Here is a 111081-nt window from a genome sequence, read left to right on the forward strand (position 1 = left end):
GGCGAGAGCGCCCCGGCCCAGGAGTCGAATACCTGGATGGCGTCCACCCCCGCGTCGATTTGGCCGACCAGAAACGCGATGGTGAGGTCGGTCAGCTTGGCCATCAGCGCGTGCCAGCTCGCCGGCTCGGCCAACATCATCGCCTTGACGTGGGCGTGATGGCGGCTCGGTCCGCCCTCCACGAGGTAGGAGGCCAGCGTGAACGGCGCGCCGGCGAAACCGATCAGCGGCACGTCGCCAAGCTCAGCGACCAACAACGAAGCCGCCACCAATACCGGTTGAATCGCTTGTGGATCAAGTGGTTTCATGGCGGCGACATCGGCGGCGGTGCGCACCGGGTCCGCGATCACCGGCCCAACGTCGGCGACGATGTCCAAATCCACGCCGGCCGCCCGTAGCGGCACCACGATGTCGGAGAACAGGATGGCCGCGTCGACGTCGTAGCGGCGTATCGGCTGCAGGGTAATCTCACAGGCCACGTCCGGTTCGAAACAGGCCGCCAGCATGCTGTACCGCTCGCGCAGCGCCCGGTATTCGGGCAACGAGCGCCCGGCCTGCCGCATGAACCACACCGGCACCCGGCTGGGCTTGCGGCCGGTGACGGCGGCCAGATACGGCGACTGCGGAAGGTCGCGACGGGTACTCATCGAACTCAATGCTGCCACGACCGCCACCCCGCACCTGCGTAACATCGACCCAATGCCAGTTACCTACGACGACTTCCCCAGCCTGCGCTGCGAAATCCACGACCAACCTGGTCACGAAGGCGTGCTGGAGCTGGTGCTGGACTCCCCCGGGCTGAACTCGGTCGGGCCGCACATGCACCGCGACCTTGCCGACATCTGGCCGGTGATCGATCGCGACCCGGCCGTGCGCGTGGTCTTGGTCCGCGGTGAAGGCAAGGCCTTTTCCTCCGGCGGCAGTTTCGACCTGATCGCCGAAACCATCGGCGACTACCAGGGCCGGCTGCGCATCATGCGCGAGGCCCGCGACCTGGTGCTCAACCTGGTCAACTTCGACAAGCCGGTGGTGTCGGCGATTCGGGGCCCGGCCGTCGGTGCGGGTCTGGTTGTCGCGCTGCTCGCCGACATTTCGGTGGCGGGCCGCGCCGCGAAGATCATCGATGGGCACACCAAACTCGGGGTCGCCGCGGGGGATCACGCGGCGATCTGCTGGCCCCTGCTGGTCGGCATGGCCAAGGCCAAGTACTACCTGCTGACCTGCGAGCCGCTGTCCGGGGAGGAGGCCGAACGCATCGGTCTGGTCTCCATCTGCGTCGACGACGACGATGTGCTCCCCACCGCAACACGCCTGGCGGAGCGGCTCGCCGCTGGCGCGCAAAACGCCATCCGCTGGACCAAACGCAGCCTCAATCACTGGTACCGCATGTTCGGTCCCGCCTTCGAAACGTCGCTCGGGCTGGAGTTCATCGGGTTCGGTGGTCCCGACGTCCGGGAAGGCCTGGCCGCGCACCGCGAAAAGCGCCCCGCGCGGTTCGGCGCCGACCCCGATCCCGGCGCCGGCAGCTGAGCACAGTTCGGCGCGCCTGTGCACACGTGTCGGCGGATAGGTCTACCGTCGAAATCTGTGACCCACGCCGGCGACGATGCAGAGCGCAGCGATGAGGAGGAGCGGCGCTTGACCTCCGCCGGCGACGATGCAGAGCGCAGCGATGAGGAGGAGCGGCGCTTGACCTCCGCCGGCGACGATGCAGAGCGCAGCGATGAGGAGGAGCGGCGCTTGACCTCCGCCGGCGACGATGCAGAGCGCAGCGATGAGGAGGAGCGGCGCGTGACCTCCGCCGGCGACGATGCAGAGCGCAGCGATGAGGAGGAGCGGCGCTTGACCTCCGCCGGCGACGATGCAGAGCGCAGCGATGAGGAGGAGCGGCGCTTGACCTCCGCCGGCGACGATGCAGAGCGCAGCGATGAGGAGGAGCGGCGCTTGACCTCCGCCGAGCCGGCCCTATTCCGCGAGGCAGTAGCGGCGATGAACGCTGTCACCGTGCGGCCGGAAATCGAACTCGGCCCTATCCGACCGCCGCAGCGGCTAGCTCCGTACAGCTATGCGCTGGGAGCCGAGATCAAGCATCCCGAACTCGACGTCATTCCGGAGCGTTCCGAGGGCGACGCCTTCGGCCGGCTGATCATGCTGTATGACCCGGACGGCTCCGATGCATGGGACGGCACTATTCGCCTGGTCGCCTATGTCCAGGCCGACCTGGACTCGAGTGAAGCCGTCGACCCCCTGCTGCCCGAGGTGGCATGGAGTTGGCTGGTGGACGCGCTGACAGCGCGCACCGACCAGGTGAGGGCCCTGGGCGGCACTGTCACCGCCACCACATCGGTGCGATACGGCGACATCTCCGGGCCGCCGCGCGCTCACCAGCTGGAGCTACGGGCGTCATGGACGGCGACCACCCCCGATCTGGGCGCCCATGTCCAGGCGTTCTGCGACGTCCTGGAGCACGCGGCCGGCCTGCCGCCAGCCGGGGTCACCGACCTGGGCTCGCGGTCACGCGCCTGACATGTGCCCCGAGCCGTCTCACGCGGGAGCTGCTGAGTCCGAAGGCACGGAATCGGAACCCACCCCCTTGCTCCGGCCCGCCGGTGGGATACCGGATCTGTGTGTGACCGTCGGTGAAATCGCCGCTGCCGCAGAACTACTGGACCGCGGGCGCGGACCGTTCGCGGTAGACGCCGAGCGGGCGTCGGGTTTCCGCTACTCCGGCCGCGCCTACCTGATTCAGATCCGGCGGGCCGAGGCCGGCACCGTACTGATCGACCCGGTCAGCCACGGCGGTGACCCGTTGACCGTGCTGGCGCCGGTCGCCGAGGTGCTCGGCACAAACGAGTGGATCCTGCACTCCGCCGATCAGGATCTGCCCTGTCTCGCCGAGGTCGGTATGCGACCGCCAGCGCTATACGACACCGAGCTTGCCGGGCGCCTGGCCGGGTTCGATCGAGTGAACCTGGCGGCCATGGTCGAGCGGTTACTTGGACTGGGATTGACCAAGGGCCACGGCGCGGCCGACTGGTCCAAGCGCCCGCTACCCTCGGCCTGGCTGAACTACGCGGCGTTAGACGTGGAACTGCTCATCGAACTACGCGCGGCGATCTCGCGGGTGCTGGCCGAGCAAGGCAAAACCGATTGGGCTGCGCAGGAATTCGAGCACCTGCGGTCGTTCGAATCAAGGCCACCCCCAGCGGCCGCCCGGCAGGACCGCTGGCGACGAACCTCGGGTATCCACAAAGTGCATGACCGGCGGGGGCTGGCCGCGGTCCGCGAATTGTGGACAGCGCGTGACCGAATCGCCCAGCGCCGCGACATCGCGCCCCGCCGGATCTTGCCGGACTCGGCCATTATCGATGCCGCCATCGCCGACCCAAAGTCAGTCGACGACCTTGTCGCGTTACCGGTGTTCGGCGGACGCAACCAACGTCGCAGCGCGGCTGTGTGGTGGGCGGCACTGGCAGCCGCACGCGAAAGCCCAGATCCGCCGGAGATCGCCGAACCGGCAAACGGGCCGCCGCCGCCGGGGCGGTGGGTCAGACGGAAACCGGCAGCCGCCGCACGGCTGGATGCGGCGCGCGCGGCGCTGACGGAGGTGTCGCAACGGGTGCGGGTACCGACCGAGAACCTGGTCTCACCTGATCTGGTGCGACGGCTGTGTTGGGAATGGGAGGACATCTCGCAGAGTTCTCCAGACCCGATTGCCGCTGTCGAGGCGTACCTGCGCACCGGCCAGGCACGGGCCTGGCAGCTCGAACTAGTGGTCCCCATCCTGACCGCGGCGTTGACAGGGGCTCCGGACGCCGGCGCCCAGGGCGATGATGGCTCTTAGTCGAGATGTTCTGGAATCGCGTCGGACGCACACACCCCGGTACCCAGGGCGGCGACCCAGCCGGTGATCCGCCGGGCCACGTCCTGGTCGGTAAGCCCCAGATCGGCCAGCACCTCGCTTCGAGACGCGTGCTCGTAGAACTCCTGCGGCAACCCGACATCGCGGCAGGGCACGTCGATCTCCGCGCGCCGCAGCGCGGCCGACACCGCTGACCCCGCCCCACCGTTGACCCCGTTGTCCTCTAGCGTGACGAGCAGCTTGTGCTGCACCGCCAGTTCGCGCACACCGTCAGACACCGGCAACACCCAGCGCGGGTCGATCACCGTCACACCGATCCCCTGGTTGTGCAGCCGCTTGGCCACCGCCAACGCCATCGGTGCGAACGCGCCGATGGCCACCAACAGGACGTCGTGGTTCAAACCATCGGCGGGCGCCGCGAGCACATCCACGCCTCCACGCCGCTCCAAAGCCGAAATATCTTCTCCCACATCCCCTTTGGGGAACCGTAAAGCCGTCGGGCCGTCGTCGACGTCGAGCGCCTCGCCGAGTTCTTCACGCAACCGGGTGGCGTCTCTGGGCGCTGCCACCCGGATGCCGGGCACGATACCCAGCATCGACAAGTCCCACATTCCGTTGTGGCTGGCGCCGTCGCTACCGGTGATCCCGGCACGGTCCAGCACCATGGTGACCGGCAGCTTGTGCAGCGCCACATCCATCATGATCTGGTCGAACGCCCGGTTCAGGAACGTCGAGTAGATCGCCACCACGGGGTGCAGCCCACCCATCGCCAACCCGGCCGCCGACGTCATCGCGTGTTGCTCGGCGATCCCGACGTCGAACAACCGATCCGGGAAGCGCTGCCCGAACGCGGTCAGCCCGGTGGGGCCCGGCATGGCCGCGGTAATGGCCACGATGTCACGACGTTTCTGGGCGTAGCCGATAAGTGCATCAGAGAAGGTCGCCGTCCAGCCTGGGCCGGCCACCTTGGTGGCTTGTCCGGTGGCCGGATCGATCGGGACCGTGGAATGCATCTGCTCGGCCTGGTCGGCCTCGGCCGGCGGGTAGCCCATGCCCTTGCGGGTGACGACGTGCACGATCACCGGGGCACCGAAGCGCCGCGCGCTGCGCAGCGCGACCTCCACCGCCCGCTCGTCATGGCCGTCGACCGGGCCGACGTACTTCAACCCCAGGTCGGTGAACAGCAACTGCGGCGACAGCGAGTCCTTGATGCCGGCCTTGACGCTGTGCAGGAATCGAAACCACAGACCGCCGACAAGCGGCACCGCGCGCACCAGGTCGCGGCCCGTCTCCAGCGCCTGCTCGTAGGCCGGCTGCAGCCGCAGCGTGGCCAGGTGGTCCGCGACGCCCCCGATTGTCGGCGCGTAGCTGCGCCCATTGTCGTTGACCACGATAATCACCGGCCGGCGGGATGCGGCGATATTGTTCAGCGCCTCCCAGCACATACCGCCGGTGAGCGCACCGTCACCGACCACCGCGACCACATGCCGGTTGCGGTGTCCGGTCAACTCGAACGCCTTGGCCAACCCGTCCGCGTACGACAGCGCCGCGCTGGCGTGGCTCGACTCCACCCAGTCGTGCTCGCTCTCGGCACGAGACGGATACCCCGACAACCCGCCCTTCTTACGCAGGGTTGCGAAGTCCTGGCAGCGTCCGGTCAACATCTTGTGGACGTAGGCCTGGTGACCGGTGTCGAAGATGATCGGATCGTGCGGCGAGTCGAATACCCGGTGCAGCGCCAAAGTGAGTTCCACCACTCCCAGGTTCGGCCCCAGATGCCCCCCCGTGGCGGCAACCTTGTGGATCAGGAACTCACGGATCTCGGCGGCCAGCTCCCGAAGCTGCGCCTGGGAAAGGTGCTGCAGATCAGCGGGCCCGCGGATCTGTTGCAGCATTTCGCTAGTGTACGCAGCAACCCCCCATTGGCCCAGCATGCGGCCGCCGATCAAAAGGGCCGAACCACTTTGATAGCGTCGGTGGCCGGCGCGCCGGGAAGCCTGGTCGGCGACTCATTGTCATCCAACTCCGGAGTTCGATATGAAGGTAAACGTCGACCCAACCGCGCCCACCTTTGCGACGTATCGTCGGGATATGCGTGCCGAGCAAATGGCGGAGGACTATCCCGTCGTAAGCATCGATTCCGACGCGCTGGATGCTGCCCGCATGCTCGCAGAGCATCGTCTGCCTGGACTGTTGGTCACCGCCGGAGCGGGCAAACAGTATGCGGTACTCCCTGCCTCACAGGTCGTGCGCTTCATCGTGCCCCGCTATGTGCAAGACGATCCCTCACTGGCCGGTGTGCTCAACGAATCGACGGCCGACCGGTGCGCCGAGAGATTGAGCGGCAAAAAGGTCCGCGACGTGTTGCCTGACCACCTGGTCGAGGTTCCCCCGGCTAACGCCGACGACACCATCATCGAGGTGGCCGCGGTGATGGCACGGCTGCGCAGCCCATTGCTCGCGGTGGTCAAAGACGGCTCGCTGCTCGGGGTGGTCACCGCATCGCGCCTGCTTGCTGCGGCACTGAAGACTTGACCTCGTGAGCGTCGTCGCGGTCACCATCTTCGTGGCGGCCTACGTTCTGATTGCCAGCGATCGCGTCAACAAGACGATGGTGGCGCTGACCGGCGCGGCGGCCGTGGTCGTCCTACCAGTGATCACATCCCACGACATCTTCTATTCCCACGACACCGGAATCGACTGGGACGTCATTCTCTTGTTGGTGGGCATGATGATCATCGTCGGAGTGCTGCGGCAGACGGGGGTGTTCGAATACACCGCGATCTGGGCCGCCAAGCGCGCCCGCGGCTCGCCGCTACGCATCATGATCCTGCTGGTATTGGTGAGCGCGTTGGCGTCAGCCTTGCTGGATAACGTCACCACGGTGTTGTTGATCGCGCCGGTCACGCTATTGGTGTGCGACCGGTTAAACATCAACACGACGTCGTTCCTGATGGCCGAAGTCTTCGCCTCCAACATTGGTGGCGCCGCGACGTTGGTGGGTGACCCGCCGAACATCATCGTGGCCAGCCGGGCGGGATTGACGTTCAACGACTTCCTGCTGCACTTGACACCGCTGGTGGTCATTGTGCTGATCGCCCTCATCGCTGTGCTGCCCCGCCTGTTCGGCTCGATCACGGTCGAAGCCGATCGAATTGCCGATGTCATGTCGCTCGACGAGGGTGAAGCCATCCGCGACCGCGGACTGCTGGTCAAATGTGGCGCCGTGCTGGTGCTGGTGTTCGCGGCCTTCGTCGCCCATCCGGTGCTGCATATCCAGCCTTCTCTAGTGGCGCTGCTGGGCGCTGGGATGCTGATCGTGGTCTCGGGTCTGACGCGATCCGAGTATCTATCCAGCGTCGAGTGGGACACGCTGCTGTTTTTCGCCGGGCTGTTCATTATGGTCGGAGCGCTGGTCAAGACCGGTGTCGTCAACGATCTCGCGCGGGCAGCGACCCAGCTGACCGGCGGCAATATTGTGGCCACCGCGTTCCTAATCCTCGGCGTCTCCGCCCCGATCTCGGGAATTATCGACAACATTCCCTACGTCGCCACGATGACGCCCCTCGTCGCGGAGCTGGTCGCGGTCATGGGGGGTCAACCCGGCACCGACACCCCCTGGTGGGCGCTGGCCCTGGGTGCCGACTTCGGCGGCAACCTGACCGCAATCGGCGCCAGCGCGAACGTCGTCATGCTCGGAATCGCCCGGCGCGCAGGAGCTCCCATCTCGTTCTGGGAGTTCACCCGCAAAGGGGTGGTGGTCACGGCCGTCTCGATCGCGCTCGCGGCGATCTACCTGTGGTTGCGGTACTTCGTGTTGTTGCACTGACCATCTGTATTGCCGACAGACCTGTAGCACCAGACGACGCCGCGATGAGCGGCCTACGAGAAGATTCGGAGGATGGCCGATGAGCATCATCGCCATCACGGTGTTCGTAGCCGGCTATGCACTTATCGCAAGCGACCGAGTCAGCAAGACCCGGGTGGCACTGACGTGCGCGGCGATCATGGTCGGCGCCGGGATCGTCGGATCGGACGACGTGTTCTACTCGCACGAAGCCGGAATCGATTGGGATGTCATCTTTCTGCTCTTGGGCATGATGATCATCGTCAGCGTGCTTCGGCACACCGGCGTCTTCGAATACGTCGCGATTTGGGCCGTCAAACGCGCAAACGCCGCGCCGTTGCGCATCATGATCCTGCTGGTGCTGGTGACCGCGCTGGGGTCGGCCCTGCTGGACAACGTCACCACGGTGTTGTTGATCGCGCCGGTGACGCTACTGGTATGTGATCGACTGGGGGTCAATTCCACGCCGTTTTTGGTGGCCGAAGTCTTCGCGTCCAATGTCGGCGGCGCGGCCACGCTGGTCGGCGACCCGCCGAACATCATCATCGCCAGCCGGGCGGGACTGACGTTCAACGACTTCCTGATCCACATGGCCCCGGCCGTGCTCGTCGTCATGATCGCCCTGATCGGTCTGCTGCCCTGGCTGCTGGGCTCCGTCACTGCCGAGCCCGACCGAGTTGCCGACGTGCTGTCGCTCAACGAGCGCGAAGCCATCCACGATCGCGGGCTGCTCATCAAGTGCGGTGTCGTCTTGGTGCTGGTGTTTGCGGCCTTCATCGCTCATCCGGTGCTGCACATCCAGCCGTCTCTGGTGGCGCTGCTGGGCGCCGGTGTGCTCGTACGGTTCTCGGGGCTGGAGCGATCCGACTACCTGTCCAGCGTCGAGTGGGACACCCTGCTGTTCTTCGCCGGGCTGTTCGTCATGGTGGGGGCCCTGGTGAAGACCGGTGTCGTCGAGCAACTGGCGCGGGCAGCAACCGAGCTGACCGGCGGCAACGAGTTACTCACAGTCGGTTTGATTCTCGGCATCTCGGCACCGGTGTCCGGCATCATCGACAACATCCCCTACGTCGCCACGATGACGCCCATCGTGACCGAACTGGTCGCCGCGATGCCGGGCCACGTCCACCCCGACACGTTCTGGTGGGCACTGGCGCTAAGCGCCGACTTCGGCGGCAACCTGACCGCCGTGGGAGCCAGCGCCAATGTCGTCATGCTCGGAATCGCCCGGCGCTCGGGCACTCCCATCTCGTTCTGGAAGTTCACCCGCAAGGGCGTGGTGGTCACCGCGGTCTCGCTCGTGTTGTCGGCGGTCTACCTGTGGCTGCGGTACTTCGTGTTCGGCTGAGCGCCAACGCTCACGCGTGCTTAGCGCGAAAGCGCCGAAACAGCACCCAGACGATGGCCAGGTTGTAGACGGCACCCCCGACGAGATACGGCCACCAGGTGCCGTGATCGCTGGCGACCCAAAATGCCTTGGCAGCCCAGTACGGTGGTAAGACGCCGAACACGAGGTTCCAGTTGGAACTGATGAACCACGGCAGGCAGGGCAGCCCGGCGATGAGCATGCCCAACGCACGGACCATCGCCAGGCCCTGAATCTTGTTGTTCGCCACCGCAAGAATCAGCAGCAGCGTGACCACCGCCGACAGGCCGGCCACCAGTCCGATGGGAATCAGTGAAGACACCAGGCCCGGTTCGAGGATCCCGCTGCACGACATCGTCGCGACGACGTAGATGGTGGTCACCACCATCACGGTGGCCGCACGATAGCCGAAAAAGACCGACAGCGGCACCGGGGTGACCCGCAGCGCCGCCATCGTGCCCGCGTCCACCTCGTCCAGCACCAAGAACGCGGCCAGCGCACCGGCGACGATGATGCTGGTCAACAACAGGAACGCGGTGAGGATCAGTGGGTAGTATCCGACCAGGTCGAATCCATAACGCCGCGCCAGCATCTCGGTGAACAACGGCGTTAGCACCGCCACTCCGGTGGTCCAGATGACCGGCGCGACGACCAGCATGACCAGCAGCGGATCGCGGTAGGTGCCGCGAATGTCGTTGCGGCCGAACGCGGCCAACGCCCGTGGGCCCGCAAGGCTCGATATCGCTCTCACAGCACACCCGATCTTTGCACGACATAACGGCCGAATAGCGCCTTGGCCGCCCGGCACAATCCCGCCGCACACACGATTGGGTAGACCACCGCATACCCGACCTGCCAGGGCGCCAAGCTCACCTGATCGAACGCCGCGCCGAGCAAGAGCAGCGGCCCCTGGGTAGGGATGAGATAAAGCACCGGGTTGGGCCACAGGCCGGAGTAGTGCACCACCGGCGGCGCCAGCATGATCGCGAGCGGGATGACCGCCGCCAGGAACCAATCGGTCACCGAGGCGAACGGCAACGAGGAGCTGAAGCCGACCAGCAGCATCAGCAGTGTGCCCAGCACGATGCCGGCCACCAGCGGCAGCAGGTGGTAACCAAGCCCGTGAACGATGGTGGCCACGACAACCGCAACGAACAGCGAGATCGCCAGCAGCACAGTTAGTTTGGCAGCCAGGTACTCCCAGAACCGCAGCGGCGTCGAGACGATCGCGCCGATCGTGCGCTCCTGCTTCTCGAAGAACACGGTCCCGCCGACGAAGAAGAACCCGATGACCGCGATGTCACCCACCAGGACATAGGGTTCGGCGACCGGGCGCAGGCTGACCGGCATCGGCAGCAGCACTGCCAGCCAAATCAGTCCGGAGAAAACGGCGGCATGCAAGAACTTCTGCCGCACCTGTAGCGTCAGCTCGAGCCGCAGCGCAGGCACCAACCGGGTCATGTCAGCTGCCTGCCGGTGACCTCGACGAAGACATCGTCGAGGCTGGCCTCGCGGCTATGAATGGTCTCGACGTGGTGGTTTCGCAGCACGGAGTGGAACGCCGGGTCGTCGGCAAGGCCGTCCATGCCGAACTCGGCGGTCTCGAGTCCCCCGCCGTCGCCCCGGTATTCCACCCGCACCCGCCGCCGGCTGCGAGCGATCTTCAGTTCGGTGGGACTGTCCAGTGCGACGATCCTGCCGTCGACGACGAACGCCACCCGGTCGCAGAGCTCGTCGGCGGTGGCCATGTCGTGCGTGGTGAGAAAGATCGTGCGGCCGCGCGCCTTCAGGTCCACGATGATGTCCTTGATCTTGCGGGCGTTCACCGGGTCCAGCCCGGAGGTGGGCTCGTCGAGGAACAGCAGCTCCGGGTCGTTGATCAGCGACCTGGCGAAGGTCAGCCGCATCTGCATGCCCTTGGAGTACTTGCCCACTAGGGTGTGGGCGTCATCGGCCAGGCCGACGGCGGCCAGCAGCTGCATCGGGTCGGCCGTCGCGCCGGCGTACAGCGAGGCGAAGAAGCGCAGGTTCTCATACCCGGTGAGCTTTTGGTAGTGGTTGGGCAGCTCGAAGGAGACCCCGATGCGCTCGTAGTAATCGGGTCCCCACTCGGCCGGCTCTTTGTCCCACACCGTGGCCTGGCCGCCGTGGTCGCGCAGCAGCCCGATGAGAAGCTTCTGGGTGGTGGACTTGCCCGCGCCGCTAGGACCTAGAAGCCCGAAGATTTCGCCGCGGCCGACGGTGAAGTCCATGCCACGCACCGCCGGCTCGGCCGCCTTTGGGTAGCGGAAGGTGAGCCCGCGCACGCGGATCACCTCGGTTCCCACACGCGCCGATGCCACAGCACGGCTGAGCGCCGTCATGATTGGCTCCGTTCCCTTTCGGGCGAGCGCGGTGCGCCGGCTCATCCAAGTAACCAGAAAGTCACCGCGCCAATGCTGATACCTGGTTCCGACCAGTCTTCCCGGAGCGCCAACCCAAGACTACTAGCTGCGCTGCTGTATACGGAGCAACCCACGACGACCACGGGCGAGCTGGTCGAGCAGCTGCATGACCTCTACACCTTTCGGGTCAACAGCGCAACGCACTCGACGTAGTGAGTCAGCGGGAACGCGTCGAACACCTTGATCTTCTCCACGGCGTAACCGTGACCACGGTAGAGGCCGATATCGCGCGCGAAAGACGCCGCTTCGCAACCGATATGTATCAACCGTGGCACCCCCGCACCGGCCAGCAAGTCGACAACCTCGCGCCCAGCGCCTGATCGCGGTGGATCCAGCACCGCCAGATCCGCGCCGGCGGGTTGCACTGCCAACACCCGCCGCACCGAACCGGTGACGACCTCCACCTGGGGCAAATCGACCAGCGCGGCACGTGCGGCCCCGGATGCCACGCGCGAAGTGTCGACGGTCAACACCCGTCCGGACTCCCCGACCGCCTCACCCAGCACCGCAGCGAAAACCCCCGCACCACCGTAGAGATCCCAGGCGGTCATGCCGGGGGCGGGCTGAGCCCAGTCAGCGATCAGATCGCTGTAGACCGCCGCCGCGTCGCGATGCGCCTGCCAAAAGGCCGTTACCGGCACCCGCCAGCTGCGCCGGTGCACACGCTGGTGGGCGTGGTAGGCGCCCTCCACCACGTTGGTCACGGTTCGGGTCCTATTCCGAGGGCCCTGCCGCACGGAACACACCACATGGCGCTCGCCGTCGTCGTCCAGAGCCACGTGAAGCTGGGCTTCCGGCGGCCAGTCAGCCGCTACCAGGCCGTCTAGCATGCCGACAGGCAACTGCCCGCAGTCCAGGTCGGTTACCAGCTCGCCACTGTGGTAGCGGTGAAAACCTGGACGACGGTCTGCGCCCACGTCGAGCCGGACTCGAGTACGCCAACCCGTGGGGCCGGCATCCGACAGCGGTTGCGCCTCGCCCTGCCAGCTGTGCCGCCCGAGCCGTTCCAGCTGGTTAGCCACGACTTGCGCCTTAAGTGTGCGGGCCGCCTCCGGAGCAGCAAACGCCAGATCGCAACACCCGGCGCCGTCGGCCCCGGCGATCGAACACAGCGACCCGATCCGGTCGGGCGACGGGTCGATCACCTCGAAAGCCTCTGCGTGCCAATAAGAGCCACGTTGCGCGGTCACCCGCGCCCGCACTCGTTCACCGGGCAACGCATAGCGGACGAAAACCACCCGGCCCTCGTGGTGCGCCACGCAGCTACCGCCGTTCGCGGGCGCTCCGGTGACCAACGTCAGATTCACTGCATCGTCGCCGGCGCGGGTCACTGGCGCCGCTCCTCCCCATCGCTTTGCTCTGCATCGTCGCCGGCGCGGGTCACTGGCGCCGCTCCTCCCCATCGCTTTGCTCTGCATCGTCGCCGGCGCGGGTCAATCGAAGATGCCCCGTCGCGTGTCACCGGGAGCCGCGTGCGGCTGTAACGTCTTGATCCGCTCCGACGACGTCAGTTGCCAAGGCACCGAAGTCACCATCACGCCGGGCATGAACAGCAACCGGCCCTTGAGCCGCAGCGCACTCTGGTTGTGCAGCAGCTGTTCCCACCAGCGCCCCACGACATACTCCGGAATGAATACCGTCACCACGGTCCGTGGCGATTCCTTGCTGACCCGCTTGACGTAATCGAGCACCGGCCGGGTGATCTCACGGTACGGCGAGGCGATGACCTTGAGTGGCACGCTCACATCGCTGTCCTGCCACTGGCGCACCAGCTCGCGGGTTTCCGCATCGTCGACGTTGACCGTCACGGCTTCCAACACGTCGGGCCGGGTCGCTCGTGCGTAGGTCAACGCGCGCAACGTCGGCAGGTGCAGCTTCGACACCAGCACGACGGCGTGATTGCGGCTGGGCAACGTTATCTCGGCTTCCTCGGCCTGTTCCGCCAACTCCCGGTTGACGGCGTCATAGTGCCTGTGGATGAGCTTCATCATCATGAAGAACCCTCCCATGGCGACGATCGCGATCCATGCTCCGGCAAGGAATTTCGTTACCAGCACGATGAGCAGGACGGTACCGGTGGACACGAAGCCGACCGTGTTAACCGCGCGGGAGCGCAGCATCGCGCGACGGGCGCGCGGATCGGTCTCGGCGCTCAGCAACCGGGTCCAGTGCCGGACCATGCCGACCTGACTCATGGTGAACGAGATGAACACACCGACGATGTACAGCTGGATCAGCGCGGTCAACTCGGCACGAAACGCGACCACCGCCCCGATCGCCGCCGCCGCCAGGAACAGGATTCCGTTGGAGAACGCCAGCCGGTCCCCACGGGTGTGCAACTGGCGCGGCAGATAGCTGTGCTGCGCCAGCACCGAGCCCAGCACCGGGAAGCCGTTGAAGGCGGTGTTAGCGGCCAACACCAGGATCAGCGCTGTCACCGCGGCGATCAGCAAGAACCCCAGGTAAAAGCCCCCGAACACGGCCTGCGCCAGTTGTGCGACCAGCGTCTTTTGCTGATAACCCGGCGGGGCGCCCGTCAGCTGGGTGTCCGGATCGTCGACGACCTGGACCCCGGTCTCTACGGCCAGCACGATCATGCCCATAAACATGCTCACCGCAATGATGCCCAGCATCAGCAGCGTGGTTGCCGCGTTACGCGACTTGGGCTTTTGAAACGCCGGCACCCCGTTGCTGATCGCCTCGACACCCGTCAGCGCCGCACACCCCGACGAAAACGAGCGCGCCACCAAGAACACCAGCGCGAAACCGACGATCTGGCCGTGCTCTGCGTGCATTTCAAAAGCCGCGGACTCGGCCCGAACCGGATTGCCCAGCACGAAAATCCGGAACAACCCCCACACGAGCATGGTGCCGATTCCGGCGATGAACGCATAGGTCGGGATCGCGAACGCCAACCCGGATTCCCGAACCCCACGCAAGTTCATCGCCATGATCAGCACGATCGCGCCGACGGCAAACAACACCTTGTGCTCGTACACGAACGGGCTCACAGAGCCGATGTTGGACGCCGCCGACGATATCGAAACAGCAACGGTGAGAACGTAATCCACCATCAGGGCGCTGGCAACCACGAGACCGCCGGTAGCACCCAGGTTGGTGGTGACAACCTCGTAGTCGCCCCCACCGGAGGGGTAAGCGTGCACGTTCTGCCGGTAACTAGACACCACCACGAGCAGAACCGCGGCGACCGCCAGGCCGATCAACGGCGCCATCGAATAGGCCGCCAGGCCGGCCACCGAGAGCACCAGAAATATCTCCTCGGGGGCGTAGGCTATCGACGACATCGCATCCGAGGCGAACACCGGCAAGGCGATCCGCTTGGGCAACAAGGTGTGACTGAGCCGGTCACTGCGAAACGGCCGGCCGATCAGCAACCGACGCGCCGCGGTTGAAAGTTTGGACACGAGAGCCAAGGGTAGGCCTATCCGAGCGTGGCGGTAGCGTTCCCTAGACGAGAATGTTCGCCGACGTAAATCGGCTGGCCACCGCGGGTTGCCGATCGCGTACGGCGCACCGGACACAGCCGAGAGGACCTCTAATGCGGGTGGTTGTGATGGGGTGCGGCCGGGTCGGGGCTTCGGTGGCCGACGGACTGTCCCGGATAGGCCATGAAGTCGCGATCATCGACCGTGACAGCGCCGCCTTCAATCGGCTCAGCCCGCAGTTTGCCGGCGAGCGGGTGTTGGGTCAGGGATTCGACCGAGATGTGCTGCTGCGTGCGGGCATCCAGGGGGCCGACGCATTCGCCGCGGTGTCCTCCGGCGACAACTCCAACATCATCTCGGCGCGGTTGGCCCGGGAAACCTTCGGTGTGCCGCGCGTCGTCGCGCGGATCTATGATGCCAAGCGCGCCGAGGTCTATGAGCGACTCGGCATCCCCACCATTGCCACCGTTCCCTGGACCACCGATCGGCTGCTCAACGCGCTAATGCAGGACACCGAGACCGCCAGGTGGCGCGATCCTACCGGTACCGTCGCGGTCGCCGAGGTCGTCTTACACGAAGACTGGGTGGGCCACCGGGCGACCGATCTTGAGCAGGCCACCGGCGCTCGGATTGCGTTTCTGATCCGATTCGGAACCGGTGTATTGCCGGAACCGAAGACGGTCCTACAGGCCGGCGATAAGGTCTATATCGCTGCGATATCCGGCCGGGCCGCAGAGGCAGCGGCCATCGCAGCCTTGCCACCCAGTGAGGACTTCGAGTCGGGGGCTCGACGATGAAAGTAGCTGTCGCCGGAGCGGGTGCGGTGGGCCGCTCGGTCACCCGCGAACTCGTGGAAAACGGACACGACATCACCCTGATCGAGCGCAACCCCGACCACCTCGACGCCGCCGCCATCCCGGAGGCGCATTGGCGGCTTGGCGATGCCTGCGAACTGAGCCTGCTGGAGTCGATTCACCTCGAAGAGTTCGACGTGGTCGTCGCCGCCACCGGGGACGACAAGGTCAACGTGGTGCTCAGCCTGCTAGCCAAGACCGAATTCGCGGTGCCGCGGGTGGTGGCCCGGGTCAACGATCCCCGCAACGAGTGGCTGTTCAACGACGCCTGGGGGGTCGACGTCGCGGTGTCCACACCCCGCATGCTGGCGTCGCTGATCGAAGAGGCCGTCACGGTCGGCGACTTGGTGCGGCTGATGGAGTTCCGCACGGGTCAGGCCAATCTGGTAGAGATCACCCTGCCCGACAACACGCCGTGGGGCGGCAAACCGGTGCGCAAACTTCAGCTGCCGCGGGATGCCGCGCTGGTGACAATCCTGCGCGGGCCACGAGTCATCGTGCCGGAGGCCGACGAGCCGCTGGAAGGCGGCGACGAGTTGCTCTTCGTCGCAGTCACCGAAGCCGAGGAGGAGCTGAGCAGGCTGCTGCTGCCGTCCATGTAACCGGCGGGCTCTACTCGCGGCCGGCGTCGGCGTCGAATTCAGCTGCACCTCCGACGGCCGCGGCGTCGTGAGAGGCCAAGATGGCGCGCTGGGCTGCCTTGATTGCCGCGTAGGTGGCCAGCGCGGCGAGGGCGGTCAGCGGCCAACCCATCCCGATCCTGGCCACTCCCAGCCAACCCGTCTTATCGGCGTCGTAGAGGTGCCTTTGGACGATGAACCGGGCAGCAAAAACCAGCGTCCAACCCAGGGTGGCGACGTCAAACGCAAAGACAGCGCGGGACACGTCGCGCCAGGCGCGATCGCGCCCGCTGAGCCAGCTCCACAAGTAGCCGACTATCGGCCGCCGGATCAGGATCGACAGTGTGAAGACCACCGCCCACAGCAACGACATCCAGATGCCCAGCAGGAAGTACCCCTTGGACTGTCCCACCAGGTACGCGATCAGCGCGCACACGGCTACCCCGCAGAATCCGGCAACCACCGGCCGCGCAGATTCCCGGCGCAAAAGCCGCCACAGCAGGATCAACCCCGCCATGCTCAGGGCGAACCCAATCGCGGGCAGCAAGCCGGCGGCGCTGGAAGCAACCACAAAAGTCACCACCGGCAATGACGAATAGACCAGGCCGCTCACTCCGCCGGCCTGCGCCAACAGGCGCTGGGCGCTAGTGCGGTTAGCGTTCACGAGACACCGGCAATTCCGACTGCCGGATAGTCACCGCTGAATTTCGTAATGCGGGTTGTAGATAGCCTTCGTCCCATTTTCCAGCTTGCCCAGCCGGCCGCGCACCCGCAGGGTACGGCCCGTGTCGATGCCGGGTATCCGGCGTTGACCCAACCACACCAGCGTGACGGTGTCGCTGCCGTCGAACAATTCGGCGCGAACACCACCCGAGCAACCCTTGCCATTGGTTTCCACGCTACGCAGGGTGCCAACCACCGTGACCTCCTGGCCGCGCTGGCAGTCGATCGCACGCTGTGCGCCGGCATTGAGCACCTCGTCGGATAACTCTTCGACGTCGCGTTGCTCCAGGTCCTCCGTCAACCGACGGGTGAGCCTGCGCAGATAACCCTGGGCCCCCATGGCCTCTCCTGACACGTCACCTACGTTATGGAAGTTTCGTGCAACTGCCGGCGTATTCCACCTATGCCAACGGCCACCGTAGACCTGTTGGTTCCCGGGCGCCACCGTTGGCCTTGGAGCACCCCAAAGTGGCGGGCACTATCAAGGGATGGCTGTCGATTTGGATGGGGTCACAACCGTGTTGTTGCCGGGAACCGGATCGGACAACGACTACGTCCGGCGAGCATTTTCCGCCCCCCTGCGACGCGCCGGGGCGGTGCTGGTGACGCCCGTTCCGCATCCTGGTCGCTTGATCGACGGCTATCGCGCCGCCCTGGACGACGCCGCGCGCGACGGGCCGGTTGTCGTCGGCGGCGTCTCGCTCGGAGCCGCAGTGGCGGCGGCGTGGGCGCTGGAACATCCCGATCGCGCGGTCGCCGTCCTGGCCGCCTTGCCGGCCTGGACCGGGGAACCTGAATTAGCACCTGCCGCGCAGGCAGCGCGGTATACGGCAGCGCGGCTGCGCTGCGACGGTCTGGCGGCGACGACCACACGCATGCGTGCATCTAGCCCCGTCTGGTTGGCCGAGGAGCTGACCCGATCGTGGCGAGTTCAGTGGCCCGAGCTGCCCGATGCTATGGAGGAGGCGGCGGCCTATGTCGCCCCAAGCCGCGCCGAGCTGGCCCGGCTGGTCGCGCCGCTGGCCGTGGCCGCGGCGGTCGATGATCCGATCCACCCGCTGCAGGTCGCTGCCGACTGGGTGTCCGTAGCTCCGCATGCGGCGCTACGGACGGTGACGCTGGACGAGATCGGCGCGGACGCCGCCGCGCTGGGCTCTGCCTGCCTGGCCGCTCTCGCCGAGGTCTCGGGCGCTTGATCGCCTGTTTGTCCGACGGCGGAGTGCGCGTACCGTTTGGGTCGCCGAGCCTGTAATTTTGCAGGCCCCCACTCGCACTTTGCCTGCAGAGTTACAGCCTCAGCGAACAGCGCGCTCGTACTGTTGAGGTCGTCGAGCTAGTCCCGATCGCCCGACTCCTCCTCACGCCGCTACGCGGCGCGCTCGTACTGTTGGGGTCGTCGGGCTAGCCGCCCGTCGTGCTGCGCAACTGCTGCATCGCCGATCCTTGAGCGCCGCGGCGTGCAACCCCCGCGGCGGCTTGGCGTTGCGTGTCGGCCTGTGCCGCCGCAGCCTCCCTTAGTTGCGCCGCCATCGGCTCGGGCAGGTGCACCGGTAACGGCGTCCGTACCGGCAGCGGGGTATCGCCCCGGCGGACCACGGTGTCCGCCAACGCCTCACGGGCCTCCTCGGTCAGCGCATCGACTGTCTCTTGTGGGCCGTTGACGACGCATCGGATCATCCAGCGGTAGCCGTCGACCCCGATGAAGCGCACCACACCGGCGGCGATGCCGATCACTTCGCGACCCCACGGGCCATCCTTGATCGAAACTTTGGCCGAGTCCTTGCGCAGCGAGTCGGCGAGTTCGCCGGCCACCTCACGCCAGAGCCCGCCGGTCTTAGGTGCCGCGTAGGCCGCAATGCTGTAGCGACCGTTGGGTGTGATGACCCACACCGCGCTGGGAACACCGCTCTCGGTCAGCTCGACCTGTACCTGACCCGCGGCCGGCATCGGAATCAGCACCGAGCCCAAGTCCAGCCGGGCCAGCACCGCCACCGAAGGGTCATCGAAGTCGTCGATGTCGAATGGGCCCTGAAGCTCCTCCTGGTCTTCGACGCCTGACGCGGCGGCAGCGCTGGCCACCACGGTGTCCTCCGGTCGGACGTGCTCGTCGGCCGGCTGGACGGGGGCGTGTCCGGCCTTGCGTTTGCCACCGTCTTTGCCTGTGCGTCTACCGAATGCCATGGCGAGCGCCGCTCTCCCCCGTAAGCGGGTGGTACCCCCACCTCATCGCGCCCTCCTTTGCATCGTCGCCGGGGTCACAAACTCGCATGTCCGCCGGAGGAACCGTGGCCACCGTCGCCGCGGGATGTCGAGGCCAGCCCGGCCTCGTCGAACGACGAGACCTCGACCAGCTCGACCAACTCAACCCGTTGCACTAGCAACTGGGCGATTCGGTCACCGCGATGTACCACGATGGGCGCGGCTGGGTCCAAGTTGATCAGGGCCACCTTGATCTCCCCACGATAACCCGCGTCGATGGTGCCCGGACTGTTGACGATCGAAAGCCCCACCCGCGTGGCCAACCCGGAGCGCGGATGGACCAGCCCGACCATGCCGAACGGGACGGCGACCGCAACACCCGTCCGTACCAGGGCGCGGCGCCCAGGTGCCAGCTCGACGTCTTCGGCGCTGTAGAGATCAACGCCGGCGTCGCCGTCGTGAGCGCGGCTGGGCAGCGGGAGCCCGGGGTCGAGGCGGACGATCGCCAGAGTGGTCGACACGGGGCCACAGACTACCCTTGACCGCGTGTCTGGGACGCGCCTCGCGCCGCACAGCGTGCGATACCGCGAGCGATTGTGGGTGCCCTGGTGGTGGTGGCCATTGGCTTTCGCGCTAGCGGCGCTTATCGCGTTTGAAGTAAACCTGGGCGTTGCGGCCCTACCCGACTGGGTACCGTTCGCAACGCTTTTCACAGTCGCAGCCGGGACGCTGCTATGGCTCGGACGTGTCGAAATTCGGGTCACCGCCGGCTCAGCGGATGGAGCCGGAGTGAAGCTATGGGCCGGACCAGCGCATCTGCCGGTAGCCGTGATCGCCCGATCAGCCGAAATCCCGGCCACGGCTAAATCTGCGGCGCTGGGCCGACAACTCGATCCGGCAGCTTACGTCCTGCATCGGGCCTGGGTGGGGCCCATGGTTCTGGTTGTCCTCGACGACCCCGACGATCCCACGCCGTACTGGTTGGTGAGCTGCCGCCACCCGGAGCGGGTGTTGTCGGCGCTGCGCAGCTGACCTATCAGGCGGCGCAGTCGGTGCAGATCATCACGCCGTTCTTCTCGCTGGCCAACCTGCTGCGGTGTTGCACCAAAAAGCAACTCGAGCAGGTGAATTCGTCAGCTTGCTTGGGTACGACGCGCACCGACAGTTCTTCGCCGGACAGGTCGGCGCCAGGCAGTTCGAAGGACTCGGCGGATTCGGATTCGTCCACGTCGACCACGGCCGACGCCGCCTCGTTCCGTCGTGCTTTGAGCTCTTCAAGCGAGTCCTCCGAGACATCATCGGTCTCGGTACGCCGCGGAGCGTCATAGTCGGTAGGCATTCCTATCCCCTCACATGCCTCATAACTTCAAGCAACGCTTTGTACCAGCGTCGAACGCGTCCACCAAACGATTCGTGCCCGTATCGTGGCCTATTCAAGTGTGATTTACATCACATATTCATATTGCACCTTGTACGCGGCCCTAAACGGTGCCTTTTTGGGTGCGAACTACACCCAATGGTCCGCCTCCTCACCGCGCCGTGCCGGCACGCGTCGTCAGCGGATTAAAGTGCACGTGTGGTCGCACAAATCACCGAGGGTACCGCTTTCGACAAGCACGGACGGCCCTTTCGGCGACGCAACCCCCGACCCGCTATCGTCGCGGTGGCCTTCCTCGTGGTGGTGACTTGCGTGATGTGGACTCTTGCACTGACGCGGCCCCCAGATGTCCGCGAGGCCGCAGTCTGCAACCCGCCTCCGCAGCCGGCGGGGTCAGCACCCACCAACCTTGGTGAACAGGTGTCGCGGACGGACATGACCGATGTCGCACCCGCCAAACTGAGCGACACCAAAGTCCACGTCCTCAACGCCAGCGGCCGGGGCGGCCAAGCCGCCGATATCGCTGGCGCACTGCAAGATCTGGGCTTCGCCCAGCCGACCGCCGCCAACGACCCGATCTATGCCGGCACCCGGCTGGACTGCCAAGGCCAGATCCGCTTCGGTACGGCGGGGCAAGCCACCGCTGCCGCACTATGGCTGGTAGCGCCGTGCACCGAGCTGTATCACGACAGCCGCGCCGACGATTCCGTCGACCTTGCGCTCGGCACCGACTTCACCACGCTGGCACACAACGACGACATCGACGCCGTGCTTGCCAACCTGCGCCCCGGCGCCACCGAGCCCTCAGATCCCGCGCTGCTGGCCAAGATCCACGCCAACAGCTGCTGATCGGCCGGCTCAGTCCGGGATCGGCTCTAGGCCGTTGAATCGCTGTAGCGCCGCCAACAGCTCGTCGGCGATTCCGGGCGCGGCAGCCACCACCACCAACCCCGCGCCGCCCGCTCTCGGCGTTGACAACAACACGCGGGCCCCCGCCTCAGCGGCGATCAACGCACCTGCCGCACAGTCCCACACCTGCACCCCGTGCTCGTAGTAGGCGTCCAGCCGACCCGCCGCTACCATGCACAAGTCCAGCGCCGCAGAACCGATCCGACGCACGTCGCGGACCAACGGCACAACATGAGCCAGCAATTCTGCCTGCTTCTCGCGGCACCGCACCGAGTACCCGAAGCCGGTACCCAGCAACGCCATCGACAACTCGTCGACACCGGTGCACCGCAACACATGTCTCCCCCGCTCATCGGTGAGATGTGCGCCGAGGCCCGTCGCCGCCGAATACACCGTGCGAGCGGCGACGTCGGCGACCGCGCCCGCCACCGTGATGCCGCCAACCTGTGCCCCAATCGACACCGCGTACGCCGGGATGCCGTAGACGAAATTCACCGTGCCGTCGATGGGGTCGAGCACCCAAGTGACCCGGTCGGAGGGTGTAGCCGTCACGTCGGCGGGACCACCACCTTCCTCCCCGAGAATCGGGTCACCGGGCCGAAGTTGAGCCAACCGATCACGCAAGAGCCGCTCCGTGTCGGTGTCGACCACGGTCACCGGATCGGTCGGGCTGCTCTTCGCGCGCACCGCGCCGTCGCCGTCGCCCGCCCTGGAGATGCCGAAAACCTCGGCCCGACGACCGCGAACGAAGGCCGCCGCCTCGGCAGCAAGGTTTTCGGCCACAGAGCGCAGCCGCGCGGGTTCGTTGTCAGGTCGTGTCACCGGCCTATCGCATCACAGTCGCCACCCGCATGGTGGCGTGGACTCCAGCGGCCATAACGCCCTCGCAACTGCCGGGCCGCAGTTTAAGGTGAGGGTCATCCACGTCTCGCCGAGGAGATTCGATGACCAGCACCGGCCCCGAGACGTCCGAAACACCGGGTGCCACGACACAGCGTCATGGCTTCGGCATCGACGTCGGCGGCAGCGGCATCAAGGGCGGAATCGTCGACTTGGACACCGGCCAGCTGATCGGCGACCGGATCAAGCTGCTGACCCCGCAACCGGCCACTCCGTTGGCGGTCGCCAAAACCATCGCCGAGGTCGTCAACGGTTTCGGCTGGCGGGGTCCGCTGGGGGTGACCTATCCCGGCGTCGTCACTCACGGCGTCGTCCGGACCGCGGCTAACGTGGACAAGTCCTGGATAGGGACCAACGCACGCGACACTATCGGCGCCGAGCTGGACGGTCAGCAGGTCACCATCCTCAACGACGCTGATGCCGCCGGGCTGGCCGAGACACGCTACGGGGCCGGCAAGAACAACCCTGGCTTAGTGGTACTGCTCACATTCGGAACCGGGATCGGGTCCGCGGTCATCCACAACGGGACGTTGATACCCAACACCGAGTTCGGACATCTTGAGGTCGGCGGCAAGGAAGCGGAGGAAAGGGCCGCCTCCTCGGTAAAGGAAAAGAACGACTGGACCTATCCAAAGTGGGCCAAGCAGGTGACACGCGTGCTCATCGCCATCGAGAACGCGATCTGGCCTGACCTGTTCATCGCCGGCGGCGGCATCAGCCGCAAGGCCGACAAATGGGTGCCGCTACTGGAAAACCGCACCCCAGTAGTGCCCGCGGCCCTGCAGAACACCGCCGGAATTGTCGGTGCGGCCATGGCCTCTGTCGCAGATACGACGCACTGAAACTTGCCCGCTCGGGCTGTACTCGTGCGCAGTAAAGTTACAATGGTCAGCGGCGGCCGCCCGACCGATAGCGCGCGAGTATTCACGCTGATATCAACGCCGACATTCGACATAGCAGACACTTTCGGTTACGCACGCCCAGACCCAACCGGAAGTGAGTAACGACCGAAGGGGTGTATGTGGCAGCGACCAAAGCAAGCACGGCGACCGATGAGCCGGTAAAACGCACCGCCACCAAGTCGCCCGCGGCTTCCGCGTCCGGGGCCAAGACCGGCGCCAAGCGAACAGCGGCGAAGTCCGCTAGTGGCTCCCCACCCGCGAAGCGGGCTACCAAGCCCGCGGCCCGGTCCGTCAAGCCCGCCTCGGCACCCCAGGACACTACGACCAGCACCATCCCGAAAAGGAAGACCCGCGCCGCGGCCAAATCCGCCGCCGCGAAGGCACCGTCGGCCCGCGGCCACGCGACCAAGCCACGGGCGCCCAAGGATGCCCAGCACGAAGCCGCAACGGATCCCGAGGACGCCCTGGACTCCGTCGAGGAGCTCGACGCTGAACCAGACCTCGACGTCGAGCCCGGCGAGGACCTCGACCTTGACGCCGCCGACCTCAACCTCGATGACCTCGAGGACGACGTGGCGCCGGACGCCGACGACGACCTCGACTCGGGCGACGACGAAGACCACGAAGACCTCGAAGCTGAGGCGGCCGTCGCGCCCGGCCAGACCGCCGATGACGACGAGGAGATCGCTGAACCCACCGAAAAGGACAAGGCCTCCGGTGATTTCGTCTGGGATGAAGACGAGTCGGAGGCCCTGCGTCAAGCACGCAAGGACGCCGAACTCACCGCATCCGCCGACTCGGTTCGCGCCTACCTCAAACAGATCGGCAAGGTAGCGCTGCTCAACGCCGAGGAAGAGGTCGAGCTAGCCAAGCGGATCGAGGCTGGCCTGTACGCCACGCAGCTGATGACCGAGCTGAGCGAGCGCGGCGAAAAGCTGCCTGCCGCCCAGCGCCGCGACATGATGTGGATCTGCCGCGACGGCGATCGCGCGAAAAACCATCTGCTGGAAGCCAACCTGCGCCTGGTGGTTTCGCTGGCCAAGCGCTACACCGGCCGGGGCATGGCGTTTCTCGACCTGATCCAGGAAGGCAACCTGGGGCTGATCCGCGCGGTGGAGAAGTTCGACTACACCAAGGGGTACAAGTTCTCCACCTACGCTACGTGGTGGATTCGCCAGGCCATTACCCGCGCCATGGCCGACCAGGCCCGCACCATCCGCATCCCGGTGCACATGGTCGAGGTGATCAACAAGCTGGGCCGCATTCAACGCGAGCTGCTGCAGGACCTGGGCCGCGAGCCCACGCCCGAGGAGTTGGCCAAAGAGATGGACATCACCCCGGAGAAGGTGCTGGAAATCCAGCAATACGCCCGCGAGCCGATCTCGTTGGACCAGACCATCGGCGACGAGGGCGACAGCCAGCTCGGCGATTTCATCGAAGACAGCGAGGCGGTGGTGGCCGTCGACGCGGTGTCCTTCACTTTGCTGCAGGATCAACTGCAGTCGGTGCTGGACACGCTCTCCGAGCGCGAGGCCGGGGTGGTACGGCTGCGTTTCGGCCTCACCGACGGCCAGCCGCGCACCCTTGACGAGATCGGCCAGGTCTACGGCGTGACCCGGGAACGCATCCGCCAGATCGAATCCAAGACTATGTCGAAGTTGCGCCATCCGAGCCGCTCACAGGTCCTGCGCGACTACCTGGACTGAGAGCGCCCGCCGAGGCGACCAACGTAGCGGGCCCCCATGTCAGCTAGCCGCACCATGGTCTCGTCCGGATCGGAGTTCGAATCAGCCGTCGGCTACTCGCGCGCGGTACGCATCGGGCCACTCGTGGTGGTGGCCGGAACGACCGGCAGCGGCGATGATATCGCCGCTCAGACGCGAGACGCCCTGCGCCGCATCGAGATTGCGCTCGGACAGGCCGGCGCAACTCTGGCCGACGTGGTCCGTACCCGCATCTATGTGACCGATATTTCCCGCTGGCGCGAGGTCGGCGAAGTGCATGCACAGGCTTTCGGCAAGATCCGTCCGGTGACGAGCATGGTCGAGGTTACCGCGCTGATTGCGCCCGGCCTGCTGGTAGAGATCGAGGCCGACGCCTACGTAGGGTCGGCGGTTGCAGACCGAAATTCGGGAGCCGGCCCGAAGGACCCGTCACCAGCCGGTGGGTAGGCGGCGGCCCCAATCACAGCGCGCACCGGCAGTGGGCCGTAGAGATGCGGGAAAAGCATCGACCGCGGATCAGTAGGCACGCCCGGCTCCCAACGCACGGGTGAGTCGAGCGCCGCCGGGTCGATGTACAGCAGCACCAGGTCAGCACGGCCACGGTAAAGGCGGTTGGCGGGCAGGTGAACCTGCTCGAGTGTCGACAGGTGGATATACCCCGTCTTGTCGGACTCGGGATAGATCCCACCGCGTTCTCGGGCATGCGACCACTCCTGCACCCCGCATAGGTGCACCAGCACGGCAGGATCGGGCGTCATTCTCACCACCCTGCCCGATTGGCGGGGGCGAAAGTCGTGAGAAATGACACACCCGACAGCGGCCGGGGAACACGGCGAGAACCCCGAACGTCTGAGAAGGTGAAGATACCCGAGAACGGAGAGCCATGAACGCAACTCTGACCAGTCCTGAGCTGACTAGAGCAGACCGCTGCGACCGCTGTGGCGCTGCAGCTCGGGTGCGCGCCAAGCTGCCCTCCGGAGCCGAGCTTCTTTTCTGCCAGCATCACGCCAACGAGCACGAGGCGAAACTGACCGAGATGTCCGCCGTGCTGGAGGTCAGCGGGAGCGAATAGACCGAACTCACCCGTCCACAATGCCGGTAGCGCGCGCAGTTTTCGGTAATGCTGGACTGGTATGAGCGACCAGGTCCCCAAGCCACACCGCCACCACATCTGGCGAATCACCCGTAGGACTTTGTCCAAAAGCTGGGACGACTCGATCTTCTCGGAGTCAGCGCAAGCGGCTTTTTGGTCGGCCTTGTCTTTGCCGCCGCTACTGCTGGGAATGCTGGGCAGTCTGGCCTACGTTGCTCCGCTATTCGGCCCGGACACCTTGCCCGCGATTGAAAAGAGCGCGCTTTCGACGGCCCACAGCTTTTTCTCCCCCAGTGTGGTCAACGAGATCATCGAGCCCACCATCGGCGATATCACCAACAACGCCCGCGGTGAGGTGGCGTCGCTGGGCTTCTTGATCTCGCTGTGGGCAGGATCGTCGGCAATCTCGGCGTTCGTCGATGCAGTGGTGGAAGCGCACGACCAGACACCGCTACGCCACCCGGTCCGGCAACGCTTCTTTGCGCTCTTCCTCTACGTGGTGATGTTGGTGTTCCTAGTAGCGACCGCACCGGTAATGGTGGTGGGTCCACGCAAGGTAAGCGAGCACATCCCGGAGAGCTTGGCCAACCTGCTGCGCTACGGCTACTACCCCGCGCTTATTCTCGGTCTAACCGTCGGGGTCATCCTGCTATACCGGGTGGCACTACCGGTACCCCTGCCGACGCATCGGCTGGTCCTAGGCGCGGTGCTTGCGATAGCGGTCTTCCTGATCGCCACCTTGGGCTTGCGGGTCTACCTCGCGTGGATCACCCGCACTGGCTACACCTACGGAGCGCTGGCCACGCCGATCGCGTTTCTGTTGTTCGCCTTCTTTGGCGGCTTTGCGATCATGCTCGGCGCTGAACTCAACGCCGCCGTCCAGGAGGAATGGCCGGCGCCGGCGACGCATGCCCACCGACTGGGCAATTGGCTAAAGGCCCGCATCGGCGTCGGCACGACGACGTATTCTTCGACAGCCCAGCACAGCGCCGTCGCTGCCGAGCCGCCGAGCTAGTCAGCCCTTCTTGAGGGTGTCGTAAATCCGCTTGCAATCGGGACAGACCGGCGAGCCCGGCTTGGGCGCGCGGGTAACGGGAAACACCTCGCCACACAACGCCACCACGTGGCTACCCATGACCGCGCTCTCAGCGATCTTGTCTTTCTTGACGTAGTGGAAGTATTTCGGTGTGTCGCTGCCGGTCCCGTCGTCGACGCGTTCGTCGGCGTCGGTACGTTCAATCGTCTGGGTCTGCATACCTGACATTGTGCCCTTGGCAGGAAAGCTCTCGAAGCCGGAGTGCACTGCATGTGGGACAGTAGAGTAATGAAGCACGGCTTGAGGCTGGGTTTCAATGGCCAGTTCGACGACTTCGACGACTTCGACGATAAGGGCCGGCCGGTACTGATTACTGCCGCCGCTCCCTCGTATGAGGTGGAGCATCGCACACGGGTGCGTAAGTACCTGACCCTGATGGCATTCCGGGTCCCCGCGCTCATTCTGGCCGCCATCGCCTACGGCGCCTGGCACAACGGACTGATCTCGCTACTGATCGTGGCAGCCTCGGTGCCGTTGCCATGGATGGCCGTTCTGATCGCTAACGACCGACCGCCGCGCCGCGCCGACGAACCCCGCCGCTTCGACGTCGCCCGCCGGCGCATCCCGCTGTTCCCGACCGCCGAACGGCCCGCACTCGAGCCGCGGCGACAGCCGGCAGAGCGGTCAGCCCCGCGGGGGTTCGCCGACCACGGTTAGCCGTCTGTTGGCCGGCGTTCCGGGTTGTCGGCCACTGGCCACACTTCTCAGGACTTTCTCAGGTCTTCGGCAGATTCCTGCACGTCACAGGGCGTCAGATCACTGCTGGGTGGGAACTCAAAGTCCGGCTTTGTCGTTAAACCCCATGACAGTGCAAGCCGATCGGGAGGTCGCTATGGCCGATGCACCCACAAGGGCCACCACAAGCCGGGTTGACAGCGATCTGGATGCTCAAAGCCCCGCGGCGGACCTCGTGCGCGTCTATCTGAACGGCATCGGCAAGACGGCGTTGCTCAACGCCGCCGGTGAAGTCGAACTGGCCAAGCGCATAGAAGCCGGGTTGTATGCCGAGCATCTGCTGGAAACCCGGAAGCGCCTCGGCGAGAACCGAAAACGCGACCTGGCGGCCGTGGTGCGTGATGGCGAGGCGGCGCGCCGCCACCTGCTGGAAGCAAACCTGCGGCTGGTGGTATCGCTGGCCAAGCGCTACACGGGTCGGGGCATGCCGTTGCTGGACCTCATCCAGGAGGGCAACCTGGGTCTGATCCGAGCGATGGAGAAGTTCGACTACACAAAGGGATTCAAGTTCTCAACGTATGCCACGTGGTGGATCCGCCAGGCCATCACCCGCGGAATGGCCGACCAGAGCCGCACCATCCGCCTGCCCGTACACCTGGTTGAGCAGGTCAACAAGCTGGCGCGGATCAAGCGGGAGATGCACCAGCATCTGGGTCGCGAAGCCACCGATGAGGAGCTCGCCGCCGAATCCGGCATTCCAATCGACAAGATCAACGACCTGCTGGAACACAGTCGCGACCCGGTGAGTCTGGATATGCCGGTCGGCTCCGAGGAGGAGGCCCCTTTGGGCGATTTCATCGAGGACGCCGAAGCCATGTCCGCGGAGAACGCGGTCATCGCCGAACTGTTACACACCGACATCCGCAGCGTGCTGGCCACTCTCGACGAGCGTGAGCACCAGGTGATCCGGCTGCGCTTCGGCCTGGATGACGGCCAACCACGCACCCTGGATCAAATCGGCAAACTATTCGGGCTGTCCCGTGAGCGGGTTCGTCAGATCGAGCGCGACGTGATGAGTAAGCTGCGGCACGGTGAGCGGGCGGATCGGCTGCGGTCGTACGCCAGCTGAAGCTGGACATCCTGAGCCAGGTAGCAGACGGTATGCCCGCCGCGCCAGCGGCGGGCATACCGCTGCGGTGGGGCGGCGGGCAACCATTTTCGCAGCTGGCCAAGTAGACTCAGCTGCAATGGAGGGTGCTGAATGAACGAGTTGGTTGATACCACCGAGATGTACCTGCGGACCATCTACGACCTCGAGGAAGAGGGCGTGACGCCACTGCGTGCCCGGATCGCCGAGCGGCTCGACCAGAGCGGGCCGACGGTCAGCCAGACCGTGTCCCGGATGGAGCGCGATGGGCTACTTCGGGTGGCTGGCGATCGCCACCTGGAGCTCACCGAAAAGGGCCGCGCGCTGGCCATCGCCGTGATGCGCAAGCACCGCCTCGCCGAACGGCTCCTCGTCGATGTCATCGGGTTGCCGTGGGAAGAAGTTCACGCCGAGGCATGCCGGTGGGAGCACGTGATGAGCGAGGACGTCGAGCGACGGCTGGTCAAGGTGCTCAACAACCCGACCACGTCCCCGTTCGGCAACCCGATCCCGGGCCTGGTGGAACTTGGCGTGGGCCCGGAACCGGGCGCCGACGACGCCAACCTGGTCCGGTTGACCGAGTTGCCGGCCGGCTCGCCGGTCGCAGTCGTCGTCCGCCAGCTTACCGAGCACGTTCAGGGCGACATCGACCTGATCACGCGGCTAAAAGACGCCGGCGTGGTGCCCAACGCACGAGTAACCGTCGAAACCACCCCAGGCGGCGGCGTGACCATCGTCATCCCGGGCCATGAGAACGTCACCCTGCCACACGAGATGGCCCACGCGGTCAAGGTCGAGAAAGTCTGAGCTAACCCGCACCTACCCTGCGCGTTGACCGAACGCACGTCGGGGCGGCAGTCGTATTCCGAGTTGTTCAGCCCGTTGGTAGCCGGTGACCGCGATGTCACGGATGTGCTCAGGTCGCAGACCAGACTGCAGTGCCGTGTCCAGCATGCCCGCCATCCGATGGCCCGGCTCACAGCACAGCGCAGCCTGCAGCGAAACACCGGCCAGCGGCCCGTCACCGCGGGCATAGGCGCTGAACGCGAGCAACACCAGGGCCTCTACCCGCCACGGTTCGGGCAGCACCCGCGCCAGTAACGCCCACAATGACTCGGCCGCACCAGCATTCTCGCCGACGGCAAGGGCATACAGCGTGTCGCGGACCCGCGCGTCGCCCAGTGCGCAACCCAGCCGCGCCAGCTCCGTGTCGGACAAGGACTGACCGTCTGCGACCCGGGCCGCGGCGGCCAGCGCATTTTCCACATCCTGGCGGCTGCAGCCGACCGAATCAGCACGGTGTGCGATCTCTCGGTCAGCCGCTTGGTGTCCTAGCGCAACGGCAAGCTCGGCGGAGCGCACAGGGTCGTCCACGGCGATGACGGCCTGCAGGTCGGAGCGCCGCGGGTAGAGCTGCCTGCCGTCCAGCACCGCCGCCATCGCCAACGGCGACGCCGACGGATCGTCGATAACGCCGCTGCAGCCGCAGCCGTCCACACAATGCCAGCGCCCGCCAGCGGCTACCCGGTCTACCACGTGCGCTGCCCATAGCACGATGTCGCGCTGTGACAACGCCGCCGCGAGCGCCGCGCACAGCTGCCGGTACTCCTCATTGCATCGCGGACACTGGGCTCCGTTCGCGTCAACGATCACCGCGATCGCGGCCGCCGGGTTCGCCGCGGCGACAAGTTCTGCGAGATGGCCAACCCGATCGGCGAGTTCATCACAGAGGTCGGCGCGCATCACCGACCCTAGTTCCCCCGCTGCCAACGACACCAGAACCAGCGATTTTTCCGGCACGAAGCCGAGGATGGCCGGTAGCGCGGCGATCAGTGTTGCAGGGCGGTTGAGTTCAAATTGTCCTCGATACTTCGTCATGAATGCCACGCTGACTACCGGCACCGTCAGCCGGTGCCCACGTCACGCGATCGAGCTGCCTTCCTGTGGACGAAGGCGTAACTGTGCGTTCTACTGTCATTTCATGGGGTCGATGCGTGAATACGACATCGTGGTGATCGGGTCAGGCCCGGGCGGACAGAAAGCCGCCATCGCCTCGGCGAAGCTGGGCAAGTCCGTGGCCATCGTCGAACGCGGCCGAATGCTCGGCGGCGTCTGCGTCAACACAGGCACGATCCCATCCAAAACGTTGCGTGAGGCTGTGCTCTACCTCACCGGCATGAACCAACGCGAGCTGTACGGCGCAAGCTACCGCGTGAAGGACCGGATCACCCCGGCCGACCTGTTGGCGCGGACCCAGCACGTGATCGGCAAGGAAGTCGACGTGGTGCGCAACCAGCTGATGCGTAACCGCGTCGATCTGATCGTGGGCCATGGCCGGTTCATCGACCCGCACACCATCCTCGTGGAGGACCAGGCCCGCAGGGAAAAGACCACCGTCACCGGCGACTACATCATCATCGCCACTGGCACCAGGCCGGCACGGCCATCCGGAGTCGAATTTGACGAAGAACGGGTGCTCGACTCCGACGGGATCCTCGATCTCAAATCGCTGCCATCCTCGATGGTCGTGGTCGGTGCCGGCGTGATCGGCATCGAATACGCCTCCATGTTCGCTGCGTTGGGCACCAAAGTCACCGTCGTGGAGAAGCGGGACAACATGCTGGACTTCTGCGACCCCGAGGTCGTCGAGGCGCTGAAATTCCACCTGCGCGACCTGGCGGTGACATTCCGGTTCGGCGAGGAAGTGACCGCGGTCGATGTCGGCTCTGCGGGCACCGTGACCACCCTGGCCAGCGGCAAACAGATTCCAGCCGAGACCGTAATGTACTCGGCGGGACGTCAGGGACAAACCGACCACCTCGACCTGCACAACGCCGGACTCGAGGTGCAGGGCCGCGGGCGGATCTTCGTAGACGACCGTTTCCAGACCAAGGTAGACCACATCTACGCCGTCGGCGACGTCATTGGCTTCCCCGCCTTGGCCGCGACGTCGATGGAGCAGGGGCGGCTGGCCGCCTACCACGCCTTCGGCGAACCAACCGACGGAATCACCGAACTTCAGCCGATCGGTATTTATTCGATTCCCGAGGTGTCCTACGTCGGCGCCACCGAGGTGGAACTGACCAAGAGCTCCATCCCATACGAGGTGGGAGTGGCCCGCTACCGGGAGCTGGCCCGCGGCCAAATCGCCGGCGACTCCTACGGCATGCTCAAGCTGCTGGTTTCCACTGAGGATCTCAAGCTGCTCGGCGTGCATATCTTCGGCACCAGCGCCACCGAGATGGTGCACATCGGGCAGGCCGTGATGGGATGCGGGGGCAGCGTCGAGTACCTGGTCGACGCGGTGTTCAACTACCCGACCTTCTCGGAGGCCTACAAGAACGCCGCACTGGACGTGATGAACAAGATGCGCGCACTCAACCAGTTCCGCCGCTGAGGGTGCCGAGCGGATGTGAATCCGTCTCGGCGCCCAAGTAGGCTTGCCAGCAAATTCGCCGCCGCCCACGAACGGTCGGCGTCGAACGTGGCCCCGCGCTTTTGGCGTTGTGCAGCACAGCGGCAGCCAGGGTTGGCTGTTCAATCATTGCTGTCCGCTGATTTGAGGGACACTGGTTACGGCACCTCGGCGACAACCCCGAGAGGAGGCAACACCCATGGCTCGCGATCAAGGCGCAGACGAAGCGCGAGAATATGAGCCGGGGCAACCCGGCATGTACGAGCTTGAGTTCCCGGCGCCTCAGCTGTCGTCGTCCGACGGCCGTGGTCCGGTGTTGGTGCACGCTTTGGAAGGTTTCTCCGACGCCGGCCATGCGATCCGGCTGGCCGCCGCCCACCTCAAGGCGGCCCTGGACACAGAGCTGGTCGCGTCCTTCGCGATCGATGAACTACTGGACTACCGCTCGCGGCGGCCATTAATGACTTTCAAGACCGATCATTTCACCCACTCCGATGATCCTGAGCTAAGCCTGTATGCGCTGCGTGACAGCATCGGCACCCCATTTCTGCTGCTGGCGGGTTTGGAGCCGGACCTGAAGTGGGAGCGGTTCATCACCGCCGTCCGATTGCTGGCCGAGCGCCTGGGTGTACGGCAGACCATCGGCCTGGGCACCGTCCCGATGGCCGTTCCGCACACACGACCGATCACGATGACCGCTCATTCCAACAACCGGGAGCTGATCTCCGATTTTCAACCGTGGATCTCCGAAATCCAGGTCCCGGGTAGCGCTTCCAACCTACTGGAATACCGGATGGCCCAGCACGGTCATGAGGTCGTCGGGTTCACCGTGCACGTCCCGCACTATCTCACGCAGACCGACTATCCCGCGGCCGCCCAAGCGCTGCTCGAACAAGTGGCCAAGACCGGTTCTCTGCAGCTGCCGCTGGCCGCGCTAGCCGAAGCAGCCGCAGAGGTCCAGGCCAAGATCGACGAGCAGGTCCAGGCAAGCGCCGAAGTGGCTCAAGTGGTGGCGGCCCTTGAGCGCCAGTACGATGCCTTCATCGACGCTCAGGAGAACAGGTCGTTGCTAACGCGCGACGAAGATCTGCCGAGCGGCGACGAGCTCGGTGCCGAGTTTGAGCGGTTCCTGGCTCAGCAGGCCGAGAAGAAGTCCGACGACGACCCGACCTAACGCCGCGAAAGCGGCCCACAAAACGGCCCCAGTCGGCCCGACAACAAGATTGGCGAGGATGACCGAGCGGAAGCGAAATCTTCGGCCAGTGCGCGACGTGGCACCGCCTACGCTGCAGTTCCGCACCGTCCACGGTTATCGGCGGGCATTCCGGATCGCCGGTTCCGGGCCGGCGATTCTGCTTATCCACGGGATAGGTGACAATTCCACCACCTGGAATGGGGTGCACGCCAAGCTCGCCCAACGGTTCACCGTCATCGCTCCGGATCTACTGGGCCACGGGCAATCCGACAAGCCGCGTGCCGACTATTCGGTTGCGGCTTACGCCAACGGCATGCGGGACCTCCTCAGCGTGCTCGACATCGAGCGGGTGACCATCGTGGGCCATTCGCTCGGCGGCGGGGTAGCAATGCAATTCGCCTACCAGTTCCCTCAGCTAGTCGACCGACTGATCCTGGTCAGCGCGGGCGGTGTCACCAAGGACGTCAACATCGTCTTCCGGTTGGCCTCGTTGCCCATGGGCAGCGAGGCTATGGCCTTGCTACGGTTGCCGCTGGTGCTGCCGGCAGTGCAAATCGCCGGGCGGATCGTGGGTAAGGCCATCGGTACCACCAGCTTGGGGCACGACCTGCCCAATGTGCTGCGCATTTTGGACGACCTGCCAGAGCCGACGGCTTCTGCGGCGTTCGGCCGCACCCTGCGGGCAGTGGTGGACTGGCGGGGGCAGATGGTCACCATGCTGGACCGATGCTATTTGACCGAAGCCATCCCGGTACAGATCATCTGGGGCACAAAGGATGTCGTGCTGCCAGTCCGTCACGCTCACATGGCGCATGCCGCCATGCCGGGCTCGCAATTGGAGATTTTCGAGGGCTCGGGACATTTCCCGTTTCACGACGACCCTGCGCGCTTCATCGACATCGTCGAACGCTTCATGGACACCACTGAGCCCGCCGAATACGACCAGGCCGCGCTGCGCGCGTTGCTTCGCCGGGGTGGCGGCGAAGCAACCGTCACCGGCTCGGCAGACACCCGTGTTGCAGTACTGAACGCCATCGGGTCCAACGAACGCAGCGCTACCTGATCACCACCGGGTCTGTTAGGGCTCTTCCCCAGGTCGTACAGTCGGGCCATGGCCATTGAGGTTTCGGTGTTGCGGGTTTTCACCGATTCAGACGGGAATTTCGGTAATCCGCTGGGGGTGATCAACGCCAGCAAGGTCGAACACCGCGACAGGCAGCAGCTGGCAGCCCAATCGGGCTACAGCGAAACCATATTCGTCGATCTTCCCAGCCCCGGCTCAACCACCGCACACGCCACCATCCATACTCCCCGCACCGAAATTCCGTTCGCCGGACACCCGACCGTGGGAGCGTCCTGGTGGCTGCGCGAGAGGGGGACGCCAATTAACACGCTGCAGGTGCCGGCCGGCATCGTCCAGGTGAGCTACCACGGTGATCTCACCGCCATCAGCGCCCGCTCGGAATGGGCACCCGAGTTCGCCATCCACGACCTGGATTCACTTGATGCGCTTGCCGCCGCCGACCCCGCCGACTTTCCGGACGACATCGCGCACTACCTCTGGACCTGGACCGACCGCTCCGCTGGCTCGCTGCGCGCCCGCATGTTTGCCGCCAACTTGGGCGTCACCGAAGACGAAGCGACCGGTGCCGCGGCCATCCGGATTACCGATTACCTCAGCCGCGACCTCACCATCACCCAGGGCAAAGGATCGTTGATCCACACCACCTGGAGTCCCGAGGGCTGGGTTCGGGTAGCCGGCCGAGTTGTCAGCGACGGTGTGGCACAACTCGACTGACGTAGAGCTCAGCGCTGCCGATGCAACACGGCGGCAAGGTGATCCTGCAGGGGTTGCCCGACCGCGCGCATCTGCAACGAGTACGAAAGCTCGTCGCCGTCGATGCGGTAGGAACGGTCAAGGGCGGTCACCTCTTTTGCGGTCGGGGCCAATCCGATCGACCCATCCGCGCGTGTGGACAATTCGAGTTCGATGACGTCACCGGTCACCGAATAGGTTCCAACCTCAATTTCGGTGATGCCGCTTGGATGGGCGAGAACGAGTTCAACGCAGCCCGGTCGGCAAACGCGGAGATACCCCGTCTCGGAATGCAGCGGCTTCCCGTCAGCTACCGCCCTGGTCTGCTGTGTGTACGTCAGAAACGGTTTACCCACATGGGCGAATACGACTTCCTCGAGGTATTCGAACGGCCGGATGGTGGGGTACTTGCCCGCACCGCGACCCGCCCAACTCCCCAGGAGGGGTGACAGCGCCTGCAGGGCAGGGGCCAGATCTCGGGTCATCGCCCGCTTGCGGGGGACAGGCATGCGGGAAGCCTAGCGCCGCGAGATCGGTCAGCTGTGGGCTGATAGGTTGCGGTGCGCGCGAAGCGCCTCAATCTCGCGCGCGAAATCGTCCGCGGAAGAAAACGACCGGTAGACCGACGCGAACCGTAGGTAGGCCACCTCGTCAAGCTCGCGCAACGGGCCCAGGATAGCCAGGCCGACATCGTGACTCGGAATCTCCGGCGACCCCGCGGCACGCACCGAATCCTCGACTTGCTGAGCCAGCAGGTTCAACGCATCGTCGTCGACCTGGCGTCCCTGGCACGCCCGGCGCACACCGCTGATCACCTTTTCCCTGCTGAAGGGTTCGGTAACGCCACTGCGCTTGACTACGGCCAGCACCGCGGTCTCTACGGTGGTGAATCGTCGTCCACATTCGGGGCACGACCTCCGGCGCCGGATCGCCTGGCCTTCATCGGTTTCCCGGGAATCGATCACCCGCGAATCGGGATGCCGGCAGAACGGGCAATGCATGGCCGCTCCTTTGCCGTCTTGACATCCGGGTATCACAGACGACTCCGAGCGTACCTGTGTGCTCCCGCGGGTAGCCACTGCAGTCACGACTGATGCGCATATTGCGTCGCGGTCACCCAGTAACGTTGACACAGAACGGTTTTCGCGGACACCGGGATGGCCTCAGCCAACCGGCGCGATCAGCGTCTGACCCACGGCCAATGCCGGTGTCTGCAGGCCGTTGAGTTCACGGATGCGGTCGGCAACCTGGCGGGTCGGAGCGTTCGGCGCCACCCGGACCGCCACGTCATGCAGGGACTCCCCCGTTTCCACCCGTACCACGGCAAGCCTGTCGGGCACCCGACCGGTCGAATCGGCCGACCCGTCGGCCGAACCGCCGGTGATCATCTGCCCGAACTGCGCCACCAAACCAAGCCAGAGAGTAATCGCCGCGGCAAGCAGAGCCAGCCCCACCGTCGTGGCCGGCGGGACGGGCCTGCTGCCATGCCCAGTCCTCGACATCCCGACCCCGGTGCGGTGGTAGCGCAGCGGCGCACCCCCCGGCCTCGATCGGCCGGGCCTGCGCGATTGCGCCGGCTCAGCGCGGCGCCAGCGAGGTCCATCGAGCGGGCCCCGCAGATTGAGCGGATCGGGGGTATGCGGTGGCCGGACCGGTGTCATGTTCGCTCCTCCAACTCAGACGGTAATCGCTCGCGTGTTCGACACTGTAGTCACTCATGTGTTCGATATCCGAACATTTGATCGAAGCGTGTCGCACGCGCAAAACGGTAGACCACACCACCGACACGTTTCGGTTGGAGCCGGACTTCCGGCGCGAATGCCCAGCCCCTCCTCGTGCCCTCCCGCGACCGGAACACGCCTGTCGAACACATGTTTGATTCTTGGTGCGAATGCGACTACATTCATTGCCATGAACGACAGCAACGACACCTCGGTTGCCGGCGGAGCCGCTGGCGCGGACAGCCGGGTGCTGTCCGCAGATTCGGCGCTGACCGAGCGGCAACGCACTATTCTCGACGTCATCCGCGCGTCGGTCACTAGCCGCGGATATCCGCCGAGCATCCGGGAAATCGGCGACGCCGTTGGTCTGACGTCGACGTCTTCGGTGGCGCACCAGCTGCGCACCCTGGAGCGCAAGGGCTACCTACGCCGTGACCCGAACCGCCCCCGCGCCGTCAATGTGCGCGGTGCCGACGACGCCGCCCTACCGCCGGTGACCGAAGTGGCCGGCTCGGACGCCTTACCGGAACCCACCTTTGTCCCTGTCCTGGGACGTATCGCGGCCGGCGGCCCGATCCTTGCCGAGGAAGCCGTTGAAGACGTCTTCCCGCTGCCGCGTGAGCTGGTTGGCGAAGGCACCCTGTTCCTGCTCAAGGTGATCGGTGACTCGATGGTCGAAGCCGCGATCTGCGACGGTGACTGGGTGGTGGTGCGACAGCAGAACGTCGCCGACAACGGCGACATCGTTGCGGCCATGATCGACGGTGAGGCCACCGTCAAGACGTTCAAACGCGCCGGCGGTCAGGTGTGGTTGATGCCGCACAACCCGGCCTTCGATCCCATCCCGGGCAACGACGCGACGGTGCTGGGCAAGGTCGTCACGGTGATCCGCAAGGTCTGATGCTGATCCGCGTGCAGGCTGTCAATCCGCCCTAATGAAGCCGTTGACTTGTGCCACTTCTTCACTGGCGAACCAGAGTTCGGCCAGCGTGTCGTGGTATAGCGCACTGCCGGGTGGGTAATACAGGCCGAAGCTCACACTGGCTTTGACGGGATAGCCGTTCGGCATCTGGTATGGGTCCTCGAGCGGCAGATGAATTGCCGGGCGCACGCCCGCACTCGGCGGTTCCGGCGGTTCTGCGGCCGCGTGCCGCCCGCCTCTGTCTTCAGCTGCGGATACAGCCGCCGCCGGCAACCCAGTGTCAGCAAGATCGGCAGCGTGGACATCGGGCGGCACCGCTTCAGGCGCCACTGCTTCCGGAACAAAGGCTTGCGGAACGAAAGTCTCCGGAACCACTCGCTCAGGAACAATGAGATCGGGACCGACTTCGGAAAGGTCGGCCTGCGACACAACGGGTGTCGGCGTGGTGTCCACCGCATCGGTGTCTTCCTCCTCGACCCCGACGTTGCTGGGGCCGGACAGCAAGTCGCTGCCGTAGCCCTCCTCACCCGGAAGATGCTCGGCATCACCGACAGCCGCCCCGGCGCCGCGCGGCCAGCTGACCCGCGGTGTGGACCCGGCGTCCGGCGCCACAGGTTCCGGCGGGAACTGGTCGCCGAAACCGAAATGCTCTGAACCGAAGTCCTCGTCGGGCGGCCAGTCTCCATCAGCGGCGGTACCGTACTCGACATCCCCAGCGCGGTCATCGTCGTAAGCAGCGGCGTCGTACCCACGTCGACGCCGACGCAATCCGAACACCACCAACGCCACCATCACGACCAGGAGCACCCCCAGGGCGGCGGCCCCTAACCACCACCAATGCCAGGTGAACTTCTTGCCGGGTGGGGGCATCGCCGAAGTACTTGGCTGGTTCTGCCCTGACACCTGCAGACCGGACAGCAAGGGCGCTAGGTTAGCGGGATCCGTAGTGAATGTGTTTTTTGCACGGTTCCACGAAATCATGCCGCCGGTGAATTTCTGTGAGACAACATCGCCGTCGACGGTCTGGTCGCCGACCGGGGCGCCGAGCTTGCCGTTGGGGCCGCGCAGCTTGTCCCACGCGGCCACCATGGCTCCGCGCACGACGAACGCGCCGTGGTCCGGAGTCCAGAAAATCACCGGCTTGTCGGCCGCGGAGAACCTGACGATCCGGCTGGAGGGCCCAAAACCACCATCAGTTTCGTTGGCGATGGGGAAACCCAAGTCGCTGCTGACCGGTCCGCCCAGCGACTCGTACTTCGCCAGGATTTCACCCTCGACGGCGTTTGCACCGGTTGCCGGGCTGAAGAAGACCTTGCCACCGACGAAGTCCTGGGCGATACCGTCTCCGCCGATCGGGTACTGCCCACCGTTCTTGGCGCCCAGCGGACCTGCGGCACCGCCTGCTGCGCGCCAGGCCATGTTGATCGCCGCGGAAGGATCGATCGCTACCTGCAAACCCTTCAGCTGCTCGGCCAGCACCGCCGGAACGGTGGTGAACTCCTTGGTTGCCCGGTTCCAGGAGACTTCACCACCGCTGAACTTCTGGGCGGTGACCTCGCCGTCGTAGGTTTCATCCCCGACCGGGGCACCCAGCACGCCACCCGAGCTGCCGAGCTTGTCCCACGCGGCATTCAGCGCGCCGCGCACGACGAACGCGCCGTGTTCAGGCGTCCAGAAAATCACCGGGTTGTCGGCCGCGGAGAACGTGCTCACGCGACTGTCGGGTCCGGCAAGGCCGGGCACCTCGTTGATGGTCGGGAATCCCAGATCGCTGTCGGCTGCACCGCCCAGCGACTCGTATTTGTCCAGGAGCGGGCCGTAGAGGTATTTGGCACCGGTGGCCGGGGTGAAAAACATCTTGCCGCCGGCGAAGTCCAGGGCGAACCCGTCGCCTATCGGGTAAACGTCACCTTTCCGGACACCAAGTGTTGAAGTGTCACCACCCGCCTTCTCCCACGCGGCCATCATGGCGTCCTCGGCATCGCCTATCGGCGAAGCCGCCACCGTGGGCGCCAGCAACACGGCGGTCACCGCCGTGGCCGCCAAGCCGAGCAGCGTACGCCCGATCAGCGTGCTCAATTGACCTCTCTGCCCGTTCACCAAGCCTCCCAGCCGATGCCCTGCCTAGCCCGCCAGCCGGTGGATCTCCCACCGTGGGCCGGTCCCCGCTGCGGTCCGTATTGTCCCCGGGCTCGCATAACATTGCTCCAGCGAACGACGATTGCGAAGTCCAATCGCAAATATTACGAAAACGGATACCCAGCCGATGTCAAATTGATGCCGGGGCACGCTGCTGTGGTGAGCAACCGGGCTGCAGCCCGGGCCGGGTTTGCGTTACCGTGCCGGAAACGACAACCGGACTGATGCGGTGAGAGGAATCCCGGCTGACATGGGTGCTTCCGGCCTGGTCTGGACCCTCACCATCGTCCTGATCGCCGGCTTGATGTTGGTCGACTACGTCCTCCACGTACGCAAGACCCATGTACCGACGTTACGTCAGGCCGTCATCCAGTCGGCGACCTTCGTGGGGATAGCGATCCTGTTCGGCATCGCAGTGGTGGTGTTCGGCGGCTCAGAGCTGGCGGTCGAATATTTCGCCTGCTACCTGACCGACGAAGCCCTGTCGGTCGACAACCTGTTCGTATTTCTGGTCATCATCAGCAGCTTCGGGGTGCCTCGTCTCGCGCAACAAAAGGTGCTGTTGTTCGGTATCGCGTTTGCGCTCGTCACGCGCACCGGATTCATCTTCGTCGGCGCCGCGCTCATCGAGAACTTCAACTCGGCCTTTTACCTGTTCGGCCTGGTCCTACTGGTCATGGCGGGCAACCTCGCCAAACCCACCGGGCTAGAAAGCCGCGACGCCGAAACGCTCAAGAGGTCCGTCATTATCCGGCTAGCCGACCGCTTCTTGCGGACCTCACAGGACTACAACGGAGACCGGTTGTTCACGGTCTCGAACAACAAGCGAATGATGACCCCGTTGTTGCTGGTCATGATCGCCGTGGGTGGCACTGACATACTATTTGCGTTCGATTCGATTCCAGCACTTTTCGGCCTGACCCAAAACGTCTATCTGGTGTTCGCCGCCACCGCGTTCTCGCTGTTGGGCCTGCGCCAGCTGTACTTCTTGATCGACGGCCTGCTGGATCGGCTAGTCTATCTGTCTTACGGGTTGGCCGTGATTCTTGGCTTCATCGGCGTCAAACTGATGCTGGAAGCATTGCACGACAACAAGATTCCGTTCATCAACGGCGGCAAGCCGGTCCCGACCGTGGAGGTGAGCACCACCCAGTCGTTGACGGTGATCATCATCGTCCTGCTGATCACGACCGCGGCGTCGTTCTGGTCGGCGCGCGGACGGGCGCAGAACGCCATGGCGAGGGCCCGGCGGTATGCAACCGCATACCTCGACCTGCACTATGAGACCGAGTCGGCCGAACGCGACAAGATCTTTACCGCACTGCTGGCCGCTGAACGCCAGATCAACACTCTCCCAACGAAATACCGCATGCAGCCCGGACAGGACGACGACCTGATGACGCTGCTGTGCAGGGCCCATGCCGCGCGCGACGCGCACATGTGAGCCCGCGCTAGCTGAGGGCTAGCTGCGCCTAAACACCCAAGCCACGACCGATGATCTCTTTCATGATCTCGGTCGTGCCACCGTAAATCGTCTGTACCCGCGAATCGAGATAGGCCCGGGCGACTGGGTATTCGCGCATGTAGCCGTACCCACCGTGCAGCTGCAGACAGCGGTCGTTCAGATACACCTGCTTCTCGGTGGCATACCACTTGGCCATGGCGGCCTGCTCTGCCGTCAACTTCCCCGCGAGGTGCAGCTTGATGAATTCGTCGACCATGATGCGCACCACAGTGGCCTCGGTTGCCAGCTCGGCCAGCAAGAATCGGCTGTTCTGGAAGCTACCGATCGACCTGCCGAACGCCATGCGCTCCTTGGCGTACTGCAGTGTCTGCTCCAGCACGGATTCCATCCCCGCGGCCGCCATGATGGCGATCGAGATCCGTTCTTGCGGCAGGTTCTGCATCAAGTAGATGAACCCCATCCCCTCCTGGCCGAGCAGGTTTTCGGCTGGAACCGCCACGTCGGTGAAGGACAGCTCGGCGGTGTCCTGGGCGTCCAACCCGATCTTGTCCAGCTGGCGGCCGCGTTCGAATCCAGCCATGCCGCGTTCGACGACCAACAAACTGAACCCTTGCGCACCCTTTTCGGGATCCGTCTGCGCCACCACGATCACTAGGTCTGAATTGATCCCGTTGGTGATGAACGTCTTTGACCCGTTCAGCACGTAATGATCACCGTGTTTGACGGCACGGGTGGTGATACCTTGCAGGTCACTACCGGTTCCGGGCTCGGTCATCGCGATCGCGGTGATCAATTCCCCGGTGCAGAAGTTGGGAAACCAGCGCCGCTTCTGCTCTTCGGTGGCCAGCGCCAGCAAGTACGGCGCCACGATGTCGTTGTGCAGGCCAAAACCGATCCCGCTGTACCGTCCGGCGCAGGTTTCCTCGGTGATGATCGTGTTGTACCGGAAGTCCGCGTTACCCCCACCGCCATACTCCTCGGGCACCGCCATGCCCAGAAATCCCTGCTTGCCGGCCTCCAGCCACACGCCGCGGTCGACGATCTTGGTCTTTTCCCATTCATCGTGATAGGGCGCGACGTGGCGATCGAGGAACGCCCGGTAAGACTCGCGAAACAACTCATGTTCGGGTTCGAAAAGTGTGCGCTGGTACTTGATGGCACTGCCCATGGATGCCCTCCGGGGAAGAAAATTCTGGTGCCCAACAATACCAACCGGGCGGTTGGTCGGCAGGTAGCCGGGGCGCGCCAGCCGCCGCGAGCGTAACGCCACGGCGAGCTTGCGTGCACCGAATTCGCCGTGGCGTTACGCTCGCGGCGCAAACTCGCGCAAGGTGGCAGCCAGCGCCTCCGGGACACGGGCCTTGATCCGGGTGCCCTCGGGCTTGTGCTCCGCCTGCTGTATCCGCCCATCGGCGTGCACACGGGCCACCAGCTCGCCGCGGTCGTACGGGATCACCACGTCGACGGCGGTGTCGGCGGGCACAACCAGCTCGGCCATCCGCCGTCGGAGCGCATCGATACCGTCGCCGGTGCGGGCGGAAACGAACACCGCGCCGGGCAGCCCGTGCCGCAGCTTGGCCAGCATCAGGTCGCTAGCGACGTCAACCTTGTTCACTACCAGCAGCTCGGGCGGCGGATCGCCGTCATGGTCGGCGATCACCTCGGAGATCACCTGACGGACCGCGTCGATCTGGGCTAGCGGGTGGCCGTCGGATCCGTCCACGACGTGGACCAATAGATCGGCGTGCACGACCTCCTCCAGCGTGGAGCGAAACGCCTCGACCAACTGGGTGGGCAGGTGCCGCACAAAGCCGACGGTGTCGGTGAGCACGACTGGCCTACCGTCACCGAACTCCGCGCGCCTGGTGGTGGGTTCCAGGGTGGCAAACAGCGCGTCCTGTACCAGCACCCCGGCCCCGGTCAGCGCGTTGAGCAGGCTGGACTTACCCGCGTTGGTGTAGCCGACAATCGCGATCGACGGCACGTCACTGTGCCGGCGACGGCTGCGCTGGGTGTCGCGGACCTGTTTCATGGCCCTGATGTCGCGCCGTAACTTGGCCATCCGCTCGCGGATGCGGCGTCGGTCAGTCTCGATCTTGGTCTCACCGGGACCGCGCAGACCCACCCCGCCACCACTGCCACCGGCGCGACCGCCCGCCTGCCGTGACATCGACTCACCCCAGCCGCGCAGCCGCGGCAGCATGTACTCCATCTGAGCCAGCGACACCTGGGCTTTGCCCTCCCTGCTGGTGGCATGCTGGGCAAAGATGTCGAGGATCAGCGCGGTGCGGTCAATAACCTTAACCTGCACAGCCTTTTCCAAGGCGGTCAACTGCGCCGGGGACAGTTCGCCGTCGCAGATGACGGTGTCGGCGCCGGTCGCCACGATCACTTCGCGGAGTTCGGCCGCTTTGCCCGAGCCGATGTAGGTCGACGGGTCGGGCTTGTCGCGACGCTGGATGAGTCCTTCGAGCACCTGGGAGCCGGCGGTTTCGGCCAATGCCGCCAGCTCGGCCAGGCTTGCCCGGTTGTCAGCCGCGCTGCCCTCGGTCCACACTCCCACCAACACCACCCGCTCCAGGCGCAGCTGGCGGTACTCCACCTCGGAGACGTCGGCAAGCTCGGTCGACAACCCGGCAACCCGGCGCAGCGCCGATCTGTCCTCGAGTGCGAGCTCACCGAGGCTCGGTGTGAAGTCCGAAAGGCCCGTCTGGGGCGGATCTGGATATGTCATAGCCAGTACCCGATGGTGGCACGTGGCAGCTGGCCGCGCATCTGAATTTGCCGGCATAAGCCGCTGCGTGGGATCACCCCATCGCGTTCCACCAATCGTCAGCGAGATCTCCGCGGGCCACCAACACTGACGGCCCACGCAGGAAGCTCGTGGCATCGGTGACGGTAACCACGACCTCTCCGCCCGGCACGTGCACGGTGAGCGTTCCGGTCGGCGAGCCCACCGCCGCCAACGCGGCGACCGCGGCCGCAACCGTCCCGGTGCCACACGAGCGGGTTTCCCCCACGCCGCGTTCGTGAACCCGCATCCAGACCGCCCCGTCGACCGGCGCGGTGAGTACCTCGACATTGACCCCGTCGGGGAACTGCGCACCATCGAAACTCACCGGCGCACCCACGTCCAATGCCGCCAGGCCGTCGACGGTCAGCTGGGAATCCACGCACGCCAGATGCGGGTTACCCACATCGACGGCCAGGCCGTGAAACCGCCTGCCACCAACAACAGCCTCCCCTGCGCCCAATCTGTTGGCCTTGCCCATGTCGACGGAGACGTCGGCGTAGGCCGCCTCGACGTGGTGGCAGGTGACTGGTCGCGGTCCGGCCAGTGACCCTACGACGAACTCGTCGCGAACCTCCAGGCCACTGGCACGCAAGTAGTGCGCGAACACTCGCACACCGTTGCCGCACATCTGGGCTGCCGACCCGTCGGCGTTGCGGTAATCCATGTACCAGTCGGTCACGCGGACACCCTCGGGCAGGCTGTCCAGCACTCCTACCGCCTGGGCGGCTCCGGCGGTCGTAACCCGCAACACCCCGTCGGCGCCCAGCCCCTTCCGCCGGTCGCACAATGCCGCCACCCGGGCAGCGGTGAGCACCAACTCGGCGTCGACGTCAGGCAGCAACACGAAGTCGTTCTGGGTACCGTGGCCCTTCGCGAAGATCATCTGCGCCACTCCTCAATCACCAGATCAGGTTACGTGCCGCCATAACCGCACGGCGTCGTCGACCAGTCGTGCGCGGTCCGGTGAGCTGGCCACACCGGCGTCGAGCCAGTGCACCCGGTGGTCTCGGCGAAACCAGGACCGCTGCCGTCGCACGTAGCGGCGGGTGCCCAGGTACGTCTGCTCCCGCGCGGCGCGCATCATGTCAGCTCCAGCACCAGCGTCCAGAGCGGCTATTACCTGCGCGTAGCCCAGCGCGCGTGACGCGGTGACCCCCTCGCGCAGACCATTGCGGAGCAGGGTGCGTACCTCTTCAACCAGGCCCTGATCAAACATCAGGTCGGTGCGACGGGCCAACCGCTCGTCGAGAATCGTTGTCTGACAGTCCAACCCGACGATAACCGTGTCCCACCGCGGCGCACCGATGCGTGGCGCGGACGCGGCAAATGGCTGCCCGGTGAGTTCGACCACCTCGAGCGCCCGCACCGTGCGCCGGGCATCTGTGGGCAGGATTGCCGCGGCTGCAGCCGGGTCTCGGCGGGCTAACTCGGCGTGCAGCCGATCCACCCCGACCTCGGCCAGACGCCGCTCCCATCTCGCGCGTACTGAAGGATCGGTTGCGGGAAACGACCAGTCGTCGAGCAGGGATTGGACATACAGCATCGAGCCGCCCACCACGACCGGCACCGCTCCCCGGGCTGCGATCGCCTCGATGTCCGCCGCGGCGGCCCGCTGGTAGCGCGCCACGGTCGCGGTTTCGGTGACATCCAGGACATCGAGTTGATGATGCGGGATGCCACGGCGCTCGCTGACGGGCAGCTTCGCCGTCCCGATGTCCATGCCGCGATACAGCTGCATCGCGTCGGCGTTCACGATCTCCACGCTCACCCTGGCGCCGAGCCGCGCGGCGACGTCGAGCGCCAACTGGGACTTGCCGGCGCCCGTCGGTCCGATAATCGCCAACGGTCTCACGGCTGCCAGACACCGGCGAAATACCCCACGCCGTGTGGCGCTCCTCGGTAGAACTCCTTGGCCGATCGCGGTCCTGGCTCGGCCAGGCCGGCCAGCACCTGAAATGCCACCCGCCCAAGCACCTGTGCGGGCAGCCGGGTCAAGACGGCGAGGTCGCCGCTGGCCAACGCGTCGTCGAGAGCCCGCTGCATACCGGCGCCGTCGGGGTCATAGCCGCCGGGAGCGCGGGGCGTCAGGGTGTTCAGGCCGTCGGCGACGACTAGTACCCCGATCGGATCGGGCTCCCGGTCGATGTCGGCTCGCAGTTGCCTGCCACGTGCCACCGCGGCATCGGAACCGTGGTCGCTGGCATAGACGTGGACCTGTGCCCTGGCCTCAGGCCGGGCCTGGCCCCGTACCCAGGCGGTAAGTAGCGCACACAGGGGTAATTCCACCGGAACGGCAACTCCGTCACCGTCCTGCGGCGCGAGCCCGACTCGCACGTCGGCGCCGAAGCCCGCAAAGGTGCCGACGTCGGTGGGGCGCACGACGTCGTCGGCGCGCCCGGTTCCGACAGCAATCCAGCTTTTCGGCAACAAGGAGGCCGCCGCGATCACCGCGGCCCCCAAATCGGCCAGCTCGGCAGCGGCGGCTCCGGCCAGTTCGGGAACCAACACCGGCGCGGACGGAACGATCCCGATGGCGCTCAACACAACACAAAGCTAACGCCTTGGCGGGCGGATTCGGCCTCGTGGAGCAACGGCTGCAAAGAGACCGTGCTGAGAGGCCGACACTGTCCCGCGCTCATTGGCCAGAGACGGTCAACGAACCGCAAGCTGGCCCGCGGCCCCCAATTCGCCGGCGGAAACCGTCATCATCGCGACCTCGTCACGGGCCAAGGCTACGGTCGCGACAACCACCACCACTACCGCTGCCACCAGCGCGACCAGGGCCACCCGGCCGGTGTGCAGCACCTCATCGAGCACGGTGATCCCCAGCACCGAAGCGATCACCGGCCTCGCCACGGTGATCGTCGGCAACGAGGCGGTTAGCGCGCCCACCCGCAACGACGACTGCTGAAGCATCAGCCCGATCGGTAGAACCAGGATCCAGGCATACAACTCGGGGGTCCGGATCAGTGTCGCGAACCCCTCGCCGAGCTCCGTCACGACCCCTTTGGTCAGCACGGTGAATACCGCCAACGTTGCCGACGACGCCACCGCCAGCAGCACCGCGGACAGCGAACCCGAGGCAATCCGTGCACCAACCACACAAAGCACCACCGCCGGAACAACCACGACAGCAACCACCGCCCAGGTCGAGAAGGGGGCCCGAGTAGTGCCGGCCGCCGGGTTGCCCGACATGACGATGACGGCCACCGCGCCGGCCAGCAATACCGCCCACATCCACTCCCTGGGAGTACAGCGGTGATGAGTCAACCGAGCATCGATCAGCAGCGCGAACAACAGTGCGGTGGCCTGCAGCGACTGCACCAACACCACCGAACCCATCGTCAGCGCAATGGCCTGCAGGGTGAAACTGGCGACTGCGGCCAGGCTGCCCAGCCACCACAGAGCGTGACGCAAAGAGAGGTGGAACAACGTGAAATGGCCGACATATTCTTCAGCGGTGACCTGTCGCGCGGACCGCTGAAGTGTCACATACCCGATCCCGGCCAGCAACGCGGCGCCCAGCGCCAGAATGGTCGCGAATTCGACGCTGGCCATAGGTGACCTCCCACCGACATTCGGCCCGGAAGCTGACTGATACATCTCGATTTAAGCAGTTGTTCAATGATGATGAACTGGCGCCAGACAAATATCACAACAAAACGTTGCGCGCAGACGCGTGCTTCGTCATCGGCTTCGGAATTCTGCGGCATATTCGCTGCGCCGGGATTGATGAGGAATTGCCATCATGGTGGCTCGGCCCCAAGTGCGGTCGGCGGGTCGGCCGTGCAATTGACCGTTGCTTACGGCCCTCAGCGCTTCCACGGGAGGTGCGCGAGTAACAGCTCGGTTCGGCCCCTTACTACCGGCGGCAGCTGGACCCCGACCTCGATCAGCTCTACGGATGGCGGAAAAGCACAGGGCCATGACACCCACGATCGGCAAATATCGCGACGAACAGTCTGTCAAGCGGCCTCAATACTTGCTTCAATACTGTTGGAAACGGTGGCAGGACCGGGTGAGGGCATCGGGCCGACCACATCGGTGCCGCTTCGCGCGGCAGATGCGCGGCATACGCGCGAAGGGTTGCAAGGTAGGTGACAAGCGCATGACGGCCGACGAGCCCCGCAGCGACGATTCGTCCGGGTCGGCCCCCCAACCGGCTGCCACGCCGGTGCCCCGCCCGGGACCGCGTCCCGGCCCCCGGCCGGTGCCGCGACCCACCTCCTACCCGGTGGGTGCGCACCCTCCCAGCGACCCGCACCGTTTCGGCCGTATCGACGACGACGGCACGGTGTGGCTGGTCAGTGCGAGCGGCGAGCGTATCGTCGGCTCCTGGCAGGCCGGCGATCCCGAAGCCGCGTTTGCCCATTTCGGCAGGCGATTCGATGACCTGAGCACCGAAATCATGCTGATGGACGAGCGGTTGGCGTCCGGCACCGGCGACGCACGCAAGATCAAAGCCCATGCGATCGCGCTGGCCGAAACGTTGCCGACGGCATGCGTGCTGGGCGATGTCGACGCGCTGGCAGACCGGTTGACAAGCATTCGTGATCGCGCGGAGGTCATCGCTGCCGCCGACCGCTCCAGACGCGAGGAACATCGAGCCGCCCAGACCGCCCGTAAAGAGGCGCTGGCCGCCGAAGCCGAGGAGCTGGCCGCCAACGCGACACAATGGAAGGTCGCCGGTGACCGGCTGCGGGCAATCCTCGATGAATGGAAGACGATTAGCGGTGTGGACCGCAAGGTCGATGACGCGCTGTGGAAGCGCTACTCGACGGCCCGCGATACGTTCAACCGGCGGCGAGGGTCCCACTTCGCCGAATTGGACCGTGAGCGATCCGGCGTCCGGCAAAGCAAGGAACGGCTTTGTGAACGGGCCGAGGAGTTGTCCGAGTCGACGGACTGGACCGCCACCAGCGCGGAGTTCCGCAAGCTGCTCGCCGACTGGAAAGCGGCGGGACGCGCGAGCAAGGATGTGGACGACGCCCTGTGGCGTCGCTTCAAGGCCGCGCAGGACTCCTTCTTCACGGCTCGCAATGCCGCCACCGCCGAGAAGGAGGCCGAGTTGCGAGCCAATGCCGACGCCAAGGAGGCGCTGCTGGCCGAAGCGGAGCGGCTCGACACGACAAACCACGAGGCCGCTCGAGCAGCGCTGCGGTCGATCGCCGAGAAGTGGGACGCGATCGGCAAGGTGTCGCGGGAGCGGGCCGCGGAGCTGGAGCGGCGACTACGCGCGGTCGAGAAAAAGGTGCGAGAAGCCGGCGAAGCGGATTGGTCCGACCCGCAGGCGCGGGCCCGCGCCGAGCAGTTCCGCGCCCGGGCCGAGCAGTTTGAACACCAGGCCGAGAAGGCAGCAGCGGCCGGTCGCACCAAGGAAGCCGACGAGGCGAAGGCGAACGCCGAACAATGGCGGCAGTGGGCCGAGGCAGCCGCCGACGCGTTGACCCGACGCCCCTAACGGTCGGTGCCGCGGTCGGGCGTTGTCCCGGCCTCGGAGTCCGTTTGCACGTGGTCCAGCAGCGTCTTGCACTGTTGTTGCGCGACGACGCGGCGACGCCGCTCCTCGGCTGCGAGCTGCACGATGGTGCGCGACCACACCACCTGGGCCCAGTGGAATGTCAACACGATCGCGGTGATCCAGGCGACGATGAGCCCGATACCGGGGCCGGGATGACCGGCGGCGACCGTCTGACGCGACCATACGGCCAGCAGCCCGGTACCGCTGGCCATCGCCGAACCCGCCAGCGCCACCCAAGCCAGCGCCCACCGCCGGGTGAGCAACGCCAGCATCGAGAAGCCAACGCCGAACACCAGCGCCAACCAGGCGAATACCCGCGAGGGCAGCGCGACGGCGGCCCTGCCGGCGCCGTGGCTGCTGAACAACACATCCCAGCCGCGCACGCTTCCGGTATGCGGCAGGATAAACGACCCCAACAGCACGAACACCAGGATTGCGACAACCAAAGCCCTCGCGCCTGGCTCGATTTCGCGCGCAACGCGGCGTTCTGCCGCCTCGATCTCAGCGCGGAGGGCGTCGAGATCCCCGGCGTCGTGTTCGTGGCTCATCATCTGCATCCTCCGGGCTTGGCCGCGCTGACCGGCAGCCCGACCCCAGGCATGCCCAGGCCGACGGCGCGCCCCGGCTGCCCGGCGGTGTGCGCGTCGCCGGCGCGGGTGCGGCGGTGGGTCAGGACGCCGGCGTCGGCGATGAGGTGGTGCGGCGCCGCTTCGGTGACCTTCGTGGTGATGACGTCGCCGGGACGCACGCGCGGCTGGCCGGCGGTGAAGTGCACCAGGCGCCCGTCGCGCGCCCGCCCGCTCATGCGCGCCGTGACGGTGTCCTTGCGCCCTTCCCCGGTGGCCACCAGCACCTCGACGGCCTGCCCGACCAGGGCGCGGTTGGCTTCCAGCGAGATTTGCTCCTGCAGCGCGATCAGGCGTTCATAGCGTTCCTGCACAACGGCTTTCGGCAGCTGTCCGTCGAGTTGCGCGGCCGGTGTCCCGGGCCGCTTGGAGTATTGGAAGGTAAATGCGGCCGCGAAGCGGGCCCGGCGCACCACGTCGAGCGTGGCCGCGAAGTCCTCTTCGGTCTCCCCGGGGAAACCGACGATCAGATCGGTGGTAATCGCGGCATGCGGGATGGCCGCCCGCACGCGCTCGATGATGCCGAGGTAGCGCTCGGCACGATAGGACCGCCGCATCGCGCGCAGGATCCGGTCGGATCCGGACTGTAGCGGCATGTGCAGCGCGGGGCAGACGTTGCGCGTCTGCGCCATCGCCTCGATGACGTCGTCGGTGAATTCGGCCGGGTGTGGGGAGGTGAACCGGACCCGCTCCAGCCCGTCGATGTCTCCGCAGGCCCGCAGCAACTCGGCGAAAGCTCCCCGATTACGGGGCAATGCGAGGTCGGCGAACGAGACGCCGTAGGCGTTGACGTTTTGGCCGAGCAGGGTGACTTCGAGCACACCGTCGTTCACCAAGGACCGCACCTCGGCCAGGATGTCGGCCGGAGCACGATCGACCTCTTTGCCCCGCAACGACGGAACGATGCAGAAGGTGCAGCTGTTGTTGCAGCCCACGGAGACGGAAACCCACGCGGCATAGGCAGATTCGCGGGAGCTGGGCAGCGACGACGGGAACTGTTGCAGCGCCTCGGCGATTTCGACCTGGGCGACCTTGTTGTGCCGGGCGCGCTCCAGCAGCGTGGGCAGCGACCCGATGTTGTGGGTGCCGAAGACAACGTCTACCCACGGCGCCCTGCGCAGCACGGCGTCGCGGTCTTTTTGCGCCAGGCAGCCACCGACCGCGATTTGCATGTCGGGATTGGCGCGCTTGCGCGGGGCCAGATGGCTGAGGTTGCCGTACAGCCTGTTGTCGGCGTTCTCGCGGACGGCGCAGGTGTTGAACACCACGACGTCGGCCTCGGAACCGTCGGTCGCCCTCCGGTAGCCGGCCGCTTCCAGCAGGCCCGCCAGCCGCTCGGAGTCGTGGACGTTCATCTGACAGCCGTAGGTGCGGACCTGATAGGTGCGCGCTGGCGCTCGCCGCACGGGCGGCCCGGCGCCCTCGCCGGTCACCCCCGCGGCGGCATCGTGCGCCACCATCGAAGTCACGGGGCCATGGTACGGCGACCGGGCGGCTCGCGGCCCAGCGGATGGTGTCGCCTCGTCGCAGCATCGGGCTAGCGGGGACGCGCTCGACACGGTGGCCGATCACGGCTTCGCTGCACACCGGCTCGAAGAAGTCGGCCACGCGCATGAGGTAGTCGCGTCGTCACCGACACTATGGCTCGCTTGCCTCTAAAGCATCGCTTATGCCACAGACCAGACTTGTCGGAGCCGCTGTCTAGCATCGGGGACCGGGTGCTCGGCGCGGACAAACGTCATGAAGGGAATCGATAATGTCGGATCGCTCAGCGATCGAATGGACGGGGGCAACCTGGAACCCGGTCACCGGATGCGACCGTGTATCGCCGGGATGTGACCACTGCTACGCAATGACGTTAGCGAAGCGGCTAAAGGCGATGGGCTCCGACAAGTATCAAACCGATGGTGACCCCAGAACCTCCGGTCCGGGATTTGGCGTCACCATCCATCCCCGCAGTCTTGACGAGCCGTTCCGGTGGCGAAGCCCCCGCACAGTGTTCGTGAACTCGATGGCGGACCTATTTCACGCCAGGGTGGCGCTCTGGTTCATTAGGGAAGTGTTCGAGGTGATGCGAGCTACACCACAGCACACTTACCAGATCTTGACCAAGCGCAGCCTGCGACTGCGTCGCCTCGCTCACAAGCTGGAGTGGCCGTCGAACGTTTGGATGGGGGTGTCGGTGGAAAATGTCGACGCCTTCCGCCGTATCGAGGACCTACGACAGGTGCCCGCAGCAGTAAGGTTCCTCTCCTGCGAGCCATTACTCGGGCCCCTGGACGGAATAAATCTAGGTTCGATTGATTGGGTTATCGCCGGAGGCGAATCTGGTCCGAATTTCCGCCCGATCGATCCACAATGGGTTCGCCATATTCGCGATACCTGCACTGCCGCTGATGTCCCATTCTTCTTCAAGCAATGGGGCGGTAGAACACCAAAGGCATTTGGACGTGAACTCGACGGACGTTGTTGGGATGAAATGCCGCTTATTGAGATTAGAAACCCGGATCCTCGGACCACCAGCCGCGTGCACGCGGATCCCATGTTGGCGACGGCGCCCACAGAATCTGCCCAGCGTTCGAATCCTGGACAGCTAGTTCGCCAACGCTGAATAATCCCATCTCGCCACGGTCCTCGGACTCCTTCTGCTGTTTCGCGCTCTTGGCTTGCCGCATCATCTCTGGCTCCTTTTGAGCCGCCCGGTTGTACAGGTGGCACATGATCGCATCTCCGGCCCAGTGATCGGTCGCGAACACCATGTCAAAGATTGTGACCTTATTGTGCATCTGCATGGGAATTCGATGCGAATACTTGTATCCCAGCTCATACTCCAGCTTGACGCGCATGAGATTAACCATCTCGGCACGGTAGGCAGGCGCAGTTAGATGGTGGCGCCATCGCGCTGCCTGTATCCGCTTCCAATCCGCGTCTCCGTACATGCGGGTGACCTGCTCGATAAACAGTTCCGCGTTCGTGCCCTTCACGCCCCGCGCGATCATGGTGGGTGCCATCAACATCCATAGTTCGGTCTTGAGGTTACGAGGGTTCTGGCGAAAGGCGGCGACCTTATTGATCGTTTCCCAATGGACTTCAGCGGCCTGTTGGTCGATGAAAGCGAAGGTGGGCGCCCACCGCCAAGGGCCTAGTTCGGCAAGTGTTTCATCGATTGTTACGTTGGAATCGCCGGCCACAACGCGGTACCTACCGTCACCGGGAAAGCGGGTCCGAAGGGCGACGTCCAATTCAGAGGCAAGCGGGTTAAGCTCGCAAAACCGGAGCCGCGTGAAAAGTGGATCGGCTTTCATAGCGATAAGAGAAGAGCCATCAAATTTCTCTCCCGTGTCGCGGTCTATGTTCTCGGGCTGGCCCGCCATCAAGTCGAGGTAAATTCGTTCACGGAAGTCTGACTAGCCCTGTTGAAGGCCGGGAGGTACCCGGCAAGTATCTCCAGTTTGTTTCGCGTCCAATATGACCATTCTCTAGCCATCGAATCCCTTTAGACGCGCCGGCGCTCCCGTTCAGCGGCCAGCTCGGCGATAACCACCTCGCACGCCAAGGTCTGGCCGTACCCACGGCGCGCCAACATCGCCACCAGCCTGCGGCTCACCCGCGCTTCGTCGGTGCCGTCGTCGATCAGCGCCTCCCGCCGCAGCCTGGCCCGTACCAGCTTTTCCGCCCGCCCCCGTTCGGCACCGGCGTCGATGCCCCCGAGCACCGTGGTGATCACGTCGTCGTCGACGCCCTTGGCGTGCAGCTCGGCAGCCAACGCGCGCTTGCTCTTTCCCGCGTTCGCGCGCCTGGACTGAACCCATTGTTCGGCGAAGTCGGTGTCATCCACCAGGCCAACGGCGGCCAGCCGATCCAATACCCGGTTGCCGATGTCTTCGGGGTAGCCGCGCTTGGCCAGCTGGCCGGCTAACTCGGCGCGGGTGCGGGATCGCGCGGTGAGCAGGCGCAGGCACAGTGCCCGCGCCTGCTCTTCGCGCTCAGAAGTCGACGGGGGCGGGCAGGACACCGTCATTTGAGGGGTCATCGGTCACCACGGCACCAATGCCAAGCTTTTCCTTGATCTTCTTCTCGATCTCGTCAGCCACGTCGGCGTTCTCCACCAAGAAGTTGCGGGCATTCTCCTTGCCCTGGCCGAGCTGCTCGCCCTCGTAGGTGAACCAGGCACCCGACTTGCGGATGAGGCCCTGATCCACACCCATGTCGATCAGCGAGCCCTCCCTGCTGATTCCCTTGCCGTAGAGGATGTCGAACTCGGCCTGCTTGAAGGGGGGCGAACAGTTGTGCACGACAACCCCTTCGGCGACGAGGGTGTGCAGTTCCTCGACCTCGAGGTCGAACGTTCGTGCCCGCCGCGTTGGCAGCACTTCTCGGATCACCGAATACCGGAGTTCTTCCGCCAGCATGTCGTGCAGGAATTTGTCATCCAGGGCATCCGCGAGCGCCTGCACGCGATCCCGACGAAGGCGGCTGGCACCTAAGACCTGCTTCATTCCACCGCGGGGGTCCCCGGAAGCTACACCGATCATGGCCGCGGCCTCCTGCGCGGTCACGCCGCGCTCGTCCAGATAATTCAGCACGGCATCGGTCATCTCTGCAGCCAGATATGTCGCTTGCGATCCACGACGCCGCCCCTGCGTGGCTTCTGGAATCGCCTGGATAAGCGCGGCACCGCGCGGCCCCCACATGGGAACTGACTCCGCGAATGCCGTGACGTTATCCATACCCGAGATCCGGACCTCGAACACTTGACGTTTGCTCTGGATCCGTCGACCGTTGACGATGCTCGGCCGCTTCTGGGTCGGATCGTAATCTCGAACGGTGCTCCCGACACCGAACCGCAGCAGCAGCCAATGAATCTGATGCGCGAGTTGTTCAGAGGTCGTCGTGTAACCGACCCGAAGTGCCCCGGTCTGTTCCCGGCTCACCCACCCGTCGCTTTCGAACAGGCCGAAGAGCAGATTGCCGACAATGTCGGCCGCGATGTCCGGCTCGAAGAACCAATTCGGAATCGTCTTCTCCCACGCGAGCTTGCCGTGCACACCGGCCCGCCGACAAAGGTCCAGTACCCCGTTGCGCTCACCGGGTCGATGAGCGATCGCGAGTGAGATACGCCCCTGCGGATGGGCCGCACAACCGAGCGTCGCAGCGATTCGCGTCACGTCGTCAATGAGCGCCCGCTGAACATTGATGAAGTTGATCGGAGTCTTGCCCCCCACCCAACCATCCCTGCCATCTCCGATCAGGTAGCCAAGCAGCCGGGCATGATCCGCCGGAATCGGCGCACTGTCACCGAATCCGTCGAAGCGTCGCGGTTGCGCCACCCGGTCTCCCTTGCGGAGTTCCCCGGCGGCACGCCAGCCGTACTCTGTCAGCACCTTGTGATCGGGTGTCGCCCACACGATGGCGCCACCGGCGATCCGCAACCCGATCACATCCTGCGTTCCCTGGTCGAACCAGGACACCACGGGCCGCGCATGCAGCGTTCCGTCCTTGGCGGCAGCCACGACATGAATAGGCTTGCGCCCATCGACAACATCCTCGATGCGATGCGTTGTACCGGTGACCGGATCGAAGATCCGAGTGCCCTCTGCGAGGCACTTGTTCTTGACGACCTTGACCCGGGTGCGGTTGCCGACCGCGTTGGTACCGTCCTTGAGCGTCTCGACCCGCCGCACGTCCATGCGCACCGACGCGTAGAACTTCAACGCCTTTCCGCCCGTTGTCGTCTCGGGCGACCCGAACATCACTCCGATCTTGTCGCGGAGCTGGTTGATGAAGATCGCCGTGGTGCCCGAATTATTCAGCGCGCCGGTCATTTTCCGCAGCGCCTGGCTCATCAGCCGGGCCTGCAGCCCGACGTGGCTGTCGCCCATCTCGCCTTCGAGCTCCGCGCGCGGCACCAGCGCCGCCACCGAGTCGATCACCACGATGTCAAGCGCACCCGAGCGGATCAGCATGTCGGCGATCTCGAGTGCCTGTTCCCCGGTGTCCGGCTGGCTGACCAGCAGCGAATCGGTGTCGACACCGAGCTTCTTGGCATAGTCCGGATCCAGCGCGTGCTCGGCGTCGATGAACGCCGCAACACCACCGGCGGCCTGAGCGTTGGCCACCGCGTGCAGCGCCACGGTGGTCTTACCCGAAGATTCCGGGCCGTATATCTCTATCACCCGGCCACGCGGCAGGCCGCCAATGCCCAGGGCCACGTCGAGTGCGATGGATCCGGTCGGAATGACCGAAATCGGCTGACGCGCCTCGTCGCCGAGGCGCATCACCGAACCTTTGCCGTAACTCTTCTCGATCTGGGCCACTGCCAGCTCGAGCGCCTTTTCCCGATCGGGGGTCTGCGTCATGGTGCCTCTCCTGTGGTCGGTGTTCGATTGACCGGTATCGGTCGGTTGGCCGTGACACTAGAGACAGCCACTGACAAGTCGGCTGCTCCGAATGATCACCACAGTAGCCGAACACCTGTTCGATTCAAGTGTGACACGCCGCGTGTGGCAACATCGCGTCCGCGCTCGTCGGCGCGTCGAACGCCCTGGCGGCGGTGCGGCCCGACTTGCGTGCGCGGCTGGTCCGGATCACCGACGATCTGCTGAACACCGCTAGCCTGGCCGGATCCGGCGTGCTCACCGGCCCGGATCTGACCTTTCGGCGTCGCAGCTGCTGCCTGTTCTACCGGGTACCCGCCGGAGGCAAGTGCGGCGATTGCCCGCTTTGACGAATGTGCAACCTCACCACCGATCGTGGGGAACGTCGAAGTCGGCGCACAATGCCCGCCAGACGTCGCGGGGCTCGACACCGTCCTCGATGGCCTGGGCGGCGCTACGGCCGTCGAAGCCGGTCAGCACGTGATCGAGCAGCACCGACGAGCCATAAGCCGCCCCGAAATGCAGGGCTACCCGCTCGTGGAACTCCGTCAGCCGCACGCCAGCCAACATACCCAGCGCGCTACCCCGCCAACGCAAGCGCGTCGTGGCAGACCCGCACCGGATCGGCCGCACCGGCGACGCTGGCGGCCGCCCGCCGCGCGGCCTCCCGGAACCTCGGCGACGACAACACCTCGTTGACCGCCGCCACCAGCGCGTCGGCGGTCAACGGCCGGATCAGCACCGCGCTACCCTGCCGGACTACCCGGTTGGCGATCTCCCACTGATCCCCGCCACCGGGAACCACCACCATGGGCACCCCGGCCAGCAGCGTCTTGGCCACCATCCCATGACCACCGCCGCAGATCACCAGATCGGCCCGCGTGAGCAGCTCGGCCTGGCTGCCCAGCCCGGCCACCGCCCAGGGCGGCACCGTCAGGTCGGCTCCGCTCAAACGCGACACCACCAGGCGCGATCCCGACGGCACCGTCTCACCCGGCGTCAGAGACTGCAACGCGACCTCCGTCAATCCGGCGGTCCCGGTCAACGCGGTGGACGGCGCCACGACCACCACCGGCCCGGTGCCGGCGGGGATGGCCAGCACCCGATCGGTCGGCTCGAAATGCAGCGGGCCCACCACGACGGCCTCGGCCGGCCAGTCCGGGCGGGGAACCTCGAGCGCGGGCAGCGTGGCGATCAGCCGGCGCAGCGGCCCGGGATCGCGGGCCGGCAATCCGATCTCGACCCGAACGGCGGCACGCTGGCGCAGCCCGGCACGCCAGGACCGCCCCGTCAGCGCTCGCATGGTGGCATCGCGCAGCCGGCCGCGGATACCGGTGCCTGCAGCCAGTCCGCTGCCGATCGGCGGCAGTCCCTTCGACGGCAGGTACAGCGGATGCGGGTTGAGTTCCACCCACGGGATCCCTAGCAGTTCGGCGGCCATGCCGCCGCACGCCGTGATGACGTCGGACACCACCAGCTCCGGTGCCAGAGCCCGCAGCCGCGGCGCGTTGAGCACGGCCATCTGCGCCGCCCGCCGATGGATCCTGGCCCCGGCGTCGAGATCGCGGTCGGTGGCCGCCAGCCCGTCCAGCTCGACGGCGTCAATGCCGGCGGCGCGGGCGGCTGCCAGCCATTCCACCCCGGTGAACAGGGTGGGCGTGTCACCGGCTGCGCGGAAACGCTGGCACAGCGCGATCGCCGGAAACGAGTGCCCGGGATCCGGCCCGGCGACCACGGCGACGCGCATCGGCCCTACCCTGCCACAGCGCCCCGGCCGTAGGCTGGCAGCCATGGCCGAGCTGACCGAAACATCGCCGGAAACCCCCGAAACCACCGAGGCCATTCGTGCCGTCGAGGCGTTCCTCAACGCCCTGCAGAGCGAAGACTTCGACACCGTCGACGCCGCACTGGGCGACGACCTGGTCTATGAGAACGTCGGGTTTTCCAGGATCCGCGGTGGCCGCCGCACGGCAACGCTGCTTCGCCGCATGCAGGGCCGCGTCGGCTTCGAGGTGAAGATCCACCGCATCGGCGCCGACGGCGCCGCGGTGCTCACCGAACGCACCGACGCGCTAATCATCGGACCGCTGCGGGTGCAGTTCTGGGTCTGCGGCGTATTCGAGGTGGACGATGGGCGGATCACCCTGTGGCGGGACTACTTCGATGTCTACGACATGTTCAAGGGCCTCTTGCGAGGCCTGGTGGCGCTGGTGGTGCCATCGCTGAAGGCAACGCTGTAGGCCGACCTTCCGGATCAAGCCCAACGCGCTGTAGAACATCGGGTAGCGCTACAGCCAGCCGGCTGCCCGGGCTTATCGCTACTCTGCGCGGCGGGCCAGCAAAGATGCGAAGTGTGGGCGAAACCGCAAATGCATCGCCTCGGCCGCTATACGATCCCCATGCACAGTCTTGAGGGTGAGCTGGCGATTTTGGGCCGACGCGACAGGCTGTGGCGTGTTTGGAGGTCTCAGATGTCATTTGTGATCGCGGCACCGGAGTTTTTAACGGCGGCAGCAATGGACTTGGCGAGCATCGGCTCGACAGTGAGCGCGGCCAGTGCCGCCGCATCAGCCCCCACGGTCGCGATCCTGGCCGCGGGCGCCGATGAGGTGTCGATAGCCGTCGCGGCGCTGTTCGGGTTGCATGGCCAGGCATATCAGGCCCTCAGCGTGCAGGCATCGGCGTTTCATCAGCAATTTGTGCAGGCCTTGACCGCGGGCGCGTACTCGTATGCCTCCGCTGAAGCCGCCGCCGTGACACCGCTTCAGCAACTAGTCGATGTGATAAATGCGCCCTTCAGAAGCGCGCTCGGCCGCCCCCTGATCGGCAACGGCGCCAACGGTAAACCGGGGACCGGACAAGACGGCGGGGCCGGCGGGCTCTTGTACGGCAGCGGCGGTAACGGGGGATCAGGGCTGGCCGGCTCCGGCCAGAAGGGCGGTAACGGAGGAGCTGCCGGATTGTTTGGCAACGGCGGGGCCGGCGGTGCCGGCGCGTCCAACCAAGCCGGCAACGGCGGCGCCGGCGGAAACGGCGGCGCCGGTGGGCTGATCTGGGGCACCGCGGGGACCGGTGGCAACGGCGGGTTCACCACCTTTCTTGATGCCGCTGGGGGTGCCGGCGGGGCCGGCGGCGCCGGTGGGCTGTTCGGCGCGGGCGGGGCCGGCGGCGTAGGCGGCGCCGCCCTCGGCGGCGGAGCCCAGGCCGCCGGTGGCAACGGCGGTGCGGGCGGGGTCGGTGGGCTGTTCGGCGCCGGCGGTGCCGGCGGCGCCGGCGGCTTCGGCGACACCGGTGGGACCGGCGGGGCTGGCGGGGCCGGCGGGCTGTTCGGCCCGGGCGGCGGCTCGGGCGGCGTCGGTGGCTTCGGCGACACCGGTGGGACCGGCGGCGACGGCGGCAGCGGCGGGCTGTTTGGCGTCGGCGGGGCCGGCGGGCACGGTGGCTTCGGCAGTGCTGCCGGCGGCGACGGCGGCGCGGGCGGCGCCGGCGGCACGGTCTTCGGCTCGGGCGGGGCCGGCGGTGCAGGCGGAGTCGCCACTGTCGCTGGCCACGGTGGTCACGGCGGTAATGCCGGCCTGCTATACGGCACCGGTGGGGCCGGCGGAGCCGGCGGGTTCGGAGGGTTCGGCGGCGACGGCGGCGACGGCGGTATCGGCGGGATGGTCGGTTCTGGCGGCGCCGGCGGCAGCGGCGGCACCGGTACCCAAAGTGGTGGTCGCGGCGGGGCCGGCGGTAACGCCGGCACGTTCTACGGTTCCGGCGGCGCCGGCGGCGCCGGCGGGGAGAGCGACAACGGCGACGGCGGAAACGGCGGCGTGGGCGGCAAGGCCGGGTTGGTCGGCGAGGGCGGCAACGGCGGCGACGGCGGTGCCACGATAGCAGGAAAGGGTGGTAGCGGCGGTAACGGCGGCAACGCCTGGCTGACGGGCCAGGGCGGCAACGGCGGCAACGCCGCATTTGGCAAAGCCGGGACTGGCAGCGTCGGCGTCGGTGGCGCCGGCGGGCTGCTGGAGGGCCAGAACGGCGAGAACGGATTGCTGCCTAGCTGAGCCAGCTTAGCCGCAGCTTGGCCTCAGCCACCGGGCGTGCGGCGGCCCATCGACCGAGGCACGTCGAAATCGGTGCACAACGCCCACCACGCGACGCGGGGCTCAACCCCGTCCTCGATCGCGCAGATGGCATTGCGCCCACCGAAACCGGTCAGCACATGGTCCAACCAGCACCAAAAGCCCGGTACGCCGCGCCGAATCGCGGGCTGACCAACTCGTGGAACTCCGTCCGCCGTATGCCGCCAACCGCGTGCGTCAGCGCCTTGTGGCACACCCGCACCGGATCGGCTACCTAACCCGCGCCGGCCGCTGCCTTGGCGCGGCACCCGGTCGGCCATCCACCGCAGATCCCCGCCACCGAACGCACCGAAACGCCGACCTTCGGCCCGCTTCGTATCCGGTTCTGGGCCTGCGGCATTTTCGAGGTACAACGGGCACGCTATGGCATTACCACTTCGGCGTCCAAGGCGCTGGTGCGCGGTCTGACCGCGTCGGCGTTCTCGTCGCCGCGGGCTACCCTGTAGCGAATGAGCGACAACGCAATCCGCCCGCGGCCCAACCCGTGGCAGTACATCCGCTATTGCTACGGGGCGCGGCTGCCGGACTCGATGCGAGACTGGGTGCGCAACGATCTGGCCGGCAAGGGTGCGGCCATCCGGATGATGATCCGCGTCGCGGTTCCGGCGGTGCTGGTGCTGGCCCCGTTCTGGCTGATCCCGACGTCGCTGGACGTCCACTTGAGCATGACGTTGCCGATTCTCATCCCGTTCGTGTATTTCTCGCATGCGCTGAACAAGGTATGGCGCCGGCACATGCTGCGCGTGCACAATCTTGACCCCGAGCTCGTCGACGAGCACGCCCGCCAACGCGACGCCCACATTCACCGGGCGTATATCGAACGCTACGGGCCACGGCCGGACCCGAACGACTAACGCCGGGGCAATCCGCCGAGCTCGTCAAACGCCTGCGCCCAAGCGACCAGGCGATCGGTGGCGCCGGCCAACTCCTCGCGGTAGCGCTGTTGTCCGGGCCCAGCCCCACCCGCGCCGTTCGCCGAGGAAACCAATTGCGCTGCGGCGGTGACCATTTCGTTGTACTGACGGACGCCGGTGCTCAGCTGCGCGGTAAACGCGTTGATGGTCGGCACCAGATACGACCGCGACGCCGCCGAGCATTGCACGGCCCGCTCCATCGAGACCACCTCGGCCGCGGTCGCCACCATCGCCGCCGAAGTCTGGTTGGCCGCGGCCGTTAGGTCGCGGATCTCGTCCGCCGGCAACATGGCGCCCCGCTCCATGACACCCAACAGCGAGAAGAACCCGCGTTCGGAGGCGCCCAGCGCCGACATCGCGGGTCGCGCGGCCGAGCCCGGTGGTGGCAGCCGGCGCACACTTGCGGGCCGCCGCACCGGCAGTGGCTCCGAGCGCAGCCAGCGGTAGCGAAGCAGCAATAGCGTCGCCGGAATGGCCTGCGTGACCGCAATCGTGCCGGTAATCACCAGCAGCGACGTAAACCAGCCCCAGGCCGCCAACAGCGCCGTCACCAACCCCCAGAGCAGACAGCCTGCGGTGAATACCAGACCCCAGCGCAATGCACGGCGGCGGCGGCGCAGCAGCCGGGCACGCGGATCGATGGCGACGCTGATCTTTTGTGCTACCAGGTCGGCCAAATCACCGGCGGTATCCACGCCGCGCTGCAGCAACGAACGCCACGGCCGGCGCTGACCCGCTTTCACTGCCATGCCGAACCGTCTGCCCAACTACTGACCGTAGGGCTGCTCGGCAATAGCCCCGCCAGAAGTCTCGGTGGCCGGTCTGGGGGTAGCCGTGGTCCCGCCGGCCGGCAACGCTTCACCGCGCATCGATGCGCGGATCTGTTCCAACCGTGAATGACCGGCCATCTGGATCCCGGCCTGCTCCACCTCGAGCATCCGGCCCTGCACCGAACTCTCGGCAAGTTCAGCCGAACCGATCGCGTTGGCGTAGCGACGCTCGATCTTGTCGCGCACCTCGTCGAGGCTCGGCGTGTTGCCTGGCGCGGCGAGCTCACTCATCGACCGCAACGATGCGCTGACCTGCTCCTGCATCTTCGCCTGCTCGAGCTGGCTGAGCAGCTTGGTTCGCTCGGCGATCTTCTGCTGCAGCACCATCGCATTTCGTTCGACGGCCTTCTTGGCCTGAGCTGCGGCGCTAAGCGCCTGGTCATGCAGCGTCTTGAGGTCTTCGACGCTCTGCTCGGCGGTCACCAGCTGGGCTGCGAACGCCTCGGCGGCGTTGTTGTATTCGGTGGCCTTGGCAGCGTCTCCGGCGGCGGTGGCCTGGTCGGCCAGCGTCAGGGCTTGGCGCACATTGACCTGAAGCTTTTCGATGTCCGCCAGCTGTCGGTTGAGTCGCATCTCCAATTGACGCTGGTTACCGATCACTTGCGCCGCCTGTTGAGTCAGCGCTTGGTGGGTGCGCTGTGCTTCCTCAATGGCCTGTTGAATCTGCACCTTGGGGTCGGCATGCTCGTCGATCTTCGAGCTGAACAGCGCCATGAGGTACTTCCAGGCTTTAACGAACGGATTGGCCATCAGTTAGCTCCGCCTTCGCTTCTTGTGTGCGCCAGATGGTCTCAGCGCCCTGTCGCTCAATTTATCGGGTCAGCGCGCATTGCCCCACCCATGGCGCGCATCTTGTCGACCCGGACCGACCGGCGACCCTTAGGCCACCGCCAGCGACACCACCGGCGCAATGACGACCTTGGTGCTGGCGTCAATGGTGGCGCCGGTTGCTCTGCCAGCCGGGGTGGCGCGGGCAAGGCGCTCTTGACGCGCCATCCGCTCGCCCGCATCGATGAGCACCACCGACAACGGGAGCTGCAGAGCCGTACAAATCGCACTGAGCAGCTCGCTGGAAGGCTCCTTGCGACCGCGCTCGATCTCCGACAGATACCCGAGGCTCACCCGCGCCGAATCGGACACCTCGCGCAGCGTCCGACCCTGCGACATCCGCGCTCCGCGCAGCACGTCACCAACGACCTCACGCACCAAAGCCGCCATCAAAAACTCCTTGTCCACCTCGCAATCGTCATCAGGTGAACGCCGCCGGCGGTGGGGTTGGTTCCCGCAATCAGCTGGCGGTCTGGCGGATCCCCCCGATGTCCCGCAGAGCCCTGGCCACGTAATCGACACCAGTGATCACGGTGAGCAGGATCGCGGCGGCCATCACTACCACCGCCGCAACGTGCAGCGGACCCGAAAGTGGCAACACGAATAAGCCAATTGCCACCGCCTGGACAAAGGTCTTCAGCTTGCCGCCCCAGCTCGCGGGAATGACACCGCGCCTAATAACCGCCAACCTCAAAACGGTCACTCCGAGTTCGCGGGTCAGGATTAGCACCGTGACCCACCACGGCAAGTCGCCGAGCATCGACAATCCGATCAGCGCCGAGCCGATCAGAGTCTTGTCCGCGATCGGATCGACAAACGCACCGAATTCGGTTGCCATCCCGTAATTGCGAGCCAGCAGGCCGTCGAATCGATCGGTAATGCAGGCGGTTGCAAATATCGCCCACGCCACTACGCGGGCCGCGGAGTGGTGGCCGCCGCCATAGAACAAGGCCAGCAGGAAGACCGGGACCATCACCAGCCGCAACAGCGTCAGGATATTGGCGAGGTTGGCAATGCGGGCGCGGCCTGCTATCTGACCCGTTTCAGGCTGCGCCGACACGGCAACAGAATAACGGGTTGACCTGCTCATGCGACCCTTGATGTCGATACTGTTTCACACGTGACCGAACGTCCACGGGATTGCCGGCCGGTGGTCCGGCGCGCGCGAACCTCCGATGTGCCCGCGATCAAACAACTCGTCGACACCTATGCCGGAAAGATCTTGCTGGAAAAGAATCTCGTGACACTCTATGAAGCGGTTCAGGAATTCTGGGTGGCCGAGCACCCGGACCTCTATGGCAAAGTCGTCGGTTGCGGTGCATTGCACGTGTTGTGGTCGGATCTCGGCGAAATCCGCACCGTCGCTGTCGACCCGGCCATGACCGGCCACGGTATCGGCCACGCAATCGTCGATCGGCTACTGCAGGTCGCCCGCGATCTGCAGCTGCAGCGCGTGTTCGTGTTGACCTTTGAGACCGAGTTCTTCGCCCGGCACGGATTCACCGAGATCGAGGGCACCCCGGTCACCGCCGAGGTGTTCGACGAGATGTGCCGCTCCTATGACATCGGGGTCGCCGAATTCCTGGACCTGAGCTACGTCAAGCCCAACATCCTCGGCAACTCCCGGATGCTGCTGGTGCTGTAGCCCGGCGAGCAGACGCAAAATCGCCTCATTTCGGCACGAAATGGGCGATTTTGCGTCTGCTCGCCGGGCTACTCGCCGCCGTCACCCCGGATCGCGGCCAGTGTGCCCGCCAACTCGTCGGGCTTGACCAGCACCTCACGGGCCTTCGAGCCTTCGCTGGGCCCGACGATGCCGCGGGTCTCCATCAGGTCCATCAAACGGCCCGCTTTGGCGAAGCCGACCCGCAGCTTGCGCTGCAGCATCGACGTCGACCCGAACTGGCTGGACACCACCAGTTCCACGGCCTGCAGGAAGACGTCCATGTCGTCGCCGATGTCGGGGTCGACGTCGGTGCGCTCCGCGGTGGGTTTAGCCGTGGTGACGCCCTCGGTGTATTCGGGTTCGGCCTGTTCCTTGCAGGCGGTGACGACGGCGTGGATCTCTTCGTCGGAGACGTAAGCGCCCTGCAGCCGGAGGGGTTTGCTCGCACCCATCGGCAAGAACAGGCCGTCGCCCATGCCGATCAGCTTTTCCGCGCCCGCCTGGTCCAGGATCACCCGGCTGTCGGTCAGCGACGAGGTGGCAAACGCCAGCCGGGACGGCACGTTGGTCTTGATCAGCCCGGTGACCACGTCGACCGACGGGCGCTGGGTGGCCAGCACCAGGTGGATGCCGGCGGCGCGGGCTTTCTGGGTGATCCGCACGATGGCGTCCTCGACGTCACGCGGCGCGGTCATCATGAGGTCGGCCAACTCGTCGACGATGGCCACCACGTAGGGGTAGGGCCGATACTCGCGCTGGCTGCCCAGCGGCGCGGTGATGGCCCCGGATCGCACCTTGTCGTTGAAGTCGTCGATGTGGCGCACCCGGGAGGCCTGCATGTCCTGGTAGCGCTGCTCCATCTCGTCGACCAGCCAGGCCAGCGCGGCCGCGGCCTTCTTCGGCTGGGTGATGATCGGCGTGATCAGATGCGGAATGCCTTCATACGGCGTCAGTTCCACCATCTTCGGGTCGATCAGGATCATCCTGACCTCTTCCGGGGTGGCCCGGGTCAACAGCGACACCAGCATGGAGTTGACGAAGCTGGACTTTCCCGAGCCCGTCGAGCCGGCCACCAGCAGGTGCGGCATCTTGGCCAGGTTGGCCGAGATGAAGTCGCCTTCGATGTCCTTGCCCAGCCCGATCACCAACGGATGATGGTCGCGACGGGTCTCTCGTGCGGTGAGCACGTCGGCCAACCGCACCATTTCCCGGTCGGTGTTGGGTACCTCGATGCCGACGGCGGACTTGCCGGGGATCGGTGCCAGCATGCGCACGCTCTCGGTAGCCACCGCGTAGGCGATGTTGCGCTGCAGCGCGGTGATCTTCTCGACCTTGACGCCGGGCCCCAGTTCGACCTCGTAGCGGGTGACGGTGGGCCCGCGGGTGCAGCCCGTGACGGCCGCGTCGACCTTGAACTGGGTCAGCACCTCACCGATGGCGCCGGCCATGTGGGTGTTGGCCGCACTGCGTTTCTTGGGCGGATCACCGGATATCAGCAGGTCCAGCGACGGCAGCGTGTAGGGACCCTCGACGATCCGGTCCAGCACTTGGGTATCTTTGCGGCGGCCGCGTCTTCCGGAGCCCCGACCGGCGGAGGCTTCCGGTATCGTCGCAGTGTCATCCTGCGGAACCTCGGCCGACGGCCAGGCCGGTGGCCCGTCGTCGGAGCACAGGGGCACCTCGTCGTAGTAACCGTCGGAGAAGTCCTGGCGGGCGACTTCGACGGTGTCCGCGTCGTCACCATCGAAGTCCGCGAAGTCCTCGAAGTCGTCGGCGTATTCCCGTGGCAACAGCCGGGTGCCGAACATGGCGCGCATGGCATCTGGCACCTCTCGGATCGTGATCCCGGCCAGCAGGAGCAATCCGAACAGCGCGCCGATGAATAACAGCGGCGCGGCGATCCAGGCGGTCAACCCGTCCGAGAGCGGCCCGCCGATCGCGAAACCGATGAACCCCGCGGCGCGCAAACGCGACTCCGGGGCCTCGGGTGAGCCCGCCCACAGGTGGCACAAGCCGAGAAACGACAAGCCGATCAGGCTGGCGCCGAGGATCAGCCGCGGCCGCGAATCGGGGTTGGGCGACGTACGCATCAGCACCACGGCCACGGCGGCGGCAACCAGCGGGAGCATGACCACTGCCGACCCGATGAACGTCCGCAACAAGGCGTCGACCCACGCGCCGAGCGGCCGGGCGGCGTCGAACCACGAGCTCGCGGCGACTACCACGGCAAGGCCGAGCAGCACCAGCGCGATTCCGTCGCGGCGATGCCCGGGCTCGATGTCGCGGGCTCGCCCGATCGACCGCGCCGCGCCGCCGGTGCCCTTGGCCGCCATCATCCAGACGGCGCGCATGGCCCGGCCGCAGGCGAGTCCGGTAGACACCAGCAGCGACCGATGGTGCCGTCGGGAGGGTCTGCCGACCCCTTTGACGGGCCTCGACCTCTTTCTGGGCACGGCCGATCGCGCACTTCGGGACGCGCCCCGCGAAGTGGCCTTTGACCTGCTCGTTCGAGTGCCGGAGCGGGCAACGGTCTTGCTAGACATAACGGCAAGCCTAGTCGCTATCACACCATCTACACCATCCGCCACACTGGTAACGGCGATCTGCTCGCCTCGTTGCCAGGGTCTCCTGAGTAGGGTGACAAGTGATCGTGCCGCGTCACGCCGCCCGACGCGCGGAGTTCCAGGAGGCCCCAGCATGCCCGTCGTCGTCGTCGCCACGCTGACCGCCAAGCCTGAATCGGTCGACACCGTCCGCGACATCCTCACCCGCGCGGTCGATGACGTGCACCGCGAACCCGGCTGCCAGTTGTACGCGCTCCACGAAACCGGCGAGACCTTCATCTTCGTTGAGCAATGGGCCGATGCCGAGGCGCTCAAGGCCCATAGCGGCGCCCCCGCGGTTGCCACCATGTTTACCGCGGCCGGCGAGCACCTGGTCGGGGCGCCGGACATCAAACTGCTGCAGCCGGTTCCCGCCGGCGACCCGAGCAAAGGGCAGCTGCGCCGGTGATCGACCGGCCACTCGAAGGCAAGGTCGCCTTCATCACCGGCGCCGCGCGCGGCTTGGGCCGCGCACACGCGGTTCGACTGGCAGCCGACGGCGCGAACATCATCGCGGTTGACATCTGCGAGCAGATCGCCAGCGTGCCTTATCCGTTGAGCACCGCCGACGACCTGGCGGCCACCGTCGAGCTCGTCGAGGACGCCGGCGGCGGGATCGTGGCCAGACAGGGCGACGTTCGCGATCGCGCATCACTGTCGGTCGCATTGCAGGCGGGCCTTGACGAGTTCGGCCGGCTCGACATCGTGGTGGCCAATGCCGGTATCGCGATGATGCAGGCCGGCGACGACGGCTGGCGCGACGTTATCGACGTCAACCTCACCGGCGTCTTCCACACCGTACAGGTGGCGATCCCGACCCTGATCGAGCAGGGCACCGGTGGGTCGATCGTGTTGATCAGCTCGGCCGCGGGACTGGTCGGCATCGGCAGCAGTGATCCCGGATCGCTTGGCTACGCGGCCGCCAAGCACGGCGTCGTCGGCCTGATGAGGGCGTACGCGAACCATCTGGCACCGCAAAACATTCGGGTTAACTCGGTACATCCTTGCGGGGTCGATACGCCGATGATCAACAATGAGTTCTTCCAGCAGTGGCTAGCCACTGCTGACATGGACGCGCCGCACAACCTGGGTAACGCGCTGCCCTTCGAGCTGGTGCAGCCAACCGACATCGCCAACGCGGTGGCATGGCTGGCGTCCGAGGAGGCGCGCTATGTCACCGGCGTCACCTTGCCGGTCGACGCGGGCTTTGTGAACAAGAGGTAGCTGATGGCTCGAAATCCCGCTGCGCAGACCGCCTTCGGCCCGATGGTGTTGGCGGCCGTGGAGCAAAACGAACCACCTGGCCGCCGCCTGGTGGACGACGACCTCGCGGACTTGTTTTTGCCCAGGCCATTGCGATGGCTGGCCGGTGCAACCCGGTCGGCGGTGTTGCGTCGTTTACTCATTAGCGCCTCGGAGTGGTCCGGCCGCGGGTTGTGGGCCAATCTGGCCTGCCGTAAACGCTTCATCGGAGACAAACTCGACGAAGCGCTCGGCGACATCGACGCGGTTGTCATCCTCGGAGCCGGATTGGACACCCGTGCCTACCGGTTGACGCGACGAGTGCGGATGCCGGTATTCGAGGTCGACCTGCCGGTCAACATCGCCCGCAAGGCCAAGACGGTCCGACGGGTGCTCGGTGAACTGCCGCTGTCGGTTCGCTTGGTTGCATTGGATTTCGAGCATGACGACCTGCTCACCGCTCTGGCCGAGCACGGCTACCGTACCGAGTACCGGGTGTTCTTCGTCTGCGAAGGTGTGACCCAATACCTCACCGAGCGGGCCGTCCGGCGGACCTTGGAGGGCCTACGCGCGGCCGCACCGGGCAGTCGAATGGTATTCACCTACGTCCGCCGGGACTTCATTGACGGCACCAACCGTTACGGTACCCGGACGCTATACCACACGGTTCGCCAGCGACGTCAACTGTGGCACTTCGGCTTAGATCCCGAGGAAGTAGCCGGGTTTCTCGCCGACTACGGTTGGCGGCTGACCGAGCAGGCCGGGCCGGAGGAGCTTGTCCAGCGCTACGTCGAGCCCACCGGCCGCAACCTCAACGCATCACAAATCGAGTGGTCTGCCTACGCCGAGAAGAGTGAGCCGGTTACACCTCGATGACCGTCGGCACAATCATCGGCTGGCGGCGATAGGTTTCCCCCACCCACTTGCCGACCGTGCGGCGCACCCCTTGAGCGATCCGGATCGGATCGGTGACGCTGGCGGCCACCAACGATTCCAGCTCTGCCTCCACCTTGCGCACGGCGGGTTCGAGCGCCTTGGGATCTTCGGAGAAACCCCGCGAGTGTAGATGTGGCGCAGCCAACGGCTGGCCGGTGCCACGTCTGACCACGACGGTCACCGCGACAAAGCCCGACGACAAAATGAGCCGCTCGCCCAGGGTTATATCGCCGACGTCGCCGGCGATCAAGCCGTCGACGAACATCTTGCCCACCGGCACCGCACCGGAGATACTGGCTTTGCCGGCAACCAGGTCGACGCTGACACCGTTCTCGGCCAACAGAATTGACTCTTGCGGTACGCCGGTACTGGCGGCCAGCTTGGCATTGGCGCGCAGCATCCGCCAGGTTCCGTGCACCGGCATCACGTTGCGCGGCCGCACCCCGTTGTAGAGGAACAGCAGCTCACCGGCGTACGCGTGGCCGGAAACATGCACCCTTGCTTGGGCGTTGGTGACGACTCTGGCGCCGATCTTGGACAGTGCATCGATGACTCCGAAGACCGCCTCCTCGTTGCCGGGGATCAGCGACGACGACAACACGATGAGATCACCAGCAGTCAACGTGATGCTGCGATGCTCCCCACGCGACATTCGCGACAACGCCGACATCGGCTCGCCTTGGGTGCCGGTGGTGATCAACACAACTTGGTCGGGCGCCATCGTTTCGGCGGCGGCGATGTCGATGAGATCGGAATCAGCCACTCGTAGGAAGCCCAGTTGCCTTGCGACGCGCATGTTGCGCACCATCGATCGGCCGACGAACGACACTCGCCGGCCCAATGCCACTGCGGCATCGATGATCTGCTGTACCCGATCCACGTTGGAGGCGAAACACGCAACTATCACCCGCCCGTCGGCACCCCGGATGAGCCGGTGCAGCGTTGGGCCCACTTCGCTTTCCGATGGCCCGACACCGGGGATCTCGGCGTTCGTCGAGTCGCACAGCAACAGGTCCACGCCGGTGTCGCCGAGCCGCGACATGCCCGGTAGATCGGTGGGACGGCCGTCCGGTGGCAATTGGTCGAACTTGATGTCGCCGGTGTGCAGGATGGTTCCCGCGCCGGTATACACCGCGATGGCCAACGCGTCCGGAGTGGAATGGTTGACGGCGAAGTACTCGCACTCAAACACGCCGTGCCGGGTGCTCTGGCCCTCGCGGACCTCGACGAACACCGGTGTTATGCGGTACTCACGACATTTCTCTGCAACCAGAGCCAAGGTGAACTTCGAGCCGACGACCGGGATGTCGGGTCGCAGCTTGAGCAGAAACGGAATCGCCCCGATGTGGTCCTCGTGCCCGTGGGTCAACACCAGCGCCTCGATGTCGTCAAGCCGGTCTTCGACATGGCGCATGTCCGGCAGGATCAGATCGACACCGGGCTCGTCGTGGCCAGGAAACAACACACCGCAGTCGATAATCAACAGTCGGCCCAGGTGTTCGAAAACCGTCATGTTGCGGCCGATTTCGTTGATGCCGCCCAGCGCGGTGACCCGCAACCCGCCGGAGGTCAGGGGACCTGGCGGGGGAAGGTCTACATCCACTTCTGGGCCACCCTTTGGCTCACCTTTAGATCACCGAAGCACCGAGGCCGCGCGCATGTCGGCGGCCAACGCGTCGATCTGCTCCGGTGTCGCGGCCACCTGGGGCAGCCGGGGATCACCGACGTCGATGCCCTGCAGCCGCAAGCCCGCCTTGGACAACGTGACCCCACCCAGGCGGCTCATCGCGTTGCACAGCGGGGCGACCGCAATGTTGATCTTGCGGGCGGTGGCGATATCCCCAGAACCGAAGGCGGACAACAACTCTCGAAGCTGCCCGGCTGCCAGGTGGGCAATCACGCTGATGAAGCCCGTGGCGCCCATGGCCAGCCAGGGCAGGTTGAGCGCGTCGTCGCCGGAATAGTAGGCCAGTCCGGTGTCGGCCATGATTTGGGCGCCGCTGTGCAGGTCGGCTTTGGCGTCCTTGACTCCGACGATGTTCGGATGCGACGCCAACGCGCGGATCGTGTCGGGCTCGATCGGCACCGCCGACCGCCCCGGGATGTCATAGAGCAGCATCGGCAGCTCGGTCGCGTCGGCGACGGCGGTGAAATGGGCTTGCAGCCCCCGCTGCGGCGGCTTGGAATAGTAGGGCGTGACCACCAGCAGCCCGTGCGCACCCTCGGCCGCACAAGCCTTGGCCAGCCGGATGCTGTGCGCGGTGTCATAGGTGCCGGCACCGGCGATAACACGAGCCCGGTCCCCCACCGCTTCCAGGACGGCCCGCAGCAGCTCGATTTTCTCCCCGTCGGTGGTGGTCGGCGACTCGCCGGTGGTGCCCGAGACCACCAGACCGTCGCACCCCTGATCGACCAGGTGGTTGGCCAGCCGCGCCGCGGTGGCGGTGTCCAGGGAGCCATCGCCGCTAAACGGTGTCACCATCGCGGTCAGCAGGGTTCCTAGGCGCGCTGCGACGTCGAATCCGACGGTGGTCACGGCTCCCAAGGTTACCTGGCGCTTTATCCCGGCCGCGAGCGCGCGTGTTTGTCCAGCGACACGCCGCCTCAGGCTTCGGTCGCCAACGGGCTGGTCGCCACCTCGGTGCCGTCGTCCAGGGTGGTCACCTCGAAGTCGGCGAACACCGCGGGGGCCACGGCGGCGAGCTGGCGCAGGCATTCGATGGCCAGTCGCCGGATTTCCACGTCGGCGTGCTCGCTGGCCCGCATTGCGATGAAGTGCCGCCAGGCCCGGTAGTTGCCGGTCACCACGATGCGGGTTTCGGTGGCGTTGGGCAGCACCGCGCGGGCGGCTTGGCAGGCCTGCTTGCGGCGCAGGATCGCGTTGGGTTGGTCGGCGAACTTGGCTTCCAGCTTGGCCAGCAGCTCGCTGTAGGTGGCGCGGGCGGCGTCGGCGGCCTCGGTCAGGATGTGGCGCAGGTCGGCGTCGTCCTCCATGCCGGGCGGCACGACGACCCGCGAGTCCTTCTCGGGTACGTAGCGCTGGGAGAGCTGCGAGTAGGAGAAATGCCGGTGGCGGATCAGCTCGTGGGTGCACGATCGCGAGATCCCGGTGATGTAGAACGACACGCTGGCATGCTCTAGCACCGAGAAATGTCCGACGTCGATGATGTGCCGGAGGTAGCCGGCGTTGGTGGCGGTCTTGGGATTGGGCTTGGACCAGCTCTGATAGCAGGCCCGGCCGGCGAACTCGACCAGCGCGGGTCCGCCGTCGGCGTCGGTGGTCCAGGGCACGTCGGGTGGGGCCAAGAAGTCGGTCTTGGCGATCAGTTGCACGCGCAGCGGCGCGGTCTCGGCCACGGCGCTCACCTTAGCGCCGGCCGCAACTAGACGAACTCGGTGTGGCAGGTCAGCCCGGGCTCCCGGCGCAGACGCGGGTCCGCGGTCAGCAGGGGGATGTCGAGGTGACTGGCCAGTGCCACGTAGAGGGCGTCGTAAAACGTGAAGTTGTGCCGCAGGGTCCACGCCCGTCGAGCGTCCGCGTTGGCGCTGGCTCCCAGAGTTGAACCCCACCAAATCTGTTGCCTGAAGAAGCCGATCTACCTAACGGGGATCGTTGCCCTTGAAGTCGCGAACAAATAGGCAAGTGTCCAGCGGCCAGATCGGACCCGCAACGAAAGTTGCGGTACCAATCGCCGCACCGCTCCTGCCGATGGCTACACCGGGACCATCGTACGCAGCTGTGTCATGCATACCGGTCACCCCGAATGACCCGATAACAGGTACCGTTCCAGATCCCCGCGACGCCGCAGGAAGATCATGTCCTCGCTGCAGCTCAAGGACTTCCCCGAACCGCAAGGTTTTCCATCCATCACTCATCTAAGCCGCCCCAGTTGCTCCCGCACGACCCTTTCCAGCCGCGCCGACTCATCGAACGCCTCCAGCAACGCCTTCGACAACCGGGCCATCTTCTCGTCGATCGGCTCTCCGTCGTCCTCGACCGCGGGCGTACCCACATACCGCCCCGGCGTGAGCGCATAGTCGGTCGCCTTGATCTCCGCCAACGTCGCCGACTTACAGAACCCCGGAACATCCTCGTACATAATCCCTTTGACGGCAGCCGACTTCGACCCGCGCCACGCGTGGAAGGTATCCCCGATGCGGACGATCTCCTCGTTGGTCAGCGCCCGCTCGGCCCGGTCCACTAGGTCGCCCAGTTCACGAGCGTCGATGAACAGCACCTGCCCGCACCGGTCGATAGACCCTTGCTTACCTGCCGCCTTGTCTTTGGCGAAAAACCACAGGCACACCGGGATTCCGGTGCTGCGGAACAGCTGGGTGGGTAACGCGACCATGCAGGAAACCAAATCCGCCTCCACGATCTGCGCGCGAATATCCCCCTCGCCGTTGGAGTTCGACGACATCGACCCGTTGGCCATCACCACGCCCGCCCGACCTCCCGGCGCCAACTTGTACAGGATGTGCTGAATCCATGCGTAGTTGGCGTTATTGGCGGGCGGAACACCGAAGCGCCAGCGTGGGTCTTCCTCGTTGCGGGCCCAGTCTTTGATGTTGAACGGCGGATTGGCCATCACGTAGTCCATCTGCACGTCCGGGTGCTGGTCGCGGGCGAAGGTATCACTCCATCGGGCGCCGAGCCCCTTGTTGTCGATGCCGTGGATGGCGAGGTTCATCTTCGCCATCCGCCAGGTCTCCTCAATGCTTTCCTGGCCATAGATCGAGACATCCTTCGGATCGCCGTCGTGTTCGTAGATGAACTTCTCGGTCTGCACAAACATGCCTCCGGAACCGCAGCACGGGTCATACACCCGCCCACTCGACGGCTCCAGCACCTCCACGATCACCTTGACCACGCTGGGCGGGGTAAAGAACTCGCCACCCCGCTTCCCTTCCGCGCGAGCGAAATTGCCGAGGAAGTATTCGTAGACCTCACCCATCAGATCCCGGGCGCGGTGCTCGCCCTGCCGGCTGAAGCGCGCACTGTTAAATAGGTCGATCAGCTCACCGAGCCGGCGCTGGTCGATGTTGTCCTTGTTATACAGCCTCGGCAGCGTCCCACCGAGTGTTGGATTGGCCTTCATTACCGCGTCCATCGCCTCGTCGATCAGCTGACCGATGTTCTTCGCCGGCTCACCACCAACGGCTGGCTTGCCTTTTGTGTTCTCTGCCAAGAACTTCCAGCGCGCACTCACCGGCACCACGAATACGCCGTAACCCTGGTACTGCTCGGGATCGTCGATCAGGTCTTCTATCTGAGACTCCTCCATTCCTTCGGCCGCCAACTCGGCACGGATTGCCTCGCGCCGTTCGTCATACGCGTCGGACACGTACTTAAGGAACACCAGGCCGAGGATCACGTCCTTGTATTGGCTGGCCGACAGCGACCCGCGCAGCTTGTCGGCGGCCTTCCAGAGCGTGTCTTTGAGCTCCTTCATCGTCGACGGCGCCTGCGGCGCCTGCTTCTTCCTGGGCGGCATTCCCGTTTCCTTCCTATCGATGCGCCGCGGCGATGCCGGGCGTGGTGGGCCAGCTCCTCGACAACACGAAGGTCGCATCGGGCGAATCACGCTGTCCCTGGGGCCACCACCCATTCCACGGGTTGCCGTGTGATGGCGGCGATGCGTTCGAAGTCTTGGTCGTAGTGCATGACGGGTATGCCGTGATGCTCGGCGACCGCCGCAATGATCAAGTCCGGGATCTTGACCGAGCGGTGAAATCCCTTGTCGGTCAATGCTTCTTGGATCTCCCATGCACGATCCCACACGGTGTCGGGGGTGTTGACGTATTCGAGCGCGTCACGCCGGTAGGTGCCCAGTGTTCGATGGTCCTCGCGGGAACGCGCCGAGACTCCGAACTCGAGATCGGTAATGCCGCACCGGGCCAGTAGACCGCGTTCCATCAACGGTTCCAAGCGATGTCGGACCGCGGGCAAGTGCGCGCGGTAAGCCGCTGATTTGTCGAGCAAATAGCGCGTGGTCATGCCGTGTTCTCTGGGTGGCCGTCTCGCCACATTGCGTTGACCAGAGCTTCGTCCTGGGTTCCGGTGGCGTTCTCGGCCATCCGGTTCATGAGCGAGCGCGCGGCACTGGCTCGCAACGCGGCCCGCAGCGCGGCATGCACGGTGTCTTTCTTGGTCGTGGTACCCAGTTCCTTGGCGGCCCGAGCGAGCAGGTCGTCATCGATGTCGATCATGGTGCGCGTCACACCCGGAGAGCATACTACTAATGCATATCCGCGATGCATATAACGGATGTATCTCAGGCGGGGCTCAGGTGCACGCGGGCCGGATATCGGTATGCGTGAAGTCATCGCCACGAAACAGCAGCGGCTCCCCGGTGACCTGGGCCAGGGCGTAGCTGTAGGTGTCGCCGAGGTTGAGACGGGCCGGATGGCCGCTGCCGCGGCCGTAGTCGCGATACGCCTGCGCGGCCACGCGGGCTTGGTCGGCGTCGACGGCTTCGACCTGGATTCCGTAGTCGTCCAGCAAACGGTCCACCAATCGAGAGATCTCCGGCCGGTCCCGCCGCTGCATGATCGCGCACAGTTCGACGTAGTTGGGCGCGGACATTCGGGAGTTCGGTGACCGCTCCAGCGCCTCCTTGAGCACCTGCGCGCCCGATTCCCCGCTCACGATGGCGACGATGGCCGACGTATCGACGATCACCGGGGCAGACCGCTGTCATCGTAGAGGTCGACCTCGTGTCGCCGAATCAGGCGCTTGTCGTCGTCGCTGAGCAGCTTGTCGAGGTCGCGCAGGGTCTGTTCGGCGGCGGCGCGCCGGGCCTCCGCGCGTGCCCTGTCCTCGCGGTCCAACTCCGAGAGGCGGCGCGCGACGGCGTCCTCGACAGCAGCCGTCTGGTTGGTGCCGGTGCGTGCGGCCAGTTCCCGCACCAGCGCCACGGTGCGCTGGCTCTTGATATTGAGGCTCATGGTAGAAGGCTACCGGCCAGCGGGTAGACCATCTATCCCGGACATCAACAGCGGAAGCAGCGCATCGCGGCAGGATGCCAGGCGTGCGGATTCAATCCGCCGCTCGTTGCACAGCGCACCCAGGTTCGCGATTGCGGCCGCGTGTCCGGGAGTCAACCGGCGCACATCGCACACCCAAACCCGCAACAGCTGGGTCGGTTGGATTCGTTGCCGGCTTCCCGTCATGCCCCCGACTAACTGCCGCAGTTCTGCCAGGACATCGGGTTGTCGCAGCGCCGCCCACAGGGCCGAAGTGTCGACGCCGACTGGCCGCAGCACGACGAACTCCGTACTCGCCAGCGCCATTTCCGACGGGAGGCTGGTGATGTTCCAGATTCGCGGGATTCTTGGATTCAGTTTCGGGAACAACACACACGGCTGCGACACGACGAGCTTTGCGCTCCTGATCGTTCGCCCACCGACGCGACTGGGCTGGGCGCCGCCGTCGAATGCCGCGAAACTGTAATGGGCGACGGTGCTATCGAAGTGCTGCGCATCAAGACATGCGGTTGACCTGCTCGCCAGGCTCGACAACGGCACGTATGCAGAGAGCCGCCCGACGATCGCAAGCATCAACGCCTCGGCGGCTTCGATGACACGGTCGTTGGCGGCGATCTTGTCGTCGAAGGCGCCTAGGATCTCGCCGATTCGAGGGCGGTCGGGCGCGGCGACGGCCGATACCGAAACGTTCCGCAGAACACCCTGACTCAGCAGGGGCTGTCCCGATCCGGCCCGATATCGGTTGAGCCCGAAACCCAGTAGCGCGTAATACCAATATCGGGTTTCCTCGGGCTTCTTGGCCCGACACGCCAGCGCGTTGTCGGTCACCCACACGTCGGAATCGCAATAGCGCAGGCTACCGCAGTACGAGCCGACGCGGCCGACGACGATCAGCGGGCCACGCGCGTTGTGTTGGGCGGAATATCCGATAACCCCGTTTGCACCATAGACGGGATAGCGGCCGCCGGGCTCGCTCGCTGGCGACGTATGGCCAGACGTATGGCCATTCGAGAAGTCGAGATGGTCCCCTAGCCTTACCTTTTCGACTTTCTCGACGCGGCTCATCCGTTAGTCCGCTTGGTGGCCGCGCACAGTTCCCCAGCCAGATCACCCCGGGTGGACACGGCGATCCCCCCCAATCCCAGCCACGACGCCATCGACGCCAGCTCGCCGGCCAACCCCTCGGCAACCGTGACCGGCGGTATGTCGAGTTCGCCAAGCACGCCCGCCACGGGCAAGCTGTCCGCGGCGCGGTCGGTTTTGCGGTCCACCCGCGCAACCGGGTGTCCGTCAAGGGGCCGCACGTAATACAAGTGCCGGCGTTTGGCCGCCACTGCCGCCGAATCCAGCTGCCGCACTTGGATTCGCGAGATCAGCCACTTGCGGTCGGCACCGGCGATCGGGCCGGCCGACCCGGGTTCGGCGACGCCTCCTACGACGACGGCCGCCCGGCGGTCCCACGCAGCAGTCGCGGCGCTCATGAGCGCGCGCCGCGACGATGCAGTGGGGGTACCACCCGCTTGCGGGGGACGAAGCGATGAGGAGAAGCGGCGCTCACTGGTGCACCATCCTTGTGTCGGTGATCTTGGATGGATTGCCCGATGCACCCGAGGCGCCGCTGGGTTATCGCCCTGCTCGCTTGACAGCCGTGATGTCCATCATGAGTTTTGCGGAGTCCGGCGGTTGCCCCGGACGCGCCGACCGTCGACAGGACTGAGCGCCGACGAGCGCCGAACAGTGAGCGATGCGGCAGCCGCGTTCGGGCCTCGCACGAGGGTGCCTCCCCACTGGGTCTAGCAGCGAGGAGGCTGTTATGGAGTCTACTGCCGAAACCACATTGCGCGACGAGCCGCAGAACGGCGTCACGGGTGGAATTGATTGGGCGCGAGACGATCACGCGGTATCGATCGTCGATGCGCGTGGCCGCGAGGTTCGCCGCGCCACGATCGAGCACAACGCCGCCGGACTGCGCGAGCTGCTCGAGCTGCTGAACCGGGCCGGTGTGCGCGAGGTCGCCATCGAACGCCCGGACGGCCCGGTGGTGGACACCCTGCTCGAGGCCGGGCTCACGGTGGTGGTGATCAGCCCGAACCAGCTGAAGAATCTGCGCGGCCGTTACGGCTCGGCCGGCAACAAGGACGACCGCTTCGACGCGTTCGTGCTCGCCGACACGCTGCGCACCGACCGGTCCCGGCTGCGTCCACTGCTGCCCGACACCGCGGCCACGGCCACCCTGCGCCGGACCTGTCGCGCTCGCAAAGACCTGGTCGGGCACCGGGTGGCGTTGGCCAACCAGCTGCGCGCGCACCTGCGCATCGTCTTTCCGGGCGTGGTCGGGCTGTTCGCCGACATCGACTCGCCGATCAGCCTGGCGTTCCTGACCCGATTCGACTGCCAGGACCGCGCAGACTGGTTGTCGGTCAAGCGCCTGGCCGCCTGGCTGGCCGCCGCCGGCTACTGCGGGCGCGTCGACCCCGCGGTGCTTCACGGCCGGCTCACCGGCGCCCCGCGCGGTGTCACAGGTGAGGACGGCGCCGCCAACGCACACATCACCCGCGCCCTGCTCGCTGCGCTTACCAGCATCGCCACGCAGATCAAGGCCCTCGACGCGCAGATCGCCGAGCAGCTCGCCCTGCACGCCGACGCGCACATCTTCACCTCCCTGCCCCGCTCCGGCACCGTGCGCGCGGCCCGGCTGCTCGCCGAGATCGGTGACTGCCGAGCCCGTTTTCCCACGCCCGAATCGCTGGCCTGCTTGGCCGGCGTCGCCCCCTCCACCCGCCAGTCCGGCAAAGTCACCCACGTCGGGTTCCGTTGGGCCGCAGACAAACAACTCCGCGACGCCGTCTGCGACTTCGCCGGCGACAGCCGCCGAGCCAACCCCTGGGCCGCCGACCTTTACAACCGCGCCCGAGCCCGCGGCCACGACCACCCTCACGCCGTACGCATCCTCGCCCGCGCCTGGCTTTACGTCATCTGGCACTGCTGGCAAGACGGCGTCGCTTACGATCCCACCCAACACCGAGCCCTGCAGGCTCTCCGTAACCAAGTTCGCCAAACGGCGGCTTGACACAGGGCTACTCATGAGCGGTGGTAGCTGTACAACCGGTACCGCAACCCGGACCGGCTGAAGCGCCACTCCCCCGTCTCGCCCCGCCATGTCTCGTCCAGCACGGGGGCCAGCGCGTCACCGGCTTCGCGCGGCAGGCCGATGTCGACCTCGGTAACCTCACATCTGGTCGCGTACGGCAGCGCCAGCGCATAGACTTGTCCGCCTCCGATCACCCACGTCTCCGGGCTGGTCAGCGCCTCCTCGAGTGAACCGACAACCTCAGCCCCGCTGGCCATAAAGTCAGCTTGGCGGCTCAGTACGACATTTCGCCGGCCGGGCAGCGGCCGGACTTTAGCCGGCAGCGAATCCCATGTGCGCCGGCCCATCACGATCGTGTGCCCCATGGTGATCTCCCGGAAATGCGCCTGGTCCTCGGGCAAGCGCCAGGGGATGTCGCCGCCGCGGCCGATGACACCCGATGTCGCTTGAGCCCAGATCAGCCCCACCATCGTCACACGCGTCACTCCTTGATTCCGGCTTGAAGGCTGTCCGAGCCGACTTCATTGTCGTCGGCGCGCCTCATACCGCGACTGGAGCTTTGATCGCCGGATGCGGATCGTAGTTCTTCACAACGATGTCTTCATAGGTGTACTCGAAGATTGAATCCCGGTCGGCTAGAAGTAGTTTCGGATATGGCCGCGGCTCGCGGCTGAGCTGCAGCCGTACTTGCTCGACGTGATTGTCGTAGATGTGGCAGTCGCCACCGGTCCAGATGAACTCGCCGACCGACAAGCCGGCCTGGGCGGCCATCATGTGGGTGAGCAACGCATAGCTGGCGATGTTGAACGGCACACCCAGAAACAGGTCGGCGCTGCGTTGGTAGAGCTGACAGCTCAGCCGGCCATCGGCGACGTAGAACTGGAAGAACGCATGACAGGGCGGCAGCGCCATCCGCTCGATTTCGCCGACGTTCCAGGCCGACACGATGATGCGCCGGGAATCGGGATCGGTGCGCAGCAAATCCAGCGCCGCGCTGATCTGGTCGATGTGCTCACCGGACGGAGCCGGCCACGATCGCCATTGTACACCGTAGATCGGCCCGAGTTCGCCTGTATCACTTGCCCATTCGTCCCAGATAGTGACTCCATGCTCGTGCAGCCAACCGATATTGGAATCGCCGCGCAAAAACCACAGCAGCTCGTAGGCTACCGATTTGAAATGGACTTTCTTGGTAGTGAGCAGCGGGAAACCGGCCGACAAATCATAGCGCATCTGCTGGCCGAACAGGCTGCGGGTTCCGGTGCCGGTGCGGTCGGATTTGGGCGTACCCGTTTCGAGCACGAAGCGCAGCAGGTCCTCGTATGGCGTCACGATTGACACGCGGTCAGCCTAGCGGCGATCGCAAGCGCGGCGAAGCCGCCGCAGCGACTCGCCGCCAAACAAACCCAGCGGGCGATCGCAAGCGCGGCGAAGCCGGGCACAGCGAGTCGACGGGAATACACCCAGATCCGCGCCACAGGAGTACAACGGAGGCCATGCCGAAAACCACCGACACCGCCGCTACTCCTGACGGCACCTGCGCCGTGCGTCTGTTCACTCCCGATGGTCCGGGCCGCTGGCCCGGTGTGGTGATGTTTCCTGACGCCGGCGGCGTTCGGGACACCTTCGACCGGATGGCCGCCAAGCTAGCCGGATTCGGTTACGTGGTTCTGCTTCCCGACGTGTACTACCGCGAAGGCGACTGGGCTCCATTCGATATGAAGACCGCGTTCGGCGATCCGCAAGAACGCGCACGGATCATGTTTATGATTGGCACCCTAACGCCCGACCGGGTAACCCGTGATGCCGATGCGCTTCTCAACTACCTGGCCAGCCGCCCGGAGGTGATCGGGGACCGCTTCGGTGTCTGCGGCTACTGCATGGGCGGGCGAATGTCGGTGGTGGTGGCCGGCCGCCTGCCGGATCGTGTCGCCGCCGCGGCAGCTTTCCACCCCGGCGGTTTGGTGGCCAACAGCCCGGACAGCCCGCACTTGCTGGCCGACCGGATCAGCGCCACCGTCTACATCGGCGGCGCGGAGAACGACCCGTCGTTCACCGCCGACCACGCCGAGAAACTCGACAAAGCGTTCAGCGCGGCCGGCGTGCCGCACCGCATCGAGTGCTACCCGGCCGCCCACGGGTTCGCGGTCCCGGACAATCCGTCTTATGACGCCGCAGCCGACGAACGCCATTGGGCAGCAATGACAGAGACCTTCGGCGCAGCGCTCAACTAGCCCCGCCAAGCAGACGCAGAATCGCATTAATCGCGCCCGGTTTGTGCGATTCTGCGTCTGCTTGGCAGCACCTCAGGCGCCGCGACGTCGATCCCGATGATGATTCAGCCGACGCCGGTCCGCGGTGCGCCCCGCGAGCTACGCGTCGAGTTGCGTCCGCGGCAGTGCGTGGACGCACTTTCCACGGGGCAAAGGCGCCCCTACACCGGCGCGGTCAATGCTCAGTGCTGGGTGCGGCCCGGAATCCCAGCGCGTTGCCGAGCAGTAGACCGCCGTCGATGATCATGGTTTCGCCGGTGATCCAGCTTGCGGCATCCGAAACCAGGAACGCGACCGCGCTCGCTATGTCGGCCGGCTCCCCGATTCGTCCGAGCGCAATGGTCGCCGCCAACGGATCCTCGTGGTCCTTCCACAGCGCCTCGGCAAGCCTGGTGCGAACCACCCCGGGACAGATCGCATTCACCCGGATGCGCGGTGAAAGCTCCAGCGCCAGCTGCTTGGTGACGTGGATCAGCGCGGCTTTGGTCGCGTTGTACATGCCCATGGCCGGGGACTGGTGCATCCCGCCGATGGAGGCGGTGTTGACCACCGCGCCGCCGTGCTCGCCCATCCACGCCGTCACGACGAGCGAGGTCCACATCAGCGGTGCCCACAGGTTGACGTCGAAGATCTTGGCGAAGCGGGCGTGGTCCTGCTCGAGCAGCGGACCGTAAGCCGGGTTGGTTCCGGCGTTGTTGATCAGGATGTCAACGCTGCCGAAGCGCTCGAGGGTGAGGTCCACACAACGCCGGGCGGCATCCTCGTCGACCGCGTGTGCACCAACGCCCAGGGCGCGGTCGCCGACCTGTGCAGCAGCCTCGTCGGCAGCTTCCTGCCTGCGTGCGGTGAGCACCACATGGGCGCCGGCAGCTGCCAGCTGTTGGGCGATGGCAAGCCCGATGCCTCGCGATGCGCCAGTAATTATGGCGGTGCGGCCGGTCAGATCCAGTGAGGTCATTTGGCTTGCCTTCGGTTGCTGTGGTGGCCGGACTCCGCCGGCGGGGAGCGTCGGTAGCGCCCCCGCACCGTATGCGACAAGAATGCTAGCGAAATCAAACCCCACGAAACCACCGGTAGTGGTGGTGCTATCGCGATTGCCTTAGCCTGCACAACCTCACGCCAGACTTGAGCCACTGCGACCATCTGCGGCGTGTCGCGTGCGTGGTTTAAGTGTCGCGAACGGCGAGGCCTTACAGCCTCATGATTCCGAATGATTCCGAACGGTATCCGGCTTGAACGTGCCCCAGCTGTGGCGGATTCTGACATTTTTCGGCCGTTTCGCCGCTAGCGAGCCCGGCGGGGGCGGCTGCGACGCCATGGCTCCGGCGGCTTGATTGACGGTCCGGGCGGCGTCGGTTGCGGCCCCGCCGTCGGTTGCCGCACCGGCCACGCCTGGCGGGTCGCTGTGCGGGACATAGCCGGCCGGCCCGGTCGATGGGCCACAGGCCAATCAGACGACGACCTGTTTGGGCATGACGATGGGCTTGAACCCGTACCGAGGCCCGGCATAGGCACCGGCTCCTTTGGCCGCCCCAGAAATCCCCGCCATACCCGGCATTGCGGCGACTGGCCCGGCTTCCTCGGGGACCGCCCAGCCCGAGCCCTCCAGTGCCGTGGTACCAGACGTCATGGCCGGAGCAGCGGTCGACCAACCGGCCGGGACCGACAGGCCACCGACCGAGGACGCCTCGCCCAGACTCGCCGTCAGCGAGGCCCCACCAACGCCCACTGGCGTCACCGTGTGCGCCAAACCAGCTGCTGCCGCGGCAGCTGGAACGGCATCGGCGGCGGCGGTCACGGTTGCCGGGTTTAGGGCAGCAAAGGCGTGTCCGAGGAATACCGCGTTGGGGATGGTGGCCATGACGAACCAGGCGGTGGTGTTGACCGCGCCGTTGATCGCGTTCTGAACAAACGTGATACCGAGCAGCTCCTCAATGTCCTGAATGATTCCGCCTAATCCCGCCGCGTCGGCCGCCGATGTCAGGGGCGAAGCGAACCCCATTACCGCGTTCGGCAGGTTGCTGATCAGCGATCCCAGCCCCACCTGTTGGACCGTGCTGGCGGCAGCGGCATGGCTGACCGCGGCGGCCTGACCGGCCAGCCCGGCCATGTTGGCGGTCTGGGAGGGCGTGATCAACGGGTTCAACCTCCCCGCCGCCGCCGAGGAGGCCGCGTAACCGTACATCGCCAGTGCGTCTTGAGCCCACATTTCGCCGTAGTGAGCCTCGGTCGCCATGATCGCCGGTGTGTTTTGACCCAGGACGTTGGTCGCCACCAGTGCCGCGAGCAGAGCCCTGTTGGCAGCGACCTCCGCCGGCGGAACCGTCATGGCGAACGCCGCCTCAAAGGCGGCCGCTGACGCCATGGCCTGAGCAGCCGCACGGGCCGCCGATTCAGCGGTGTAGGTCAACCAGGCCAAATAAGGCTGGGCAGCAACGACCATCGACATCGACGCCGGACCCAGCCACTGTTCGGTAGTCAACTGCATGATCACCGACTCGACGGACGATGCTGTAGTGCTCAACTCGACGGCCAGGCCGTTCCACGTCGCCCCGGCGGCCATCAGGGGTGCTGCGCCGGCACCGGCGTACATTCGTGTGGAGTTGATTTCCGGGGGTAAAGCTCCAAAATCCATTTTCCCTATCCCTCTATTGATCTCTATTGATCGAAATTCGCTACTTCTCAAGTGCGGGCAACCGCGTCGAGGCCGCCCCCTATACCGCCGGCTTGGGCATGACGATGGGTTTGGCGCCGTAGCGTGGCGCACCGAAGCCCGCGCTGCTGCGTGTCGCCGAGGCCAACCCCGGCATCCCGGGAATGACCGTCCCCGCGGCACCATGCGGTGCCGCGGTGGTCCAGCCAGCGCCCTGCAGTGTGCTGGTGCTCGATACCAGGTTGGCCTGTCCCGCCCAGCTGGGCGGCACCGACAATGCGCCGATTGACGACGCCCGACTAAGGCCGGCGGCTAGCGGAGCCGCACCCAGACCGGCCGCGATCGGCGCCTCGCCGACGGCCGCCTCCGCCGCCCCCAGCTCCGATAGGCCCGCGCCCTCCAAGCCCTCCTCGAGGGCGGCTTCCTCGGCAGCCGGAAGAAGACCACCGCTGGCCAGCCCTAGCAAGTCCGACGCGGCGGAGGCCCAGTTCCCAGCCCCAATGTTGAAGATATTGGCAATATCTGAAATCCAGGAGGGCACCTTCCCGGGCGTGGAACCCAAGATGCTCGCGATACCCGACAACGGCGAAGCGGCCGCGGATGAGTTGGCGGCCTCGGTGGCCGCATAGGTGCCAGCGCTGACCCCCAGGGTCTTCACAAACAGGTCGTATACCGCAGCTGCTTCAGCACTGACCTGCTGGTAGAGAGTGCCGTACGCGGTGAACAACGACGCCTGTAGCACTGATATCTCATCAGCGGCGGCGGGAATCACGCCCGTGGTGGTCGGGGCGGCCGCGGCCGCGTTCTGGGCGACCATCGCCGAGCCGATGGTCTCGAGCTTGCCGGCCGCAGCCGCCAACTCTTCAGGCTGTGTCGTCAGGAATGACATCGATTGCTCCTCATATGACTAAGCCAGCAGGGCTAGAAACCTGTGAATTACCTGATCAGTCCCTGCCGAATAGCTGATCAGGTCCTGTGTTTAGATAAGGCTAACGATCCACACCTCCGCAAGCCCGATCAAAAGGCGCAAGCGCAGAATTCATTTACGGCTTATTTACGCCGGCACCGGCAGTCTTAACACGATCCTTTTGAGCGTGGCACCTGACCGCTCGCCGCAGCAGCGAAATGAAACACGCGCCGCGGGAGGGTTAGCGCAATGTGGCCGCGGCGGCGCGCTGGTCGGCCGCGTGCGCTTGTCTCGGTGTCTCCAGATCAGAAGAGGCCGTGCTTGGGCATAACAATCGGCTTGACTCCGTACCGTGGTCCGGAGTCGGCACCAACACTGTTGGCGGCTACGACCATTCCAGGGGCAGGCGGCATCACTGCGATCGGGCCGTCCTCCTCGGGAACTGCCCAGCCTGTGCCATCCAAGGCCGCGCCGGCTGCCGTCGCCGGCGCTGCAGTAGACCAGCTTGCCGGCACCGACAGGCGACCAACCACGGACGCATTGCCCAAATCGGCCGTCAGCGCTGTTCCGCCGACGCCCGCTGGGGCAACCGCGTGTGCCACCGCGGCTGGCGCGCCGCCACCTGGAGCGGCTCCGTCAACGGTTCCCATAGCATCGGCAAGAAGCGTCATATTGCCAATGGCGGCCGTGGCAAAGTCCGCCACGCCACCCAGGCCGTGAAACGCGGATTCTACGAACAGCGGAACATCGAGATTGAGGAACTGCCTGACCGCCTCCAACCCGGTATCGGCCGCGGACATCACCGGGGAGGCGAAGCTCATGACAGCGTCGGCGACGTCGCTGATCAGGTGGCTCAGACCCACCTGGCGCGCGGAAGCGGATGCGCCGGCTTGGCCAACAGCGGCGGCTTGGTGTGCGAGCCCGGCCGGATTGGTGATGTGCGACGGCCTGGTCAGCGGGTTCAGTCTTGCGGCCACCGCGGATGCGGCCGCATAGCCGTACATGGCCGAAGCGTCTTGGGCCCACATTTCGCCATAGCGTGCCTCGGTAGCCGCGATGGCCGACACGTTTTGCCCAAGGATGTTGGTCGCTGTCAGTTCAGCCAACAGGGCTCTGTTGGCAACCACCTCGGCCGGGGGCACTGTCAGCGCAAACGCCGTTTCAAAGGCGGCCGCAGACGCCATGGCCTGTGCCGCCGCGAGCGCCGAGGATTCAGCGGTGCAGGTCAACCAGACCAAATAGGGCTGCACCGCGGCGGCCATCGACAACGATGCGGGACCCATCCAGTGCTCGGTGCTCAGCCGCGTGATGACCGACCCGACGGAGGACGCAGCTGTGCTCACCTCGACAGCTATGCCGTTCCACGCAGCCGCAGCCGCCAGCAGGTCTGCCGCGCCCGCGCCGCCATACATGCGCGCAGAATTGACCTCCGGAGGTAGAGCTCCAAAATCCACTGAGGCGTTCCGTTTCTGGTCGAGTGCAGTGGTGGCCGGTGCTCCGTCTGAGGCAGCCATTATTCCATCAAGGTCAGCGCCAGCGTAGGCACCACGCTCGCCACGGCGTCGATGGCGCCCAAATCATCCCATTAACTGCGCAGCGACGGTTGCTCCGAGGTTCCAGCACGCCTCGATATCGGCCTTGCTCGGCTTGCCCATCACCACTACAGTCTCAGCGGCTTGCACCCAACCCAGGCCGGTTGTGATGGCGTCGACGGCTCGCTCGGCTCCCTCGGTGCCCTCGTTGCCGTGAATGTACGCGCCGAACGAACGCCCACGGGTGGTGTCCAGGCAGGGGTAATAGCAGACATCGAAGGCATGCTTTAGAGCACCACTGATGTACCCCAGATTGGCTGGGGTACCCAGCAGATAGCCGTCAGCCTCCAGCATCTCGATCGGCGAAACCGTCAGGGCGGGTCGTCTCACCACCTCGACGCCCTCAATCTCGGGATCGGTCGCGCCGGACACCACCGCCTCAAACATCTCCTGCATGTGCGGAGACGGCGTGTGGTGCACGATCAGCAAGCGCCGCACCGCAGGACCCTGTCACTAAAAGTGGGGTAATCGACCAAAGCGTGCAGAAGCGCTCCGGACAGGTAGCCCAAGGCCGGCAACGTGGTCATCTGGCCCCCGGCCTAGCGCGCCCCTCTAGCTGTAGGGCCGTCTTCATCGCTTCCCGCGCGCGGCGCCGATCCCCCGCGTAGTCGTAGGCGCGCGCCAGTCGGTACCAGCGGCGCCAGTCGTCGGCGTCGTCTTCGAGCTCGGTGCGCACGGCAGCGAACAACGCATCGGCCGCGTCTCGCTGAATGCGGCCAGAAGCCCGGCGGGGCAGCGCGCTGGCGTCGATGTCCAGTCCGTCTTCGGCGATCAGACGGGCCAGCCGCTGATACGCGAATCCGGCCCGCAGCGTGGCAATCATGGCCCACAGCCCAATGACCGGCAGGATCAGCAGCGCCAGCCCCAGCCCGGCAGCCGCGGCGCGGCCCGAACCGATCATTGCGACGGCGACACGCCCGAGCATAACCAGGTACGCCACCATCGCCACGCACATGAACGCGATTATCAACTGGACATACAGGGTGCGCCTGGTCATCACAGTGTCGGTCAGTGCAGATCGAGTAGGGGCTCAAGACCTACGGTGAGACCAGGGCGTTCGGCGATGCGGCGCACCGCCAACAGCACACCGGGCACAAACGATGTGCGATCGAGGCTATCGTGGCGGATGGTCAGAGTCTCCCCCTCGGTCCCGAACAGCACCTCCTGGTGGGCGACCAGTCCGGCCAGCCGCACCGCGTGCACCGGTATGCCGTCGACGTCGGCACCACGCGCGCCCGGCAGGCTGGTACTGGTGGCATCGGGATTGGGCGGCAAGCCTTTTCGGGCCTCGGCGATCAGCTTCGCGGTACGCGCGGCCGTGCCTGACGGCGCGTCAGCCTTGTGCGGATGATGCAGCTCAATGACCTCGGCCGAGTCGAAAAACCGTGCGGCCTGCTTGGCGAAATGCATGGACAGCACCGCTCCGATCGCGAAGTTTGGCGCTATCAACACCGATGTGTTGGGTTTTGCGACGAGCCACGATTCGACTTGTTGAAACCGCTCGGCGGTGAACCCCGTGGTACCGACCACGGCGTGAATTCCGTTGTCGATGAGGAACTCCAGATTGCCCATCACCACGTCCGGGTGGGTGAAGTCGATGACGACCTCGGTGTTACCGTCCGTTAGCAGGCTCAGCGGATCGCCGGCATCCAGCTCGGCGGATAGGGTCAGGTCGTCGGCGGCCGCCACCGCCCGCACCATCGTCGCTCCGACCTTGCCTTTGGCTCCAAGGACGCCTACCCGCATGGCCTTCACCCTAGACCGGGCCGTCCTCGAGGCCAACGACCGCGGCTGCACCCAGCTGGGCGTGCGCCGTGAGGCGCTTGTTGATCGAGTGGAGGTGAAAGACCTGCACGGTAGTTCTGTCGCAGCTGTCTGAACCACCCCATCGGCAGATTCCGTGAAGAGCCAGATACGGTGAAAGTCGCACGTCCGGTTCGAAGGGCGGCCACGGGAAACGGACCCGCAGCAACGCGGGCACCGCACCCATGGTCGACCCAACTGCCACGCACCCGGTGACCGGTGCGAAGTCCACCATATCGACCAGTGGGCAACCGGCACATCCCACCACAGGTTGGTCGGAAACGGCTGGTGCACAACGAAGCTCCCCAACGGCCAAACCGCAGGGATCCCGCCACCCCACCTCGACCGCGGTGCCCACACCAAACAACTACGCGCTGACCGCCGCGACTGCGCCCACGACCTATCTAGGCTTTAATGATCCGAGGCGTCAGCAGCGAAGGTGCTCATGTGAAACCCAGCAATATCAGGATTCGTGCAGCCAAACCGATCGATTTCCCGAAGGTGGCGGCGATGCACTATCCGGTTTGGCGACAATCCTGGACCGGAATCCTCGACCCGTACCTACTCGACATGATCGGTTCGCCGAAGCTGTGGGTCGAGGAGTCTTACCCGCAAAGCCTGAAACGCGGCGGCTGGAGTATGTGGATCGCCGAGTCTGGTGGTCAGCCAATAGGTATGACGATGTTCGGGCCCGACATTGCTCATCCTGATCGCATTCAAATCGACGCTTTGTATGTAGCCGAGAACAGTCAACGTCACGGCATTGGCGGGCGCCTCCTCAACAGGGCCCTGCACTCACATCCGTCAGCCGACATGATTTTGTGGTGCGCCGAGAAGAACAGCAAGGCACGCGGCTTCTACGAGAAGAAGGACTTTCACATTGACGGCCGCACTTTCACGTGGAAACCACTGTCAGGTGTGAACGTGCCCCATGTGGGCTACCGGCTTTATCGATCCGCCCCGCCCGGGTAAGCATCAGGCGTCGATAACCACCCGACCGCTCACGGCCCGCGACACACAGACCAGCATCTCGTTATCGCCTTCGATGATGCGGCCGCGGCGGTCGACCTGCCCGGCAAGGACTCTCACCTTGCAGGTCCCGCAGAAGCCCTGCTGGCAGGAGTATGCCGTCGTCGGGTCCCAGTCGAGCATGACGTCCAGCGCCGACCGGTTCGCCGGAACTCGGAGCACTCGCCTCGACCGTGCGAGCTCCAGCTCGAACGGAACTCCGTCGACAACCGGCGGCGGGCTGAATCGCTCGTAATGCAGCGGCGCGTCGGCGTGTTGATTGCGGGCCACGCGCACCGCTTCTAACATCCCGGGCGGCCCGCACACGTAAACGGCCGTCGTCGGCCCTGCGCCGGCCAACAGTTCATCGACAGACGCAAAACGACCGTGCTCGTCGTCGGCCCACACCGTGACCCGGCCGGGTGCCACCGCCACTACCTCGTCCAGGAACGGCATGTACTCCCGACCGCGACCGGCATAGATTGCGCGCCAGTCGATTCCGCGCTGTTCGGCGGCCCGGATCATCGGCAGGATGGGCGTCACCCCGATACCGCCGATCACGAAAAGCACGTCACGCTCGGCCAGACCGAGATGGAAGGCGTTGCGGGGACCTTCGAACTCGCACGTGTCACCTACGTCGAAGGCCTCGTGCATCTCGATCGAACCGCCGCCGCCGTCCGCGATTCTGCGAATGGCGATCCGGTAGTCCGTACGCCGTCCGGGCACACCGCACAACGAGTACTGTCGGCGCCGCCCCGAGGGCAGCTGCACGTCGATGTGCCCACCGGGCGACCAGGCCGGGAGCAATCCGCCACCGGGGTCAGCCAACGTCAACGCCACCACGTCGGGAGCGACCAGCTCGCGCTTGGTAACCACCGCGGGATTCGTGCGCCGCACCGGCTGCACCCGCGACGGTTCCCACCGCGAGGCCGCGCCCAATCCTCCCAATAACGCTCGTACACCCCACAGCGCTGTGAAGAAGCGGTCCCGGCTGCGGCGACCGTAAAGGTCGGCGGGCCTACTGGCCCAGCTGGTCTCTGGCACGGTGCGCTCCGCCATTCCTACGGATCGTCACCGATCAGTGCGACGCTCGCGCGGCGGGCGAGACGGCCAGGTAGTCCACGGCCGCCCCCAGCCCGCCCAGCTGGGACGGGTGAAAACCCGGCTTGTAGTAGTGCCCCACGACCCGAAGCAGCCGCGGCAGCCCGGGCACCAAACCACGGCGTGCGGCCTTGAAATAGTCCCGCCAGCGCGGCTTTGTCCCCGGTGGCAGGTACGGATCCACCGAATACATGAACCGCACTCCGCGAATCCACAGCAGCAACATCACCGGGGTAACGGTCAGCTGGGCACGCACCTGCCGCCAGTAACCGGCGCGCAAGTGCTTCATGGTGTCGAAGGCCACGGCTTTGTGCTCGACTTCTTCTGCACCGTGCCACCGCAGCATGTCCAGCATCACGGGGTCTGCACCGACGGCATCGAGCTGCGGGGAATTCAGGATCCACTCGCCCATGACGGCGGTGTAGTGCTCAATTGCCGCGATGAACGAAACCTGCTCTAGCAACCAGCTGTACTGTCGTCGCGGGCTCCGCCGAGGACTCTCCCCCAGCAGCTTTTCGAACAGCCACCTGATCTGGTTGGTAAACGCTGTCACGTCGACACCCTGGGCATCGAAGTGGTCAACCACGCCGGAGTGCGCCTGGGAATGCATCGCCTCCTGACCGATGAATCCTTGCACGTCCAGCCTCAGTTGATCGTCCTTGATCAGCGGCAGCGTCTTCTTGAAGACCCTGACGAAGAACTCCTCGCCGGCCGGCAGCAGCATATGCAGAACGTTGAGAACGTGGGTGGCCATCGGCTCGTTCGGCACATAGTGAAATGGCAGGTTTGTCCAGTCGAATTCGACATCTCGCGGCTCGAGGACGAGACGTTCGTGGTCGGCGGCGCGCGACTCTGACGAGTGCGGACCCGTCGCCCGGTCATCGACGCTGACCATTGCTGCCCCCTCAGAAAACGTAGCCACGGCGTTTACATAAATGCCCGACATGTCGCCCCAGTAGACATCACGTGTTGGCAAGTATAGTTGCGCGTACCCGAGGGGTGAAGAACCTGCTCGCCAGCCTGGCGCCGAATGCACCTCGACGTTCACCGCGCCTCGGCAGCCGACGATGTCGGCTTCACCGTGTCGAATTCGTCGCCTCGCCCTCGTCGGCCTACTCGCACCTGGTGGCATCAGTAATGCCATTGCGCAGCAACGCACTTGCTACGGCACGCGACTCGCCATCAGTGTCCCGCCAGCACTTTCGCTACCCGGCCTCAGCTCGGTCCTTGAGACGCTGCAGGGTGCGTCGAATGTGCTCGGTGTTTACGCTCGCCCGATCCTTGACGCCGGTGGCCATCCGGGCAACTGCGCGGAACCAGCTGGGCCGCCGGTCCCAGGTGCTCTCCGTAACCCGACAGCCGTGTTCGGTAGCGACGATGCCATATTGCCAGCGTGAAATCGGAATAATGCCGGACCGTACATCGAAAGCGAAAACCCGACCGGGATCGGCGTCGGTAACGGTGCACGTCGTGGTCCAGCGCCGTCCACCGTTTTCGTTGCGACCGACAAACACCGCTCCCTTGCGAACATCGTCGCCTTTGCGCAACTGCATCGCCACCACTTCCTCGGCCAGCGAGGCCAGTGTCGGCAGATCAGTGATCAGCCCGTATACCAGGTCGGGATTGGCGTCGATCTCAACGGTGACCGTCACAGAAGGCCCATCAGGGTCTGGCATCCCGCGATCATAGCCCGCTGGGCGGGCCGCTCTAGATGGGCGCCGCCCCGCGCAGATGCTCGAAGATCAGGGACGTCTGGGTACCTGCGACGTCGGCGTCGGCATTGAGGTTTTCGACCACGAACGAACGCAGGTCCTCGGTGTCGCGAGCGGCGACGTGCAAGATGAAATCGTCGGCGCCGGCCAGAAAGTAGACATCCATCACCTGCCGTTTGCGGCGGATCTGCTGGATGAAGCTGCGGATTTTCCCGCGAGCGGACGACTGCAAGTTGACCGAGATCATCGCCTGCAACGGCAAACCCACCGCGACCGGGTCGATGTCGGTGTAGAACCCCCGGATCACGCCGAGGTCCACCAACCGCCGAACCCGGCCGTGACACGTCGACGGCGCTATCCCGACAGTGTCCGCTAACGCGTTGTTGGGCATTCTGGCATCGCCATGCAGCAAGCTCAGGATTCTGCGGTCCACCTCATCAAGTTCAGCGGGTCGAACATCCTTCGACGAGGCAGCCCGGCGAGTCTTGTGTTCCGTTGAATTATCACGCATATGGCCTCGAAAAAGAATTATCATCAGCAATCTTGCAGATTAATCGAACTTTCTTCACACTGAAGCGTACAGTATCGAGAGGGGTAATCATGCGCGTCGGTATTCCGACCGAGACCAAAAACAACGAATTCCGGGTGGCCATCACCCCGGCCGGCGTCGCGGAACTAACCCGTCGTGGCCATGAGGTGCTCATCCAGGCAGGTGCCGGAGAGGGCTCGGCTATCACCGACGCGGATTTCAAGGCGGCAGGCGCGCAACTGGTCGGCACCGCCGACCAGGTGTGGGCCGACGCTGATTTATTGCTCAAGGTCAAAGAACCGATAGCGGCGGAATACGGCCGCCTGCGACACGGGCAGATCTTGTTCACGTTCTTGCATTTGGCCGCGTCACGCGCTTGCACCGATGCGTTATTGGATTCCGGCACCACGTCAATTGCCTACGAGACCGTCCAGACCGCCGACGGCGCACTACCCCTGCTTGCCCCGATGAGCGAAGTCGCCGGTCGACTCGCCGCCCAGGTTGGCGCTTACCACCTGATGCGAACCCAAGGGGGCCGCGGTGTGCTGATGGGCGGGGTGCCCGGCGTCGAACCGGCCGACGTCGTGGTGATCGGCGCCGGCACCGCCGGCTACAACGCAGCCCGCATCGCCAACGGCATGGGCGCGACCGTTACGGTTCTAGACATCAACATCGACAAACTTCGGCAACTCGACGCCGAGTTCTGCGGCCGGATCCACACTCGCTACTCATCGGCCTACGAGCTCGAGGGTGCCGTCAAACGTGCCGACCTGGTGATTGGGGCCGTCCTGGTGCCAGGCGCCAAGGCACCCAAATTAGTCTCGAATTCACTTGTCGCGCATATGAAACCAGGTGCGGTACTGGTGGATATAGCCATCGACCAGGGCGGCTGTTTCGAAGGCTCACGACCGACCACCTACGACCACCCGACGTTCGCCGTGCACGACACGCTGTTTTACTGCGTGGCGAACATGCCCGCCTCGGTGCCGAAGACGTCGACCTACGCGCTGACCAACGCGACGATGCCGTATGTGCTCGAGCTTGCCGACCATGGCTGGCGGGCGGCGTGCCGGTCGAATCCGGCACTAGCCAAAGGTCTTTCGACGCACGAAGGGGCGTTACTGTCCGAACGGGTGGCCACCGACCTGGGGGTGCCGTTCACCGAGCCCGCCAGCGTGCTGGCCTGACTCTCGGCCGCTCGTTACGCCGAGCACACGTCGGGAGTAAGGGAAGCGATGATGTCGGCCGCGGGTCCCGGCCGGGTCTTCCGGTGCGCCGATCCCGCCCAAAGGTTTGTTCCGTGCGGGTCGTCCGCCTGCACCGCCGCCGCCCGTATCGGCTTCGTCATCTGGTGGACCTCCGGATAACCCAGCGGCGCCACGTGGTCGAGCAGGCGAGTGAAGTTGTTGGCCAGACCGCGCGCATACCTACCCGAGAACGCCCGAGTGACCAGGGTGGCATCGAACTCTGGATTCTTCAGCGCGGCACGGTGTGCGGCATTGGTACCGGCTTCGTCGGCCAGCAGCAATGCGGTACCAACCTGCGCGGCGATCGCTCCGCGGCGCAGCACGGCGGCCACGTCCTCAGCCGTGCCCAGGCCACCGGCTGCAACCAGCGGCACATCATGGGCGCTGCCAATCCGATCGAGGAGTTGGTGCAGCGACTCCGTACCGGGTTCCATGTCCGGCGCGAACGTGCCGCGGTGCCCGCCGGCAGCCGGGCCCTGGACCACCAGGCTGTCCGCGCCCGCGGCAATGGCCACACCGGCCTCGTAGACCGACGTCACGGTGATCGAGACCAACAGTCCCAGCGCGCTCAACCGCTGCACGACATCCGGCGGCGGCGCGCCGAAGGTGAACGACACCACCTCCGGACGGACATCGGCTACCACCTCGAGTTTGCGCACCCAGTCGTCGTCGTCACCATAGACGGGCTGGCCCACCTCGGTGTGGTAGTACTCGGCGACCTCTTCGAGCTCGTCCGCGTAATACTCCAGCTGCGCCCAGTCGGCGACGCTGGGTTGGGGCACAAACAGATTGGCTCCGATAGGACCGGTAGTGGCGGCGCGCGCAGCGGCGATATCGTCGGCGAGCCGGTCCGCGCTCAGATAGCCGCCGGCGACGAAACCAAGCCCGCCAGCGTTGGACACCGCCGCGGCCAACGCCGGGGTGCTCGGGCCGCCGGCCATCGGGGCGCCGACGATCGGCACCGCGATGTCCCAGAAGCCCAACACCATCGGGCTAATTCGCCGACGGCGAGCGCCGGCACGGCGCGAGTGAGGAAGCGGACATTTGAGCTACCCTACCATCGCTCGAAGTTGTTGCGGCAGTGATCGTTTCGATCCGTGTGGGCCAAGAACGGCAGCACCGTAGCGCCTGCTCAGCAGGCGGCGGGCCACCGCGTTGACCTCCTCCACGGTGACCTGCTCGATTTGCCGCAAGGTGTGTTCGATGCTGCGGTGCTTGCCGTAGTTCAACTCGCTGCGGCCGAGCCGGCTCATCCGGGAGCTGGAATCCTCCAGCCCTAGCACCAGCCCACCCCGCAGCGATCCCTTGGCGATGCCGCATTCCGCCTCGGTGATGCCGTCGCGTGCCACGCTTTCCAGCACATCGGCGGTCACCCGCATCACGTCGGCGAAGCGTTCGGGCAGGCAGGCCGCGTACACCGAAAGCGCGCCGCTGTCGGCGAAGAGATCCAGCGCGGAGTAGACCGAGTAGGCCAGCCCGCGGGTCTCGCGGACCTCCTGGAACAGCCGGGAACTCAAGCCACCGCCCAGCGCGGTGTGCAGCACCGACAGTGCCCAACGATGCTCCCAGCCGCGCCCGGGTGTGCGGATGCCCAGCGACACATGCGTCTGTTCGGCGTCGCGGCTAACCAGTGTCAACCGGGGGCTGCCGTTGACCCGGCCGGTACCCTTGCGCGGCGCAACTGGCCGTCTCCCCCGGACCAACCGGGACCCGAAGTGCTCGCGGACCAACGCAACCAGCCCGTCGTGATCCACATTGCCGGCGGCCGCGACGACCATCCGCTCCGGGGTATAGCGCCGCAGGTGAAACGATTGCAGTTGAGCCCGCGTCATCACCGACACGGATTGCGCGCTGCCGATCACCGGGCGACCGACCGGGTGGTCGCCGAACAACGCCGCCAGGAACATGTCCGCCAAGGCGTCCTCGGGGTCGTCGTCGCGCATCGCGATCTCCTCGAGGACGACGTCACGTTCCACCTCGACATCGTCGGCGGCACAGCGGCCGTTGAGCACCACATCGGCGACCAGGTCGACGGCCAACGGCAAGTCGCTGCCGAGCACGTGGGCGTAGTAGCAGGTGTGCTCCTTGGCGGTGAATGCGTTCAGTTCCCCGCCCACCGCGTCCATCGCCTGCGCAATGTCCACGGCAGAGCGGGTGGGCGTCGACTTGAACAGCAAATGCTCAAGGAAGTGCGCCGCCCCGGCCACCGTGGCGCCTTCGTCGCGCGATCCGACGCCGACCCACACCCCGACCGACGCGGAGTGCACCGCGGGCAGGAATTCGGTGACCACTCGCAGCCCGCCCGGCAGGGTGGTGCGCCGCGGCGCCAGCGCCGCCGCGGGGTCAGCTGGTGACCGTCGCGGCATCGGTAGCGGCGGCGGTGCTGTCCTCGTCGGCGACCAGGATCAGGGAGATCTTGCCCCGTTTGTCGATGTCGGCGATCTCCACCCGCAGCTTGTCACCGACATTGACAACGTCCTCGACCTTCGCGATGCGCTTGCCCTTGCCGAGTTTGGAAATGTGCACCAGACCGTCGCGGCCAGGCAGCAACGATACAAAGGCACCGAAATCGGTGGTCTTGACCACGGTTCCGAGGAACCGTTCGCCCACCGTCGGCAGCTGCGGGTTGGCGATGGCGTTGATCTTGTCGATCGCGGCCTGTGCCGATGGCCCGTCGGTGGCGCCGACGAACACGGTGCCGTCGTCTTCGATGGAGATCTGCGCGCCGGTCTCCTCGGTGATGGCGTTGATGACCTTGCCCTTGGGTCCGATGACCTCCCCGATCTTGTCCACCGGAACCTTGATGGTGGTCACCCGCGGGGCATACGGACTCATTTCGTCGGGTCTATCGATGGCCTCAGCCATCACCTCCAAGATCGTGAGGCGGGCGTCCTTGGCCTGCTCGAGTGCTCCGGCAAGCACCTGCGAAGGGATCCCGTCGAGTTTGGTGTCCAGCTGCAGCGCGGTGACGAAATCCTTGGTCCCGGCGACCTTGAAGTCCATGTCACCGAACGCGTCTTCGGCGCCGAGGATGTCGGTGAGGGTGACGAAGCGACGCTCCACAACGCCGTCGACCGCCCCTTCTACTTGAATGTCGTCGGAGACCAGGCCCATCGCGATGCCGGCCACCGGCGCCTTGAGCGGCACCCCGGCGTTGAGCAGCGCCAGCGTCGACGCGCACACCGACCCCATCGAGGTCGACCCGTTGGAGCCCAGAGCCTCCGACACCTGGCGAATGGCATACGGGAATTCCTCGATGCTCGGCAGCACCGGCACCAGGGCCCGCTCGGCCAGTGCGCCGTGCCCGATCTCACGCCGCTTGGGCGAACCGACCCGACCGGTCTCGCCGGTGGAGAACGGCGGGAAGTTGTAGTGGTGCATGTACCGCTTCGACGTCTCCGGCCCCAACGAGTCGATCTGCTGGGCCATCTTGATCATGTCGAGTGTGGTCACACCCAGGATCTGGGTTTCGCCGCGTTCGAACAGCGCGCTGCCGTGCGCGCGCGGAACCACGGCCACCTCGGCCGACAATGCGCGAATGTCGGTGATGCCGCGGCCGTCGATGCGGAAATGGTCGGTGAGGATGCGCTGCCGAACCAGCTTCTTGGTCAGGGCACGCAACGCGGCGCCAACCTCCTTTTCGCGACCCTCGTAGGTGTCGGCGAGCCGCTGCACAACCTGGGTCTTGATTTCGTCGATGCGCTGGTCGCGCTCGGCTTTACCGCCGATGGTCAACGCGGCGGCCAACTCGTCGGTGGCCACCGAGGACACCGAGTAGTACACGTCTTCGCCGTAGTCAGGGAACACCGGGAAGTCAACCGTCGGTTTGCCCGACTTTCCAGCGGCATCGGCAAGCTCCTGCTGCGCGGTGCACAGCGCGGCGATAAACGGCTTGGCCGCCTCCAGGCCTGCGGCCACCACGCTTTCCGTGGGCGCTTGGGCACCACCTTCGACGAGCTCGACGACATTTTCGGTGGCCTCGGCTTCGACCATCATGATGGCGACATCACCCTCGACGATCCGGCCGGCCACGACCATGTCGAACACGGCGCGCTCGATCTGGTCGACGGTGGGGAAGCCGACCCAGGTGCCGTCGATGAGCGCCACCCGCACACCGCCGATGGGCCCGGAGAACGGCAGACCGCCCAGCTGGGTGGACGCCGACGCCGCATTGATCGCCAATACGTCGTAGAGATCGCCCGGATCCAGGCTGAGAATCGTCACCACGATTTGGATCTCGTTGCGCAGCCCGTCGACGAACGACGGTCGCAGCGGGCGGTCGATGAGCCGGCAGGTCAGGATCGCGTCGGTGGAGGGTCGGCCCTCGCGACGGAAGAACGAACCGGGGATGCGGCCGGCCGCGTACATGCGCTCCTCGACGTCGACCGTGAGGGGGAAGAAGTCGAAGTGTTCTTTGGGGTTCTTGCTGGCGGTGGTCGCCGACAGCAGCATGTTGTCGTCGTCGAGGTAGGCGACCACCGCGCCGGCGGCCTGCAAGGCCAATCGGCCGGTCTCGAAGCGGATGGTCCGGGTGCCAAAGCTCCCGTTGTCGATGGTGGCGGTCGTCTCGAACACGCCTTCGTCAATTTCAGCGGCAGACATGACGTCCGTGCGGCCTCTCTGGATTATTGAGCTGTTTCGCGTCCTCACGCGCAATCCAGCGGGTTCGCCGAACCCCGAGAGCTTCCCAGGAGAAAGGGCCTGAATGCGGCTACGGCCATCGATCGAAGCGGCCGACCTGCCCCAGATCCGGAGAGCCCGGCAGCCACTACCGAGGACCGCCCGATGCAGGCCGGGGGTGCTCCCTTGGATATGCATAGTGACTGGCTGGAACGGCACACGCGGTTCTGCGCGTACCGCACCATTTGCTGGGCCGAACCGGCCCAGAACGCTCTCACTCTACACGGGCGACCGGCGGCATTTGCGTAGAACTCGCTTTGCCGAGCTACCCCGCCTCAGCTTCGCGGGCCGCCGGTGACATCCTCGACGCACACCACGAACCGTCGCTGAGTGTAGACGTAGCCCACGCCGCTGGCGCACTGGTCGACGCTGACGGGAGCGTCGAGATCTTTCAGGATCTGGGTGGCCCGCTGCCGGTGGGGCACCGAGGCGTCGTCGCAGTCCACCCGGAACGGGTCGGTGTTGTGGGTAGGGTCGACGCTCATACAACCGCCAATCACCCAATCGATGTCCAGGCAAATGGTGTTGGTAGAGCCGTTGAACGCGTTGCGCATCGAATAGGTGGAGTCGACGTCGGCCGGGCATTCCGCGTGGTCCTCCTGCACGACGGCAACGACCTTGAAGTTGGACGCCGGGCTCCCGCACTCCGCCTTAGTGGCCTGCGGCCGGTCGGGCGTACCGGCGAGTTTGACGCAGTCCCCCACCTTGAGTTCGGCGACGTTGGTCGCTGCCGAACACCCCGTCGCCACGACGAACAAGGCCGTGGTCGCGGCCGCGAGCCAGGCGCGCATCGACGCCGCGGGTCAGCGACGCAGGCCCAGCCGCTCGATGAGTGAACGATAACGCTCCACATCGATCTGGGAGATGTACTTGATCAGCCGGCGCCGCCGGCCCACCAGCAACAGCAGTCCTCGCCGCGAATGATGGTCGTGCTTGTGCACCTTGAGATGCTCGGTGAGGTCGGCGATGCGTTTGGTCAGCAACGCGATCTGTGCTTCCGGGGATCCGGTATCGGTCTCATGCAGGCCGTAGGAGCGCAGAATCTCCTTTTTTTGCTCGGCTGTCAGCGCCACGAAATGTCTCCATCAACGGGTTCGCGATCATGGATATCAGGGCACGGCCACCGCGAACCGCAGCACGCACCGATGTCGTTGGGCAGTCTAGCAGCGGGTTGAGGGGCCAAACACAAACGCCGCAGGTGCCAGCCGGGGGTGACGACCGCAAGAACCATCAACCCCTAGACAACAGGTCACGCGCCCGCTCGGTATCGGCACCCATCGCAGCGACCAGCTGGCGCACCGATTCGAACTTCTTCTGGCCGCGGATACGCCCAACGAAGTCCAAGGCCACATGTTGACCGTAGAGGTCAGCGGTGGTGTCCAGCACGAACGCTTCGACGGTGCGGGTGCGTCCGGAGAAGGTGGGATTGGTCCCGACCGACACCGCGGCCTGGTAGCGCTCACCCGGGACGACCGTGCCGGTCACCGGCCCATGCCCGAGCACCGTGAACCAAGCGGCGTACACGCCGTCGGCCGGAATCGCCGAATACATCGGCGGCGCCACGTTCGCGGTGGGAAAGCCCAGCTCCGCGCCCCGCCCCTCACCGCGCACCACAACCCCCTCCACGCGGTGCGGTCGGCCCAGAGCTTCCATGGCCGCCACCATGTCGCCGGCGTCCACGCAGGACCGGATGTAGGTGGAGGAGAACGTCACGGTCTCGTTGCTGTGGTGCTCGGACACCAACGACATCGATTCCACCGCGAACCCGAACCGCTCGCCAGCCCGACGCAGCGTGTCGACATTGCCGGCGGCCTTTTTGCCGAAGGTGAAGTTCTCGCCGACGACGACCTCCACCACATGTAGGTGCTCGACGAGCAGCTCGTGGATGAAGCGATCCGGCGTGAGCTTCATGAAATCGGTGGTGAACGGCATCACCAGGAACACTTCGATGCCCAAGTCTTGAACGAGCTCCGCGCGTCGGGTCAGGGTGGTCAGCTGCGCCGGGTGACTGCCTGGATAGACCACCTCCATCGGGTGCGGGTCGAACGTCATCAGCACGGCCGGTACACCGCGAGCGCGGCCGGCCTTGACCGCGTGCGCGATCAGTTCGGCGTGCCCGCGGTGCACGCCGTCAAATACCCCGATGGTGAGCACGCATCTGCCCCAATCCGTCGGGATCTCGTCCTGGCCACGCCAGCGCTGCACGATCGCAAGCCTACGGCGCACGGTGGTCGGCCAGGCGCCAGATTCACCGGTGGGCTCTGGCCAGCGGCCGATCCGGGAACACCATGCACGCGGCCGCCGGACACCTGGCGCAGCACGTCCGGGAACGCCGGCGGCACCGTGGCCGGTCCCAGAGAATTAGCGCGCGCATACCGAACGATTGGTCTTAAGCTTTACGCCGACCATTGATCAGGTGATCAGGGAGTGGGTCTGATGAGTACGTTTAGAGAATGCCGCAGCATGTTCGATGCCGCGGTGAAGAGCTACCAGTCCGGAGACCTGGCCAATGCCCGAGCGGCCTTTGGCCGCCTCACAGTCGAAAACCCGGACATGTCCGATGGCTGGTTGGGGCTTCTGGCCTGCGGCGACCATCATCTTGATACCTTGGCCGGTGCCCATCAACACTCCGAAGCACTGTACAGCGAAACCCGCCGCGTCGGCCTCACGGACGGCGAATTGTCCGCCGTGGTCATGGCCCCGATGTATCTGGGGTTGCGGGTGTGGTCGCGCGCCACGATCGGGCTCGCGTACGCCAGCGCTCTAATCATCGCCGACCGCCACGATGAAGCGGCAGCAACGCTGGACGACCCGGTCATCACGGAGGACACCGGCGCCGCCCAATACCGCCAGTTCGTCATGGCGACGCTGTTCCACAAAACTCGCTCCTGGTCCAACCTTTTGAAGGTCACCGAAATTTCTCCGCCGAGCGGGGCCACCGATGTCCGTGACGAGGTGGCTGACGCGGTGGCCGCGCTGGCCTCGACCGCTGCGGCGAGTCTGGGCCAATTCCAGTTCGCGTTGGAGCTCGCTGAGCAAGTCTCGACAACCAATCCGCGGGTGACTGCCGATGTGACCCTCACTAGGGCGTGGTGCCTGCGCGAACTGGGTGACGACGACGCCGCCAGAGTGGCACTTAGCGCCACGACCACCGGTGATGCCCCCAGGACAAACACCACCGCGGAACAGGCTGGTAGCCCCCAACCGAAGTTTCGACATCCTTACGACGACGGCCGGGATCTCCTGGTGGCTCGCCGCCGCCCGCCGGCCGGGGACGGTTGGCGCAAAGCGGTAACCAAAATGACTTTCGGGCGGGTGAATCCCGAACCGAGCGCCAAGCGCGAGCAAACCGACGAGCTGATTCAGCGTATCTGCGCTCCACTGGCCGATGTCCATAAGTTGGCGTTCGTCTCTGCCAAGGGCGGCGTAGGTAAGACCACGATGACGGTGCTGGTGGGCAACGCCGTCGCCCGGCTGCGCGGCGATCGGGTGATGGCTGTGGACGTCGATGCCGACCTGGGCGACCTGTCAGCACGGTTCAGTGAGCGCGGTGGCCCGCAGACCAACATCGAGCATTTCGTGTCATCGCAGCACACCAAGCGCTACGCGGACGTGCGTGTGCACACGGTGATGAACAAAGACCGGCTGGAAATGCTTGGTGCCCAGAATGATCCGCGATCGACATACAAGTTTGGCCCGGAGGACTATGGGGCCGCCATGCAGATCCTGGAAACCCACTGCAACGTCATACTGCTTGATTGCGGCACACCGGTCAACGGGCCATTGTTCAGCAATATCCTCAACGACGTCACTGGTCTGGTTGTGGTGGCATCCGAAGACGTGCGCGGTGTCGAGGGAGCGTTGGTCACTCTGGACTGGCTGGGGGCGCATGGCTTTGGCCGGTTGCTTCAGCACACTGTGGTTGTTCTCAACGCAATCCAGAAAACCCGGTCATTTGTGGATTGCGGGGCCGCCGAAAACCAGTTCAGGAAGCGCGTTCCGGATTTCTTTCGGATTCCCTACGACCCGCATCTGGCCACGGGTTTGGCGGTCGATTTCAGCTCTCTCAAGCGAAGGACACGCAACGCCGTGCTGGATTTGGCCGGCGGCCTGGCACAGCACTATCCGGCTAGCCGAGTACGGCCCCGTGGCGAGGACAGCTGGAAAACCTGGATCGAAACGATGCGTCAGGTCGGATGACGGTTTGGTCGAGACCGAGTTGGCGGCCATTTCCCCGACTGCGCACCGAGCGCGCCGTCACGCCGGTATCTAGACTCTCTGGTTGTGAGGGCTGACGAGGAGCCTGGCGATCTTAGCGCGGTTGCGCAGGACTATCTGAAGGTCATCTGGACCGCCCAGGAGTGGTCGCAGGACAAGGTCAGCACCAAGATGCTGGCCGAGAGGATCGGGGTGTCGGCCAGCACGGCCTCGGAGTCCATTCGCAAGCTCGCCGAGCAGGGCTTGGTCGACCACGAGAAGTACGGCGCGGTGACGTTGACCGATTCGGGGCGACGAGCCGCGCTGGCAATGGTGCGCCGGCACCGGCTACTGGAGACATTCCTGGTCAACGAGCTCGGTTACCGCTGGGACGAGGTGCACGACGAGGCCGAGGTGCTCGAGCACGCGGTCTCGGATCGCTTGATGGCCCGCATCGACGCCAAGCTGGGGTTCCCGCAGCGCGATCCGCACGGTGACCCGATCCCGGGCGCCGACGGGCAAGTGCCCACGCCACCGGCTCGTCAGCTGTGGGCGTGCCGCGACGGCGACACAGGGACGGTGGCCCGTATCTCCGATGCCGACCCGCAGATGCTGCGATACTTTGCCAGCATCGGAATCAGCCTGGACTCGCGGCTGCGGGTGCTGGCTCGGCGCGAGTTCGCCGGCATGATCTCGGTGGCAATCGACTCGGCCGAGGGCGCCACCGTCGACTTGGGGAGCCCGGCCGCCCAGGCAATCTGGGTGGTGAGCTGACGGCTTTGGCCCGCGAGCGTAACGTGGCTGCGATTTTCGGCACGGATTTTCGCAGTCCGGTTACGCTCGCGAAGCCGGTTCGCCCAGCAGGCCCTTGGCGATGTGGGTTACCTGGACCTCGTTGCTGCCGGCGTAGATCATCAGCGACTTGGCATCGCGGGCCAGCTGCTCCACCCGATATTCGGCCATGTAGCCGTTGCCGCCGAACAGCTGGACGGCCTCCATCGCGACATCGGTGGCGGCCTCCGAGGAATACAGCTTGATCGCCGAGGCCTCGGCCAGCGTCAGCTGTTTGCCGGCTTTGAGCCGCTCGATGGCCTGAAATACCATGTTCTGCACGTTGATCCGCGCAACTTCCATTTTCGCCAACTTCAACTGGATCAGTTGGAACTGCCCGATGTTACGGCCCCACAGCGTGCGGGTCTTTGCGTAATCCACACACAGCCGGTGGCATTCGTTGATGATGCCCAACGACATGAGCGCCACGCCGAGGCGTTCGACGGCGAAATTGGCGCGGGCGCTGTCGCGGCCGTCCCCCTCGGCGCAAAGCAGGCGATCCGGGGTCAGCCGCACGTTGTCGAAGAACAACTCGCCGGTCGGCGAAGACATCATGCCCATCTTCTTGAACGGCTTGCCCTGCGTCAGGCCCGGCATGCCGGCATCGAGCACAAAGACCAGCACCGGGCGGTTACGCCAATCTGAGGCGGGCTCACCGTCGGCGAGCTTGGCGTAGACCACCAGGACATCAGCGTACGGCCCGTTGGTGATGAAGGTCTTGTGCCCGTTGAGGATGTAGTCTTCACCGTCGCGGGTCACGTGAGTCTTCATGCCGCCGAACGCATCCGAGCCGGAGTCTGGCTCGGTAATGGCCCAGGCCGCGATCTTTTCCAGCGTCACCAGCGTGGGCACCCAGCGCTCCTGTTGGGCCAGGGTGCCGCGGCTCATGATCGTCGCCGCGCCCAACCCGAGGCTGACGGCCACCGTGCTCAGCAATCCGATGCTGACCCCGGCCAGTTCGGACACCAGCACCGCGACCATCGAAGCCTGGTCAGCCAGCCCGAAACTGCCTGAGCTGTCCCGCTTTTCCCGCTTAGCCCGCTCCCCATCCAGCATCTGGTTGACCGACTCGGCAAGCAGCACGTCCAGACCGAACTGGCTGAACAGCTTGCGCGCGATCGGATACGGCGACAGTTCACCGGTTTCCAATGCGTCTTGGTGCGGGCGGATCTCCTTGTCGATGAACTGGCGAACGGCGTCGCGCACCATTAGATCGGTGTCGGACCACTCGAACATGGCGTGCTCCCTCCGATCGCGTGGCTCAACGTTCGGCCCGTTGGTATGCGGTGACCACGGCGGCGCCGCCCAGCCCGATGTTGTGTTGCAGCGCGGCGGTCACGTTGTCGACCTGGCGCGCCTCGGCGGTGCCGCGCAGCTGCCAGGTCAGCTCCGCGCACTGCGCCAACCCCGTCGCACCCAGCGGATGGCCCTTGGAGATCAGCCCACCGGATGGGTTGACGACCCAGCGTCCGCCGTAGGTGGTCTGGTTGTCGTCGATCAGCTCGGGCGCCTCGCCCGGCCCGCACAGGCCGAGCGCCTCGTAGAGCAGTAGCTCGTTGGCTGAGAAGCAGTCGTGCAGCTCGATCACTCCGAAGTCCTTCGGGCCGAGTCCGGATTGCTGGTAAACCCGTTGTGCCGCTTGCACAGTCATGTCGTAGCCGATGATATTGCGGGCACTGCCATCAAAGGTGGAAGCGAAGTCGGTGGTCATCGCCTGCCCGACGATTTCCACTGCCCGCCCGGCAAGGTTGTGGTTGGCCAGGTAATCCTCACTGGCCAGCACCACCGCCGCCGACCCGTCGGAGGTGGGAGAGCACTGCAATTTGGTCAGCGGGTCGGAAATCATCTTTGAGGCCAAGATGTCGTCCAGGGTGTATTCGTCCTGAAACTGTGCATACGGGTTGTTGACCGAGTGCTTGTGGTTCTTGTAGCCGATCTTCGCGAAATGCTCCGCGGTGGTGCCGTATTTCTTCATGTGTTCGCGGCCGGCCGCCCCGAACATCCACGGCGCCACCGGAAAGCCGAACTCGTCGATCTCGGCTAACGCCTTGACGTGCCTGCCCAGCGGCGACTCCCGGTCGTCGGCGCCACCGCCCAGCGCTCCGGGCTGCATCTTCTCGAAGCCCAGCGCCAACACGCAATCGGCCAGTCCGCCGCGGATGGCCTGCGCGCCGAGGTAGAGCGCCGTGGATCCCGTCGAGCAGTTGTTGTTGACGTTGACGATCGGGATGCCGGTCATGCCCAGTTCGTAGAGCGCCCGCTGACCCGACGTCGACTCTCCGTAGACGTAGCCGACGTAGCCCTGTTCAACTTCGCGGTAGTCGATGCCGGCGTCGCGCAGCGCTTTGGTGCCCGACTCCCTGGCCATGTCCGGGTAATCCCAGCCTTCGCGTCGCCCGGGCTTTTCGAACTTCGTCATGCCCACGCCAATGACGTAAACCTTGTTCGACCCTTGGTTAGGCATCGTTGCCCCTTCCGAATTGAATAGCGGCCCAGTGTCCAACCTAGACCAGCGCTGAACAAGGGGTGCGGATCATCCGGTTCAGCTGTTACCCGCCGCCGGGCGGGGGACTCTCGCACGAGTTGGGGGCACTCCCGCTTGCGAGCGTAACGTCACTGCGAAAAATCGCGCCAGATATCGCAGTGACGTTACACTCGCGGACCCCGACCCTTGTTCAGCGCCGTCCTAGACCGGCGCGCGTGCGGACCCGGGCCCTTTGCGTCGCGCCGAGCGTGTAATTTTGCAGACACTTACTCGCACTTTGTCTGCAGAATTTCAGGCTCGCGGAAAGGCACGCCCCTCAGAGCGTCTGGGGCTGCCATCCCCCTACATTGAGGCCGGGCTCCAACCGAATTGCCCGGCTCCTCCTCACCCCGCTACGCGGGGTGCATCCCCCTACATTGAGGCCGGGCTCCAACCGAATTGCCCGGCTCCTCCTCACCCCGCTACGCGGGGTGCATCCCCCTACATTGAGGCCGGGCGGAGCACCGCCACCGACTTGGTCCGCGAACCCTCGTCGCGCAGCAGCGCGATCACCCGCCCGTCGGCGTCACGGGCGGCGTAGACGCCGTCGATTCCGGCCGACGAAAGCGGCCGGCCGTTGCCGGCAGCGGCGGCCTCCTCGACGGTGAGATCGCGGGGTGGGAACAGCAGCAGGCAGGCCGCGTCGAGGCTCAGGCTCAGCCGCGGCCGCCGCGCCAGGTCGTCGAGGGTGACCGCCTGGTCCAAGGCGAAGCGGCCCACACGGATGCGTCGCAACGCCGTCACATGGCCGCCCACGCCGAGCGCATCGCCGAGATCGCGGGCCAGCGCGCGGATGTAGGTTCCCGACGAGCAGTCGACTTCGACATCCAGATCGACGATTCCGGCAGCCGCGCGCCGCATTCTCACCAGCTCGAATCGCTCGATGCGCACCGGCCGGGCTTGCAACTCGACGGCCTGGCCCTCGCGCGCCAGCCGGTAGGCGCGACGCCCGCCGACTTTGACGGCGCTGACCGCCGACGGCACCTGCCGGATCTCACCGCGCAGCCCGGCCATTGCGGCTTCGATCGCCTCGACCGTCAGGTGCTCAGCCGGGACCGATTGCAGCACTTGACCTTCGGCATCTTCGGTGGATGTGGTCTGACCCAAGCGGATAGTGGCGGCATACGACTTCGAGGCCGCTGTCAGCAGGCCGAGGATCTTGGTGGCACGCTCGATGCCGATCACCAGCACGCCGGTGGCCATCGGGTCCAGGGTCCCCGCGTGGCCCACCCTGCGGGTGGAAAAGATGCGGCGGCACCGCCCCACCACGTCGTGGCTGGTCATTCCGGCGGGCTTGTCGACAACCACGATTCCGGGGCCGGTTGCGCTCATAGCACGATCGCGGTCAGCACCAATCCGCGCTCGACCGACCATCGTCCCCTCAGCGTTGTCAGCGCCGGACCCGACAAAGCGGACCCGTCGATCAGGATGCGGGAGACGAAGCGACCCGCGTTGCCTGGCGGGTCGGCCTCGAACGTGATGTGCGCGTCCTCGAAACCCAGCCACCTCTTGGTCAGCGGAAACCACGCTTTGTACGTTGCTTCCTTGGCACAGAATAGGATTCGATCCCAGTGCAGCTCGGCCGGCAGGCTGCCTGGCATCTCGGCGCGCTCAGCCGGCAAGCTGATCGCATCCAGCACACCGTTCGGCAACACGTCGTGCGGTTCGGCGTCGATACCCACCGAGCGCACCGCATCCGTGCGCCCGACGACCGCGCCCCGGTAGCCGGTGCAGTGGGTGAGGCTGCCCACCACACCGTCCGGCCAACGCGGTTCGCCCTTGTCGCCCTTGAGAATCGGCACCGGCGGCACACCAAGATCGCCCAGTGCGATGCGGGCGCAGTGACGCGCGGTGATGAATTCGTTGCGGCGCTTGGTAACCGACTTGGCGATCAGCGGCTCTTCTTCGGGCAACGGCGCCAGACCCGGTGGGTCGGAGTACAACTCCGCATACGCCAGATCGCCGACCACCGTTCCGGGCAACACCGACGGCACCAGCATGGCTGTGGTCACCGGGACTGCCGCTGCCGCAATCGTTCCCGGAACTGCGCGGCCTGCGTGCGCATCTCGGGTGTGATCACGAAATGACCGCCGAAGTCGTTGAGGTAGCCCGGGGCGTACTGAGGATCTGGCAGCACCTGACGCAGCCAGGTGTAGGGCTTGCGCCGGCGCCATTCCCGCGGGTAACCCACCGACACCTCCTCGAACCGCACACCGTCGTACCAGGTGGTGCGCGGAATGTGTAGGTGGCCATAGACCGAGCACACGGCGTTGTAGCGGGTGTGCCAGTCGGCGGTCTTGGTGGTTCCGCACCACAGCGAGAATTCCGGGTAGAACAACGCGTCGCAGGGCTGTCGCACCAGCGGAAAGTGGTTGACCAACACGGTCGGTTGCATCCAGTCGAGCTGTTCGAGACGGGCCCGGGTGGCCGCGACCCGATCGTGGCACCAGGCGTCGCGGGTGGGGTACGGCTCGGGTGAGAGCAGGAACTCGTCGGTGGCCACGACGTTGCGTTCCTTCGCGATGGCGATGCCCTCGGCCTTACTGTTCGCGCCGTGCGGCAGGAAGGTGTAGTCGTACAGCAAAAACAGCGGCACGATGGTGGCCGGGCCACCCCGCTCGGTCCATACCGGAAACGGATGCTCCGGGGTGACGACGCCCATCTCGTCACACATGTTGACCAGGTAGTCGTAGCGTGCGCGACCGAAGACCTGCATCGGATCCCGGTTGGTGGTCCACAGCTCGTGGTTTCCGGGCACCCAGATCACCTTGGCGAACCGCCGCCGCAGCAGGTCCAGCGACCAGCGAATCTCGTCGGTGCGTTCGGCGACGTCCCCGGCCACGATCAGCCAGTCATCCGGCGAGGACGGGTGCAGCGATTCAGCGACGGGTTTGTTGCCCAGGTGCCCGGTATGCAGGTCGGAGACCGCCCACAGTGTCGGCTCCGCGCCGACGGTCTCCTGCCCCGATCCTTTCCAGGTCACGACTCAACACCCTAGCGACCCTGTGAAGTGGAGACGAAATTCTGCGGGTACGGGTATCTGCCTATGGGGTCGGCGAGGGTATTGGGGTGTCGGTCCGGCTGATCCGGCAGTCCGACTGTGCGGTGAGGACCGCCGCTTTCTGGGTCGAGAATTTGAACTCGACGCCGCCGTGACCGGCGAAGTAGACGTCGTGGTCGGCCGGCTTGTTCTTCATCATCCCAAAGCCGGTGGCACCGAACTGTTCGACGCCGTCCTTGACGATCTGCACGGCCTGCAGCCACTTGTCGTCGGGGATCGGTCCACTGAAAACGATCATGAAATACGCCGCTTTGGCCCTGGTCCATTCATACTCACCACCGCAGCCGGTCCAGGTGTCCATATCCGTTCGCCACGTCAGGTCGGGCACCAGGGCCGTGATGGCGTTGGCCAGCTGGGTCACCGCCGCCCGGTACTGGTCCTTGGCGTCCTCCAGCGGGGGGTTGGCGCGCAACGGGTTCTCCAGCTCGGCGACTCTCTCCGGGCTCAACGGTCCCTCCTCGCCACTCCGCGTCCCGTGGCCGCTGGGTCCGCACCCAGTCGCCATCACACACACCAGGGCCAGCAGCCACGCCATCGGCCACCGCATTAACTACCCCCGCCTG

At 65.6% G+C, this 111081-nt stretch carries 121 protein-coding genes and 4 pseudogenes (2 of these 125 cut by a window edge); 44 read left to right on the top strand and 81 right to left on the bottom strand.

What is annotated here, in order from left to right; translation table 11 throughout:
• On the bottom strand, positions 1-647 hold the 5' portion of the coding sequence (gene hemE, locus MCAN_RS14210) for a uroporphyrinogen decarboxylase (RefSeq protein ID WP_003413873.1). Its footprint begins 427 nt before the window's first position; only the first 647 of its 1074 coding nucleotides appear in the window; it begins with the start codon at positions 645-647; its stop codon lies beyond the left edge, outside the window.
• A gap of 52 nt (positions 648-699) precedes the next feature.
• Between hemE and MCAN_RS14215 the strand changes: the two genes are divergently transcribed.
• The 3 genes from MCAN_RS14215 (at position 700) to MCAN_RS14225 (ending at position 3844) form a co-directional block, all read left to right on the top strand.
• On the top strand, positions 700-1530 hold the full coding sequence (locus MCAN_RS14215) for an enoyl-CoA hydratase/isomerase family protein (RefSeq protein ID WP_003413876.1): 831 nt from the start codon (positions 700-702) through the stop codon (positions 1528-1530).
• Between the two features lie 363 nt (positions 1531-1893).
• On the top strand, positions 1894-2526 hold the full coding sequence (locus MCAN_RS14220) for a DUF3000 domain-containing protein (RefSeq protein WP_003413879.1): 633 nt from the start codon (positions 1894-1896) through the stop codon (positions 2524-2526).
• A gap of 1 nt (position 2527) precedes the next feature.
• Positions 2528-3844 carry a ribonuclease D gene (locus MCAN_RS14225; protein WP_014001379.1) on the top strand — a complete coding sequence of 439 codons (1317 nt, stop codon included), beginning with the start codon at positions 2528-2530 and terminating at the stop codon, positions 3842-3844.
• On the opposite strand, the gene dxs is transcribed toward MCAN_RS14225, so the two are convergent.
• Entirely contained in the window at positions 3841-5757 is a 1917-nt protein-coding gene (gene dxs, locus MCAN_RS14230) for a 1-deoxy-D-xylulose-5-phosphate synthase (protein WP_014001380.1), read from the bottom strand. The two genes, MCAN_RS14225 and dxs, sit on opposite strands and share 4 nt — an antisense overlap.
• Before the next feature lie 196 nt (positions 5758-5953).
• On the opposite strand from dxs, the gene MCAN_RS14235 reads away from it, so the two are divergent.
• The 3 genes from MCAN_RS14235 (at position 5954) to MCAN_RS14245 (ending at position 9057) form a co-directional block, all read left to right on the top strand.
• Entirely contained in the window at positions 5954-6397 is a 444-nt protein-coding gene (locus MCAN_RS14235; protein ID WP_031652363.1) for a CBS domain-containing protein, read from the top strand.
• A 4-nt stretch (positions 6398-6401) separates the two neighbouring features.
• Complete coding sequence (locus tag MCAN_RS14240; protein ID WP_014001382.1) at positions 6402-7691, top strand: ArsB/NhaD family transporter; 1290 nt, start codon at positions 6402-6404, stop codon at positions 7689-7691.
• A gap of 79 nt (positions 7692-7770) precedes the next feature.
• Positions 7771-9057, top strand: coding sequence for an ArsB/NhaD family transporter (locus MCAN_RS14245; RefSeq protein ID WP_014001383.1), 1287 nt, complete (start codon positions 7771-7773; stop codon positions 9055-9057).
• Between the two features lie 10 nt (positions 9058-9067).
• Here MCAN_RS14245 and MCAN_RS14250 read toward each other — a convergent pair whose 3' ends face one another.
• The 5 genes from MCAN_RS14250 to MCAN_RS14270 form a co-directional block, all read right to left on the bottom strand.
• The gene (locus tag MCAN_RS14250; protein WP_014001384.1) at positions 9068-9826 is read right to left on the bottom strand and encodes a fluoroquinolones efflux ABC transporter permease; all 759 of its coding nucleotides are present in this window, start codon (positions 9824-9826) and stop codon (positions 9068-9070) included.
• Complete coding sequence (locus tag MCAN_RS14255) at positions 9823-10536, bottom strand: fluoroquinolone export ABC transporter permease subunit (RefSeq protein WP_014001385.1); 714 nt, start codon at positions 10534-10536, stop codon at positions 9823-9825. The genes MCAN_RS14250 and MCAN_RS14255 overlap by 4 nt, the downstream gene beginning before the upstream one ends.
• Positions 10533-11438 carry an ABC transporter ATP-binding protein gene (locus MCAN_RS14260; protein ID WP_014001386.1) on the bottom strand — a complete coding sequence of 302 codons (906 nt, stop codon included), beginning with the start codon at positions 11436-11438 and terminating at the stop codon, positions 10533-10535. The genes MCAN_RS14255 and MCAN_RS14260 overlap by 4 nt, the downstream gene beginning before the upstream one ends.
• 194 nt (positions 11439-11632) lie before the next feature.
• Positions 11633-12850 carry a class I SAM-dependent RNA methyltransferase gene (locus MCAN_RS14265; protein ID WP_014001387.1) on the bottom strand — a complete coding sequence of 406 codons (1218 nt, stop codon included), beginning with the start codon at positions 12848-12850 and terminating at the stop codon, positions 11633-11635.
• Between the two features lie 102 nt (positions 12851-12952).
• Positions 12953-14944 (bottom strand): APC family permease, encoded by a 1992-nt coding sequence (locus MCAN_RS14270; RefSeq protein ID WP_003413917.1) that lies wholly within the window; start codon positions 14942-14944, stop codon positions 12953-12955.
• A 134-nt stretch (positions 14945-15078) separates the two neighbouring features.
• On the opposite strand from MCAN_RS14270, the gene MCAN_RS14275 reads away from it, so the two are divergent.
• Both MCAN_RS14275 and MCAN_RS14280 read left to right on the top strand, forming a co-directional pair.
• Positions 15079-15762 carry a potassium channel family protein gene (locus MCAN_RS14275; RefSeq protein WP_014001388.1) on the top strand — a complete coding sequence of 228 codons (684 nt, stop codon included), beginning with the start codon at positions 15079-15081 and terminating at the stop codon, positions 15760-15762.
• Entirely contained in the window at positions 15759-16421 is a 663-nt protein-coding gene (locus MCAN_RS14280; protein ID WP_003413921.1) for a potassium channel family protein, read from the top strand. The genes MCAN_RS14275 and MCAN_RS14280 overlap by 4 nt, the downstream gene beginning before the upstream one ends.
• A gap of 10 nt (positions 16422-16431) precedes the next feature.
• Here MCAN_RS14280 and MCAN_RS14285 read toward each other — a convergent pair whose 3' ends face one another.
• Complete coding sequence (locus tag MCAN_RS14285) at positions 16432-17103, bottom strand: DUF3159 domain-containing protein (RefSeq protein WP_003413925.1); 672 nt, start codon at positions 17101-17103, stop codon at positions 16432-16434.
• A 30-nt stretch (positions 17104-17133) separates the two neighbouring features.
• Positions 17134-17502, bottom strand: coding sequence for an OB-fold nucleic acid binding domain-containing protein (locus MCAN_RS14290; RefSeq protein ID WP_003901453.1), 369 nt, complete (start codon positions 17500-17502; stop codon positions 17134-17136).
• A gap of 148 nt (positions 17503-17650) precedes the next feature.
• Between MCAN_RS14290 and MCAN_RS14295 the strand changes: the two genes are divergently transcribed.
• Positions 17651-18358, top strand: a complete 708-nt coding sequence (locus tag MCAN_RS14295) for an alpha/beta fold hydrolase (protein ID WP_003413927.1) — start codon at positions 17651-17653, stop codon at positions 18356-18358.
• A gap of 205 nt (positions 18359-18563) precedes the next feature.
• On the opposite strand, the gene MCAN_RS14300 is transcribed toward MCAN_RS14295, so the two are convergent.
• Entirely contained in the window at positions 18564-19343 is a 780-nt protein-coding gene (locus tag MCAN_RS14300; RefSeq protein ID WP_003413928.1) for a DUF3710 domain-containing protein, read from the bottom strand.
• Positions 19344-19417: 74 nt separating this feature from the next.
• Positions 19418-19882 (bottom strand): dUTP diphosphatase, encoded by a 465-nt coding sequence (dut, locus tag MCAN_RS14305; RefSeq protein ID WP_003413930.1) that lies wholly within the window; start codon positions 19880-19882, stop codon positions 19418-19420.
• 25 nt (positions 19883-19907) lie between these two features.
• On the opposite strand from dut, the gene MCAN_RS14310 reads away from it, so the two are divergent.
• Entirely contained in the window at positions 19908-20393 is a 486-nt protein-coding gene (locus MCAN_RS14310) for a DUF3093 domain-containing protein (RefSeq protein ID WP_014001389.1), read from the top strand.
• A 4-nt stretch (positions 20394-20397) separates the two neighbouring features.
• On the opposite strand, the gene MCAN_RS14315 is transcribed toward MCAN_RS14310, so the two are convergent.
• Positions 20398-20700, bottom strand: a complete 303-nt coding sequence (locus MCAN_RS14315; protein WP_003899437.1) for a DUF4193 domain-containing protein — start codon at positions 20698-20700, stop codon at positions 20398-20400.
• Between the two features lie 237 nt (positions 20701-20937).
• Here MCAN_RS14315 and cei point away from each other — a divergent pair, with 237 nt between their 5' ends.
• Positions 20938-21588, top strand: a complete 651-nt coding sequence (gene cei / locus MCAN_RS14320; protein WP_014001390.1) for an envelope integrity protein Cei — start codon at positions 20938-20940, stop codon at positions 21586-21588.
• Between the two features lie 9 nt (positions 21589-21597).
• Here the strand turns inward: cei and suhB are convergent, their stop codons facing one another.
• The gene (suhB, locus tag MCAN_RS14325) at positions 21598-22470 is read right to left on the bottom strand and encodes an inositol-1-monophosphatase SuhB (protein WP_003413939.1); all 873 of its coding nucleotides are present in this window, start codon (positions 22468-22470) and stop codon (positions 21598-21600) included.
• A 122-nt stretch (positions 22471-22592) separates the two neighbouring features.
• On the opposite strand from suhB, the gene ppgK reads away from it, so the two are divergent.
• The 3 genes from ppgK (at position 22593) to MCAN_RS14340 (ending at position 25621) form a co-directional block, all read left to right on the top strand.
• Positions 22593-23390, top strand: coding sequence for a polyphosphate--glucose phosphotransferase (gene ppgK / locus MCAN_RS14330; protein WP_014001391.1), 798 nt, complete (start codon positions 22593-22595; stop codon positions 23388-23390).
• 179 nt (positions 23391-23569) lie between these two features.
• The gene (locus MCAN_RS14335) at positions 23570-25156 is read left to right on the top strand and encodes an RNA polymerase sigma factor (RefSeq protein WP_003413944.1); all 1587 of its coding nucleotides are present in this window, start codon (positions 23570-23572) and stop codon (positions 25154-25156) included.
• A 36-nt stretch (positions 25157-25192) separates the two neighbouring features.
• On the top strand, positions 25193-25621 hold the full coding sequence (locus MCAN_RS14340; RefSeq protein ID WP_003899440.1) for a RidA family protein: 429 nt from the start codon (positions 25193-25195) through the stop codon (positions 25619-25621).
• Here the strand turns inward: MCAN_RS14340 and MCAN_RS14345 are convergent.
• Positions 25549-25938 (bottom strand): DUF952 domain-containing protein, encoded by a 390-nt coding sequence (locus tag MCAN_RS14345; protein ID WP_014001392.1) that lies wholly within the window; start codon positions 25936-25938, stop codon positions 25549-25551. The two genes, MCAN_RS14340 and MCAN_RS14345, sit on opposite strands and share 73 nt — an antisense overlap.
• The gene (locus tag MCAN_RS21740; protein WP_049955294.1) at positions 25935-26177 is read right to left on the bottom strand and encodes a hypothetical protein; all 243 of its coding nucleotides are present in this window, start codon (positions 26175-26177) and stop codon (positions 25935-25937) included. The genes MCAN_RS14345 and MCAN_RS21740 overlap by 4 nt, the downstream gene beginning before the upstream one ends.
• Between MCAN_RS21740 and MCAN_RS24295 the strand changes: the two genes are divergently transcribed.
• Positions 26130-26246: a DUF7455 domain-containing protein gene (locus MCAN_RS24295; RefSeq protein WP_015456423.1), complete on the top strand. Its 117-nt coding sequence runs from the start codon at positions 26130-26132 to the stop codon at positions 26244-26246. The two genes, MCAN_RS21740 and MCAN_RS24295, sit on opposite strands and share 48 nt — an antisense overlap.
• Positions 26247-26307: 61 nt before the next feature.
• On the top strand, positions 26308-27282 hold the full coding sequence (locus MCAN_RS14355) for a YihY/virulence factor BrkB family protein (RefSeq protein WP_003413953.1): 975 nt from the start codon (positions 26308-26310) through the stop codon (positions 27280-27282).
• Here MCAN_RS14355 and MCAN_RS14360 read toward each other — a convergent pair whose 3' ends face one another.
• On the bottom strand, positions 27283-27522 hold the full coding sequence (locus tag MCAN_RS14360; RefSeq protein WP_003413954.1) for a DUF3039 domain-containing protein: 240 nt from the start codon (positions 27520-27522) through the stop codon (positions 27283-27285). It lies immediately after the preceding gene.
• Between the two features lie 51 nt (positions 27523-27573).
• Here MCAN_RS14360 and MCAN_RS14365 point away from each other — a divergent pair, with 51 nt between their 5' ends.
• The 3 genes from MCAN_RS14365 to ideR all read left to right on the top strand — a co-directional run bounded on the left by MCAN_RS14365 (position 27574) and on the right by ideR (position 29992).
• Positions 27574-28020: a DUF3099 domain-containing protein gene (locus MCAN_RS14365; RefSeq protein ID WP_003899442.1), complete on the top strand. Its 447-nt coding sequence runs from the start codon at positions 27574-27576 to the stop codon at positions 28018-28020.
• Between the two features lie 175 nt (positions 28021-28195).
• The gene (gene sigB / locus MCAN_RS14370) at positions 28196-29167 is read left to right on the top strand and encodes a sigma-70 family RNA polymerase sigma factor SigB (RefSeq protein ID WP_003413958.1); all 972 of its coding nucleotides are present in this window, start codon (positions 28196-28198) and stop codon (positions 29165-29167) included.
• 132 nt (positions 29168-29299) lie between these two features.
• Positions 29300-29992, top strand: coding sequence for an iron-dependent transcriptional regulator IdeR (gene ideR, locus MCAN_RS14375; RefSeq protein ID WP_003413962.1), 693 nt, complete (start codon positions 29300-29302; stop codon positions 29990-29992).
• A 12-nt stretch (positions 29993-30004) separates the two neighbouring features.
• Here the strand turns inward: ideR and MCAN_RS14380 are convergent, their stop codons facing one another.
• Positions 30005-31063 carry a DUF4192 domain-containing protein gene (locus MCAN_RS14380; RefSeq protein ID WP_014001393.1) on the bottom strand — a complete coding sequence of 353 codons (1059 nt, stop codon included), beginning with the start codon at positions 31061-31063 and terminating at the stop codon, positions 30005-30007.
• Between the two features lie 112 nt (positions 31064-31175).
• Here MCAN_RS14380 and sthA point away from each other — a divergent pair, with 112 nt between their 5' ends.
• From sthA to MCAN_RS14400, 4 genes are all read left to right on the top strand, one after another.
• Entirely contained in the window at positions 31176-32582 is a 1407-nt protein-coding gene (gene sthA, locus MCAN_RS14385; RefSeq protein WP_003900556.1) for a Si-specific NAD(P)(+) transhydrogenase, read from the top strand.
• Positions 32583-32799: 217 nt separating this feature from the next.
• A complete protein-coding gene (locus MCAN_RS14390; RefSeq protein ID WP_003413968.1) occupies positions 32800-33774 on the top strand; it encodes a proteasome assembly chaperone family protein in 975 nt (324 codons plus the stop codon).
• Between the two features lie 58 nt (positions 33775-33832).
• Entirely contained in the window at positions 33833-34858 is a 1026-nt protein-coding gene (locus MCAN_RS14395; RefSeq protein ID WP_003900558.1) for an alpha/beta fold hydrolase, read from the top strand.
• 48 nt (positions 34859-34906) lie between these two features.
• Complete coding sequence (locus MCAN_RS14400; protein ID WP_003413971.1) at positions 34907-35593, top strand: PhzF family phenazine biosynthesis protein; 687 nt, start codon at positions 34907-34909, stop codon at positions 35591-35593.
• 8 nt (positions 35594-35601) lie between these two features.
• Here MCAN_RS14400 and MCAN_RS14405 read toward each other — a convergent pair whose 3' ends face one another.
• From MCAN_RS14405 to chiZ, 3 genes are all read right to left on the bottom strand, one after another.
• Positions 35602-36096, bottom strand: coding sequence for a peroxynitrite isomerase (locus MCAN_RS14405; RefSeq protein WP_003900559.1), 495 nt, complete (start codon positions 36094-36096; stop codon positions 35602-35604).
• Between the two features lie 51 nt (positions 36097-36147).
• The gene (gene nrdR, locus MCAN_RS14410) at positions 36148-36612 is read right to left on the bottom strand and encodes a transcriptional regulator NrdR (RefSeq protein ID WP_003413973.1); all 465 of its coding nucleotides are present in this window, start codon (positions 36610-36612) and stop codon (positions 36148-36150) included.
• Positions 36613-36774: 162 nt separating this feature from the next.
• A complete protein-coding gene (gene chiZ / locus MCAN_RS14415) occupies positions 36775-37272 on the bottom strand; it encodes a cell wall hydrolase ChiZ (RefSeq protein WP_003413974.1) in 498 nt (165 codons plus the stop codon).
• Positions 37273-37522: 250 nt separating this feature from the next.
• On the opposite strand from chiZ, the gene lexA reads away from it, so the two are divergent.
• Positions 37523-38233 carry a transcriptional repressor LexA gene (lexA, locus tag MCAN_RS14420; protein ID WP_003899448.1) on the top strand — a complete coding sequence of 237 codons (711 nt, stop codon included), beginning with the start codon at positions 37523-37525 and terminating at the stop codon, positions 38231-38233.
• A 21-nt stretch (positions 38234-38254) separates the two neighbouring features.
• Here the strand turns inward: lexA and MCAN_RS14425 are convergent, their stop codons facing one another.
• Positions 38255-40354 carry an LGFP repeat-containing protein gene (locus MCAN_RS14425; protein ID WP_014001394.1) on the bottom strand — a complete coding sequence of 700 codons (2100 nt, stop codon included), beginning with the start codon at positions 40352-40354 and terminating at the stop codon, positions 38255-38257.
• Between the two features lie 15 nt (positions 40355-40369).
• On the opposite strand from MCAN_RS14425, the gene MCAN_RS14430 reads away from it, so the two are divergent.
• On the top strand, positions 40370-40618 hold the full coding sequence (locus MCAN_RS14430) for a hypothetical protein (protein WP_003902343.1): 249 nt from the start codon (positions 40370-40372) through the stop codon (positions 40616-40618).
• A 25-nt stretch (positions 40619-40643) separates the two neighbouring features.
• Complete coding sequence (locus MCAN_RS14435; protein WP_014001395.1) at positions 40644-41837, top strand: TerC/Alx family metal homeostasis membrane protein; 1194 nt, start codon at positions 40644-40646, stop codon at positions 41835-41837.
• A 28-nt stretch (positions 41838-41865) separates the two neighbouring features.
• On the opposite strand, the gene MCAN_RS14440 is transcribed toward MCAN_RS14435, so the two are convergent.
• The 6 genes from MCAN_RS14440 to MCAN_RS14465 all read right to left on the bottom strand — a co-directional run bounded on the left by MCAN_RS14440 (position 41866) and on the right by MCAN_RS14465 (position 48210).
• The gene (locus MCAN_RS14440) at positions 41866-43026 is read right to left on the bottom strand and encodes an acyl-CoA dehydrogenase family protein (protein WP_014001396.1); all 1161 of its coding nucleotides are present in this window, start codon (positions 43024-43026) and stop codon (positions 41866-41868) included.
• Positions 43027-43161: 135 nt separating this feature from the next.
• Entirely contained in the window at positions 43162-44592 is a 1431-nt protein-coding gene (gene hflX, locus MCAN_RS14445) for a GTPase HflX (RefSeq protein WP_041179716.1), read from the bottom strand.
• 73 nt (positions 44593-44665) lie between these two features.
• A complete protein-coding gene (gene dapF / locus MCAN_RS14450; RefSeq protein WP_003413987.1) occupies positions 44666-45535 on the bottom strand; it encodes a diaminopimelate epimerase in 870 nt (289 codons plus the stop codon).
• A gap of 24 nt (positions 45536-45559) precedes the next feature.
• The gene (gene miaA, locus MCAN_RS14455) at positions 45560-46504 is read right to left on the bottom strand and encodes a tRNA (adenosine(37)-N6)-dimethylallyltransferase MiaA (protein WP_003413989.1); all 945 of its coding nucleotides are present in this window, start codon (positions 46502-46504) and stop codon (positions 45560-45562) included.
• Positions 46501-47196, bottom strand: a complete 696-nt coding sequence (locus MCAN_RS14460) for a class III extradiol ring-cleavage dioxygenase family protein (RefSeq protein ID WP_003899452.1) — start codon at positions 47194-47196, stop codon at positions 46501-46503. The genes miaA and MCAN_RS14460 overlap by 4 nt, the downstream gene beginning before the upstream one ends.
• Positions 47197-47304: 108 nt before the next feature.
• Entirely contained in the window at positions 47305-48210 is a 906-nt protein-coding gene (locus MCAN_RS14465; protein WP_003413995.1) for a DMT family transporter, read from the bottom strand.
• A 66-nt stretch (positions 48211-48276) separates the two neighbouring features.
• Between MCAN_RS14465 and MCAN_RS14470 the strand changes: the two genes are divergently transcribed.
• The gene (locus MCAN_RS14470) at positions 48277-48753 is read left to right on the top strand and encodes a hypothetical protein (protein ID WP_003901458.1); all 477 of its coding nucleotides are present in this window, start codon (positions 48277-48279) and stop codon (positions 48751-48753) included.
• Positions 48754-48760: 7 nt separating this feature from the next.
• Positions 48761-50113, top strand: a complete 1353-nt coding sequence (locus tag MCAN_RS14475) for a DUF349 domain-containing protein (RefSeq protein WP_003413997.1) — start codon at positions 48761-48763, stop codon at positions 50111-50113.
• Here the strand turns inward: MCAN_RS14475 and MCAN_RS14480 are convergent.
• Positions 50110-50724: an Rv2732c family membrane protein gene (locus tag MCAN_RS14480; protein ID WP_003413999.1), complete on the bottom strand. Its 615-nt coding sequence runs from the start codon at positions 50722-50724 to the stop codon at positions 50110-50112. The genes MCAN_RS14475 and MCAN_RS14480 overlap by 4 nt on opposite strands.
• Positions 50721-52259, bottom strand: coding sequence for a tRNA (N6-isopentenyl adenosine(37)-C2)-methylthiotransferase MiaB (miaB, locus tag MCAN_RS14485; RefSeq protein WP_014001398.1), 1539 nt, complete (start codon positions 52257-52259; stop codon positions 50721-50723). Before miaB ends, MCAN_RS14480 begins: the two co-directional genes overlap by 4 nt.
• 296 nt (positions 52260-52555) lie before the next feature.
• On the opposite strand from miaB, the gene MCAN_RS21750 reads away from it, so the two are divergent.
• Complete coding sequence (locus MCAN_RS21750) at positions 52556-53410, top strand: DUF5131 family protein (RefSeq protein ID WP_003899455.1); 855 nt, start codon at positions 52556-52558, stop codon at positions 53408-53410.
• On the opposite strand, the pseudogene MCAN_RS14490 reads toward MCAN_RS21750, so the two are convergent.
• The 3 genes and pseudogenes from MCAN_RS14490 to recA form a co-directional block, all read right to left on the bottom strand.
• A pseudogene (locus MCAN_RS14490) lies at positions 53295-54286 on the bottom strand (three-Cys-motif partner protein TcmP). The gene MCAN_RS21750 and the pseudogene MCAN_RS14490 sit on opposite strands and share 116 nt — an antisense overlap.
• A 9-nt stretch (positions 54287-54295) precedes the next feature.
• Entirely contained in the window at positions 54296-54820 is a 525-nt protein-coding gene (gene recX / locus MCAN_RS14495; RefSeq protein ID WP_014001399.1) for a recombination regulator RecX, read from the bottom strand.
• Positions 54786-57158: an intein-containing recombinase RecA gene (gene recA / locus MCAN_RS14500; RefSeq protein WP_014001400.1), complete on the bottom strand. Its 2373-nt coding sequence runs from the start codon at positions 57156-57158 to the stop codon at positions 54786-54788. Before recA ends, recX begins: the two co-directional genes overlap by 35 nt.
• A gap of 194 nt (positions 57159-57352) precedes the next feature.
• Between recA and MCAN_RS14505 the strand changes: the two genes are divergently transcribed.
• The gene (locus tag MCAN_RS14505) at positions 57353-57526 is read left to right on the top strand and encodes a (2Fe-2S)-binding protein (protein ID WP_003414008.1); all 174 of its coding nucleotides are present in this window, start codon (positions 57353-57355) and stop codon (positions 57524-57526) included.
• Between the two features lie 13 nt (positions 57527-57539).
• Here MCAN_RS14505 and MCAN_RS14510 read toward each other — a convergent pair whose 3' ends face one another.
• Both MCAN_RS14510 and MCAN_RS14515 read right to left on the bottom strand, forming a co-directional pair.
• Complete coding sequence (locus MCAN_RS14510) at positions 57540-57734, bottom strand: DUF3046 domain-containing protein (RefSeq protein WP_031680673.1); 195 nt, start codon at positions 57732-57734, stop codon at positions 57540-57542.
• Between the two features lie 22 nt (positions 57735-57756).
• Positions 57757-58923, bottom strand: a complete 1167-nt coding sequence (locus MCAN_RS14515) for a glycosyltransferase (protein ID WP_014001401.1) — start codon at positions 58921-58923, stop codon at positions 57757-57759.
• Positions 58924-58966: 43 nt separating this feature from the next.
• Here MCAN_RS14515 and ephG point away from each other — a divergent pair, with 43 nt between their 5' ends.
• Together ephG and MCAN_RS14525 are read left to right on the top strand one after the other, a co-directional pair.
• Positions 58967-59416, top strand: coding sequence for an epoxide hydrolase (ephG, locus tag MCAN_RS14520; RefSeq protein ID WP_014001402.1), 450 nt, complete (start codon positions 58967-58969; stop codon positions 59414-59416).
• 231 nt (positions 59417-59647) lie between these two features.
• Positions 59648-61225 carry a PE family protein gene (locus MCAN_RS14525; RefSeq protein WP_014001403.1) on the top strand — a complete coding sequence of 526 codons (1578 nt, stop codon included), beginning with the start codon at positions 59648-59650 and terminating at the stop codon, positions 61223-61225.
• 23 nt (positions 61226-61248) lie between these two features.
• On the opposite strand, the pseudogene MCAN_RS23160 reads toward MCAN_RS14525, so the two are convergent.
• Positions 61249-61463: pseudogene (locus MCAN_RS23160) on the bottom strand (DUF3046 domain-containing protein).
• A gap of 76 nt (positions 61464-61539) precedes the next feature.
• On the opposite strand from MCAN_RS23160, the gene MCAN_RS23165 reads away from it, so the two are divergent.
• Both MCAN_RS23165 and MCAN_RS23170 read left to right on the top strand, forming a co-directional pair.
• Positions 61540-61749 (top strand): limonene-1,2-epoxide hydrolase family protein, encoded by a 210-nt coding sequence (locus MCAN_RS23165; RefSeq protein WP_003918495.1) that lies wholly within the window; start codon positions 61540-61542, stop codon positions 61747-61749.
• Positions 61750-61752: 3 nt separating this feature from the next.
• The gene (locus MCAN_RS23170; protein ID WP_003912838.1) at positions 61753-62157 is read left to right on the top strand and encodes a DUF5313 domain-containing protein; all 405 of its coding nucleotides are present in this window, start codon (positions 61753-61755) and stop codon (positions 62155-62157) included.
• On the opposite strand, the gene pspM is transcribed toward MCAN_RS23170, so the two are convergent.
• The 4 genes from pspM to pgsA form a co-directional block, all read right to left on the bottom strand.
• A complete protein-coding gene (gene pspM, locus MCAN_RS14535; protein WP_003414026.1) occupies positions 62154-62966 on the bottom strand; it encodes a phage shock envelope stress response protein PspM in 813 nt (270 codons plus the stop codon). The two genes, MCAN_RS23170 and pspM, sit on opposite strands and share 4 nt — an antisense overlap.
• 18 nt (positions 62967-62984) lie before the next feature.
• Entirely contained in the window at positions 62985-63797 is an 813-nt protein-coding gene (gene pspA, locus MCAN_RS14540) for a phage shock protein PspA (RefSeq protein WP_003414030.1), read from the bottom strand.
• Between the two features lie 129 nt (positions 63798-63926).
• Positions 63927-64265: a transcriptional regulator ClgR gene (gene clgR / locus MCAN_RS14545; RefSeq protein WP_003414032.1), complete on the bottom strand. Its 339-nt coding sequence runs from the start codon at positions 64263-64265 to the stop codon at positions 63927-63929.
• Between the two features lie 70 nt (positions 64266-64335).
• Positions 64336-64935 (bottom strand): CDP-diacylglycerol--glycerol-3-phosphate 3-phosphatidyltransferase, encoded by a 600-nt coding sequence (gene pgsA, locus MCAN_RS14550; protein WP_003911983.1) that lies wholly within the window; start codon positions 64933-64935, stop codon positions 64336-64338.
• 60 nt (positions 64936-64995) lie between these two features.
• On the opposite strand from pgsA, the gene MCAN_RS14555 reads away from it, so the two are divergent.
• Positions 64996-65520, top strand: coding sequence for an amino-acid N-acetyltransferase (locus MCAN_RS14555; RefSeq protein ID WP_003414037.1), 525 nt, complete (start codon positions 64996-64998; stop codon positions 65518-65520).
• A gap of 68 nt (positions 65521-65588) precedes the next feature.
• Here the strand turns inward: MCAN_RS14555 and MCAN_RS14560 are convergent, their stop codons facing one another.
• Positions 65589-68240: a DNA translocase FtsK gene (locus MCAN_RS14560; RefSeq protein WP_003414040.1), complete on the bottom strand. Its 2652-nt coding sequence runs from the start codon at positions 68238-68240 to the stop codon at positions 65589-65591.
• Here MCAN_RS14560 and MCAN_RS14565 point away from each other — a divergent pair.
• The 3 genes from MCAN_RS14565 to MCAN_RS14575 are packed head-to-tail and all read left to right on the top strand — an operon-like array spanning position 68239 to position 70262.
• Positions 68239-68553, top strand: coding sequence for a putative quinol monooxygenase (locus MCAN_RS14565; protein ID WP_003414042.1), 315 nt, complete (start codon positions 68239-68241; stop codon positions 68551-68553). The genes MCAN_RS14560 and MCAN_RS14565 overlap by 2 nt on opposite strands.
• Positions 68550-69368, top strand: a complete 819-nt coding sequence (locus MCAN_RS14570) for an Rv2750 family mycofactocin-dependent SDR oxidoreductase (protein WP_014001404.1) — start codon at positions 68550-68552, stop codon at positions 69366-69368. Before MCAN_RS14565 ends, MCAN_RS14570 begins: the two co-directional genes overlap by 4 nt.
• Positions 69369-69371: 3 nt before the next feature.
• Positions 69372-70262 carry a class I SAM-dependent methyltransferase gene (locus MCAN_RS14575; protein ID WP_003899463.1) on the top strand — a complete coding sequence of 297 codons (891 nt, stop codon included), beginning with the start codon at positions 69372-69374 and terminating at the stop codon, positions 70260-70262.
• Here the strand turns inward: MCAN_RS14575 and rnj are convergent.
• From rnj to MCAN_RS23175, 12 genes and pseudogenes are all read right to left on the bottom strand, one after another.
• On the bottom strand, positions 70249-71925 hold the full coding sequence (gene rnj / locus MCAN_RS14580) for a ribonuclease J (protein WP_014001405.1): 1677 nt from the start codon (positions 71923-71925) through the stop codon (positions 70249-70251). The two genes, MCAN_RS14575 and rnj, sit on opposite strands and share 14 nt — an antisense overlap.
• A 30-nt stretch (positions 71926-71955) precedes the next feature.
• On the bottom strand, positions 71956-72858 hold the full coding sequence (dapA, locus tag MCAN_RS14585) for a 4-hydroxy-tetrahydrodipicolinate synthase (protein WP_003900564.1): 903 nt from the start codon (positions 72856-72858) through the stop codon (positions 71956-71958).
• Between the two features lie 68 nt (positions 72859-72926).
• Positions 72927-73679: an FAD-dependent thymidylate synthase gene (gene thyX, locus MCAN_RS14590; protein WP_014001406.1), complete on the bottom strand. Its 753-nt coding sequence runs from the start codon at positions 73677-73679 to the stop codon at positions 72927-72929.
• 243 nt (positions 73680-73922) lie between these two features.
• Entirely contained in the window at positions 73923-74198 is a 276-nt protein-coding gene (locus tag MCAN_RS14595; protein WP_003414055.1) for a restriction endonuclease subunit S domain-containing protein, read from the bottom strand.
• On the bottom strand, positions 74195-75817 hold the full coding sequence (locus MCAN_RS14600) for a class I SAM-dependent DNA methyltransferase (protein WP_003414057.1): 1623 nt from the start codon (positions 75815-75817) through the stop codon (positions 74195-74197). The genes MCAN_RS14595 and MCAN_RS14600 overlap by 4 nt, the downstream gene beginning before the upstream one ends.
• An 86-nt stretch (positions 75818-75903) precedes the next feature.
• Positions 75904-76320: a type II toxin-antitoxin system toxin ribonuclease C21 gene (vapC21, locus tag MCAN_RS14605; RefSeq protein WP_014001407.1), complete on the bottom strand. Its 417-nt coding sequence runs from the start codon at positions 76318-76320 to the stop codon at positions 75904-75906.
• The gene (locus MCAN_RS14610; RefSeq protein ID WP_003414061.1) at positions 76317-76583 is read right to left on the bottom strand and encodes a type II toxin-antitoxin system VapB family antitoxin; all 267 of its coding nucleotides are present in this window, start codon (positions 76581-76583) and stop codon (positions 76317-76319) included. The genes vapC21 and MCAN_RS14610 overlap by 4 nt, the downstream gene beginning before the upstream one ends.
• A 25-nt stretch (positions 76584-76608) precedes the next feature.
• Positions 76609-77004 (bottom strand): type II toxin-antitoxin system VapC family toxin, encoded by a 396-nt coding sequence (locus MCAN_RS14615; RefSeq protein ID WP_003414064.1) that lies wholly within the window; start codon positions 77002-77004, stop codon positions 76609-76611.
• The gene (locus MCAN_RS14620; RefSeq protein ID WP_003414066.1) at positions 77001-77270 is read right to left on the bottom strand and encodes a type II toxin-antitoxin system VapB family antitoxin; all 270 of its coding nucleotides are present in this window, start codon (positions 77268-77270) and stop codon (positions 77001-77003) included. Before MCAN_RS14620 ends, MCAN_RS14615 begins: the two co-directional genes overlap by 4 nt.
• A 9-nt stretch (positions 77271-77279) precedes the next feature.
• Positions 77280-78374, bottom strand: coding sequence for a restriction endonuclease subunit S (locus tag MCAN_RS14625; RefSeq protein WP_014001408.1), 1095 nt, complete (start codon positions 78372-78374; stop codon positions 77280-77282).
• Positions 78371-78790 (bottom strand): winged helix DNA-binding domain-containing protein, encoded by a 420-nt coding sequence (locus MCAN_RS14630; RefSeq protein ID WP_014001409.1) that lies wholly within the window; start codon positions 78788-78790, stop codon positions 78371-78373. Before MCAN_RS14630 ends, MCAN_RS14625 begins: the two co-directional genes overlap by 4 nt.
• 73 nt (positions 78791-78863) lie before the next feature.
• Positions 78864-79044 (bottom strand): annotated as a pseudogene (locus MCAN_RS23175) (hypothetical protein); the annotation flags it as partial.
• Positions 79045-79122: 78 nt separating this feature from the next.
• Between MCAN_RS23175 and MCAN_RS14635 the strand changes: the two are divergent.
• Positions 79123-80379, top strand: a complete 1257-nt coding sequence (locus tag MCAN_RS14635; protein WP_014001439.1) for an IS110 family RNA-guided transposase — start codon at positions 79123-79125, stop codon at positions 80377-80379.
• Between the two features lie 11 nt (positions 80380-80390).
• On the opposite strand, the gene dfrA is transcribed toward MCAN_RS14635, so the two are convergent.
• Together dfrA and MCAN_RS14645 are read right to left on the bottom strand one after the other, a co-directional pair.
• Complete coding sequence (gene dfrA, locus MCAN_RS14640; RefSeq protein ID WP_003414073.1) at positions 80391-80870, bottom strand: dihydrofolate reductase; 480 nt, start codon at positions 80868-80870, stop codon at positions 80391-80393.
• 70 nt (positions 80871-80940) lie between these two features.
• Positions 80941-81741, bottom strand: coding sequence for a thymidylate synthase (locus MCAN_RS14645; protein WP_003911953.1), 801 nt, complete (start codon positions 81739-81741; stop codon positions 80941-80943).
• A gap of 155 nt (positions 81742-81896) precedes the next feature.
• Here MCAN_RS14645 and MCAN_RS14650 point away from each other — a divergent pair, with 155 nt between their 5' ends.
• Positions 81897-82634, top strand: coding sequence for a dienelactone hydrolase family protein (locus MCAN_RS14650; RefSeq protein WP_003414079.1), 738 nt, complete (start codon positions 81897-81899; stop codon positions 82632-82634).
• A gap of 214 nt (positions 82635-82848) precedes the next feature.
• Here MCAN_RS14650 and MCAN_RS14655 read toward each other — a convergent pair whose 3' ends face one another.
• From MCAN_RS14655 to MCAN_RS14700, 10 genes and pseudogenes are all read right to left on the bottom strand, one after another.
• Positions 82849-83631, bottom strand: coding sequence for an SDR family oxidoreductase (locus MCAN_RS14655; RefSeq protein WP_003414081.1), 783 nt, complete (start codon positions 83629-83631; stop codon positions 82849-82851).
• Positions 83628-83939, bottom strand: coding sequence for a hypothetical protein (locus MCAN_RS14660; protein ID WP_014001411.1), 312 nt, complete (start codon positions 83937-83939; stop codon positions 83628-83630). The genes MCAN_RS14655 and MCAN_RS14660 overlap by 4 nt, the downstream gene beginning before the upstream one ends.
• A pseudogene (locus MCAN_RS14665) lies at positions 83864-84123 on the bottom strand (hypothetical protein). The gene MCAN_RS14660 and the pseudogene MCAN_RS14665 overlap by 76 nt, the downstream one beginning before the upstream one ends.
• Positions 84124-85308: a PPE family protein gene (locus MCAN_RS14670; protein ID WP_014001412.1), complete on the bottom strand. Its 1185-nt coding sequence runs from the start codon at positions 85306-85308 to the stop codon at positions 84124-84126. It lies immediately after the preceding pseudogene.
• A 79-nt stretch (positions 85309-85387) separates the two neighbouring features.
• On the bottom strand, positions 85388-86215 hold the full coding sequence (locus MCAN_RS14675) for a PPE family protein, SVP subgroup (protein ID WP_003414086.1): 828 nt from the start codon (positions 86213-86215) through the stop codon (positions 85388-85390).
• A gap of 323 nt (positions 86216-86538) precedes the next feature.
• A complete protein-coding gene (locus tag MCAN_RS14680) occupies positions 86539-87687 on the bottom strand; it encodes a PPE family protein (RefSeq protein ID WP_014001413.1) in 1149 nt (382 codons plus the stop codon).
• 123 nt (positions 87688-87810) lie between these two features.
• Entirely contained in the window at positions 87811-88263 is a 453-nt protein-coding gene (locus tag MCAN_RS14685) for a flavodoxin family protein (protein ID WP_003414091.1), read from the bottom strand.
• Positions 88264-88348: 85 nt separating this feature from the next.
• A complete protein-coding gene (locus MCAN_RS14690; RefSeq protein WP_003414097.1) occupies positions 88349-88822 on the bottom strand; it encodes a hypothetical protein in 474 nt (157 codons plus the stop codon).
• 11 nt (positions 88823-88833) lie between these two features.
• On the bottom strand, positions 88834-89571 hold the full coding sequence (gene dapB, locus MCAN_RS14695; protein WP_003414099.1) for a 4-hydroxy-tetrahydrodipicolinate reductase: 738 nt from the start codon (positions 89569-89571) through the stop codon (positions 88834-88836).
• A gap of 10 nt (positions 89572-89581) precedes the next feature.
• A complete protein-coding gene (locus MCAN_RS14700; RefSeq protein ID WP_014001414.1) occupies positions 89582-89986 on the bottom strand; it encodes a hypothetical protein in 405 nt (134 codons plus the stop codon).
• Between the two features lie 56 nt (positions 89987-90042).
• Between MCAN_RS14700 and MCAN_RS14705 the strand changes: the two genes are divergently transcribed.
• Positions 90043-90600: a GNAT family N-acetyltransferase gene (locus MCAN_RS14705; RefSeq protein ID WP_003899472.1), complete on the top strand. Its 558-nt coding sequence runs from the start codon at positions 90043-90045 to the stop codon at positions 90598-90600.
• Between the two features lie 3 nt (positions 90601-90603).
• On the opposite strand, the gene MCAN_RS14710 is transcribed toward MCAN_RS14705, so the two are convergent.
• The 4 genes from MCAN_RS14710 to aldR form a co-directional block, all read right to left on the bottom strand.
• Positions 90604-91695: a PDR/VanB family oxidoreductase gene (locus MCAN_RS14710; protein WP_003900572.1), complete on the bottom strand. Its 1092-nt coding sequence runs from the start codon at positions 91693-91695 to the stop codon at positions 90604-90606.
• 19 nt (positions 91696-91714) lie between these two features.
• Complete coding sequence (locus MCAN_RS14715; RefSeq protein ID WP_003414107.1) at positions 91715-92785, bottom strand: metal-dependent hydrolase; 1071 nt, start codon at positions 92783-92785, stop codon at positions 91715-91717.
• 157 nt (positions 92786-92942) lie between these two features.
• A complete protein-coding gene (locus tag MCAN_RS14720) occupies positions 92943-93413 on the bottom strand; it encodes an SRPBCC family protein (protein WP_003899475.1) in 471 nt (156 codons plus the stop codon).
• A 31-nt stretch (positions 93414-93444) separates the two neighbouring features.
• Positions 93445-93984: an HTH-type transcriptional regulator AldR gene (gene aldR, locus MCAN_RS14725; RefSeq protein WP_003899476.1), complete on the bottom strand. Its 540-nt coding sequence runs from the start codon at positions 93982-93984 to the stop codon at positions 93445-93447.
• 65 nt (positions 93985-94049) lie between these two features.
• Between aldR and ald the strand changes: the two genes are divergently transcribed.
• Entirely contained in the window at positions 94050-95165 is a 1116-nt protein-coding gene (gene ald / locus MCAN_RS14730; protein ID WP_003899477.1) for an alanine dehydrogenase, read from the top strand.
• A gap of 14 nt (positions 95166-95179) precedes the next feature.
• On the opposite strand, the gene MCAN_RS14735 is transcribed toward ald, so the two are convergent.
• The 6 genes from MCAN_RS14735 to MCAN_RS14760 form a co-directional block, all read right to left on the bottom strand.
• Positions 95180-96214, bottom strand: a complete 1035-nt coding sequence (locus tag MCAN_RS14735) for a nitronate monooxygenase (RefSeq protein ID WP_003899478.1) — start codon at positions 96212-96214, stop codon at positions 95180-95182.
• Between the two features lie 60 nt (positions 96215-96274).
• Positions 96275-97591: a M16 family metallopeptidase gene (locus MCAN_RS14740; RefSeq protein WP_014001415.1), complete on the bottom strand. Its 1317-nt coding sequence runs from the start codon at positions 97589-97591 to the stop codon at positions 96275-96277.
• Entirely contained in the window at positions 97569-99827 is a 2259-nt protein-coding gene (locus tag MCAN_RS14745) for a polyribonucleotide nucleotidyltransferase (RefSeq protein ID WP_014001416.1), read from the bottom strand. Before MCAN_RS14745 ends, MCAN_RS14740 begins: the two co-directional genes overlap by 23 nt.
• Positions 99828-100180: 353 nt before the next feature.
• Complete coding sequence (lppU, locus tag MCAN_RS14750; protein ID WP_014001417.1) at positions 100181-100696, bottom strand: LppU family putative lipoprotein; 516 nt, start codon at positions 100694-100696, stop codon at positions 100181-100183.
• Positions 100697-100708: 12 nt separating this feature from the next.
• On the bottom strand, positions 100709-100978 hold the full coding sequence (rpsO, locus tag MCAN_RS14755) for a 30S ribosomal protein S15 (RefSeq protein ID WP_003414128.1): 270 nt from the start codon (positions 100976-100978) through the stop codon (positions 100709-100711).
• Between the two features lie 157 nt (positions 100979-101135).
• A complete protein-coding gene (locus tag MCAN_RS14760; protein ID WP_041180129.1) occupies positions 101136-102110 on the bottom strand; it encodes a bifunctional riboflavin kinase/FAD synthetase in 975 nt (324 codons plus the stop codon).
• Between the two features lie 231 nt (positions 102111-102341).
• On the opposite strand from MCAN_RS14760, the gene MCAN_RS14765 reads away from it, so the two are divergent.
• Entirely contained in the window at positions 102342-104105 is a 1764-nt protein-coding gene (locus MCAN_RS14765; protein ID WP_014001419.1) for a nucleotide-binding protein, read from the top strand.
• 84 nt (positions 104106-104189) lie between these two features.
• A complete protein-coding gene (gene mntR, locus MCAN_RS14770) occupies positions 104190-104876 on the top strand; it encodes a manganese-binding transcriptional regulator MntR (protein ID WP_014001420.1) in 687 nt (228 codons plus the stop codon).
• Positions 104877-104936: 60 nt separating this feature from the next.
• Here the strand turns inward: mntR and MCAN_RS14775 are convergent, their stop codons facing one another.
• The 7 genes from MCAN_RS14775 to MCAN_RS14805 form a co-directional block, all read right to left on the bottom strand.
• The gene (locus tag MCAN_RS14775) at positions 104937-106169 is read right to left on the bottom strand and encodes an acyl-CoA dehydrogenase family protein (RefSeq protein WP_003414139.1); all 1233 of its coding nucleotides are present in this window, start codon (positions 106167-106169) and stop codon (positions 104937-104939) included.
• A gap of 25 nt (positions 106170-106194) precedes the next feature.
• On the bottom strand, positions 106195-107397 hold the full coding sequence (locus MCAN_RS14780; RefSeq protein ID WP_014001421.1) for a lipid-transfer protein: 1203 nt from the start codon (positions 107395-107397) through the stop codon (positions 106195-106197).
• A gap of 501 nt (positions 107398-107898) precedes the next feature.
• Positions 107899-108789, bottom strand: a complete 891-nt coding sequence (gene truB, locus MCAN_RS14785; protein WP_014001422.1) for a tRNA pseudouridine(55) synthase TruB — start codon at positions 108787-108789, stop codon at positions 107899-107901.
• Positions 108786-109469, bottom strand: a complete 684-nt coding sequence (gene pptT / locus MCAN_RS14790) for a 4'-phosphopantetheinyl transferase PptT (protein WP_014001423.1) — start codon at positions 109467-109469, stop codon at positions 108786-108788. The genes truB and pptT overlap by 4 nt, the downstream gene beginning before the upstream one ends.
• Complete coding sequence (locus MCAN_RS14795; protein ID WP_014001424.1) at positions 109466-110440, bottom strand: metallophosphoesterase family protein; 975 nt, start codon at positions 110438-110440, stop codon at positions 109466-109468. The genes pptT and MCAN_RS14795 overlap by 4 nt, the downstream gene beginning before the upstream one ends.
• Before the next feature lie 61 nt (positions 110441-110501).
• Positions 110502-111065 (bottom strand): LppA family lipoprotein, encoded by a 564-nt coding sequence (locus MCAN_RS14800; protein ID WP_014001425.1) that lies wholly within the window; start codon positions 111063-111065, stop codon positions 110502-110504.
• A protein-coding gene (locus MCAN_RS14805) for an LppA family lipoprotein (RefSeq protein WP_014001426.1) crosses the window boundary here: on the bottom strand, positions 111065-111081 show its final stretch. 580 nt of this gene lie beyond the right edge of the window; only the last 17 of its 597 coding nucleotides appear in the window; its start codon lies beyond the right edge, outside the window; the stop codon is at positions 111065-111067. Before MCAN_RS14805 ends, MCAN_RS14800 begins: the two co-directional genes overlap by 1 nt.

It is taken from the genome of Mycobacterium canetti CIPT 140010059, assembly GCF_000253375.1.
Lineage (GTDB): Bacteria > Actinomycetota > Actinomycetes > Mycobacteriales > Mycobacteriaceae > Mycobacterium > Mycobacterium tuberculosis.

What these genes read in the sequence shown, in the direction of transcription:
- MCAN_RS14690 (WP_003414097.1), bottom strand. Translation starts at nt 88,822, where the DNA reads ATGACCAGGCGCACCCTGTATGTCCAGTTGATAATCGCGTTCATGTGC.
- MCAN_RS14255 (WP_014001385.1), bottom strand. Translation starts at nt 10,536, where the DNA reads ATGACCCGGTTGGTGCCTGCGCTGCGGCTCGAGCTGACGCTACAGGTG.
- MCAN_RS14525 (WP_014001403.1), top strand. Translation starts at nt 59,648, where the DNA reads ATGTCATTTGTGATCGCGGCACCGGAGTTTTTAACGGCGGCAGCAATG.
- dxs (WP_014001380.1), bottom strand. Translation starts at nt 5,757, where the DNA reads ATGCTGCAACAGATCCGCGGGCCCGCTGATCTGCAGCACCTTTCCCAG.
- MCAN_RS14245 (WP_014001383.1), top strand. Translation starts at nt 7,771, where the DNA reads ATGAGCATCATCGCCATCACGGTGTTCGTAGCCGGCTATGCACTTATC.
- MCAN_RS14745 (WP_014001416.1), bottom strand. Translation starts at nt 99,827, where the DNA reads ATGTCTGCCGCTGAAATTGACGAAGGCGTGTTCGAGACGACCGCCACC.
- MCAN_RS14365 (WP_003899442.1), top strand. Translation starts at nt 27,574, where the DNA reads ATGTGGGACAGTAGAGTAATGAAGCACGGCTTGAGGCTGGGTTTCAAT.
- MCAN_RS14765 (WP_014001419.1), top strand. Translation starts at nt 102,342, where the DNA reads ATGAGTACGTTTAGAGAATGCCGCAGCATGTTCGATGCCGCGGTGAAG.
- MCAN_RS14225 (WP_014001379.1), top strand. Translation starts at nt 2,528, where the DNA reads ATGTGCCCCGAGCCGTCTCACGCGGGAGCTGCTGAGTCCGAAGGCACG.
- ald (WP_003899477.1), top strand. Translation starts at nt 94,050, where the DNA reads ATGCGCGTCGGTATTCCGACCGAGACCAAAAACAACGAATTCCGGGTG.
- pspM (WP_003414026.1), bottom strand. Translation starts at nt 62,966, where the DNA reads ATGGCAGTGAAAGCGGGTCAGCGCCGGCCGTGGCGTTCGTTGCTGCAG.
- MCAN_RS14295 (WP_003413927.1), top strand. Translation starts at nt 17,651, where the DNA reads ATGGCTGTCGATTTGGATGGGGTCACAACCGTGTTGTTGCCGGGAACC.
- MCAN_RS14465 (WP_003413995.1), bottom strand. Translation starts at nt 48,210, where the DNA reads ATGGCCAGCGTCGAATTCGCGACCATTCTGGCGCTGGGCGCCGCGTTG.
- MCAN_RS14355 (WP_003413953.1), top strand. Translation starts at nt 26,308, where the DNA reads ATGAGCGACCAGGTCCCCAAGCCACACCGCCACCACATCTGGCGAATC.
- MCAN_RS14380 (WP_014001393.1), bottom strand. Translation starts at nt 31,063, where the DNA reads ATGACGAAGTATCGAGGACAATTTGAACTCAACCGCCCTGCAACACTG.
- sigB (WP_003413958.1), top strand. Translation starts at nt 28,196, where the DNA reads ATGGCCGATGCACCCACAAGGGCCACCACAAGCCGGGTTGACAGCGAT.
- dapF (WP_003413987.1), bottom strand. Translation starts at nt 45,535, where the DNA reads ATGATCTTCGCGAAGGGCCACGGTACCCAGAACGACTTCGTGTTGCTG.
- dfrA (WP_003414073.1), bottom strand. Translation starts at nt 80,870, where the DNA reads ATGGTGGGGCTGATCTGGGCTCAAGCGACATCGGGTGTCATCGGCCGC.
- MCAN_RS14400 (WP_003413971.1), top strand. Translation starts at nt 34,907, where the DNA reads ATGGCCATTGAGGTTTCGGTGTTGCGGGTTTTCACCGATTCAGACGGG.
- MCAN_RS14360 (WP_003413954.1), bottom strand. Translation starts at nt 27,522, where the DNA reads ATGCAGACCCAGACGATTGAACGTACCGACGCCGACGAACGCGTCGAC.
- pspA (WP_003414030.1), bottom strand. Translation starts at nt 63,797, where the DNA reads ATGGCCAATCCGTTCGTTAAAGCCTGGAAGTACCTCATGGCGCTGTTC.
- MCAN_RS14740 (WP_014001415.1), bottom strand. Translation starts at nt 97,591, where the DNA reads ATGCCGCGACGGTCACCAGCTGACCCCGCGGCGGCGCTGGCGCCGCGG.
- MCAN_RS14235 (WP_031652363.1), top strand. Translation starts at nt 5,954, where the DNA reads ATGCGTGCCGAGCAAATGGCGGAGGACTATCCCGTCGTAAGCATCGAT.
- MCAN_RS14405 (WP_003900559.1), bottom strand. Translation starts at nt 36,096, where the DNA reads ATGACCCGAGATCTGGCCCCTGCCCTGCAGGCGCTGTCACCCCTCCTG.
- clgR (WP_003414032.1), bottom strand. Translation starts at nt 64,265, where the DNA reads ATGGCGGCTTTGGTGCGTGAGGTCGTTGGTGACGTGCTGCGCGGAGCG.
- MCAN_RS14480 (WP_003413999.1), bottom strand. Translation starts at nt 50,724, where the DNA reads ATGATGAGCCACGAACACGACGCCGGGGATCTCGACGCCCTCCGCGCT.
- MCAN_RS14630 (WP_014001409.1), bottom strand. Translation starts at nt 78,790, where the DNA reads ATGAGCGCCGCGACTGCTGCGTGGGACCGCCGGGCGGCCGTCGTCGTA.
- MCAN_RS14280 (WP_003413921.1), top strand. Translation starts at nt 15,759, where the DNA reads ATGAAAGTAGCTGTCGCCGGAGCGGGTGCGGTGGGCCGCTCGGTCACC.
- MCAN_RS14650 (WP_003414079.1), top strand. Translation starts at nt 81,897, where the DNA reads ATGCCGAAAACCACCGACACCGCCGCTACTCCTGACGGCACCTGCGCC.
- nrdR (WP_003413973.1), bottom strand. Translation starts at nt 36,612, where the DNA reads ATGCATTGCCCGTTCTGCCGGCATCCCGATTCGCGGGTGATCGATTCC.
- MCAN_RS14315 (WP_003899437.1), bottom strand. Translation starts at nt 20,700, where the DNA reads ATGCCTACCGACTATGACGCTCCGCGGCGTACCGAGACCGATGATGTC.
- MCAN_RS14610 (WP_003414061.1), bottom strand. Translation starts at nt 76,583, where the DNA reads ATGCATCGCGGATATGCATTAGTAGTATGCTCTCCGGGTGTGACGCGC.
- MCAN_RS14635 (WP_014001439.1), top strand. Translation starts at nt 79,123, where the DNA reads ATGGAGTCTACTGCCGAAACCACATTGCGCGACGAGCCGCAGAACGGC.
- MCAN_RS14340 (WP_003899440.1), top strand. Translation starts at nt 25,193, where the DNA reads ATGTCAGCTAGCCGCACCATGGTCTCGTCCGGATCGGAGTTCGAATCA.
- MCAN_RS14575 (WP_003899463.1), top strand. Translation starts at nt 69,372, where the DNA reads ATGGCTCGAAATCCCGCTGCGCAGACCGCCTTCGGCCCGATGGTGTTG.
- MCAN_RS14655 (WP_003414081.1), bottom strand. Translation starts at nt 83,631, where the DNA reads ATGACCTCACTGGATCTGACCGGCCGCACCGCCATAATTACTGGCGCA.
- ideR (WP_003413962.1), top strand. Translation starts at nt 29,300, where the DNA reads ATGAACGAGTTGGTTGATACCACCGAGATGTACCTGCGGACCATCTAC.
- MCAN_RS21750 (WP_003899455.1), top strand. Translation starts at nt 52,556, where the DNA reads ATGTCGGATCGCTCAGCGATCGAATGGACGGGGGCAACCTGGAACCCG.
- sthA (WP_003900556.1), top strand. Translation starts at nt 31,176, where the DNA reads ATGCGTGAATACGACATCGTGGTGATCGGGTCAGGCCCGGGCGGACAG.
- MCAN_RS14215 (WP_003413876.1), top strand. Translation starts at nt 700, where the DNA reads ATGCCAGTTACCTACGACGACTTCCCCAGCCTGCGCTGCGAAATCCAC.
- MCAN_RS14290 (WP_003901453.1), bottom strand. Translation starts at nt 17,502, where the DNA reads ATGGGGGCCCAGGGTTATCTGCGCAGGCTCACCCGTCGGTTGACGGAG.
- MCAN_RS14470 (WP_003901458.1), top strand. Translation starts at nt 48,277, where the DNA reads ATGATGATGAACTGGCGCCAGACAAATATCACAACAAAACGTTGCGCG.
- MCAN_RS23170 (WP_003912838.1), top strand. Translation starts at nt 61,753, where the DNA reads ATGAGCGACAACGCAATCCGCCCGCGGCCCAACCCGTGGCAGTACATC.
- MCAN_RS14660 (WP_014001411.1), bottom strand. Translation starts at nt 83,939, where the DNA reads ATGTCAGAATCCGCCACAGCTGGGGCACGTTCAAGCCGGATACCGTTC.
- MCAN_RS14560 (WP_003414040.1), bottom strand. Translation starts at nt 68,240, where the DNA reads ATGCTGGGGCCTCCTGGAACTCCGCGCGTCGGGCGGCGTGACGCGGCA.
- MCAN_RS14275 (WP_014001388.1), top strand. Translation starts at nt 15,079, where the DNA reads ATGCGGGTGGTTGTGATGGGGTGCGGCCGGGTCGGGGCTTCGGTGGCC.
- MCAN_RS14735 (WP_003899478.1), bottom strand. Translation starts at nt 96,214, where the DNA reads ATGGTGTTGGGCTTCTGGGACATCGCGGTGCCGATCGTCGGCGCCCCG.
- MCAN_RS14475 (WP_003413997.1), top strand. Translation starts at nt 48,761, where the DNA reads ATGACGGCCGACGAGCCCCGCAGCGACGATTCGTCCGGGTCGGCCCCC.
- MCAN_RS14260 (WP_014001386.1), bottom strand. Translation starts at nt 11,438, where the DNA reads ATGACGGCGCTCAGCCGTGCTGTGGCATCGGCGCGTGTGGGAACCGAG.
- MCAN_RS14780 (WP_014001421.1), bottom strand. Translation starts at nt 107,397, where the DNA reads ATGCCTAACCAAGGGTCGAACAAGGTTTACGTCATTGGCGTGGGCATG.
- MCAN_RS14720 (WP_003899475.1), bottom strand. Translation starts at nt 93,413, where the DNA reads ATGCCAGACCCTGATGGGCCTTCTGTGACGGTCACCGTTGAGATCGAC.
- MCAN_RS14430 (WP_003902343.1), top strand. Translation starts at nt 40,370, where the DNA reads ATGCCCTGCCTAGCCCGCCAGCCGGTGGATCTCCCACCGTGGGCCGGT.
- lppU (WP_014001417.1), bottom strand. Translation starts at nt 100,696, where the DNA reads ATGCGCGCCTGGCTCGCGGCCGCGACCACGGCCTTGTTCGTCGTGGCG.
- MCAN_RS14705 (WP_003899472.1), top strand. Translation starts at nt 90,043, where the DNA reads ATGATCCGAGGCGTCAGCAGCGAAGGTGCTCATGTGAAACCCAGCAAT.
- miaB (WP_014001398.1), bottom strand. Translation starts at nt 52,259, where the DNA reads ATGGTGGCGCACGATGCCGCCGCGGGGGTGACCGGCGAGGGCGCCGGG.
- recX (WP_014001399.1), bottom strand. Translation starts at nt 54,820, where the DNA reads ATGACGGTGTCCTGCCCGCCCCCGTCGACTTCTGAGCGCGAAGAGCAG.
- chiZ (WP_003413974.1), bottom strand. Translation starts at nt 37,272, where the DNA reads ATGACACCGGTCCGGCCACCGCATACCCCCGATCCGCTCAATCTGCGG.
- MCAN_RS14600 (WP_003414057.1), bottom strand. Translation starts at nt 75,817, where the DNA reads ATGCCGCCCAGGAAGAAGCAGGCGCCGCAGGCGCCGTCGACGATGAAG.
- lexA (WP_003899448.1), top strand. Translation starts at nt 37,523, where the DNA reads ATGAACGACAGCAACGACACCTCGGTTGCCGGCGGAGCCGCTGGCGCG.
- MCAN_RS14300 (WP_003413928.1), bottom strand. Translation starts at nt 19,343, where the DNA reads ATGGCATTCGGTAGACGCACAGGCAAAGACGGTGGCAAACGCAAGGCC.
- MCAN_RS14395 (WP_003900558.1), top strand. Translation starts at nt 33,833, where the DNA reads ATGACCGAGCGGAAGCGAAATCTTCGGCCAGTGCGCGACGTGGCACCG.
- MCAN_RS14390 (WP_003413968.1), top strand. Translation starts at nt 32,800, where the DNA reads ATGGCTCGCGATCAAGGCGCAGACGAAGCGCGAGAATATGAGCCGGGG.
- MCAN_RS14675 (WP_003414086.1), bottom strand. Translation starts at nt 86,215, where the DNA reads ATGTCATTCCTGACGACACAGCCTGAAGAGTTGGCGGCTGCGGCCGGC.
- aldR (WP_003899476.1), bottom strand. Translation starts at nt 93,984, where the DNA reads ATGATAATTCTTTTTCGAGGCCATATGCGTGATAATTCAACGGAACAC.
- MCAN_RS14670 (WP_014001412.1), bottom strand. Translation starts at nt 85,308, where the DNA reads ATGGATTTTGGAGCTTTACCCCCGGAAATCAACTCCACACGAATGTAC.
- truB (WP_014001422.1), bottom strand. Translation starts at nt 108,789, where the DNA reads ATGAGCGCAACCGGCCCCGGAATCGTGGTTGTCGACAAGCCCGCCGGA.
- dapB (WP_003414099.1), bottom strand. Translation starts at nt 89,571, where the DNA reads ATGCGGGTAGGCGTCCTTGGAGCCAAAGGCAAGGTCGGAGCGACGATG.
- MCAN_RS14440 (WP_014001396.1), bottom strand. Translation starts at nt 43,026, where the DNA reads ATGGGCAGTGCCATCAAGTACCAGCGCACACTTTTCGAACCCGAACAT.
- ppgK (WP_014001391.1), top strand. Translation starts at nt 22,593, where the DNA reads ATGACCAGCACCGGCCCCGAGACGTCCGAAACACCGGGTGCCACGACA.
- MCAN_RS14625 (WP_014001408.1), bottom strand. Translation starts at nt 78,374, where the DNA reads ATGAGCCGCGTCGAGAAAGTCGAAAAGGTAAGGCTAGGGGACCATCTC.
- MCAN_RS21740 (WP_049955294.1), bottom strand. Translation starts at nt 26,177, where the DNA reads ATGCTGGCAGAAAAGAAGCTCGGCTCCGGAGGGCAGCTTGGCGCGCAC.
- MCAN_RS14620 (WP_003414066.1), bottom strand. Translation starts at nt 77,270, where the DNA reads ATGAGCCTCAATATCAAGAGCCAGCGCACCGTGGCGCTGGTGCGGGAA.
- MCAN_RS14565 (WP_003414042.1), top strand. Translation starts at nt 68,239, where the DNA reads ATGCCCGTCGTCGTCGTCGCCACGCTGACCGCCAAGCCTGAATCGGTC.
- hflX (WP_041179716.1), bottom strand. Translation starts at nt 44,592, where the DNA reads ATGACATATCCAGATCCGCCCCAGACGGGCCTTTCGGACTTCACACCG.
- recA (WP_014001400.1), bottom strand. Translation starts at nt 57,158, where the DNA reads ATGACGCAGACCCCCGATCGGGAAAAGGCGCTCGAGCTGGCAGTGGCC.
- MCAN_RS14710 (WP_003900572.1), bottom strand. Translation starts at nt 91,695, where the DNA reads ATGGCGGAGCGCACCGTGCCAGAGACCAGCTGGGCCAGTAGGCCCGCC.
- ephG (WP_014001402.1), top strand. Translation starts at nt 58,967, where the DNA reads ATGGCCGAGCTGACCGAAACATCGCCGGAAACCCCCGAAACCACCGAG.
- MCAN_RS14435 (WP_014001395.1), top strand. Translation starts at nt 40,644, where the DNA reads ATGGGTGCTTCCGGCCTGGTCTGGACCCTCACCATCGTCCTGATCGCC.
- MCAN_RS14800 (WP_014001425.1), bottom strand. Translation starts at nt 111,065, where the DNA reads ATGCGGTGGCCGATGGCGTGGCTGCTGGCCCTGGTGTGTGTGATGGCG.
- MCAN_RS14595 (WP_003414055.1), bottom strand. Translation starts at nt 74,198, where the DNA reads ATGAGTGATGGATGGAAAACCTTGCGGTTCGGGGAAGTCCTTGAGCTG.
- MCAN_RS14775 (WP_003414139.1), bottom strand. Translation starts at nt 106,169, where the DNA reads ATGTTCGAGTGGTCCGACACCGATCTAATGGTGCGCGACGCCGTTCGC.
- MCAN_RS14515 (WP_014001401.1), bottom strand. Translation starts at nt 58,923, where the DNA reads ATGCGCGTCGCCGTGGTCGCCGGGCCGGATCCCGGGCACTCGTTTCCG.
- vapC21 (WP_014001407.1), bottom strand. Translation starts at nt 76,320, where the DNA reads ATGACCACGCGCTATTTGCTCGACAAATCAGCGGCTTACCGCGCGCAC.